Here is a 115,343-nt window from a genome sequence, read left to right as displayed (position 1 = left end):
GGTTATCACGACTATTTAAAATGTCTAAGATGTCACCCGTTTCAACATCGATATATTCAAAAGCCATCTTGCCCTTGGCATACTTAAATTCATCAAACGATAGATGCTTAGGTAGGGCTTTATAATGCGGTTTATATTTATTTGCTTCTTTATTAATGATTCTCTGAACAGTTGCCTCAGATACACCACAATCCTGGGAAATATCTTTAACGGACTGCGCTCCAGCTGATTTAATCATGATTTGGGCTTCTGTATTTGAGGATATAAAACAATGACGCTTTACGATATTTGTTTGTGCAGTAAAACTAACACCACAATGTTTACACATAAAACGCTGCTTACTTAATAATAAATATGTTGGATAAACTCCCATGGTCGGAATGGTAATACGAGATAATTGTGTTCCGTTTTTATAAATAGAAGAGCCTACTTTCTCCACCTGGCAATTTGGGCATTGATCTGCATCATATGTTAATTTCGCCTTAATAAATTTACAAGACTTCCCTTTATGTTTGCCATACGTTACTGCATTTTCGCTCATATAAATATTTTTATCTTGAATATCTAACATATTTCTAATATCATTTGATATAGACAAGTGAGTTCCCTCCTAGGAATGGTTTTCAGCGACTTTAATTCTACAGGGAATCTCACTTGTTTTCTATTTATAAACACAAAAATGACGTAGGTGAGTTTTTCCCACCAACGTCATTTATTGTACAACCATTTTTTGTTTTTATCCCACTTTAAGCTTTTGTGGAAACAAAGAAGGTAGATGGGAGATCAACTGCCCGTATAGGTCCGATAAGTCAGTGAGGGATGAAGGGACCCCCCCATTGATGGAAGTCTCCTTTATTAGAATCGTATATTACATATCGACGCAATCCAACGAAAAACAACATTAATATCAATAATCTTCTTATAATCAGCAAGATAATCTATTTATCCTCTTAAATAGATATTTCCTAGGAAATGATTCCATTATTCGATTAGAATATCCGACATTCGACATACCTTTTTAGCGAATGCCTTAGTTGCATTTATGGAGACCTTTTTGGTGAAGAAAGTAATTGAAGTCATTGAAATCATAGGATAAGATAGATAATATTTTCTTATTTAAAGAAATGGGTTAGAAACATAGTACACACCACTATGTGTAAAATAGTTCTCGGGGATTTGAAACAAAATTCTAGAAAAAAAAGAAAAGGCGCTCTATCATAAATGTATGCTGACCGGCAAATACATTTGAAAGAGGCCTTTTCATGAATACAATTATATCAAAAATCAGCGAATTATTAAAGGATACAAATGATTTAATTGACTTTGAGGAACATGTTCAAATTTATGTATATGATCTCCTTACTAAACTGATGGGGAGCGTATTTACACAACTTAATCAAACGATAAAAAGAAGAATGCAAAGTAAGGGTTGGACGGTTGAACGAGAAGATGAAAAGACAATTCAGTTTATCTTTGGGGCAGTTCGTTTTACGCATACATTAATGCACGATATCAATGGGAAAGCGCATTATCCTTTTGATGAGTGGGTTGGATTTAGAAAATATCAGCGACATAGTCCTTTAGTTGAAGTAAAAGTGGCGGAGTTGGCTAGTGAGAGTACGTACCGAGAAACTGCACGCATATTAAGTGAATGGACTGCCGTGAATCTTAGTCATACGACAGTGGGAAGTATGGTGAAGCGTGTAGGAAAAGCACAAGCGCAAGCTGATGAAGAATTGTTAGCTGAATTAGAGGAAGCTGCCTATTTACCAAAGGGGAAAGAATTGGAATTTTTATTTGCCGAGGCAGATGGTGTATTTGTGCGTGGAACAAAGAAAAAGACAAGTCATGAAGTCCATCATGCGATCATTCATGAAGGTTGGAGTAAAAATGGGAAGCGTATTTCCCTAAAGAATCCACAGGTCATCATGACAACCAAACCAACGAATGATTTTTGGAAAGAAGTCCAGGCGTATACAGCTAATCATTATTCCTTAGAAAACACTCAAGTTGTCACCAATAGTGATGGTGGTCCCGGTTATACGGCAGAACGTTTTCAAGAGGCTTTCTCACAGTCTAGTTATCCTGTTTTAAATCAATTGGATTCCTTTCACATTTCTAAAGCACTGAATCGAACTTTTGGAGTTAAAAAGAGCGAGTTTAAAGAAGGTGTACAAAAGGCAATCAAAGAACACGAACTGGATGATTTCATACGTTGGATGGATACATTGGAGAGCACTTTAGAAACGGATAAGCAGTTAGAAAAGGCCGAGGATTTTCGTAGATATATTGGCGGTAATTGGGATCGAATTTTTGATTGGAGAGAAAAAGTTGAGAATCCACCAAAAGAGGCAAGGGGCATGGGTGCAATGGAATCCAACCAACGACATATTTCATTCCGAATGAAAAAGCGTGGAATGCATTGGAGTTTAGAAGGTAGTGAGGCAATGGTGAAGATCAAACAAGGGATTCTAAATAAAACATTACGATCCGTCTATTTGAGAGACCAAAGGCGAAGTGTAAGAAAACAACGAGACGTGAAAAAAGTGGTTCGTATGACTGAATTTCTACGCCAGGAAACCCAGCCGTCAATTGGAGCAAAACAAGGTAAAATAAGCCTAAATACAGCTCATTCATCAGCTATTGGACAGTTAATAAAAAGTTTTAGATAACACCCTGATTTTTAGGTAAGGTTCTTGGTTTTTAGAACGTTACCTAAAAATTGGGGACAGCAAGCGACAAGGGTCGCGCGGTAGCCGAAAAAGTGTACAAAAATAGAGTGCCGGAAATATTGGTGTGAAAGACACACCGAGAAAAACTTGACACATACTACACACCATATATCTTTGACATTTTTATATATTCATGGCAAAGTAACAAATAGAAGAAGAATAAGGTGGTTGTATATGTTATCAATTGGACAATGGGCTTTAGTTAGTATTTTTTCGCACTTTTTATTTATATACATTACTTGGCGCGTACTATTAGCTGTAAACCTTTCGTCAATTATTAAAAAGGGGAAGGTAACAGAAGCAAGAATTTTATTATTCTTTATAGCAATTTTAATCGGTTCTGGTGTTAGCCGATTCTTCCTAGAAATTGTTCAATGGTCAAATGATCTTATTTTCTTGTTTTAATAGTGTGTGTTTAAAAAGGAGGATAAAAAGGACTGTGGTGGCATTGCTTTGAGCGAAGTGTCACTTTTACCAGACTTTTTGAAAACCTTTAATATTAAAAATATTAACTCTAGTAATCTATGAGTATATTAAATAACCTCTTCGGTCAATACTGTGACTAGCAGAAATAACCGGGGGGTTTATTTTATGAAAAAAATGTTACTAATCTCTGTATTATTCATGTTCACTTCAGTTGCATCCGTTCAAGGGAAAACAGTATCGGAAATAGAGCAATTAGCTGATTTTGTTACAAATCAACAATTACCCGTAAAAGAATGGCAAGTTATTACCAAGGAAAAGATGACCGAGAACTCTATTAATGAAATTTTGAAGGATTTAAAAAATAGTTATAAAGCCTCTAGGATGGAAAATGAAAATATAATAAAATTTCAATTTAGAGACACTCATAAAGAGAGAAGTGTTAACGTAACATATAATGTTATGTTACCTAAAAAGAAAGAAAGTTATCCAGAATTAACAATGGTTGTCGAAGGAAGTGCTTGGAATCAAGACATAAAATCCGAGTTTCATCATGTGTTTCATTCCATTTCAACTAAATATTTTTCAAATAATAAACGAATATTTTCGTGGCTTAAAACGGAAACCGGTGGTATAATACATAATGGTGTATTTGAAAAAGAACTAATAAACTTTTTTAATCTTCAACATACAAAAACACAATTAGATACTACTACAAATATAGAACGTAAATACATTTATGGATATACAGAAAAATGGGATGAAAAGATAACAATCGAAGACATACCAGTAAATGTCCAAATTGCAATAACCCATGAAAAAAAAGGACATCCAGAAGTGACTTTAGGAACACCTATCCTAATAAATGAATATTAATATAGAGAAAATGGATCTGAAGGAGATTTGTAACATGGAAAAAATCATCGTAAGAGGCGGACACCAATTAAATGGCACTGTTCGTGTAGAAGGTGCCAAAAATGCGGTTCTTCCGGTTATTGCTGCAAGTTTGATTGCAAGTGAAGGTAAGAGTATCATTACTGAAGTACCTGTTCTAGATGATGTGTATACAATTAATGAAGTATTAAGAAATATGAACGTTAATGTTAACTTTGATCCTGATAAAAATACAGTAGAAATTGATGCTTCCAATGATTTAACGACAGAAGCTCCATTTGAGTATGTTCGAAAAATGCGCGCTTCTGTATTAGTGTTGGGACCACTTTTGGCCCGCTATGGTCATGCAAAAGTTGCAATGCCAGGTGGCTGTGCAATCGGATCACGTCCAATTGACTTACATTTGAAAGGCTTTGAAGCGATGGGTGCCGAAATTCATGTAGGCAACGGATTTGTTGAAGCAAAAGTAGATGGACGTCTGAAAGGTGCAAAAATTTATTTAGATATGCCAAGTGTTGGTGCAACTGAAAATATTATTATGGCAGCTGCATTAGCTGACGGAACTACGATACTAGAAAACTGTGCAAAAGAACCTGAAATTGTAGACTTGGCAAATTATTTAAATAAAATGGGTGCCAAAATTGTTGGTGCAGGAACTGAGACCATTCGCATTACTGGAGTGGAAAAGTTACATGGTGCAAACCATTCGATTATTCCTGATCGAATTGAAGCAGGTACCTTTATGGTAGCAGCTGCAATTACTGGTGGAAATGTTTTAATTGAAAATGCAGAAGCAGACCATCTTCGTTCCGTTATTTCCAAATTAGAAGAAATGAACGTTACCGTAAAGGAAGAAAACCGAGGACTTCGCGTAATCGGACCGAAAGATGGAAAATTAAAAGCGACAGATATTAAAACATTACCATACCCTGGTTTTCCAACTGATATGCAGTCACAGTTAATGGCCTTAATGCTTCAAGCAAAAGGAACTAGCGTCATTACCGAAACGGTATTTGAAAATCGCTTTATGCATGTGGAAGAATTTAGACGTATGAATGCAAAAATGAAAATTGAGGGACGTAGTGTTATTATTGAAGGTCCTTCTGAATTACAAGGTGCTGAGGTTGCTGCGACGGACTTACGTGCTGCAGCTGCACTAATATTGGCCGGTTTAGTTTCTGAAGGATATACAAGAATTACTGAATTAAAACACTTAGACCGTGGTTATGTTGATTTGGCAGGGAAATTAGCTTCCCTTGGTGCAAACATTGAACGTGTAAACGAAGACCCAAAGGTGCTAATTCAAGCGGATCAAGACAACAAAAGAATGATTGCAAAATTATCCTAAAAGTGGACAATAATATAAACATTACTAAGAAATCGCGTGGATCAATAACATCCATGCGATTTTTTGTCTTTGTCTGGGAAATTATAAAATTTGTGGTTGTGGATAACATAGATACAGAAATAGCCACGTCCGGCTCCAGCGCCCAGTGACTAGTAGACTTCCTTCACCTCCGTACGATAAAGAAGACTTGCCGATTGGTGAAACCAGAGGCTTAGTCGCACTTATACCCTTGCGGTGAAAGTCAACATCGGCTCGCTTACGCTCTCCGTGTTTCCTTTATCTCCTACGGCTCAGTCCAGTCTATACGTCACTAAACGGGCGCTTGCGCCTTTGTTCTTATAAGGCGCATCAGTATTTCACTTTATCATGTCTTAACTAGCTGTAAAACAAAACCCCCACTGAATGATTTTCAATTTATCTTACCTAAACGGGCAGTTAGACTCTCACCTTAAGCTTCTGAAGGGAGGTGGGAGAACAACTGCCCGTAAAGGTACTTAATGTAATGAGAGTTATTCATATTTTACAAATAACTACATATGATTTTTAAGTAGGATGAGGGAAATATCAAGGAGTGTGACAAAGATGATCTTTCCAAATAGATTATGTAAAGGGGATACAATTGGTGTCATGGCGCCAGCGGGACCGGCAGATTTGGAAGATATCAAAAAGGCCATTCCTTTTTTTGAAAATCTTGGACTATGCGTACAGCTCGGACAGCATGTGGATAACGTATATGGATATTTGGCTGGAACCGACCAAGAACGGTTAGAGGACTTTCATGATATGGTTGCCAATCCAAATATAAAAGCGATTATTTTTGCCCGTGGTGGATATGGTACAGCTCGATTTGTTCCTTCTGTTAATTACGAATTGGTAAGATGTAATCCTAAAATTTTATGGGGTTATAGTGATATTACGTATTTGCATACGGCCATTCGACAACAAACGGGTCTTGTAACTTTCCATGGACCGATGTTAGCATCTGATATTGCCAAACCCCATTTCGATTACTTCTCCGGATCCATGTTTAAACAGTTATTCCAACCTACGTGTCTTATTTACTCAGAATACATATCCCCACTCTATGTACATGATGCTGGTGAAACAGAAGGTCAGTTGGTAGGTGGAAATTTATCCGTACTACTTAGCACAATGGGTACCCCATATGAAATAGATATGAAAGATAAAATCCTTTTAATAGAGGATATTGGTGAGGAACCTTATCGAGTGGATAGCATGCTCAATCAGTTAAAAATGTCTGGTAAACTACGAGAAGCGAGAGGCATCGTAATAGGAGATTTTGCGAATACGGAATCGAAATTGAAACATTCCTTCACAATAGAAGAAGTGTTTAACGATTATTTTTCGAATATAGGCATTCCCGTGATAAGTGGTTTCAAGATTGGTCATTGTTTTCCACACTTTTCTATTCCTTTAGGTGCATATGCAAAGTTATCCACATATAATAAACAATTAATCATTGAGCCTGGAGTTAGGTAATCATGCCAAAAAGGTCGAAATATGTGGAGTGAAAGCGAAAAGTAATAAATTCATTACCTAAGTTCGACAAGCTTTAAGTCTATCATCGATTGGAAGTTACGTATTTTCCTATAGAATTGTATAAGTGCGTGTTCAAAAAGACTGTGGTAAAAGTCTAGAAGCGTCTTTAAAAAGTTTAAGAGAACTGTATTCTTTTACCGGACTTTTTGAACAACTTCTATAAAGGAAATTTCAATTTCTGGTTCTATTGAAAACAGGATTTGTATAAATTTAATAATAGGGTTACTAGATTAATCAAACGACTACATTATTAAAGGAGGAAAGCTGTGAAAGGACATAACTATTCATACAAGCCAGTCAAAAAGAAGAAGAAAAACTTAAGCGTAGTAAAACAACTAAAAAAGAAGCAGTCATCTCATCATTTTACAAAGAAGAACAAACTGAATAAAGTCACCCGACTCCATTCTGTATATCAGAGCAAATGGACTTCGAAAAAGTGGAGGCTTCCAACTATACTAACTCTATCTGTTTTGATTATGTTCATTCTAGTAATTCCGACGATCGTTGTACTACCATTTGGAAGTAGCGAGCAAGAAGGTACTGTAGTAGGAGCAAAGGAGATGAAAGAAGAAACCGTAGAAACTGCTTCATCACCGTTTACAGTAAAGGTGAAACGAACTGCAACGGAAAAGGTTGAAAATATACCGCTCGAGGATTACATCGCTGGGGTTATTGCTGCAGAAATGCCTGCAGAATTTGAGTTAGAAGCACTGAAAGCTCAGGCCCTTGCAGCACGAACTTATACGATCAATCATTTGCTGCATGGTGAAAAAAATGAAGAATACGATGTAACAGACACCGTTGAACATCAAGTATATAAGAGTGACGACGAACTTCTAAAACAATGGGGTAGTGAATACTCCGAGAAAATGAATAAAATTAAAGAAGCGGTTAATGCGACAAAGGGTAAAATCTTAACTTATAAAGAAGCTCCTATAACAGCAGCGTTTTTCTCTACTAGTAATGGTTATACAGAGAACTCCGAAGATTACTGGGATAATGAGCTTCCATATTTAAGAAGTGTTAAAAGCCCGTGGGATAAAGAATCTCCAAAATATCTGAACCAAGACACATTTACAATACAAGAAGTAGAAACAGCGTTAGGTATCACTCTACCAAAAGATAAGCCCGCGTATATAGAAGAATCAAGGACGGAAAGTGGCCGCGTGAAAGAGATTGGAATAGAAGGAAATAGTTTTTCAGGAAGGGAAGTCCGTGAAAAATTAAATTTAAAATCAAGCGACTTTAAGATAAAACAAAATAATGGACATTTCGTTTTTACAACAGAAGGCTTTGGGCATGGCATAGGAATGAGCCAATATGGGGCAAATTTTATGGCCAAAGAAGGTAAAACATATGAAGACATCGTCCATCATTATTATAAAGATGTAAAAATCAGTACGGTAAATGAAACCGCACCAACTCTCGTTTCTAAATGAAATGAGGGTTTTTTGGTGTTTGAATACGGCGGAAAACTTGAGAGCGGAATTGATGAGTGACCGAAGATAGAAAGGATTAAAGGAAAAGGTCACTCATGTATGTGATGAGTGACCGAGGAAGGAAAAAACCAAAGGAAAAGGTCACTCATGTATGTGATGAGTGCCCGAGGACGGAAAAAATCAGAGGAAAGGGTCACTCAAGGAGATGATGAGTGACCGAGGACGGAAAAAATCAGAGGAAAAGGTCACTCATGTATGTGATGAGTGCCCGAGGAAGGAAAAAACCAAAGGAAAAGGTCACTCATGTATGTGATGAGTGCCCGAAGACGGAAAAAAATAAAGGAAAAGGTCACTCATAGAGATGATGAGTGACCAAGATAAACTGTCGATCGGCAAAAGATCCTACCTCTTGTGATAAATTCGATTATGCATGACAGTTAGATATCCTATTCATAATAAGTCCATTGATTTACCCCTACACGGTTAAAATTAGTTGCTAGAATTCTTCTTATAGCCTTTTTAGATTCTACTACTTGGCACCAATCTTGAATCATATTGGTTGTAATTTTTTCATTTGGGAACAGAGTTTGAAATTCTTTAATGGTTCTTAATACAGCATTGCTAATCGGTTCTTTATAGCTACAATTGTGGCAAACGCATTTTCTTTTCTCCACTGAAACAGAAAATGAATGACATTGGAAGCAGGTAATCCCTTTTCGAAGTTGGTTATAATTATAGGAAGGAACTTTTTTATATGGCGAGTCAGTAATGTGTAACGATGTTAGCTGATCTGCAAGTTTTTCGTGCCATTTAGATAATTTGGAAGGTGTTTTATTTAAATGACTCAAGTAATTTTTAATTTGTGTTGGAAAAATAATAGGTTGGTTAAGAGGTGCTTGGTATAAGGTGAAAGTTGGATTAATAAAAACAATGGAAGCATGTATTGGGAGAGTGTAACCTAGTTTAAGGAGTAATTGTCGTAGTAGGGATTCACTTCTGCTCAATTGGTGAAGTGGATTTACAATTTCTGTTTTAGGCTTCTTGAATATCTTATCTGAATCGTAATAATAATCACCTTCAAAGTTTTTCACCTCATAAAAATAGATTGCCTCTTGAAGAATAAGGAGGGAATCAATTTGGAAGGTAGTGTTATTTATTTCCAATAACAAATCATTTAATATGAAGCATTCACACTGGAGTTTTTCTGTTAAAGTATCAAACATTACCTCACCTTCATAGCCCCTTTTTTGATTATAATAGTGTTGTTTATCTTTGTTAGTTAAATTCATTCGGGGATTTAATAATTCAAGAATCTTTAGATCAATGGGTTTTGTACGGTATTTAAATATCATATGTACACATCCTTTTAATGTATTTAAATCTATTATATTGGATTCTTAACTTAGAAGAAAGAGACAAGCTGAAGACATTTAAGGAATGTTGCTAGACATCATTCAAACGCTTACTTTTCCCTATTATTTAAAATAAATGCATAAAATCGAATAATTTTTTCTCGGCAATGTATATATTTCTCCATTTCTGATAACAATGATTGCTGAGGTGATGTTCTAATGAAAGAAAACAGAGAAACTCCAAAAAATAAATGGAGTCAAATTTTCCGGAAAAAATGGTTTTTCCCAGCTGTATATTTAGGTCTTGCTGCACTTCTATTAGCTGTTGTTGTATGGTATCAAAATATGGATAGTTCTGTTCCGACTGCTGATGAGGAAATTCAAAATGAACAAGAGGAGTCTATTCCTACGTCAGCTGATGATGAAGCAGAACCAGTAGCAAATCAACAAGAAGTCATTCAATTTCCTTTAACAGATCCTGATCAAGCAGAAATCGTAACTAAATTTTATGACTATAGTGCATCTGAAGAAGATCAAGAAAGTGCTTTAGTATTTTATAATAATAAATACTATCAAAGCAAAGGAATTGACGTTGCATCAGAAAAACCATTCGATGTTGTTGCATCCTTAAGCGGGACTGTAAAGGAAGTGAAGGAAGACCCACTTCTAGGTAATGTGGTTGTACTTACTCATGGCAATGAAGTGATGACCTATTACTCAAGTCTTGAGGAAGTTAAAGTAAAACCTGGAGATGAAGTGAAACAAGGGGATCAAGTAGGAACAGCGGGACAAAGTATTTTCGGAAAAGACAATGGTACACATGTACATTTTGAAATAAGAAAAGATGGACAAGTAGTAAATCCAGAAAGCTTCTTCAATCAACCAGTTAGTAGTTTAGATAAGGTAAAAAGTGAAGAAGTAACGGAAGAAGCTGAAGCTAATGAAGACACTGCTGTAAATGAAGAAGAAGCTGAGTCTGATGAAGCTGCAACTGAGGATGCTAACGAATCTGAAGCAAGTGAAAATGAAGAAGAAGATGCTAATGCAGATTCAGAGGCGGATTCTGACAATGAAACAATTCAATAAAAAGTGAAAAAAGTACTCTAGCATAACGTTTGCTAGGGTATTTTTCTTTGTTTAGGAAAATTGAAACGTAAATAGGCAAAAATAGAGATGAAAAATAAGGAAAAACTCGGATATTGTCGAACGATTTTTCATAATTTCCGAAAAAATTGTGCTATGATGGTACATGTGTTTGTTAGTAATGGTTTGAATTTAGGTAATCTTACAAGAATATGACCAGAAAACTAAGAAAAGAGAAATAAAAAAAGAAAATAGACTGAAAGAATAAGAAAATAGAGATAAAGGTAAAATACTGTAAAAAAGAAGAGATTTTTCATATGGTAAGAGAGGAGAATATAATTGACAATGGTAGCAGGTAAGATATATTCGGAAATGGTATCGCTAATTCAACTTCAAGATGCACTTAGGCAAAAATATAGTGAGAAAATGGCAGCGGAACAAATGAGACAGTTTTGTTTAGATTCTTCTTCAAAAGATATCCAAAAAAAGGGCATGGAATTTTTATTTATAAATGGTTATCTTCACGACTTGCGAACATTAATTGAAAAAAACAAACGATCCAACGACCCATCCAATAGAAAGTGGGCAGAAGTTTACAAAATTCAACTACAAATTAGGGAAAAAGACTATAAACCTATTGAAGTTATAGAAAGAATTAATCAATTCGAAACAAATGAACTGGAATTATTATGTCTACTTGAGTTCGCCAAAGTGAATTTACAATTTAATATGCACAATTACCATGATCTTGGAAATGCAATTTGTAGATATGACGAGCTTCTCCCACAAATTAATGATTACTTTTTAGTGGAAAACTTTAAAATTAGGTACCATATCCTAACACTTACTTACACATTAATGCAAAATGAAATTATTATGACGAGAAAACATGGGTATAAATTACTGAACTTAACGTGTAACCCAGAAATACAAGTAAGCACACATATTAAATTGGGAGAATCCTATACGTTTGATTCTTATTCACAAGGGATGTTTCATTTGAAAGAAGCATTAAAAATAGCAAAAGAGCATAATTTGACATCCCAAATTGAGTTTATTGAGCAAACAAAGATTCCTTTTTTAGCTGCCCATTCTAACAAAACAGATAATATTACGACAACCGATAAAAGTGAGCAAGCACATTTAGAAATTATGAAAGGAAATCATAAGAAGGCAATTGAAATATTAGAGCAAATTCCTATAGATACACCATTTAAAAAATATTATTTAGGTAAGGCGAAACGAGATAAATCATTATTATTACAATCCTATAAAGACTTTGTATATAAACGAAATGATAACTTCTTTTGTCGTTTACCTTTGCGTGAATTAAAAATACTATGACATGAGCGTTTTAGCAAAAGCTGACATATAAGTTGTGTCAGCTTTATTTTTATATTGATTATTTAAAAATACAACTTGTCCGACAGCCTAAATATGGAATTTTTATCATAAATGGAGTGTAAGCGTAATAAAATGAATACTACCAATCAGTCATTTAGCAACGTCTGAGGTGAGAGCTCATTGTGGCTGGTAGTCTGAACATGATAATGAAAGCAGATTATTGTATTTTGTCAGTAGAAATTACAGAATATTCCTATAGAATTCGTTATTTAATTACGATTAACAATTTAATAGTTACATAGATTACTTTGTCGCTCCGATTATTATTCGTATGAATGAACATGCCGCACTATGATTAACACCTTGTCTCAGGTTCTTAGACACCTCGGAAGTTATCAACTTAGGGAGGCGAACGGTGTGCACGATTACATCAAAGAAAGAACGATTAAAATAGGTAATTATATCTTGGAGACAAGAAAAACAGTTCGAACGATAGCGAAGGAATTTGGTGTTTCCAAAAGCACAGTTCATAAAGATCTTACAGAACGCTTACCAGAAATTAACCCCGAATTAGCCGCTCAAGTAAAAGAAGTCCTAGAATATCACAAATCGATACGACATCTTCGTGGGGGAGAAGCAACAAGAAAGAAATATAAAGTAAACCCACCAAATAAGGATACTCCTAAGCCAGTAGGATAATGAGGAGTACTAGGTTAGGACGAGAGATTTCTCGTCCTATTTTTGGCAGGTAGGAAAGTTTGTTGGAAGTACTTTAAGGGTGTATTTTGCAATAATTAAGTCATAACTTAATAGAAGTGAAATAAGATTGGTGAACAGGGCGGAGAAACCGTCAAGCCCATTGTTAACAGTTACAAACATTGTGGTATGATTGTCACCCTTTTTCACAGAATAAAATTAATTGATTTGTACACATGTATAACTATTTCAGCCTACCGAGACACTGATGGCAAATCTAATGTAATCTCAATAATTCCTCAAATGCCTTCGTCTCAATCCCCAAATCCCATTAAAAAATTCAACAAAAATCTTTTTAGATAAATGCAGTTAATTGTAGATTTTTGTGGTAAAATATTTTACTAGTAGCATTATGTTTTCGGACAGATGCAAGTTAATAAACTTAGGAGGATCTAGATACATGTTTTCTAGGGATATTGGAATTGACCTTGGAACGGCAAATGTACTTATTCATTTGAAGGGGAAAGGAATTGTTTTGAATGAGCCATCCGTTGTTGCGATGGACCGCAACACTGGGAAAGTCCTGGAGGTTGGGGAAGCTGCACGGCGTATGGTTGGTCGTACACCTGGAAACATTGAAGCAATTCGTCCATTAAAAGATGGAGTAATTGCTGATTTCGATGTAACAGAAGCAATGCTAAGGCATTTTATTAATAAAATCAATGTAAAAGGACTTCTTTCCAAACCAAGAATGCTCATTTGCTGTCCAACGAATATTACGAAAGTGGAGCAAAAGGCGATTAAAGAAGCCGCAGAGAAATCTGGTGGGAAAAAGGTTTATTTAGAAGAAGAGCCTAAAGTTGCTGCAATCGGTGCGGGAATGGAAATTTTCCAGCCAAGCGGGAACATGGTTGTTGATATCGGTGGAGGTACAACAGACGTTGCGGTACTATCCATGGGAGGTATTGTTACTTCCGAATCGATTAAAATGGCTGGGGATAAGTTTGACGTTGAGATTCTTCAATATATTAAGAAAAAATATAAATTATTAATTGGTGAACGGACTGCTGAGGAAATTAAAATTCAAGTTGCGACTGTATTTGAAGGTTCTAGAAAAGAAGAAATGGAAATTCGTGGTCGCGATATGGTTACAGGTCTTCCACGTACAATCTCTGTGGAATCGGTTGAAATTGAAGAAGCACTTCGTGAATCGGTTTATTTAATTGTACAAGCAGCGAAATCTGTTTTAGAACGTACACCACCAGAATTATCAGCTGATATCATTGACCGTGGAATTATTTTAACCGGTGGCGGTGCGCTTATCCATGGAATTGATCAGCTTCTAGCAGAAGAATTAAAAGTTCCTGTATTTATAGCGGAAGAACCAATGAATTGTGTGGCAAAAGGTACAGGTATCATGCTTGAAAATATTGATAAGATTGAAAAGAGAATTATCTAAGCCCCGAGCCTTGGAGGTGATTAGATGTTAAGAGGTTTTTATACGGCTGCAAGTGGGATGTTAGCGCAACAACGTGCACAAGAGACGTTAGCAAATAATGTAGCAAATGCGAATACTCCAGGGTATAAAGCGGAACAAGCGACTATAAGAGCTTTTCCAGAGCTTTTGATGCAACAAATGGGTTCTAAACAGACGCCTATGAAAAATGGCTCGAATGTAGCAACAACGAAACCAATTGGGGCGTTAAATACTGGAGTATATGTGCAAGAAACAATTCCAAACTTTCAGCAAGGGGATATCCGTGAAACGAAACTTCAGACGGATTTAGCCATTGTACAAGGTCATGTTCCTGACGAAAATGGTGCATTATTTTTTACAGTGCAAAATGATGCTGGTGATGTTCGATACACAAGGAACGGGAATTTCACAGTGGATGGACAAGGATACCTTGTAACAAGTCAGGGTTATTATGTTTTGGATCAAACAGGTAATCCGATTCAAATGGACGGTACATCGTTTTCAGTTACGCCAGATGGAATCATAGAAACAAATACGCAATACATTCCATTGGGCATCGCTTATACAGACAATGCACTAGAAATGGTAAAAGAAGGTAATGACTTATTTGCTGGGGAAACGGGTGCAGTCCCTGCTAATGCCAATTTTACAATGAAACAAGGATTTCTAGAAGGGTCAAACGTTGATGCAGTAAAGACGATGACAGAAATGATGAATGCTTATCGCATGTTTGAAACAAATCAGCAGGTATTAAAGGCCTTTGATGAAAGCTTGGGTAAAGCAGTTAGTGAAATTGGAAGAATTTAATGAATGGTGAAATTTAGAAGTACATGTTCAAAAGGAGGATGAAAAGGACCGAGGTCGGCTAAATGCGCAACGTCCTTTTGCAACGCCGACACTCGCACGTCCTGTGCTTCGCAGTTCGAGGCGGCGAAGCTTTGAGGAACGGAACGTATGCAATTAATACGTGAGTATCCGAAAAGCGAGCCAATTAGAAACGTCGAAGTGTCTTTTTCACCGGACTTTTTGAACGACCTTTAGGAGGAAATGTAATGTCTCGTATGATGATACAAGCAGCTGTAACCATGAACCAATTACAAAAAAAGTTGGACATTGTTGGGAACAATATCGCAAATAGCCAAACAACAGGATATAAATCTCGTGGAGCTGAATTTTCCTCCTTGCTTTATCAACAAATCGATAATTTGGAAAACCCCGGGAATGGAGAACAACGTCTAACACCTGATGGTATCCGAATTGGCTCAGGTGCTAGATTAGGCGCAACCACTTTAAATCTGGATCAGGGGTCGATTGTTACGTCAGACCGAGCGCTAGATACTGCTTTGTTAAACGAAAACACGCTTTTTCAAATCCAAGTTACAGACAATGGGGTAACGGAAACGATGTACACTCGTGACGGAGCCTTTTATATAAGCCCAAGCACGGATGGCAGGTCGGTAACATTGACGACGAAAGATGGAAATCCAGTTCTTGGTGAAAACGGTCCAATCACATTTAATAGTGGTTTTGATTCTATTTCCATTCGTGATAATGGACAAGTTGTCGTGGAACGTGGAGGTATTGTAGAAGAAGTAGGAACAATTGATATAGTGGAAGCAACTCGTCCAAATGTTTTGGAAGCGGTAGGACAAAATCTGTTCCGTTTGCCAAACCTAGGGGAACTGAATGATAATCTAGCGGATATTATCCAAGACGTTCCAGCACAGACGAAGCTAATTCAAAGTAATGCTTTAGAGCAATCCAACGTAGATATCTCCCAACAAATGTCGGACTTAATCCTGGCACAACGGTCCTATCAATATAATTCCCGCACCATTTCCATGTCAGATCAAATGATGGGACTTGTGAATGGATTGCGGTCTTAATTGGGCTTTAACTTGTTATTAAAATAGTTCTAGATATGCGGTACCGCAATGTGATAATATTTTATATATAAAATGAAAAAGAATAGGCATTTTTATTTGCTTGTTTGAATACCATTTAATATATAGAACGGACGCGATTGTCAGGATTGAGGAGTTACAAATATGTCAACAGAACAGTTAGAAAAAGTTGCTGAGAATCCTACACGTAAAGAGCAGAAAGAGAAAACAGCTGAGAAGCAACCTAAGAAGAATCATGCAGAAACAAGAAAACAACTTAAAGAGCAAAAGAAAAAGGATAGATTTCAAAAGCTCGGACGCCTTCTAAAGACGGAGCGCCTTCCAAAGCTCAAACACTTTCTTAAGTTTGAACGTCGAGGACGAAGAATGTTCCCGATTTGGCTACGTATTATTGTTGTACTTTCACTTGCTGCAATTGCTCTAGTAGTAGGGTTAATGGTAGGTTATGGAGTTCTAGGCAATGGTAACCTAATTGATGCCTTAAAAATCGAGACCTGGCAACACCTGATAGATATTGTGGTAAAAGCAGAATAGCAAAAAAATTAGCATTTCATCATAGGATGGGGTGCTTTTTATTTTTCAATTCGTTTCACCCTAGAACTTTGATATAATAACGACAAGACTTATTTTTACTAAAAGGAGTAGATACCATGATGGACATCGAACAAATTAAAGAAATTATTCCACATCGCTATCCGTTTTTGTTAGTGGATAAAGTTACTGAAATGGAAGAAGGTAAACGTGTCGTTGGTCTAAAAAATGTAACCATGAATGAACCATTTTTCCAAGGGCATTTTCCACAGTATGCGGTAATGCCTGGAGTTCTTATTATTGAAGCATTAGCACAAGTAGGAGCAATTGCGGTACTTGGTATCGAAGCGAATAAGGGGAAAATTGGCTTTTTAGCAGGTGTGGACAAGTGTCGATTTAAACGCCAGGTGCGACCGGGTGATCAGTTAAAACTTGAAGTAGAAATTATAAGAATGAAGGGACCAATTGGAAAAGGAAAGGGAATTGCAACAGTGGATGGTGAATTAGCTTGTGAAGCAGAAATCACCTTTGCGATTAAATAAGATTTAAAAAAATGGTAAAAACATGAATGACTTTGTCATAAATGGAAATCCTAATCTCGAGACTATAAAAAAGGAGGCAACATTTATGACGAAGAAAATTCTTATTAAGATAGGTGCATCAATGCTGGCAATATCTTTAGTAGCGGCGTGTGGTAACAATAATGATAATGATGATAACAATCCAAATAATGCGCCGGTAGAAGATCAAAACCCAACGAATGAAGCACCAGCAGATGACGGAGTGAATGATAATAATGAGGATCCAATAACGGATGACAACGAAGCTCCGTTAAATCAAGAGGATGATAATGGAAACCTTAATCCAGCAGAAGACAATGGTTTAGATAATCAAGATGATAACAATGATGTAGAAAATCCAAATGATGATCAAAACCTTAACAAAAAAGATGATAAAGACAATAGAGACAATCAATAATACATCTACTTAAACAGAGCAGCTTTTAAAGTTGTTCTGTTTTTGTTATTTGAAAAGTCCTCTTGTTTTGTTGAAATTCTCTGATTTTATAGTACAATAATGAAGAAACAGAATAAAATGAGGAGGATATTTATGGTGAAATCACCGTACTACACGGTTACAAAAGATACAAAAATGATAGTAGAGGAGGATTCAGCGTATTATCGTTCTAGTATTATTGAAGAAAATCAAACGATGAAGGATGAAAAAAGTTATTCCCCTTATAAACCCGAGCAAATTATTGATTATAATTGTAAACGTTATGGTTCTACATTAAATGGTAGAAGAGAAGTTGTAGAAGAGATTTTAAAATCCTCAAGCAAAATCCCTATTCCAATTAACCCTCAGTCAGGTATCTACTTTATTCCAACAGCTTCCACAAGAAATAAAAACTGCGTATGGATTGCGTATCACCAGATTAAACATTATAGAAAAAGCGATGAACAAACATTGGTTTTGTTTCATGATGGAACGAGCGAACTAATTCCTACAACGGCATCGGTATTCGACCGTCAATTTAAGCGTGCAAGCCAAGTGATTGTCCATTTTAATCGTTATACGTTATTCGGACATGGACCAAAACTGTGGTAAATGGTCATATACATTTGTGTTCAAAAAGGAGGATGAAAAGGAACGGGGTCGGCATTGCCAACTAGAAACGTCGAAGTGTCCTTTTCGTCAGACTTTTGAACAACTTCTATAAAAGTGAAACATAATGAAGTGTTAAACGTACTACAAAAAAGAGGATTCATTCCTCTTGTTAAAAATAAATTATCGCAAAATTTGCTTATTTCGGTGGAATGCTGAATTGGAAAATGAGATAATAAGGGGGGATGGTTGGAATTTAATGTAAGAATGAATATTCGCGCCACAACCCAATATGTTCAGTTCAAAGAACGTCTTTTAGGAATTACACTACACAAACATATGATGTTATACGAAAGGCGATTCACCTCCCACCTACCCATTGGGTTAAACCCTACATATTCCTTGAGGATGGGAGTCCTCTCGCCTAATTATGATAGAAAAAAGAAGAAGGTAAAGGGGGAAATTAGGGGAATGAAAAAAATTATTTTAGGATTTTCTTTTGTACTAATTGTTTCATTGCTTGCGGCATGTACAGAGAGTAATGACGCTGCAGAAAACGAGGAACAAGAAGAAAGGGTTGTAGCGGTAGAAACGGAAGAAGCTGTAGAAAAGGATCTAGTCATTGACAAGTCCATCTATGGTCGTACGGCACCGAATCATGTTGCACCGGTTGCGGTACAGACGCCTGGTGAGGTAAAAGAAGTGAGGGTGGAAAATGGAGAAGAGGTAGATGATAATGATACGATTCTTAAAATCTCCACAGCTGCAGGAAACCAAAATGTTCGTTCAACAACAGAAGGTGAAGTCATTAATCTTTTAGTGAATAAAGGAGATATGGTGGATCCTGAAGAACCAGTTGCCATGGTTGCAGATCTTGACACAATAAAAATTGAATTTTCCGTAACAGAACAGTTGCTGTCTTTGATTTCTGAAGATGACAAGGTAAACGTATTCATTGGGGATAAAGAATATGAAGCAGCCATTACGAATGTGGGTACACTTCCAAATGAAACAGGATTATATTCCGTTATCGCAACAGTGGATAATGAGAAAAGAGAGATTTTACCCGGCGTTGTTGCTGATATTCGTATACCTGAGAAAAAAGTGGAAACTGCTATTCTAATTCCAACTTCAGCCATTGTAAACGAAGAGAATAAGGATTTTATTTTTACGGTAAAAGATAATGTAGCAACAAGACAAGAAATAAAGGTGTTAGAAACAGAGTCAGATGTTACTGCTGTAGAGGGTATAAACGCTGGAGATCAAGTTGTTACGACGGGACAGTTGACATTAACCGATGGCGCTGAAGTGAATGTTACAGGAGGCGAGTAAATCGTGAAATTAATAAAAGCATCCGTGAATCGTCCAGTCGGTGTCATTATGATTGTTCTCGCCATTATAACTCTAGGTTTTGTTTCTGTACGTAACTTGGCGGTCGACCTATTTCCAGAGATTGAACTTCCGATTGCTGTTGTAGCAACCAATTATGAAGATGCAGCACCAGAGGATGTAGAGAATTTAATTTCTCGTCCAGTAGAATCAGCTGTTAGTACCGTTCAGGGGATTGACACGGTCCAATCGCAGTCACAATCAGGTGCATCTCTTGTGATGATGATGTTTAAGAATGGAACAGATCTTGATCAGGCCATGCTTGATGTACGGGAAAAAATCGACCAAATTAAGGGGATGCTTCCAGAACAAGCAGGGGATCCAAGTATTCTACGTTTCAGTCCCGAGGCATTACCTGTTATGTACATTGGTTTAACAGGGAAAGATGCTGCAACATTAACGGAACTTGCAGATAATCAAATCGTCCCTTTCCTTGAAAGACAAGAGGGAGTAGCTTCTGTAACAGTAGAAGGAGCAAAGATTCGAGAAATACAGCTAGTGGTTGACCCAGCCAAATTACAACAATATGGTGTCACTACGCAAATGATTCAGCAAGCACTCGGGGAAAGCAATCAATCCGCATCAGTTGGAACCGTGGATAAAGGAAATAAAGACTTGCAGTTACGAGTGACAGGAGAATTTGACTCGATAGATGATATTCGGGAAACAGTTATTCAAACCGAATCAGGCGCCATCCTACATGTGGATGATGTGGCTGAAGTTAAAGATACATATAAAGAGGCGAGTTCAGCTTCCTTAGTAAATGGGGAAGAATCCATTGTTTTGTCCATCATGAAGCAAACCGATGCCAATACAGTAGCAGTAGCAAACACCGTTCAGAAAAACTTAGAAACGATTCAAGCTGAACTTGGAGATGAAGTGAATTTAGATGTCATTATCGATACATCGGAGTTCATTCAGATGTCAGTGGATAGTGTTTTATCCAATATTATTATAGGTGGCGCTATTTCCTTCTTTATCCTATTACTATTTCTAAAGAGCATTCGTGCGACATTTGTTATCGGTTTATCGATTCCAATTGCACTTATTTCTACCTTTGCGCTTATGTATTTTACAGGACATACACTAAACGTTTTAACATTAGGTGGATTAGCGCTTGGGATTGGAATGATGGTGGATAGCTCGATTATTATTTTAGAAAACATTTACACGTATCGAAAAAATGGAGAAAGCTTGAAAGATGCCGCAATTAAAGGTGCCTCTGAGTTAACTCCAGCAGTTATCGCTTCCACTACAACGACAATTGTGGTATTTTTACCAATGGTTTTTGTAGAAGGAATTGCGGCAGACTTATTCATGCCACTTGGAATAACGGTTGCCTTTTCTCTTATTGCTTCATTAGTTGTAGCAATCACATTAGTGCCGATGCTATCTTCTAAACTTTTAGCAAAATCAATGGAAGATAAAGGACGTAGATATTGGTTTGATAGATTCTTAGACTGGTTACGTAATAAATACAGTAACGCTCTTAAGAAAGTATTGAAATATCGCAAAACAAGCGTTTTCGTTGTTATCTTATTGATTGTCGGAAGTTTAGCACTTACTCCTTTGATAGGAGCGGAGTTTATTCCAGCATCTGACCAAGGGCAAGCAATGATTAACGTGGAAACGGAGCCAGGAACGAAATTTGAGTACACGTATAAGATTGTGGAACAAGTGAATGAAGTTTTGGCGGGATACGATGAAGTTTTAGATGTAAGTTATGTAGTAGTTAGTTCATCAGGTGGAATGATGGGCGCTGGTGGTTCCAATGGTGGTGCGAGCTATACGTTAATGCTTACACCAGCAAGTGAACGAACGAAATCCACGACCAAAATCGTTCAAGAAATGGATGAACAATTACAACAGATACCTGGTGCTGAAATTACGGCCACCGCAATGGATGGCGGAGCAAATATGAGCATGGGGGACCCAGTTCAAATTATTTTAAACGGTCCGGAACATGATGTGTTACGTAGTCTGTCTGAACAAGTAGTGGATGAAATTTCTACGGTTGAAGGGGTATTTAACCCAACAACAGGCGCATCGGATGGGATACCACATATGGAAATCCATGTCGATGAGGAAAAAGCGGCTATGTATGGATTAACCCCATCTCAAGTGACTGGACAAATTCAATTACAGTTTAATGGACAAATCGCAACACAATATCGCGAGGCTGGAAAAGAGATTGATGTCACATTAATTTATCCAGAAGATCAACGTTCGACTATTAATGATATTAGAGATATGAAGATTCAGTCAACTGACGGTGCAAGGCTTCCTTTAGAAGAAGTAGCAACTTTTGAGGAAACACAAGGACCTGCTACGTTACAAAGGGAAAATCAACAGCCACAAATGAATGTATCTAGCGCTCTTGTAGACCGTGATCTTGCAAGTGTGATACAAGATATCGATGCAAAATTAGGTGCGATGAACTTCCCGGAAGGATATAGCTATTCCATCGGTGGTCAAGCGGAGGATATGGTAGAAGCGTTCGGGCAACTAGCATTAGCTCTCATTTTTGCCATATTCCTAGTGTATGCGGTAATGGCTGTGCAATTTGAAAACTTCCTATTCCCATTCATCATCATGTTCGCATTGCCTACAACAGTAATCGGGGTGATTATAGGGTTTTTAATAACTGGAATTTCATTTAGTATACCTGCGTTTATCGGTATTATCATGCTCGCTGGTATCGTAGTTAACAACTCTATCGTTCTGGTAGATTATATTAATATATTAAGAAGACGAGGAATGACAAGAAGCAAAGCAATTGTTGAGGCCGGCCGCAGTAGGCTACGACCAATATTAATGACCACTCTCACCACCGTGCTCGCTATGGTTCCATTAGGATTAGCACTCGGTGAAGGAGCGGAAATGCAACAACCACTAGCAATTACGATTATTTTTGGTTTAAGTGCTTCAACTATATTCACGCTATTCTTCGTACCGGTTATATATATTATTTTAGATAATATTACAGAGAAGTTTACGAGAAGGAAAAAGAAAAAAGTGGTAGAAGAGTAAAGGAGGCCCACGCTAGGTGATAGCGTGGGTCTGTTTTTGTGCACGTAGGAGGCATAAAAATCTTTCCTGTCTGGGAATCCGGTTATACGTTAATCAAAGACGAGAATCTTTTATTTATGGGCAATCAATCATTTTTCATGGTTATGGTTGGAAAATCTGCATAGCACGGCTCCTGGATATCAGCGATCGAACATCAAATATCAGCACACGCCCCCGGGATATCAGCTCAAACACTAAATATCAGCATGGCTCCAGGATATCAGCGATGAAACATCAAATATCAGCACACGCCTCCTGGATATCAGCGATGAAACATCAAATATCAGCATACACCCTCGGGATATCAGCACTCAAACACCAAATATCAGCACCCACCCTCGGGATATCAGCACTCAAACACCAAATATCAGGATACACCCTCGGGATATCAGCACTCAAACACCATATATCAGCATAACCCCGAGATATCAGTACTCAATCACATCCAATGACCTTCTACAACCAAAACAAAACCCTCACACGCTTGGTGCGTGTAAGGGGCCTAAATTAAACATCCCACCAATGGAAACCATCTTTTTCAAGCAGTTCATCTGCTGCTCGTGGTCCCATGGATCCGGATTTATAGTTAGGGAAGCTTGGTTGTTTCTCTGCCCATGTTTCTAAAATTGGGTCAACGAATTCCCAAGATAATGCAACTTCATCCCAATGGGTAAAGTTTGTTGCATCACCAATCGTACAGTCATATAATAATTTTTCATATGCTTCTGGAGTGTTGATTCCAGGAACATCATTTTGATTGTATGTTAATTCGATTGGTTCTGCTAATGATCCAGTTCCTTCTTTACTCGCATTAATGGAAAGGGTAACGCCAGCATCAGGTTGGATATTAATTCTAAGCAAGTTTGGATATCTTTGCTTATGAGATTTGTAATACAAGTTCATTGGGAGATCTCTAAATTGGACTACGATACTAATCGTTTTTTCTGCCATGCGTTTTCCAGTACGTACATAAATTGGTACGCCAGCCCAACGATAGTTATCGACAAGAAGTCTACCTGCTACAAATGTTTCCGTATTGGAGAAGGCGAGATCTTCATGCTCTTCGCGATAGCTTGGTACAGCTTGATTATTGATTTCACCAGCATCGTATTGACCACGGACAAAATATTTGTACACTTCATCTGGATTAATTTTGCGAAGTGCACGAAGGACTTTAATTTTTTCTGAGCGAATTTCTTTTGTTGTTAACTTAATTGGTGGCTCCATTAAAAGAAGGGCAACCATTTGTAAAATATGGTTTTGCAACATGTCACGTGCAGCACCAGATTGATCGTAGTAACGAGCTCGATCCTCTACTCCAAGTACTTCACTTGCAGTAATTTGGATATTCGAGATAAATTGGTTATTCCATAAATGTTCGAATATTCCATTGGCAAAACGAATGACCTCAATATTTTGGACCATTTCTTTTCCTAAATAATGGTCGATACGATAGATTTGATCTTCATCAAATGCTTCACGGATTTCATTGTTCAATTCTTTTGCTGTAGCTAAATTCGTTCCAAATGGTTTTTCGATAATAAGACGAGTCCAGCCAGCGGATTCTTTCAAACCATATTCTTTTAATTTCTTCGCGATTAAGCCAAAGAAGTTAGGAGCCATTGCTAGGTAAAATAGGCGGTTGCCGTCCGTTTCGTATTTACCTTCCAAATCGATGATCAATTTATTTAGACCATCGTATGTAGCATCGTCCGTAACATCAAATGATTGATAATAGAAATGAGATGTGAAATCACTTAGCTCTTCTTCAGTAGCAGTAGCTTTGCGGATAGAGGTTTCAACATTCTCACGTAAAGTTTCATCTGTCCACGGTCTACGTGCTAATCCTACAACCGCGAAATTTTCACTTAAATTGCCTTTTTTATAAAGGTTATAAATGGAAGGGAATAGTTTACGTTTTGCTAAGTCTCCGGTTGCACCGAATATGACAAAAACAACTTTTGGTTGTTGTGTATTTTCATTCATTTTGAATTCCTCCGCTTAAAAAAATATATATTAACTATAATAGAGAAAACAGAAAATTATAGCAAATGATTGATAGGACTTTTAATATAAAAGTTTATTTAGAATAGTATAACGAATGTATTAATCTTTTCTAATAAAAACCTTTTTGACAATCTGATTGACGACTTCTGAAAACATGAGTCCAATTGCAATTCCACCGGCTAAAAGCATAACTTGTGCGGATAACTGTATCGCTAAATCATAATTGTTTTCCACGAATTGTCGCATCGCACGGTAGGCAACTCCACCAGGCACTAATGGAATAATTCCAGAAACTGTAAAGATAATGATGGGTGTTTTGTAAATTTTAGCGCATGTATAGCTTAGTATAGAAACTAGAACTGCACCAAATATCGTAGCTGGAACAACATCCAATCCGTAAGTTGTAAGGGAATAATAACAGATCCAACCAAGCATGCCGACAAGACCACTTTGAATGATTGATCGTTTTGGTACATTAAATATTATACCAAATCCTGCCGAGGCAATAAAACTTGTGACTAATTGTGCCGAGATCATGAGCATGGGTTAAGCCCTCCTTCATTTACATAAAAGTAAAAATAGCTGCAATACCTGCACCAATGGCAACTGCAGTTAACGATGCTTCCACACCTTTAGAAACCCCTGCTACCAAATGACCGGCCATTAAATCACGTATTGCGTTCGTAATTAGTAAACCAGGAACGAGTGGCATAACTGCACCAATTATTACCAGATCAAGGGAAGTACCAAATCCATAGTGGATAAAGAGAAGCGAAGAGATCCCGATTAAAAAGGCACCGAGAAATTCCGCAAGAAAGCGAATATCGACAAATCTCTCAAAACTTATCATGCCAGCAAAACCGATTCCCCCAGCAATTACTGCTGGTAGAAAATCTTCCCACCTCCCGCCAAACATAATGGCGAAACAACCGCTAACTATAGCGGAAGCAAGTATCTGCAACCAAGCTGGATATAGCTTTCCCTTTTCCACCTCTTGTAGTAGAAGAAAAGCGCGTCCCAAGTCTATCTCGCCAGCGGCAATTTTTCGCGAAATGCTATTCACTTCAGCGATTTTACTTAAATCAGCCGTTGATCTTTTTCTAATACGTAACATTTTCGCCTCAGAATCTGCATCAATAGCAAAATTAATAGCTGTTGGGGTCGCATAACTTTGTGCATTTGGTGCCCCAAACGAGTTGGCAATTCGATTCATCGTATCTTCCACCCGGTATGTCTCCGCACCGCTAACAAGCATTATTTTGCCAGCAAGCATACATACCCTTTCAACCATAGCCTTCTCCATATCATTACCTGCCAATCAGATGATTTGAGTATATTATAAGACTAGTTAAGGTAGAAAAGAAAGGAAAGGGAATTGAAATGACCTGTGAAATTTTGTGTAGGTTTCTGGGAATAAGAGAATTTCATAGTGGAAAATCGGAAATTTCCGGGGAAATTAATATTTCCTGGGGAATATTGTCAGGTTATAAGGAAAAGAGATGAGGGAGGGTACCCCCGTCTCATGGTACTATCATTAGTAACATCACTATTGAAATAATCGGAATCGCCATTACAAGACTGGCAGATATTAATCCAAAACCTCGTACCACAGGCATTATGTTTTCATCTACATCAATACGTGACTGTAAGAAAATATAAATAATAGAAAATACAATAAGCCCGACAATGATAGTGAACGGTACAACTAGTTCATCAACCGACCTAACTGGCTCCATGTTTACGAATCCTATGATGATTAAAACAATTGGAATAGCCTCACTAATGGCAGAACCTATAAATAAATTCGTTTGATACTTCTCTATCATTTCTGGGTTGTCTTTAATTTTTTCTAAGTTTCTCTTGAAAAAAGCTAAGATTCCAATTACAGCAATTACTGAAGCAAGTACAGGTATGTATGTCAAAATTTGTCACCTCCCAAGAATAAATATACCAGCATGGGAGTGAAAGAAGTAATTTAAATTTTTAATATTAGTTAAAATTAGCTATAATTTAGTAGGAAAAGGTAAAGATAAGTAGAAGATATTGCAACAATAGGAGAATAATATGTTTAATTATGTCGATTTGTCGATCGCATTTTTTATCGCACTCGTTGCATCATTATTGTTAACAATTCCAGTAAAAAAATTAGCAGTGAAAATAGGAGCAGTTGATTTTCCGCATAAACGAAAGATACATAAAGTTGTAACACCAAGATTGGGTGGATTAGCAATATTCGCTGGATTTGTCTTGGCACTTATTTATATTCATCCTAGGCATGAGTATCTGCCTGCGATATTACTTGGTGGAATTATCATCTTGATAACCGGGGCAATCGATGATAAGTATACGATTACTCCAATTGCAAAATTAACTGGACAATTGATTGCAGCATCCTTTCTCGTAAATGCTGGTTTAATTATTGAACGATTTACGGTACCATTTATCGGTACCATTGAACTTGGATTTTTTAGTGTGTTAATTACTGTATTATGGGTTGTCGGAATTACGAATGCCATTAATTTAATTGACGGCCTTGATGGACTAGCTACCGGAGTATCGAGTATTGCACTTATTAGTATTTTTATCATGTCACTTATGGACGGACAAGTGCTTGTGGCTTATCTCTCCATTGCTTTAATTGGAGCGAATATTGGATTTCTATTTCATAACTTTTACCCGGCAAAAATTTATATGGGTGACAGTGGATCGAACTTCCTCGGCTACATGATATCTGTTGTATCGATATTAGGATTGTTTAAAGAAATAGCATTTTTCAGCTTCATCATTCCTGTTATTGTACTAGCTGTTCCAATTTTCGATACGTTATTTGCAATTTATCGTCGTGCTAAGAATAAGGAAAAAATAATGCAACCGGATAATAAGCACATTCATTATCGATTAATTGAAGCAGGTTTCTCCCATCGTCAAACTGTACTAATTATTTATGCTTTTAGTGTCTTATTCGGAGGACTTGCCATTTTATTTAATTACGTACAAGAAACGACATTAATCGTAGTGGTAATCCTCGTTTATTTAGTCCTACATATATTTGCCGAATTAGCTGGAATTGTTCTAGGCGGAAAACGTCCAATCATCGACGGTTTTTTAAAATTTATACGAAGAAAAAAACGATGTAATGAAAGTGAAGAAAGTGGTTAAGGTGAGAACTACAATTTGTAGTTTCTCGCCTTTTTTGATGGTGGTGGATGCGACATGGTTAGTTTAGAGGTGGAAGGATTTTTTGTGAAATAATTAATCCGTTAATCGTCGTTCATAATCCGATACTAGCATGTGTTAATCCGTTAATCAGCAACCATAATCTGATACTTGCATCCCACAATCCGTTAATCGCCACCCATAATCTAACATTCCTTTCCCGATCACCATTCGTTAATTCCTTCAAAAATTCGATAATTTTCTATATATCCAGTTATCCCGCTTAATTCGACACATCTATTTTCTCGGCATCACATTTTTGTACCGAGAAGTTTCTATAGAATGATCCCATGTGAAAACGGATTTCATAAAACTAAACCACCATGTTTATAAATGAGCTCGGGACATCAGGAATCGAAAACGAGGAATATAACTAATGTACGAGAAAGAATATCAACTACTGAGAGGAGTTATTAACCAAAGGCTGAGAGCAATAATGGTAAGATGTCTCTGTCAACAATTAGGAGAAAAAGGTGGAAAAAGAACCGCAACAAATCGAGATCAAGAATTTTATGAGGAAAATGATAAATAGGGCGGAAATACACGAGTTCGCCAACAAAATACCTCATAATAATTTAAAGGAAAGAGAGATTCATTCCCTTTCCTTATTGGAGCTACTAAAAAACCAAATTCAAAATCATTATTCACAACTTATAGTCCCAATCTATACTTTTTACCTTTATTCATCCCAACCATTTCCGTGCATTCCTTTCTAAGAATGTGTTTAGTCATATCAGGGGATGATAGCCCAAGGAAATATCGGGCTTGTTTATTTGTAATCCATTCACCAAACAGTAATCGATAATCCCTCAACGCATGTTTATGTGCATCAATTGATACATTTTTGCAACTTTGACAATACCACTTTCCGTTAAATCTATTCATTGGTAAGGCACCACATTTTGTGCAGAACACACCCTTTACCATATCAATGGACCGTACTCCATATTCTTCAAACAAATTCACATCTACTGGGCAATGGGAACGTTCAAGAAGTCTTGCTAAATGATGAAGCTGGTTTCTGGATAAAATAGGTGTAGTATAGTTCTTTTCTATTTCTTGAATCCGAAAAACTAAATCGCTACTGTGGATCAATTCATGTGGAATGATATCTTGAGGGGTTTCTCTTTCAATGATTGTTTTGGGGAAACTTATGACAGCTAGATATTCGATAGGTATATCGGGGAAATCATGATTTTTCAACCATCGTTTTAGGCGGAGCGCTTGTATTTTCACTTGGTCAATAGGGTTCTGGAATCCTTCTTTCATTCCGTTATTATCTATGCGCGTAACTTGCCCATTTGCACCAAATCTTACCGTCCCCTCCCAATTTTTTGTTTCTACAACAGTATTAAAATAATTGGATAATGTTAAAGTATCCATCTGAAAATATCCAACTTCATCTTGCAATCTTAGGTTGTGTAGTACTATAAATTTTTGCTTATCAATTAATTGTAGCCTATATTTAATTTCATTTTCGCCATTAACCTCAGCGTATTTAATTTTTAAATCCTTCAATACAGCTTGCTTCATGGGATGATTTGCCGAAAGCCGACGCTCGAACGCCTGCAATGTTAAAAGCTCAAGTTTTTTATTTCGTGGATCATACAAATTAAATTCATTCCTTTCATAAAATGGGTTTAAGAATAAAATACGACACGAAGTAGCAAAAATCCTTTTTATTTTTAGATATTCTAGGTAATATGTAATTTTTTATTGGAAGTGAGGGTTATGGGTGGGATATCAATACTCTCCCGTTGGAATCAGTATTCGCACCATATATCAGCATCGTCTGGCAGGATATCAGTATTCGTGCATGATATATCAGCAAACGCCTGTTGGATATCAGTACTGGTGCACTGTATATCAGTATCCGCTGGCAGGATATCAGTACTCGTCACATATATCAGCATCGTCTGGCAAGATATCAGTAAGTTCGTACATCATATATCAGCAAAAGAACGCCCGCAGGATATCAGTATTCAGTTCATGTACCATATATCAGCAAACGCTGGCATGATATCAGTATCTGTGCACCATATATCAGTAATCGCTGGCGTGATATCAGTACTCATGCACTATATATCGGCATCCGCCGGCTAGATATCAGTACTGGTGCACCATATATCAGCAAACGCTGGCATGATATCAGTACTTATCACTATATATCAGCATGTCTGGCATGATATCAGTACTTATCACTATATATCAGCATGTCTGGCATGATATCAGTACTTATCACTATATATCAGCATGTCTGGCAGGATATCAGTACTTATCACTATATATCAGCATGTCTGGCATGATATCAGTACTCATCACTATATATCAGCATCGTCTGGCAAGATATCAGTACTCGTGTACATATATCAGCATCCGCTGGCAAGATATCAGTACTTATCACTATATATCAGCATATCTGGCAGGATATCAGTACTGGTGCACCATATATCAGCAAACGCTGGCAAGATATCAGTACTTATCACTATATATCAGCATGTCTGGCAGGATATCAGTACTTATCACTATATATCAGCATCCGCTGACAAGATATCAGTACTCGTGTACATATATCAGCATCCACCGGCAGGATATCAGGCAGAAAGTTACCCAGGCTCATCCCCCCCATAAACCACCCGCACCAACTGCTCACTCGATCTTCCCTTCGAATACCGATTCCATTCCTCCGAAAATTCCCGAACACCGCTCATGTCATAGGCCTCATTCTTAATCACTTCCACTAAATCGTCCATGTTACAGACAACGGGCCCGGGGACGAGTTCTTCGTAAACTTCCCAGAATCCACGCTCCTCGGCATACTCATCGATATCATAAGCGAAGAAAACCATTGGCTTGTTAAATAAAGAATACTCAAAAATGATGGAGGAATAATCGGAAATGAGTACGTCTGCTATGACAAGCAAATGGTTGATGTTATAGGTTGTGACGTCAATGGCGAAGTCGGGATGGTTGTTTTCAATATCGACCTTAACAGCTGGGTGCAAACTCAAAAACAACACATAGTCGTCATGAAAGTACTTGTACATTTTTTCGATGTCCATCTTCAATTCTTGAACGTGTAACTCCTGATCACGATAGGTAGGGGCGTAGAGAATGACCTTTTTCTCATCTATTATCGGAAAATACCTTCGTAATGACTGTGCGGCTTTTTCTAAATTCTCGTGATCAAAAAAGAAATCCGTCCGTGGTATGCCAGTTCGCAATAGTTGCTTCTCCTTTATTCCAAATCCTTCTTTAAAAATAGCGGCCATTTTATCTGACCCAATGACAACATAATCGAAGCGGGAATAAACGGCTTTAAATCTTCTAAAAGCACTAGGTGGGCGGTTTTCAATCGATAAGTCACGTAGTCCAAATTGTTTAATCGCACCAGCTGCATGCCAAAGCTGGACACATGTTACATTTTCTTTGAAATCCGTAACAGCTAAAAACCCAAAATAATTATCAACAATTACTTTTTCAGAAGTTGCTAAATGATAGATGGACTCCATCCAGTCGAGAAAATTTCCTATTTTAAAAGAAATAATCCTTCTATGTGGACGTTTTTTAAAAGTTATATTACAAGGGTGTACTTTTAAAATGACGATACGATGGTCGGTTGTTTTTTCCACTTCACGCATTGTATATAAAATATTTCGGCCAAAAGAAGCAACAAATGTGGTCTTTTGCTGCAAGGGGAATCGTTTAAAAAGGTTGAAAAAAAGGCGGAAGGTAAAAAGGTAAATGGCTACTGCAATTTCTCTCATTATTTCGCGTGGTGATTCAAGTCTGTTTTAATTTTTGTGGTGGAAATCCCAACAGTTCGAGGTAAATACACCACTTCACAATATTCTTTTAAAAAATCAAATTTACCTTCCCAATCATCGCCAATGACAAAAACATCCACATTGTATTTTTTTACATCGTCTATTTTCTGATCCCATGATTCCTCGGGGATGACAAGATCGACATAGCGAACAGCTTCCAGTATCATTTTTCGTTGCTCAAAACTGTAGTAGGCTTTTTTGTCCTTTATCAAATTAAATTCATCAGTGGAGATTCCAACAATTAAGTAGTCTCCATATTCTTTGGCACGTTTTAATAAGTTGATATGGCCATTATGAAGAAAATCAAACGTACCATAGGTGATTACTCTTTTCATAAAAAATCCTCCATTCCTTTTAAGTATTATTTAACAATATGATAAAATTATTTTGTGACTGAATTAACATAAAATTCATACGAAGTTAATCGTTCATTAACGGTTGCTTAACATTTATCCGATATAATGTATGTATCACCTAAATAATGGAGGGGTTTGGGAAATGAATATTCGAGGTATTGCTCATAGAGGTTATCCAGTGGAGTATCCGGAAAACACGATTTCATCATTTCGTGCAGCGATTGAAATGGGATTCACCCATATGGAGTTAGACGTGCATCTGACAAAAGACGGGGTTCCAGTTGTCATGCACGACGCGACGATTGATCGTATGACAGATGGGCATGGGGAAATACGTCAATATACATTCCAAGAATTACAAGCGTTTTGCATCAATGAAACAGAGGAGAAAATCCCATCTTTGGCTCAAGTTTTACAGCTTGCGAAAGGGAAAATTATTGTTTCCATTGAATTAAAGGATACGAGGCTATATAGAAGGATTGAGGAAAGAGTGGTGGAAGTGGTCAATCAGTTGGAAATGATGGACCAAGTTTACTTTATTTCGTTTAACCATCATTCCTTAAAAAAGCTTCGCAGCCTATCTCCAGAAGCACAGGTCGGCCCCTTAGTAAATCGGGTGAAACGTTCACATTTTAAATTAATGGAAAAAATAGATGCGAAATATCTAGCGGTGAGGTATGATGGATTAAAGGAAAAATATGTTAATAAATGTGAAGAACTTGGAATTCAGCTTGTGGTTTGGACAGTGAATACGAAAGAACAAATGATTCAAATAGAGAAATATCCTTCCATTTTAACGACGACAGATGAATTGCAAAGATATAAGGAGCATTTTTATCCTACCTTATCCATGAATTAAAAACTTACTCGTAACACAAAATAAAAGAAAACTTCCTATCTGTTCAGGAGGATTTAAAAATGTTATATATTGCGTTAATTGTTAGTTTCTTTAGCTCCATTATTATTACACCAATCGTAAAACGGTTCGCATTGAAAATTGGAGCTACGGATCAACCAAATGAAAGAAAAGTTCATACTTCCGTTATGCCACGATTAGGTGGTTTGGCGATATTTTTAAGTTTTATAATTGGAATTATTCTCTTTTATCCTAATCCTGGAGACTATTGGCCCATCTTAGTTGGTGGGACGATCATTATTCTTACTGGAATCTTGGATGATATTTTTACCATTTCGGCAAAATATAAGTTGCTCGGGCAAATCATCGCGGCACTAGTAACCGTATTAGGTGGAATTCAAATCGAGTTCGTTACCATCTGGCAGGACGAGCGAATTTACTTCGAATTCTTTGCAATCCCAATCACCATTATTTGGATTGTCGCAATAACAAATGCGATTAATCTAATTGATGGCTTAGATGGCTTGGCGGCTGGTGTATCATCGATTGCATTATTTACGATTTCAGTCATAGCGATTACAAGAGGAGATATCCTCATCGCATTTCTCGGACTCGTCATGCTCGGTAGTACAGTCGGATTTTTGGTATATAATTTCTACCCAGCGAAAATATTTATGGGTGATACTGGATCATTATTTTTAGGATATATGATCAGCGTCGTTTCGGTATTGGGTCTTTACAAAGAGGTTACCATCGTATCCTTAATCATTCCAATTATTATCTTGGGAATTCCAATTATGGATACAACGTTTGCCATCATTCGCCGTATCGTACAAGGAAGACCATTATCATCACCAGATAAATTTCATTTACACCATTGTATCATTCGCCTAGGATTCACCCACAGACAAACGGTTATTATGATTTATGCACTAAGTATTCTATTTAGTGTCATCGCAATTGTCCTAACGAGGTCCACATTATGGGGATCCATTTCTATATTAGTTTCATTATTAATTTTGGTGGAATTGATTGTGGAAATCACTGGGGTCATTAGTGATCAATATAGACCGATTTTAAATTTAATAGGATGGAAGAAGTAGACAAGTTGTCTTGGGGGAGGCAGCTTGTTTTTTGTTTTGTAGGGGAAGGTGAGTGCTGATAAAGTGTGGAGGATCGCTGATATGTCGTGCGTGAATGCTGAAAAAGCATGAGGGAATGCTGAAATATTGTGCCTAAGTGCTGATAAAGTAAGAAGGATACTGATATCGGTAACATGATTGCTGATAAAAAGTGATTGAGTGCCGATATCTTGTATTTGCTGAAATCGCGTATTGATTGCTGATAAAAAGTCAATGATTGCTAAAATCCCGTCCTCGACTACTGATAAAGAGTAAACAACTGCTGATATCTGCCCCGCGTGCTGAATAATGATATGGAATGCTTTTTACACATGACTGTTAATTTTTTTCACAACCAAGCAAGTTAATATTGGGATAACGAATCAAGGAAGGTTATGCTAAAGATTTGTCGAATTACTTTATAAACAAACAATTGGAGGAGTGAGACCTGATGGAGTTGGTGATTCTGAATATACCATTGATTTCGAAAAGTATCATCCGAATGGAACCATCGAAATATACATTGCTGTAAGATAAATGGTAATGACTGTCACTTATCGGCGCTTTTTCCAAACAAAAAAGGCGCTTATCTGTGCTTTTGAATAAAAAGGGGGGAAGTTATACATGAAACGAAAACGCATCTTTTTAGTAACTATTGGCGCGGTTGTTTTGTTATTTGTAGGTACGTTACTTTATGCCATTTTAAGAGATGACGATCCATATCGCTATTTTACTGGACTCGGAGAAGAAATTAGTGTAACGCCAGATGATTCGAAAATCGCTTTTTCTTACTATGTAGATGGTAAGGAATCCATTTATACGGCAAATCCTGATGGCACTCATGTTAAACAAATAACCAATTCAAATAACCAGCGGGATAGCCAACCAAAATACTCACCTGATGGTAAAAAGCTTGTTTATTTAAGTAAAGATGCGGAAGGGATTCAAACTCTAAGGATGGTCAACCAAGATGGAAGTGAAGGTAGGCCATTGACGGACAGCAAGTTTCACGTAACAGACGCTATTTTTTCACATGATGGGGAAACAATTTATTTCGTTGCAGTAGAAGCGGGAGAGGTTAAAAAAGGCGAAGAATCAAGAGAAGGATATGACTTGTATTCTATTGAGGTAGACGGGGAACATATGAAAAAATTGACGGATGCCGATCATTTTTCCATGGATTATCTCTTTCTTTCGCCTGATGGAGACACGATTTTTTATAGTGAATTTGACGGGAGCAAAGATCGGATTTATTCCTACTCATTCGAAGATGGAAAAGTAAATATTAGTCCGTCCATTCTTTCTGCGAAGATGATTAATACACAGTCCTTTTATGAACCAAAATTGTCACCGGACGGAAGGTATTTAGCGTTTACAGACGTTTCGCAGGAATCACAAGACAGTTCGCTTTTTAAGTATGATTTGTTTTTATTAAACTTGGATACGCAAAAAGTGGAGAGATTAACAGACTTGAAAAAAGCCGTAACATCTCCAACCTTTTTTCATAAGGAAAATAAAATCGCTTTTCTGGAAAACACTAATTGGTCAAATGCCCCAGCTGTGTATCGGTTAATGACCATTGATCCAACAACGCACAACATCGAAGCTGTTAACCTAGATGCACCTCAATCATCAGGTGACAATCGATTCATACAAATGTTTGATTGTTCGGTAAACACCTTAACTATTGCTATTCTGTATCTGTTACTGATGGGGATACTAAGTGTGTACCTTCATTATTATTGCTTGCGTAAAGCCTATCTGCCTTCCATCATTAGTTTTGCGATTGCCATACTAACATTTGCAGCAAGTTTTGTGGTGGCCAGAATGGTTGATCCTTGGTATGGAATTGGAATTATGATGTTGGCTGTAGGGATTTTTGGCTGTTCCGTGATAATTGTCTTGTTTGTGTTTATTTTTAAGCGGTTTGCGAAATAAAGGATAGTTGTGCATGGGAAAGGTTATAAGATACGTTATTTTAAATTGAAAATATATTATGTTTAATGTTTAAGTAGCACCCCCGATATTAGGAGGTGCTACTTTTATGTAAAGTATCCTTTACAGTCGGGTTTCCTTTACTTTATAATGATGGATAGAAGATGAATTGTATAACAAGATGAAATTACTTCAATAAGGAGGAGGGGGTTTCATGAAAATGAGTAGTAAGGCAGGGAGAAGGCTTTTCTTCATAAGTGGTTTTATATTTCTACTTTATAGTTTGCTTATCATTTTTTCCAGCATATCAACAGGAGATTTCTTTGTTGGACATGAGCTTGTTTTTTTAGGTACGGCTGTTATGTCCTTTTGTCTATCCTATCTCTATCCACAATTTAAAGAAGATGATGAGCGTTCAAAAAGAATACGAGAAAGAGGAGTGTTTTTTAGTTTCCTCTTTATTTTGGGTTATATGATTATTCTCATGCCACTCTTTCAATTGAAAATCATTGATCTAAACGGATATCAGACGGTTAGTTTGTTAGCAACACTAGCGATGATAACTGTATTTTCTTCATTTGTCGTTTTGTCAAAGCGCTACTAAGGTTACTTTGGTTTTGAAAAAATAGTCGATAATTGTAGAACGATTATTAAAGGAATCTCGTCCATTTTGTAGAAATTATTCATATAAGATTATTGCCTCGAAACACTAACGGAATCTACAAGGAAGGTGAATGATATGCCAAAAAGAAATTTTGTTGCAAGAAATCTATTAAAATGGATGCCAAATGACGAGCAAAGCATGTATGAAAGAAAACTTACTGATGTTATGAAACGTTTAAAGGTTCAAGATTTTCATTTCAATTGGGATCGTACTAGCTGCTATGTTGAATTTGATTACAATGAGAATTTTTACAAACTTGAACACTCTGTTGAAAAGGCTAAGAAAAAAGGAATTATGCTACGCAATGGATTGGATTGTTTGGTAGAGTTGACTCAATCCTTGGATGATTTATGCGGTATCATTGATAGGGGAATGTTAGATTTCGAAACATGGATATCCGGTATGAAACAGTCACCTTCAGAAACAACGGTACCTGAATTCCAGGAAGAATTTGAAATAAAGTATAAGACAGTGGGAAGACAAAATTATACGGAATATAATACAGAGGAATTGAATGAACCTATTTCTTTTGGAACGGAACCGTCACCGAACGAATTTGAACAAAGTCCAATTAACCGAAGAACATTAAGCAGGGCTAGATTTTAACGTCCAAGTGCGAGCAAATGAGAGTTCTTCTGATAAAAACTAAGTTTAAAGGATCCACTTTGATTATGTTTTATCAAAATGGATCCTTTTATGTATGGGCTTACAGAATGCTTTAGTACTTGTTGAGATGGGCTGTTAGAATAAATGTGCTCGAATTGTGAAGGGATTGATTTTATCCATGATATGTTCATCGTAAAATAATATAAAGTTTTTAGGTCCGTTGGGTTTTCCTTGGAATCGCCTTGTCCTTATGAGTGGCGAACAAAGCTTTCGTATCTGCGAATAACGGATTATTCATGGGGAGTAACGATTTAAACCAACAATTTTAAAATAAAAGAAGGATTTTACCATCTTTTGTCGTAATTAGTCATAGGATAATAATTTGAAAGGATTGATTAAAATTTGATTGAAGGTTCTCGTGGTAAAAAATTTGAATACTTAGCATTAAAGGCTTTAGAAAGTAGGATTCCCTCAAATCACCCGGTGAAAGAAAAGGTTTTGAAGGATTTTAAAATTAAACATGCTGAGGTTAAAGGCGAAAATGAGGTCAAGTATCAGTTACGTTTTTTAGATAATAAGAATTTCATTGTGCTCTATAACTTGAGATTAAAGGATGAGAATGGATATTTCCAAATGGATTTTCTAGTTATGACAAAGTCTTTTATCCTTAACGTTGATTCAAAGAATTGGCAAGGTACCTGCATATTTGGTGCGAATGGACAAGTTACCAGAAAATTGCCTGATGGTTCGAAAAAGGGGATCCTCAACCCAATCGATCAGGTGAAAATGCAAGTCCGCCGTCTGAGACGTTGGATGAATAACCACCATTTCCCCGACATTCCTATTAAATTCCTATCAGTAAGTAGCTTTCCAACTAATATTATTGAGCGGGAGACTGCGCAAGATCACATCCCTGATGAAGTTATTCATAGTAGCGATTTAATTTTTAGAATTGATAAATTAGAACAGATGTATAAAAAAGATATTTTAACTGAACACCAACTCCAGAAATTGTCTTACCTCCTTCAGAAATCCCACTGTCCAGCTGACCAAAACCTCTTTGAAAAATATGAATTATCCAGAAAAGATATATTAAAAGGTGTGTTTTGCCCAAAATGCAATGCTCTACCAATGATTAGGCATCAAAGAAAATGGTATTGCAAAAATTGTAAACACGTATCGACTGACGCCCACAGACTTGCATTAAATGATTATATCTTACTTTTCGGAGAGTGGATTACCAATAAACAAGCTCGGGACTTTCTATTAATCTCATCCGCTCAAGTAACAAAATATATGCTTGGTAAAGAGTGTGTGTCAACAGTTGGATCAACAAAGGGGAAGAAATATAAATTAAGATTGAAGTTATAGTAGTTTAATTTTATAAAGGGGGCCGGGGATAATGGAATATATTGTGCGGGTACTGCAACGATTAACGGATTGTCGACTGCGTTTATCGAATTTTTTCTCCATGAGGAGTAACGATTTAGCACGCCAGCCCTATAAGTAGTGGAACGAAACCTTTTTTTCCTCATTCGGCAACTCATTCGATACTCACACACAACAGAAAAATCTCAACGAATAACAAATTCCCGCCCAATAGTAACGGAATAATAGAAATGAATAACGAATTCCCACACGTGAGTAACGGAATAATAGAAACGAATAACAAATTCCCGCCCAATAGTAACGGAATAATAGAAATGAATAACGAATTCCCGCACGTGAGTAACGGAATAATAGAAACGAATAACGAATTCCCGCTCAAGAGTAACGGAATAATAGAAATGATTAACAGAATCGCAGCAAGAGAGAAAGATAACAAAGCACGTCATTCATCAAGATAATGAACGCCCCGAGTAATGAAGGAGGAAGAATCACTAATCGTCACTTACACTTATTAAGGTGATAAACAACCGAATTAAGGGGGAAGCTTTATTTGGTCACAGTAGTTTTATCCCACCTAAACGGGCAGTAACTCCTACCTCAAGCTTCTGGGGAAACAAAGAAGTTAGGTGGGAGATCAACTGCGATAAGTGCGACTAACCATCAGCGGGCGAAAAAGGAAAACCCCCACTGATGGAAGTCTTCTTTATATCTATCATTGATTTTTTACAATTAGACAATAAGCTTCCACTAATCCCCTTTGGATGCAACCCACTCAATCTGAAAGCTCATTCCTCCCTTAATATATGGAAGTATTGCTCTATCTTCTTTAATTACAAGGCCAATAACATTTACTTTATCGTCAGCAGGGAGGTTGCGTTTCGTGATTTGAATTTCGCCTTGATAGCGTCCATATTTTTCGTTATCTATGGTGATAGATCCTGCCTTTCTTGCTATTGTGTTTTCAGGTTTAACGGGGTAATCTCCAGTTAGTCCGTATTGTCTGGATTCAGTGGAGCGGATAACATCTCTTGCGGCATCTTGGCGATTGGTTTGTTTTGTTTGTAACTGGTCGTAGATATACTCATCGCCTCCAAAATACTCTGCTCGAAGCAAAACTATTCCTTCCTTATTTTTTGCAAATTGTTTCATAGATGCTTCACTAATGGATGGGTCACCGATTAAGATTTTATCTACCCACTTATTAGATTCGAATTCCAAAAAGGAAGAAAAGGTAGATTGTCTTCGCTGTTCTTCAATTGTTGGGAGTCCTTCGAATAGTGGGCCTCTTTTTTCGCCATCACCAGGGATGAATGCCATTACTTTAATACCCTCTGATTTTAGCCAACGATTTTTTTCATTAAAGTCTTCTAAAGCTAATCCAGTTTCTGGACGAGGGTAATAATTATGCCAAGCTTCTATGGATGTGAAATTTGCTCCATGGTTTCGCAATTGCTCGATGTCTTGTTGGGTAATGGTGCTTGCATTAAGGGCGATTGCCATTTGATTAGATAATTTAGCTATCGTTTCTACTGCTACGCCATAATCCACACGTAAACCAGTAATGCCAAAGTTTTTTAATTCGTGAGCATTTTCCCATGAAAACCTGAGATAGTTTAGAGACTTTGGGGAAATATCACAGATTAATTCCATGTTATATTTTATGGCAAGTTTACCCAATTCCAATAGTCTTTCCTTATACATATTGGGGTCGTCTTCTGGGATATGTAGGGAGGTAAAAATGCTACTGAACCCTAGTTGATTCATTTTTTTAATGTATGATTCTTGTTCTGTGATAGATTGGTTTGATAAATAAATGGAAATACCAAGCATTTCTATAACACACCTTTCCGTTTTACTAAAGAAAAAGGAGGAAAACTACCTTCCTCCTTTTTAAATATTAATCCAAGTTATCCGCCATCTCTTCTTTAAATCCAAAGAAATAAGTGATGATAAATCCTGCTGTATACGTGATGAGTAAGCCAAGGAAATAGAGTATATACTTATTGTCAGCAATTAATGGAATAAGTGGGATACCAGAGACTCCGATTCCAGTAGCTGCTGTTTTCATAACTGCTTGGAAGGCCCCACCTACTGCTGCACCAAGACATGCTGTGATAAAAGGTCGGCCCAGTGGTAAGGTAACACCATAGATTAATGGTTCGCCAATTCCAAGGAATCCTGTTGGAAGACCACCTTTAATAACATTACGTAGACGTTTGTTTTTCGTTTTTACATAAATCGCAATTGCTGCTCCAACTTGGCTCGCTCCAGCCATTGCAAGGATTGGTAGTAATGCGGTAGAGTTAAAGGTGTTGATTAACTCCATATGGATTGGCGTCAACCCATGGTGTAGACCGAGCATTACTAATGGTAGGAAGAAACCTGCAAGTAAGGCACCAGCTATAGCACTTCCGATTGCACCACCTAAGCTTAACACCGCATTAATTCCAGACGTGATTCCAGTAGATAAGACACCAGCGACTGGTTGTACCACAACTAAAGTTAATAGACCGACAACTAAAATCGTTAGTAATGGAGTAAAAATAATATCAACTGCATTTGGGATAATTTTTCTGAATTGCTTTTCAAAAAATACCATGAGCCAAGCGGCAAACATCGCACCAATTAATCCACCGTAACCAGGTGTTAAATTATTTCCAAAGAGAGTAATGTCTGCAAGCGCTGGGTTCATGGTGATGATACCTGCGATAGCACCTAATACTGGGGTGCCTCCAAATTCCTTTGCTGTATTCCAAGCAACAACAATCGCTAAATAGGCAAAAATACTGCCGCCGAGAACCGTTAGAAGTTGCATCCATGTTAATGTGTCATCAACACCGGAGTTTTTCAAAAATCCTACCGTACCGTTGATGATTCCAGAACCAACAATACCAGGAATAAGTGGTATGAAAATGCTTCCAATTTTACGTAGCAAATTTTTCATTGGTGTGTTATTTTTCTTCTTAATTCCTGCTTTTGTCATTTCGGCAATATTATCTTCATTGACATCAAGTGCTTCTCCCATTTTTATTCCCGTAATGCTCGTAATGTGGTTAGAAACTTTGTTGACGGTACCAGGGCCAACAACGATTTGTAAGGTGTCATCCTCAACGACACCCATGACACCATTTGTTTGTTTCAATTGTTTGATGTCTGCTTTTTCATATTCTTTTAAATTAATTCGTACACGAGTCATGCAGTGGGTAAAGGAACGAATATTTTCGGCCCCACCAACATGTTCAAGTATCTCTCTTGCTAATTTCTCCTCCTTTTTCATTCTGACTCCCTCCTCATTAGCTATTTCGTATTTCGAATAAAGCCTTTTGACTCTTCTAATTTCTTAACCGCTTGATCAAATGTACAATTTAATAAAATCATGACAATGGCAGCTTTAACGTTATAATTTGCTTTTTTCAAGTAATCTGCTGCTGTTACATAATCAGCATTGGTTGCTTCCATAATAATGTGTTTGGATCGTTCGATTAGCTTCTTGTTTGTTGGTTGGACATCAACCATTAAGTTTTGATAAACCTTTCCAATCCCAATCATCGCTGTTGTCGTAATCATGTTTAGGACAAGCTTTTGCGATGTGCCAGCTTTTAATCGAGTAGATCCTGTGATGATTTCTGGGCCTGTGACCACTTCAATTTTTACATTAGCAATTTTTCCAATTTCAGAGTCTTTATTGTTACTAATGCTGACCGTTTTTGCACCAATTTCATTTGCGTATTGTAAGCCACCAATGACATAAGGCGTTCTCCCGCTTGCTGCTATTCCAATTACGGTATCTTTCTCTGTTAATGAAATGGCTTTTAGGTCATCACCTCCTAAAGTATTATTATCTTCGGCACCTTCAATCGCCTCTGTAATGGCCTTCGATCCTCCCGCTATGAGGCCCTGAACGAGGTCGTGCGATACTCCAAAGGTTGGGGGACATTCTGAAGCATCTAGGATTCCTAAACGTCCACTTGTTCCAGCACCAATATATATTAATCTACCACCTTGCTTAAAAGACTCGATAGCAAAATTGACAGCCCTTTCAATTTGAGGAATTTCTTTAGCTATCGCTGTTGGAACTTTACTATCTTCTTGATTCATTATCTCTAAAATTTCTCTGATAGGTTTTATATCTATATCTATGCTATGCGGGTTTCTTAATTCTGTTGTTAATTTGTTTAGCATTTTCTCACCCTTTCTTCTTACACTTTTATTTTACAAATTATGAAATATAAAGTCAATATAACATTAATAAACTATGAAATTTTATTTCACTATAGTTATAGGGAAAGAAAGTATCAGGCTAGGATTCGAGGGAAAGCCCCCAAATGTTAAGCTGTGATTACCTTCTTAGTCGAATTACTTCATTTCGTGCCTCATGGTAGCGGGAGAGGACATTTTCACCTTTTTTATTTAAGACGCTAAGGTACAATGCGTCAATAATGGTTAGTTGTGTCATTCTTGAAGGGATACTTCCAATTCGATAATCTTGTTCAACGACTGGTGTACAAAGTCGGATATCCGCTTCTTTATACAGTGGGGACTTATCAAGATTGGTAATTGCAATCACAGTTGCTCCTTCTTTTTGAGCAAATCGGGATAGTTCCAAAACATCTTTTGTTTTTCCTGACATACTAATCGCGATGACAACATCATTTTTATTTAAATAGGGAATAGATGACAGTAAAAAGTGAAAGTCTTGATGGGCTGTACTGGGATATCCGAGTTTCGTAAATTTATAAAACCCATCCAATGCCGCTGTTGCTGATCCACCGACCCCATAGAAAACAAGTTTATCCGCATGAAGAATCTTATCCACTGCTTTTTCAAATTCTTTTCGTTCTAATGAGGTAGTGATTGCTTCAATGGCAGATTTATTGACAAAGGAAACTTGTTGAAAAATATCATAGGGTTCGCTCTTTTTTTGCAGAAAATTAAAATCAGTAAGGTTAAAATCTTCCTTTGCCAACTCTTTGGCAAGTTCTAATTTGAATGTTTTAAAACTCTCTATTCCAATGGATTTACAAAAGCGAACAACACTTGATTCGCTTGTTCCGGCTTTCCTAGAAAGGTCCTTCGTCGTCATATTAGGAATAAGTTTTGGATTTTCCAACACATAAATACCCATCTTCTTTTCCGCTTCTGATAAAGTATGGAGATTTTCTTTAATTCTTGTAAGTATAGAACTCATAATCATTTTTCCTCTCTTAGTGGGGGATTCTTTTGTTTTCATTATACAGGGAATTCGGTTTGGTGTGGTAGACGATGATTAAAAGAAGAAGGGTTTGTGATATTTTGTTTGAGGGTTTAAAAAAACTGGGTGAAGAAAAGGTGGTTATTTCATTAAATTGCTTTGCACTGATAAAAGTCAATTGCCAACTGATAACCGGTGACTGATTACTGATAAAAGTTGAGTGGCTACTGATAACCGGTGACTGATCTTTACTGATAAAAGTTGACTGGCTACTGATAACCGGTACCTGATTGCCGATAAAAGTCAATTGCCAACTGATAACCGGTGACTGATAGCTGATGAAAGTCAACTGGCTGCTGATATCCAGCACCTGAATGCTGATAAAAAGTGACTGGCTGCTGATATCCAGCACCTGCTTGCCGATAAAAGTCAATTGCCTGCTGATATTTGGAGCCTGCTTGCCGATAAAAGTCAATTGCCTACTGATATCTGGTAGCTGCTCGCCGATAAAAGTCAACTGCCTGCTGATATTTGGAGCCTGCTTGCTGATAAAAGTCAACTGCCTACTGATATTTAGTACCTGCTTGCCGATAAAAGTCAATTGCCTACTGATATCTGCTTCCTGATCGCCGAAAAAAGTCACATGCCTCCTGATAAAGAGGCCCTGAATCCTGATATCCCACGCACCAATCCCGATAACCTGCTCCATACATTCAATATCCCACTTCAATCAACACTCCACACCCCAACAAAAAAACGAGCACACTTCTATGCTCGTTTCCTTCTCAACATCTCCAACGCATACATCGGCGTATGCAGCGCCTGCTTCTGATAAGGCTCTACAAACTTCCTTAATTCCGCGCCTTTATTTTCTCTGTCTTCCAATATAGAATCTGCTACCGTAAACAATGCTTCTCCATCCCAATCGTCTATTTCTGTGTTGCCAATGACTGGTTGTTTACAGATCTCGGCAAAGGCATCAATCTTTGGGTCGTAGGAAAGGGCGATGAATGGGGTGTATGTGATTGCTGAGAAAATAAGGGAGTGTAGTCTCATGCCGATGAGTAAATCGGCTTTTCCAATGATGGCTATTTTCTCTTCAACTTCACAATCACATGGGAAAATCTCGCTCGCTTCTTGCATTAAATCGGCTACGTCCATGGATGCTTTTTCATCATGTTTTCCGTGCATGGGGACAAACACTATTGAATAGCCTTTTCCGGCAAGCTTATCCAATGCCTCTGCGATATACTTTTTAAACGCTATTTGGCTTGGCCAATCGCGAACAGAAACAGCTAAAATAGGGCCATTACTGCTTCCTTGCCAGTCGCATGAAAAAGTATTGCTGTTCAAGCCTAGCACTGGATCGGGCACAATCGTGGAGTCCTTGCTTACGCCAAGTTCATCTAATAGCCTTTGTGAATCCCAATCTCGTACCGTAATATGCTCGACTTTATTTAATGTATGTTTCACAATCCATTTGCTTAATTTACTAGAAATCGGGCCCATCCCTTGTGCATAGATGAAGACAGGCTTTTTATAAAATGTTGCAAGTTGGATGATCCCGCTATAATACGGAATAGACTTCAATCCAGTTTTATCTTGTAAAAGACTGCCGCCACCACTAATGAGGCCATCTGCTTTTTTCATGACGGCTGAAATTTCCCCGAGGTGATGCCTGTCAACGGAGTCTACTCCATACATTTTTTTCGTATATGACGGGTTGTTGGACAGAACGGTAATGTCGATATCCGCTTGAATCCCGCGCAATCCTTGTATAATCGAATATAAAATCGCTTCGTCACCACAGTTATCAAATCCATAATATCCTGATAAAACAACATGCATTCGGGTCACCTCGCTTTTGCCAATTTAGATGATAAATAGGTATAGCATTTTTTAATAATAAAAATCAACAACAAACCAATCAAATATCCAATGACGATGCTATAAAACGTACGTAGCAATGAGATATATAACGGAATGTGAAAATGTGTAAAGGTGTTTACGATGGATAAAGATCCAATCGTTCCTGGGATGAGTAACAGGTTTCCGAGTAATTTATTTTTCGGTCTTACATACAACGCAACGATAAATAAAGGAAATCCGATTAAAAACTCTTTTGTCCGAGGGCGTACATAGAGCCACTCCTCCAGTTTATGACGAAGCAAAAGTTCCATGTCACTTGCTGTACCCGCATTTCCAGTTCGGCTAACATAATACAACCCAATGGCTGCAAGACCTAAGAATACTAGCAAATGCCAATATTTCACTTCGGCATTCAATAGACGCGGGCCATTTTCGCGTAAAATTCTAAATGCCATTTGCCAAAATAAATAAACACCGACAAAAGCGATAGGGAGGACGTAAACTAATTTCACCCCTCTAAATATTTCCATCCCAGTGATAAAGGCATTTCCGTTTAACAATCCAAGCACAATTATAATTCCTACAAAGCTAATCGCAATCGCCTTTATATATTGAATTGTTACATCACGAAGCCGACCAACGCCCATATCCAAAGAAGCTAAAATAGCATAAATCGGTGTAACGATAGCAATGATTAAGGCAAAACCTTGTAAAATCACAAGTCGATCCAAAACAATGTACAGAAGGGCTAATAAGGTCATACCAAGTCCTGCTATAATCGATAAACTACGCCACTTCCATATTCTCGCTGCGGCTAAATACGTAAAAACTATTCCAGCTAGGAGTACAACTAGTGTATTCCACAGTAAAACAGGAATCGTCTCATAAGGTTGAGCGGTCCCTAATTGAAATCCACCAGGCATCATGTGCTGAATCTCAGTCAAAAATTCCTCCGCATATTCCAAACTTTCTTCCGGATCCCCATACGTTAAGTGGAAAAAGAGGGAGCGGATATTCCGTTCCTTCACAGCACGGACAACTTGATTCGCACTTTCATCCAAGGTTTTTTGATTTAAATCAATACTATGCAAACGAATGATGTCATAGTCTGTGTTTCGTGCTAATGTTTGAAAACCATGTTGTTTGGCAAATTCAATCATGTAAAAGCTAGAACCAGCCTCATGTAACTGCCGGATCCAGTTATTCATTTTCTCTAATTCAGGAAAACCAATGACCTCTTCGCCATGAAACAGAATATTCGTATCCCCATTATGAACTTCAAGCACTCGATCCATCGCTTCCTGGTCAAAATCCACAGCATTGTCCATACGCAGAACATAATCTAATCCATGCTCCGTAATCTCATGAATAACTGATTCATCATAGCCAAGGAACGTGTTCAACCCTTTACCCGAATCCTTTGGTAAAAAGTAAAATTCTTCACCGGCAATGGTCCGTATTTCTGGGTTGATTTCATCCAATATGACTTGTTCATAGTATTGCCCATCTGGAATAGTGATATAATATCCAGGTACTTCTGAAATTTGCTCATCCACCATGGAAAAGCGCAACATTTCCATTAGCATTTTATCTGTATAGATCGAAAGGATGCCCTGATTGTCAAGTTCAACTAATGTCATCGGATTTAAGCTCACTGATGTTAATCCTGCATCTTTTAATCGGGAAAAAATTTCATCCACTGTAAAAGTAGAATCATTTGTTAATGTATTCAATTCCTCATACGGAACGACCATTTCATATTGGTTGTTTGTTGTTTCCACATTCCAACGCTGGTACAGGCCAACCGACGAGATTAGAAGCAAAATAACGAGTACGCCCCAAACCCACTTTTGTTTCATCATGTTATTCTTCCTCTCTAGTTCATTAATTAGAGGTACAGATATCAGTGCTCATCCCTTGGAAATCAGCACTCGGCCCTCGGATATCAGCATACACTCCTCGGATATCGGCACACATTCCTTAGAAATCAGCACATACCCCCCGGATATCGGCGCACACTCCTTAGAAATCAGCACACTCCCCGGATATCGGCGCACACTCCTTAGAAATCAGCACACACTCCCCGGATATCGGCACACACCCCTTAGAAATCAGCACACACTCCCCGGATATCGGCGCACATTCCTCAGATATCAGTACTCACCACGGAAATCAGCACCCGGTCCTCGGAAATCAGCACAGACTGCTTGGAAATCAGCACACACCCCTCGGATATCGGCATCCATCCTCAGATATCGGCACACACTCTCCTCGGAAATCAGTACTCATCCTCAGATATCAGCACCCGATCCCCGGAAATCAGCACCCACCCCAGATTTTTAGAGGAAGTTCAAAAAGTCTGGCGAAACTTTTTCATCCTCCTTTTTGAACATGTTTCTTCACATTTTCTCTATCAATCACGTTCCAAACGAATAACATTCCAAAATAAATAACTGCCCCGACAAGGATTGCTCCCATCACATATAAAACAGCCTGCAACCTCGACCATTCTGCAACTTGGAAAAATAAAGTAGGTGCCCCAATGATAATCGCCATCGAGAGGGATGCAACGATCATTTTTGCGATTTTCCAACCGTTCCAAAATGAAAAAGGTATATTCCGGTAAATAAATATCATGTTCACGATAAATAAAAAAATGTAGACAACTAACGTAGAAATCGCCGCACCATTTAACCCAAAAAGATGAACTAAAAAGATATTCGAAAAAGTTTTGACGACAATTCCAATCAAAATAATATATGCTGCTTGATTTGCTAAGTTCATTCCTTGTAAAATTCCTGTACCCAATACGGTTAAAGAAGTAAAAACAGAGCTGAAGCCAATAATGGCAAGCATCGTGCTTCCTTCTAAGTCGGAAAACAATCCTACATTCATTGGTAACGTTAAAGCTAACAGGCCAAAAGCAGCAGGCCATGCAATGAGATTTGCCATATAAAAAGCTTTCTCGATGGTCGTACGCATCCCATTTCGATCATGATTTACTAACTTTTCCGTTAGTAAAGGAATTAACGGAAGCACAATCGAAGTGGCAAATACAGTAGCAATCTGCACAAGTGCTAATCCACGACCATAGATACCATATAAATAATGAATATCACTTGCTCCATCTACACCTATCGAACGTAATCCAAATGGAATGGTAAGGGAATCGATAAAATTCACTAAAGCCATTGTGATGGAACCAATTGCAATGGGTATGGATACTTTTAAAATTTTTTTCCCAACATGTGAGAAGGTTGCAAAGGAATAAGACGAATTCGATACCGGCTTCAAAGGTGATCGGGCGAATTTTACTCTTAAAAAGAGGAAAGATGCCAATGCCCCAGCGACAGAACCAATCATAATATACCCGGCAACTTTTTCATTGGAAAGTCCTCGCGAAACAAGAACATAGGCAAGAACAAGAATGAGTCCAACACGTATAAATTGTTCAATCACTTGCGAAATGGCGGTTGGCCCCATATCCCCAAAGCCTTGGAAAAATCCGCGGTAAACCGCCATGTATGGTGCGATTAGTAAGGTTGTAGCTACGATGATGAGTGAAAGTCGTGATGTAGGTCCTCCCAATGCATAAGCGATAGGGGAGGAGAAAACGTAGATGAAGGTAAAGCTGACAACGCCGAAAGAAAGGGCTAAAATACTTGCCGTCACATAAATCGGACGAATATTAGCGTTTGGATCGAGCGCTCTCTCTTCGGCAATCAATTTCGAGATGGCGGTCGGGATTCCCGCAACCGATAAAATCAGTGCTACCATATAAACGGGATAAACTAAGCTGAAAATACCAAGCACTTCATCTCCAGCAATATTTTGTAAAGGGATGCGAAAGATGCTTCCTAATATTTTGGAAAGAAGGGAAGCAACGGTTAACATAATCGTCCCTTTGATGAGTGTGGAGCGGCTCATAGTGATTTTCCTTTATCTTTCCAAATTTGAAAAGCAAATCGTGGTAGTGCGAGCATACGTCTCCAGCGGCTTGGTTGTTTGATTAAACGGTACAGCCATTCGATATTTAGTTTTTGCCAAATCATCGGAGCACGTTTCACCGTTCCTGCAATCACATCAAACGATCCACCAACACCAATGAATACGCCTCGGTCAAACTGTGCGATATTCTCGGATATCCATTTTTCCTGGCGCGGCACCCCTAATGCAACAAACGTAATGTCCGGCTTAGCAGTAGAAATTTGTTCGGCAATATCATTATCTTCCCAATCAAAATAGCCATCATTCGAGCCAACTATTTGGATATAGGGATAATTTTTTTCTATCGTTTTGATCGTTTTATGTAATGTATCTGGATGCGCACCTAGTAAGAAAATTTTATAACCCTTTTCATTTGCAACGTCTAGTAACTGCATCATCGTGTCATAGCCGGTAACCCGTTCTGGTAAGGGATTCCCTAACATTTTTGCAGCTTTCACAATGCCGATTCCATCTGCCGTAACATAAGTCGCTTGCTGAATATAGTTCATAAATTCCGGCTCCTCATTCGCCTTCATCACAATTTCCGGATTTGCTGTAATCACAAATGTTTTTTCATGTTGAATTATTCGTTCTTCCAAAAGGGAAACAAAATCCCTCTGATTTATATCTATAAACGGAACTCCCATAATAGTTATGTGTTTCATCATTTGTAACGCTTCTCCTTTATAAGCTTAAGGATAAGTATGGAGAGGGAGGGGGAACATGTTTCTGTTGTTAAATACACAGTATCTCCAGTTCCCTCGCCAATTAATCTCCCTTTATTATATCGGATTCAGCTGGGTCTTGCTCTTTTGTATGGTAACTTTTTTAGCGTTTGATTGTTGGCACTGAATCACTCCTTGTTCAACCAAGTGACAAAAGCGTCACATCCTACTGCTTTTTGTTAGGTGATTCGATTTCGCAAACTTATTTCACTTGCTACGATTAAAATAAATAATAATCAGAAAGGAATGGACTCATGGAAGAAATGTTATTCATTGTAGCAATGGGGGCATTAGGCTTATGTTTTTGCGTTTTTATCTTGGGCATTTTCAATAATGGATTAAATAATCTGTTTAAATCTAAATACGCAAAAGTATCCATCCTATTGTTTATTGTTTATATCCTTACCTTCGTGCCGTATATCATTGTTTCCAATTAAGTCCCGGGGGGAACTACCCACAGGGTCCCCCCTCAACAACTATCCTCTGCTCGTACCTGTGAATTCGTTAATTAAAGTGAATAATTCGATACTCATGTTCACGAATCCGTTAATCTTTGGGATTAATCCGATACTCGTGTCCGTGAATTCGTTAATCAAAGCAATAAAAAATTCAACACTTTTCCCAGCCCATTAAAAATTCTTCCTGGGCAGTCTGTTCATCTAATGATTCCTCTTTTATAACAAAGCCATTTCTCAAATAAAAATCAATAGCTTTGTTATTTTTCTTGTACACTTTTAATTGTATCTTTTCCCTTTGTCTTTTTATAAAATTTAACAATTCCTTTCCGTATCCCTCACCTTGGTGCTTCACATCAATAAATAATGCAGCCAAATAATTGTCCACCATTGATACGAAGCCGACAACATCTTTATCATTGCTTACAACATAGGTTTCAGACATTGGGATATACTTTTTTTCCATCTCCGTTCGCTGTGATTTCCAATACTCCTTATCAATAAAGCTATGCGCTATTAAGGAACCTTCGTACCATATATCTACTAATTTATTCACTTCTGTTTTTTTGTTTGGTCTAATATTCACGTTATCACCCCTCAAAATATAGTACATATAAATCATCATTCAAAAAGGATTAGTTCAAATCGTTATATTCTGTTAATTGCCGATCGTTGAATAGCAAGCAACATCTTTATTGTTATTTAACAACTAGATGTAAATAATTTGCTACTCGAGTTTGCGAATCCGTTAATCGTAGTGATGAATCTAACAACCCTGACATTCCCCAAAGCCGTTGCAAATGCCAAATCATCTAATCTACAAAACTAATTGTAATATAATTTTGTAAGGTTTTGATGAAGATCGTAATAAAATTACAAATGATTAATGATATTTACATTTCATTTATAAATCTTTCATTCACATCCATCAGAATATGAAAGAGGAGTTTGTGGGAAAAATAAAATGTACTTGATGTGACACGAATAGGTGTTATAATAAACATAACACTAAAGGGTGTTATTTAATGAAAGAGAGGAATAGAAAATAATGCAATCACAAGAAAAATTACCGGAAATACGCAAAACGGTTGAACTTAATGCTCCAATAGATAAAGTATGGCAAGCTGTTTCTACATCAGAAGGCATTGCTGCATGGTGGATGCCGAATACATTTGAACCTGTTTTGGGACATGAATTTGTACTTCATGCGGGTCAGTATGGTGACTCTCCTTGCAAAGTAACAGAACTTACTCCACCTAACCGTGTTGGTTTCGACTGGGGTAAAGATTGGCACCTTTCCATTGAATTGAAAAAGTTGAGCGACGGAAAAACGGAGCTTACTCTCGTACATTCCGGCTGGGATGCAGAAAAGGTAACCGAATTTGGACAACCACATACTGCCATTCGCGGACATATGGACGGCGGATGGGAAAAAATTGTAAAAGAGAAACTTCCAGCATATATTGAGGCTTAAGTATGGTCGATCAACCCAAGCACGATGTTTTTCAAGCAGTTTCCGATCCTACCCGTCGAAATATGCTAAAATTACTGGCTGAAAAAGAAATGTCGATAGCTGAGATTACGGAACACTTCCCGATAAGTCGTACAGCTGTAAATAAGCATCTTCATATTCTTTCTAATGCTGGTCTTGTCAGAAGTCAGAGGGTGGGACGTGAAACACGTTATACGCTTAGACCAGAACCACTGGTTGAAATACAAAATTGGCTTACGTTCTTTGAACATTATTGGGATGAAAAACTGGCAGTTCTTAAGAAATTTGTAGAAGAGGATAACCAATAAAGATAAGAGAACGGAGACTGTCTTATTAACATTCTCGGTTCTCTTATCATAGTTATTGGTAAATATGGATGTCACCATTTTCGTATTCATAGTTAATAGAAAATGCATCTAACAACGCTTCAAGGGCGATTCCATGAATGTCTCGTTTTTCGAAAAAAGCTGCTTTATCGATGGTTAGTTCTGCTTTTGGAATGGAAGCTGTTTGGTTGTTAAACGTTACTTTATACGTATTTTTTCCGTCCTTTTGAATTTCCATCTTTAAATAATCCTGGACAAATTGTCTATCTACAAAAAGCTCACCTTTATAGAAGAAGAGGAAGTCACGATACGAAAAGGTCTCTTCGTTTGACGGATTCTCCTGAACACTAGATAGATACACATCTTTCTTCACATTTGTACGATAAGCATTCGTAATTCTCTCATTTTCTGTGATCGCATAGTTATTAATTTTCCTTCCTTCAGGTGCGTTTACCAGATTATTCACATCAAAATAATAAATCATTTTCACACGAGGGTAGAGCTCTGGCAAATATTTGTACATGCGCTGGATTTTCTCTACAGCAAAATCCACATGATACAAGCCATCCGTTACCGTATAATTGGTTGCACCAAACTCGCCAATCACAATCGGCTTCGTGTCACTAAAGGTGTTGTAAACATAGTCCAGTAATCGTAATGGATCCTCGAAATCGGATAAATCCTCCAACCGATCGTTATGATACACGACGTTGTAAATATTCACCCCAACATAATCTACATACTCATCGCCAGGATAATATTTCGCAATCGATTGTTCTGGCATCGTAAACACATTCCACAGCATCATGACATTCGGAGCTTCTTCTTCCATGATATCATGTACAAGCTTCCATTTTTCTAAATAAAGTTCCGGATCCCCTGAATAAGCGGTCCAATTTCCATTCATCTCACTCGCATAACGAAGTAAAATCGGAACGCCGACATCACTTGCATCTTTGGCAAATTGACGGAGATACTCATCATCTTTCACTTTTTCTAGGCCATCATTCGGCTCCCAAGCTATATGAGGAAAACCACCAACCGACTTCACTTCTTCCACCCATTCTTTCGGAAAAGGCTTGCCATACCCAACATAGCGGAAATAAGAAGCATGATTTTTCCCAGCCATCTCATTAAAAACATTCATACTCGTATCAATGTACTCATCCTGGATAACATAGCCTCCTAAATAAAGACCATCCCTTGGCTCGTATTTAGCAGGTAATACATCCTTTTTATGTAAAAAAATTGTCGTGCCAATTTGTTGATCAAACGTTTGTTTTTGTTGTTCAGTGGGACTGGAAAGAGCGATGGTAGCCGTCTTTTTATTATAAAAGTATCCCACATTCACACCGAGGAATTTTTCGATATGCTGGTCAGGTAAATAGATGATATCATTCTTTGTCTGATACGTTTGTATATCACTTTCTTTTGCATTACTGTTTTGAATGGTTTTATCTTCATATTTCAATTGATTATCTTCGTAAGTGATTGTCAAATTATTCTTTGTGTGCTTTAGCTTAGGTGAAAGGATGGTTTCTAAGTCCGAGAGAGCAATATAAATGTGACCATTTTCTTCAAAAGGGGCATGTTCCACCTTATAATGATCCCCATCAAATACAATGTCATCGGAATAATTTTTTGTCGTTTCATTGGTAGAAGCGGAAAACGATGTATTCATTTTATTTATACCAAAAACAATCAATGCCAACACGCAAATAATCGCAGCTATGGAAATGATATATTTCTTTTTCATTTTTTTCTCCTTTCCCTATACATAATCCTAATCTATTTTAATGTCTTTTATACTTGGCGTCTGGATATAGTGGAGAAAATTACAGAAAGTTAATCATTTTTACGTGGGGTTAAGGTTGGGGGGGAGGGGATGCGAGCGGAAATCGGTAATTGTGGTGGTTATATCAGTACAGGCGAGTGGGATATCGGTAAGCAAGGAGCTTATATCAGTACTTACGTGAGGGTTATCGGTAAACAATGAGCATATATCAGTACAGGCGAGTGGGATATCGGTAAACAATGAGCATATATCAGTACAGGCGAGTGGGATATCGGTAAACAATGAGCATATATCAGTACTTGCGTGAGGGTTATCGGCAAACAATGAGCATATATCAGTACAGGCGAGTGGGATATCGGTAATCACATTGATAAATCAGTATTCGCTCGGAGGTGATATTTAGAATGGTAAAATAAAAAAGAAGTCGTTATCATATCCGACTTCTTAGCTACAAGTAGAACCTGTTATTTCTCCATATAAAACCTTATTTAATAAAACATATTTCTGAGGTTCTGGTAAACTACTCGCTTTTACATATTGAGGATGCTCATAAAAGAATACATATAATTCATCCAGTATGTTACTCTTCAATTTAGGTAGAACCTCTATTTTACTAATATTAAGTTGTTCACCATCAAAATCTGTCCTTAAAAATCTATTACTTGAGAAACCATTCGATAATACAAGGTCGAATATAACATCACCTTGATAACCAATAGATTTTAATTCAAGTGCAATAGCGTATACTTGAGAAAGAGGACTGACGTACGAAGTAGCTACCACTACTTTACATGAGTCACTCTTCAAATCTAAAATATGATATCTCTTCATACGTCAATCACCCCTTTAATTTATTTGTCTTATATCATATGTTAATGATTTCTCTATTTTTTCGCAAGCCGTTATGATTAATTGTAGTGCTATATCTCTAGATTCAACTAACTTTATACCAGACAAAATTTGTGTAGCATGGAACATTTCATGGCGATTTTTGCGTAAAAAATCGTAACATTCTACAATTATGTCCTTAGCCTCTTGCGGCATATTTTTAATATTTGGATTGACCCCTTTAACATAATCGTTGGAGAAGTCAATTATAAAAATCCAAGCTGTAGCTCTAGGGTTTGCGATATTTGTGTAATATTTGAAACCTTTAGCATCATCAATCATTATATTATAGTCTAAACAAATTTTCTTGATTCTATACTCCAAAACCCTCATGATAGGCATAACCCATGCAGCATAATCACTAAGCTTTGTATTAACCTCAGCTAAAGTGAAACAGTCTTTAACAAATCCCTGCATAGTAGGTTCTAAAGAATCCCAACCTTTTGGAAAGTGCATTTTTAAATGTTGCTGAACTTTATCTTCAAGCGCTTGCTCACCAATATCTGTTTCCGTTATTGTACTATGTACTGTTAATAAATATGACTTAATGATAGAATATAACTTCATCAAAAGACCTTGATACAACATTCTACTTGTTGTTTTGAAATATGTCAAAGTAACAGAATCGCCATAATCCGTTATAATTCTGTATATAATACCATTATTCCCTTTGTCTTCTGGTTCTGAAACCGAAACGCCAGGCAGTTGCTTTAACCATTCAACTAAGGACCTGAAAAGGTTCTCGGACACTTTTACGGAAAAATATCCATTTTTAACCTCTTTATATTCTATACTATTAATAATAGCTTGTTCGAGTTCCTGGCCATTTTCGCAAGTAGCCAAAACCGTAGTTCCCTTTTTTTCGTATAGTATACATCTATAGAAAATTCTTTATCTTCTTTTTCTACATGGTATCTATAAAATCCTTGTTCTTTTTTCTTTAATTCTATTAATTTCAAAGTACAATTAGCATTAATTACTCTCTCCAATTGATCTCTATTTATAAATAACCCTTTAGCCATTTTCCTTAAACCCCTTTATATCGAACTTAAGAACCTCTTCATTATTACCTGTTTTGACCTTAAAAAGAATTTGTCTTCCTTCAATATCCAGAAGAGTTTTGAATTCAATAATATCTTTCAATTTCCTGCCTTTTGATCTCCATTTTTCCTTGAAAATACGATAGATTCTATCACTATCATATATTTCATTTTCGATTATAAAATTCAAATTAACTGATTTCTTAGTTGACGTTAAACCACCAAATATATCATCATACTCTTCATTTAATAATATTTTAGTTTCACTTGTTATTTCATAATTGTCTATAGCTTTTTTTGCTAAAAAATCAACTTCATCATTATATTTATTTCCAGAGTGTGATTTTACCTTTTTAAAATGGATATCAATTTTTGGTTTAACAGTTTGAATGTATTCTACATATTTTTGGGTAAAGGGATTTTTTGCCTTCCAACTTTTATTTGCCCAGTTTTCAATTCCTACATAATCATAATAGATATCAATAGATTTAGCTTTATTTTTTAAAGCCAAATCTATAACGTGCATTGCTGCCTTAATCTCTCCCGCAACATTTCTTAAATGTATAAGAGCACTATCAGAATCAGCATATGAAAACTCTATTCTTTCATTATTCTTCAAAAATACAATCCCTGCATAACTAAAAAGTTTTTTTGTATTATCATAGCTACCGTCTATATAAGCAGTTATATCTGTTATTTTATCTTCTTTATCTTCTTCTTTTTTTTCAAAAGAACCATTTGTTCCCTTACCACCGATAAAATTTTCAGCTTCTTTGTATGTAGGAAATGATTTATATATCGCATTAGGGAAACCATTTACTTGTTCTTTGCATTCATTCCAAGAAGTATAAACACCTTCTTTTCTTCCTCTTTTTACTGCATAAAACTTAGTCATTAACTCACCTACTCCTATTTGTACTAACAATATTTACATTCTTCTATCAAAGAGATGTGAGGGCTTTCAATTTAATACAAAAGAATAATTGTTTAATAGACATATCTTTTATTAATAATAAATTGTTCTAGGATATCCACTTTTTAAACCTCCTTACATATAAATTTCCTATTACGCTTTCATTCTAAGCAATATTACCTAAAACTATTTTACCACATTTCCGCTGTTTAAAAGTATTAAATTGACTTCTATACTGGCAGTAATCTTCTTCTGAGTAAAAGATAGATAGGATCGATAAACTAGTACTTACGTGCCTGATATCAGCAATCATGATAGATATATCAGCACTCCCAAACAATAAACCAGCACTCAACCCAAATCCCCACACCACCAACTCACAAACCAAAAAGCCCGACTACTAAAAGTTAGTAATCGGGCTGCTCTCATTACATATCATTAAATTAAACCGAAACTTCTTCTCTTTCTTTTTCCTCTTCTTCCACACCTGCAATAAATTTAGCCAAATTCATGCTTGCGTTGCCGGTAGAATATTCATTCCACTCATCGGAAAACGCTCGAACTTGTCCAAGATCAAAGTCATCTTCTTTAATCGTGCGAATGATTTCAAAGGTCGTGAACACGACTGGCCCAGGCATTTGTTCTTCATAATCACGGATGAGTCCATTCGTAATCTTGTATTCATCCATGTCATATGCGAAGAAAATCATTGGTTTTTCGAGTAACGCATATTCAAAAGGGATAGAGGAATAATCGGATATTAAAATGTCTGTGACTAACAATAAGGCGTTCGTTTCTGTAAAATATGAAACATCATAAACGAAGCCCTCATATTGTTCATAGTTTACTAGATTGGAAACAGCTGGATGTAATTTTATAAAAAGTACATAGTCATCAGATAAATCACGATAGAGCTGTTTTAAATCTAGTTCCAATTGATAGTTTTCTAATTGCTCATGACGAAATGTTGGTGCATAGAGAATGATTTTTTTCCCCTTTATCATTGGATGTTTTTCAATAAGTTCCGCATAAACATCATGTTTAACTTGTTCATTAAATAAAATATCAGAGCGGGGGATGCCTGTCCGAATAAATCGCTCATCACTTAAGCCAAAACTTTTTTGAAACGTTTCTACCATTTTCTCTGAACCTACAATTGTATAGTGGAAACGCGAATAAACCTGTTTAAAGCGTTCCATTGCCTTAGACGTACGCGCTTCATTTGTCGGATCTTCTAGTCCAAATCGTTTCAAAGATCCAGCTGCATGCCAAAGTTGGATGCAGCGAACGCCAGGTCTAAATTCAGTCACAGCTAAAAAGCCTTGATAATTATCTATTAAAACAGTAGAAGCAGTCGCTAGGTGATAAATAGATTTAATAAAATCAAAAGGCTTTTTCACTTTAAAGTTAAACGTTTGATCTATAGTTGAATCAAATTCATATTTACATTTTTCATCTTTTAAAACGATGATCTTTTGGTCGTCTAGTTGTTTTAATGCCCGAGCTGTGTACATGATATTGTCCCCAAAGGATGCGACGGCAACGGTTTTTTTATGTTGGGGGAGTAGTTTACAAATGTTAAAGATTACTCGAAACATAAAGAGATATATCGTAATACTTAATTCACGTACCATAATTCACCCCATTAAATCTGACTTAGTCTTCGTAGTTGATATACCGACTGTTCTGGGTAAATAAATAACCTCACAATGTTGGTTTAAAAAATCAAATTTTCCTTGCCAATCATCGCCCATAACAAAAATATCGATGTCATTATCCTGAATATCCTGCACTTTTTGGTCCCATGAGTTTTCAGGAATAACCTCATCAACATAGCGGATAGCTTCTAAAATCGTTTTGCGTTGTTCATAGGGATAATAGGCGTTTTTTCTTTTCTTTTCATTAAATTCATCTGTTGATAGTCCGACAACTAAATAATCACCATACTCCTTAGCGCGCTTAAGGATATTAATATGTCCAATATGGAGTAAATCAAATGTTCCATATGTGATTACTTTTTTCATATGGTCTTAACCCTCCATAATGAGATACATAGGAATCTCATTATACCGTATTTTTTATAAAATTATTTATAACTATTTTAACATTAATTTTACAATCTTTGTATGGATTTATACTACTTACTATTTTTTATAAAAACTTGTATTTTTTTCTAGTAAAATTAATAGTAGTAAAAAAACCACAAATTAGTACTTTTGGCACGTGAATAAAGTGCTTAAATAAAAGTGAGTTATTATAAAAGATGTTCATTATAAAATGATTATAAGTTTATGTGTATTAGATGTTAAAAAAAGCTCCTTAATTGTGGTTACCAAAAAGTATACGCCCTTTTAGCATATGGAGATTCACAAGATGGAAGATTGTTTAGTTAAACTTTTACTCAGTCAAAGTACCAAAATTAGTGGAACACGTAAAGCTTTTTTATTTTTGTTGAAATGGGATATTTTCCCACATATTTTGTCATAATTTGTTATAATTTGTTTAGGTATAAAGAAGGAGGGAGAAGGGATTTTTTATTTTATAAAGTAAAGTGTAGAAGAATAATATTTGATTTGGAGGATATAAATGAGAAATACTGCAATTATGCTGGTTATTCTAATGTCTTTTAGCCTATTTTCACCTATCCACATCTTAGCAAATGAAGTACCATTAAATCAGGATGTTGGAAGCTCAAGTAGATCAATGGATGAGCCGTTGATAGAAAAAGAGATAGATAAAACGAATCAAGAATTATCCGATGAGGGAAAAATGGAAGAAGAAGACACATCTGCACCTGAAAATATCGATGAAGGAACAAAAGAAATTACAGACATACCTCCTTCTGGGGATTCTGATGGTGAAGAAACAGTGGGAGAAAATGGCTCAAAGAATAACTTGGAGGAATTACAAGAAAAACAAGACCAAACTATTGATTCAACCGAGAACAACCAAAAGGAAGATAATGAAAACGGGGAACAAATAAAGGTTAATAAAGATAATGAAAATGTGAAACCATTAAAGGATAAAAAGGATAATGAAAATGAGGAACAAATGAAGGCTGAAAAAGATGATGAAGCTACTGAGTCTGAAGAAGATAAGCAAATAAATTTATTTTCTTCAAAAAATATACTAGAAAGTAAGACTAGCAGATTAGGTCATTTAAAAAGTGCGGAAGTAAAGATTTATAAGGAACTCGGAAATACATCCACAGCCTTTAAAGCAGGTGGTACGTACACAAATGCGGTGTACTATATCAAAAAGCAGGCTGAATTTAGTGGGACCCTTTATTATTTAATTAGTAAAAACCCAAGCAGCACGAGTGGAGTAGTAGGATGGGTAAAAGCAGGCGACCTATCGACAGCCTCTCATACAGTAGTTGATAAAAAGAGTAAAACATTTACTATCAAAGGAACTGGAAGTGCCTATGGTAAAGCATGGGGAGGAAGTAAAGACCTCGTTTATAACTTATCGAAATACAAAGGACAAAAGTTTAATGTTCATTTGACGGAAAAAGTAGGAAAAGATAACTGGTACCGAGGAACATTAAATGGAAAAACAGTATGGATACATCCGAACTATCTGTCTACTAAAGTAGAATCCACTGTAGAAGGAAGTAACACTAGTCGATTAGGACACCTTCGAAGTGCAAATGTAAAGATTTACAAAGAACCTGGGAAAACATCTTCAAGCTTTAAGGCAGGAAATACATACACAAATGCAGTGTATTATATTAAAAAGCAGGCAAAAGTAAGTGGGACCCTTTACTATCTAATTAGTAAAAACCCAAGCAGCACGAGTGGAGTAGTAGGATGGGTAAAAGCAGGCGACCTATCGACAGCCTCTCATACAGTAGTTGATAAAAAGAGTAAAACATTTACTATCAACGGAACTGGAAGTGCTTATGGCAAAGCGTGGGGAGGAAGTAAAGACCTCGTTTATAACTTATCGAAATACAAAGGACAGTTGTTCCATGTTCATTTGACAGAAAAAGTAGGAAAAGATAACTGGTATCGGGGCACATTAAATGGAAAAACAGTATGGATACATCCAAAATATGTGACTACTATTAAAGAAAGTAAGACTAGTAGATTAGGACATTTAAAGAGTGCAAATGTAAAGATATACAAAGAACTTGGAAAAACATCTTCAAGCTTTAAGGCAGGAAATACATACACAAATGCAGTGTATTATATTAAAAAGCAGGCAAAAGTAAGTGGGACCCTTTACTATCTAATTAGTAAAAACCCAAGCAGCACGAGTGGAGTAGTAGGATGGGTAAAAGCAGGCGACCTATCGACAGCCTCTCATACAGTAGTTGATAAAAAGAGTAAAACATTTACTATCAACGGAACTGGAAGTGCTTATGGCAAAGCGTGGGGAGGAAGTAAAGACCTCGTTTATAACTTATCGAAATACAAAGGACAGTTGTTCCATGTTCATTTGACAGAAAAAGTAGGAAAAGATAACTGGTATCGGGGCACATTAAATGGAAAAACAGTATGGATACATCCAAAATATGTGACTACTATTAAAGAAAGTAAGACTAGTAGATTAGGACATTTAAAGAGTGCAAATGTAAAGATATACAAAGAACTTGGAAAAACATCTTCAAGCTTTAAGGCAGGAAATACATACACAAATGCAGTGTATTATATTAAAAAGCAGGCAAAAGTAAGTGGGACCCTTTACTATCTAATTAGTAAAAACCCAAGCAGCACGAGTGGAGTAGTAGGATGGGTAAAAGCAGGCGACCTATCGACAGCCTCTCATACAGTAGTTGATAAAAAGAGTAAAACATTTACTATCAACGGAACTGGAAGTGCTTATGGCAAAGCGTGGGGAGGAAGTAAAGACCTCGTTTATAACTTATCGAAATACAAAGGACAGTTGTTCCATGTTCATTTGACAGAAAAAGTAGGGAAAGATAACTGGTATCGGGGAACATTAAATGGAAAAACAGTATGGATACATCCAAAATATGTGACTACTATTAAGGAAAGTAAGACTAGTAGATTAGGGCATTTAAAGAATGCAAATGTAAGAATTTATAAAGAAATCGGAAACAATTCTTCAGCCTTTAAAGCAGGAAATACGTACACAAATGCAGTGTACTATATTAAAAAGCAGGCAAAAGTAAGTGGAACTATTTACTATTTAATTAGTAAAAACCCAAGTAGTACAAGTGGCGTAGTGGGTTGGGTGAAATCAGGAGATTTATCGACAGCCTCCCACACAGTGGTTGATAAGAAAAATAAAACTTTCTATATTAACGGATCTGGAAGTGCATATAGTAAAGCTTGGGGTGGAAAAAAAGATATAACGTTTAAGGATTTATCACGCTATAAGGATAAAGCCTTCAAAGTTCATTTAACGGAGAATGTAGGAAATGATAATTGGTATCGAGGAACATTAAATGGCAAGACAGTATGGATAAATAACAAATATGTGAACGATGCTAAAACAACCAAGTATAATCTAACCTTGAATGAAGCTTTGCAAATACAAATGAGAGCTAATCCTCAGACAGATAAATATTCCAATGAGCCGGCCTATATTAGTAGTTCCTATGTCAAGTTGATTAAAGGAGGAGTTATTACAGGTAATGGTGTTAATTTACGTACTTCGCCAAGACTATTAAGTAATAATAAAGCAACTAGTGTAAATAATGGTACAGGATTTGTTTTGCTAGATAATAATGTTAAGGGTGACTCTGTTTCAGGTAGTACGAACTGGTATAAAATTGAATACAATGGTAAACAATTTTATGTTCACAGCAGTTTAGCGAAAATTAATTCTAAAGTTGGTATAACTACAGCTAATGTTAATATTCGTTCGGACAAAGGTACAAACAGTCATATATATGGTACAGTAAAAGAAGGTACCACACTTACTATCCTGGAAGAAGGAGCAAACTGGCATAAAATAAGTTATAATACATGGAGAAATGCTACTGCTCAAGATACCTTGAAATATCTTGATCCAACGAACTTCATCAATGATAAGCAACAGAAATATCAATTTTTAGATCTTAGATACTTCACAGGTGTACCTGTGAATCAATTAGGTAAGTTATTAGATGGTAAGGGAGTTTTAGATAATAAAGAAGAAGTATTTTGGAGGGCAGCCAAAAATGCTGGTATAAATGAAATTTATCTAATTTCCCACGCTTTACTTGAAACAGGAAATGGAAAATCTGAATTAGCAAAAGGCGTCAAATATAAAGGTAAGACTGTTTATAATCTTTTTGGTATTGGCGCTAATGATGGTTGTGCAAAAGATTGTGGTGCTAAAAAGGCGTACGAAGAAGGATGGTTTACTATTGATGATGCGATAATTGGGGGTGCCAAATTCGCTGGACTAAAGTATATTAATGCGGGTCAAAACACCTTATATGCAATGCGTTGGAATCCATTATCAATGGATAAAAATAATATGGCCTCCCACCAATATGCAACAGATATTGGATGGGCAACTAAACAAGTGCGCTATTATACTCAATTTTATAATTTAGTAGATTATGATTTGAAATTTGATATACCTGTTTATAAATAAGATAAAAACACCTAGTTAATTATAGCTAGGTGTTTGTTATTGACTTGGTATAATTTGATTCCCAAACTTGCATTCATTTGTGATATAGATTGTATATAATATATAATAGGATAAAAAGCTAAAGTGGGGTAAAAAAGTGAAGAAGGTTAGTGTTATAGTTCCTACATTTAACAACACTGAAGAGAATTTAGATAGGTTAATAAATTCTTTTAATGAACAGACTATGTGCGAAGAATATTTTGAGGTTATATTCGTTGATGATGGGTCTAGTGAGTTCCAAAGTTATAGAAATTTAAAAGACAAAATAGAAAAGCATGATAATTATTATGCTTATAGAATTTCTCCATCTGGTTGGTCTAGTCGACCACGAAATAAAGGCATTAAAGTTGCTAACGGTAAATACGTATTTTTTTGTGATGATGATGACACTATCTTCCCTCAATCTTTGGAAAGAATGTATAACTTTGCAGAACAATATGATTTAGATGTCGTTAATCCTAAAGTTATAAGAACAAAAGGTTGGTCTTGGGGATGGAATGAGTATAAAGAAAATATCGTTAATGCCGAAAAGAATGGTATTAACTCAATGGGGCCTATGACTGTCCCAAAGCTCTATAAAAAAGACTTTTTAATACAAAACAATCTATTTTTCTCTGAGGGAGAAAAAGTATGGTGGGAAGATGTTATGTTCTCGTGTTTGGTATTTAGTAAAAAACCTAAAATTGGTATTTTAGCCGACTATCCAATATACCACTGGAGGGAACAAAATAGATCTGCAGGATTCGGAAAAGATTTAGATTATAAGTGGAGTCAACTCAACAATTTAGCGAAGTTTTTCACCGACAATTTAAATCACGAAGATAAAATAACGATGATAACACATTGGTATAATTCTAGGGTTTTAGGTGCAATCCGTAAGAACTTTCATAAGAAGGAAGAAAAAACACAAGACATTGAATTCTCTAAGGCAAGAGAATGGCGAGAAAAATATGTAACAACTGAAGTGGTTAAAAATTTAGATACCAGGAGTAAAATTTTAGATTATATACTTGAGCAAAATAGACAAGACTTAGCATTTTCATATTCAAAAAGTAAAGAGGATGTTACTGCTAGAAGTTATATTACTAATTTAGAATTTGAAAAAGATGCAATAATTATAGAGTCTAAAGCTGCCATAACATACAATGAAGTAAAAAAAGTAAATATAAAAGGAAGCCCAGAAAAACCTAAATTAAATTTACCAAAAGATGTAAAAGAAGCAGTGCCGAAGGAATTAAACATTTACAACAAAATTGATAGTTATGATAATTTATACGCACCTGCATTAAAGGGAAGATTTACAAGGACAACGTGGGATATTAAAGATATAATAAAAAGTGATTTTGAATATGATAAAACACTTTTTAAATATAATGTTACCGGTAATCTTAAATTCGCCTTGAAACTAGATAAATATATTCAAGACGACGAAGATAAGCATCAACCATTTGACGTAGCTACTCGTTTTTCGTACTATGATTATTTTTCCCAAAGAGCAATTGCTTGCAAAGATAACTTTAGTAAGTCTGCAATCATAAATGGTAACACGTATGTAATTTATAAAAATAAATCAGAATTACTATCTATCGATTTAAATTCAACAATTAAAGACTTTTTAAGTGTTGCTAAATTAGATACAAAAAACAAAGAAGTCGTAGCTAATAGAATCACAGTTCCAATTATTACAGATCATGTATATGGAAATACTAGTAACGATTATTTAGGTTCTATTTACAATGAAAGAACTGACAACTTTATTGAAACAAAAGTAAAATTAGTAACAGAAAATGGTAAGGCTTGTCTTGTTATTGACAATAAAAATATGCTAAGTGGTAATTGCACAATTGATGTAAGTATTGGAAGAAAATCACATAGATTTAATTTAGAGATTTAATAAAAAAATATACTTACATTAGTTGTATAGACCAAGAACATAATTTGTTCTACTATTTTTTATAATAAGTATAGCCCACCTCTAGTATTTAGGTGTGGGCTATTTTATCGTTTAACTAGGATTTGTTAAAACTGTGTTGAAAACTTGACACATACGAATTATTAAGAAAAGTTGTTAATTAGGTTAGTTTCCTTTATTATATATTTGTGTTAGTAAAAGACACAAAATGACATATATCGGATAAAAGGTGAACAACACTTAAAATAGTATAAATAATGATATAATAAGGTAAAATTTGATTAAATAGGGGTGTAATTATGATATACGCAGGAATTCTAGCAGGTGGAAAAGGTACACGAATGGGAAATGTCCCAATGCCAAAACAATTCCTTCTTTTAAATGAAAAACCTATCATTGTTCATACGGTAGAGAAATTTATTCTAAACAACAATTTTGAAAAAATAATCATTGCTACACCAAAAGAATGGGTAAATCATACGAATGATATCTTAAAAAAGTACAACATAGATTTACCAAAAGTTGAAGTTATTGAAGGTGGTAGTGATCGTAACGGTACGATCATGAATATTTGCTCTTTTATTGAAGAGGCAAATGGCTTAAATGAAGAGGATATTGTGGTAACCCACGATGCAGTTCGTCCTTTCTTAACTCATAGAATTATTCAAGATAATATCGATCAAGGGTTAAAGTATAAAGCCGTGGATACCGTGATTAGTGCTATTGATACGATTGTAGAATCTGAAGATGGAAACTTTATCTCACATATTCCAAGAAGAGATTTTATGTATCAAGGTCAGACACCACAGACGTTTAATATTTTAAAACTACAAGAGCTGTATAATCAATTAGCTGAACATGAAAAGGAAATCTTAACAGATGCTTGTAAAATCTTCTCTATTAAAGGTGAAGAAGTTAAGTTAGTAGAAGGTGAAATATTCAATATTAAAGTAACGACTCCATATGATTTGAAAGTAGCTAATGGAATTATTAAAGGGAGTTTAGATCAATGATAAATCAAGTTTATCGACTAGTTTCTCCAAGGCAATTTGAAATCAGTTACAATGACAAATCTATTATCTCAGATGACGTCGTTATTCGACCATCATACCTTTCCATATGTGCTGCCGATCAACGTTATTATACGGGAACACGTGGAAAAGAAGCTATGAAGCAAAAATTACCAATGGCTTTAATACACGAAGCAGTTGGTGAAGTTGTATTCGATCCAACCGGAGAACTTAAGGTGGGTACAAAAGTTGTCATGGTGCCAAATGCTCCAACTCAAACGGATCCTTTTATAGGAGAAAACTATTTGCCTTCAAGTAAATTTAGATCTAGTGGTTATGATGGGTTTATGCAAGACTATGTTTTTTTGAAACATGATCGAATTGTGGAGCTTCCAGAGGATATGAACTTAGAAGTGGCAGCATTTACAGAATTGGTGACGATTGCGACACATTGTTTGTCTAGGTTTGAAAAGAAAGCTCACTTGAGAAGGGAAACAATTGGTGTTTGGGGAGATGGAAACTTAGGCTATATTGCATGCTTATTATTGAAAAAACTATACCCAGGTAGTAAGGTATACATTTTTGGAAAAACAGGTTACAAATTAAATCATTTTTCTTTTGTTGATGAGGCTATTAAAATCGATGAAATACCAGAGGATTTGAAAATAGACCATGCAATCGAATGTGCTGGAGGGAAAGGGAGTCAATATGCAGTTGAGCAAATTATAGACCATATCAATCCAGAAGGCACAATCTGTTTGCTAGGGGTTAGTGAGTACCCAATTGAAGTAAATACAAGAATGGTTCTGGAAAAAGGATTAACATTACTTGGAAGTAGCCGAAGTGGTGCTCATGATTTTCAACAGACAGTTAATATATATAAGGAATATCCTGATGTTATTAATTATTTAAGTACATTAATAGGAGAAGTGCATGACGTAAGGAAATTATCTGAGGCAACAGACGCATTTGAGAGTGATTTGTCTAATTCTTGGGGTAAGACCATCATGAGGTGGATGATTTAGATGAATCATCTTAAAAAGATGTACATCAAAGTATATAGACTTATACTTAGGGGTATTTATCAATTCTTTTCATTGGTCAGAAAGCATGATAATAATAAAGTTATTATCGCTTTATATCGATCAAATGAATTAGAAGGTAATTTAAAGTATATATACGATGAACTAAATAAACAAATGCCTGAAGCTGAGATTCATCTTGTTGTAGGCAAGAACAAGATGAATCTTGGCCTATTTAAAGAGATAATCATGTTGTCAAATGCTCACTATTTAATTTTAGATGATTATTATCTACCTGTTTATCTCATTCATCCGAAAAAGAACTTAAAGGTTATTCAATTATGGCATGCTGCGGGAGCTTTTAAAAAGTTTGGATATAGTACAGTAGGAACCAAATTTGGCCCCAAGACATCTTATTTGGAGGTAGTTCCTATACATTCGAACTACACCCATGTATATGTATCTTCTAAAAAAGTAATACAATACTATGCCGATGCATTTCAGATGTCACCAATGAACATATTTCCTTTAGGAATTCCAAGAACAGATCTTTTCAAGGATGAAAAGGAAAAAGATAAGATTAAAAAAAACATCTATGATGATTATCCATTTCTTAAAGATAAAGTGAATATATTAATTGCACCTACATACAGGGCTAAGGGAGATCAACATGAATCCGATGAAGAATTAACGAAAGCGATAATAAATATATCGGATGCAATAAATGAAAATTTACATATTATTTTCAAACCACATCCATACATGGACAAGGCGGAACTTAATAAGCTGGAGGAATGCCCCAATGTCCTTGTTACACCTAACTACCCGATTAATGAATGGATGCTCATATCGGACGCTTTTGTTACTGATTATTCCTCATCTATTTTTGAGTTTGCATTATTAAAAAGGCCCTTGGCTCACTTTATACCCGATATAAATGATTATGTGCACAATCGTGGATTTTATCAGGATATTTCTGTGATTTCAGATGGAGAACAATTGTACAATACTACCCAATTGATAGAATGGATGAATCGAAGAAAAAAACATGAGCATTTTGATTCATCAAGAATGATTCATTATAATTTTGACTACACAGACAATGTTTCCGAAAGAATTGTAACTCACTTTATTCGGAAATAGGAAGAGGCGGTATGCATGTTTATATCACCAATAGATAAAAAAGATATTGAAGTAAAAGATAATTTAAAGATTGAAAATGACATAACTAACCTATCTGTTCATGGGCCATACCTTGAAATCGAGGGATATGCAACTTTCCAAGGTATTAAGACATTTGCTGAAGACAGGATTAGAAAAACATTACTAATCGTACCTCGAATGAACGTGGAGCAATATAGAGAAAAGAATGAAGAGTATTCTGAAGCATCAGATGAAGAGATAATTAGGGAAAATATTATCGAAGTTGCATTGGAAAATTGCCGAATGTCGGAATTAAAACATTTGGATGATGAGGTTTTCGAAGAAAATTCGGAATTACTGTACGGGTTTAAAGGAATAATTGATTTATCATCCATTACTAAAGGAAAACCACTATTAGCAGGGGAATATGATGTCTATATTAACTTAGAACAATTATTTGAGGATATAGACAATGTTAAATATGAAAAATCATTTCCTATTACAAATGTAAAAAGATTTATGGAAGGTAATATTCTTAATACTAAATTAGAAAGCTTCACCGCTAAAAGAGTACTAAAATATAATCTACTTATTTCCTTCAATAATTACAGTAAAACAATTAGACTTAAAAACGTTTTACTTCAATCGTATGACCCTCGGGAAATGGAAGAAGCTGAAAGAAAAGAGGGGAAAAACGCTAAAGCAATCAAGAGGCGGGTTTTAAAAGCTTTTTATATGCTATTTAGTTTAATTCTCCCTATAAAGAAAAACAAAGTGGTGTTTGCTTCAGATAGCCGATCACAATTGAATGGTAACTTCTACTTTGTATACGAAGAATTATATAACAGGGATTTGGATTTAGATATTCGATTCCTATTTAATGAAAGGATTAATAATAAAAAGTCCTTGATAGATCACATAAAAATTGCGTATGAGTTTGCAACATCTAAAATCATTCTCTTAGATGACTTTTATCCTTTGATATATCCTTTAACTATTAGAAAGAATGCGGATTTGATTCAAATTTGGCATGCAGCTGGTGCGTTTAAAACCTTTGGATATAGTCGTATTGGTCGTCCGGGGGGGCCTTCTCCACGTTCTAGAAACCATCGGAACTATACAAAGGCAGTTGTTAGTAGTGAAGGTATACGAGAAAATTATGCAGAAGGATTTGGCATTTCTGTAGATAAAGTGTATGCTACTGGTGTTCCAAGAGCTGATATATTCTTTGATGAGGAATATAAGTCATATGTTCGAGAAACGTTATACGATAGATATCCTTATTTAAAGGATAAAAAGGTTATTTTATTTGCACCTACTTTTCGTGGGAATGGCCAAGCATCAGCATATTATCCTTTTGAAATTTTGGACCTTAAAAAACTATATGAAGAACTACATGAAGAATATGTATTTCTCTTTAAAATACATCCATTTGTAAAGAATAAATTAACGATACCATATGAATATGCTGATTTCTTTTATGATTTCAGTAGTTATCGTGAGGTTAATGATTTATTACTTATTACGGATTTACTTATTACGGATTATTCGTCGGTATGTTTTGAATTTGCTTTGTTAGGTAAACCTATGTTATTTTTTGCTTTTGATGTAGAACAATATATTGAAGATCGTGATTTCTACTATAATTATTTTGATTTTATTCCAGGACCATTGGTGAAATCAACTGATGGAATCACAGAAGCGATTAAAAAAGGAAACTTCCAGCAAGAAAAGATAAGACCATTTGTAAAATACTTTTTCGACGATACGCTTGGTAGAGCATCCAAAAATGTGGTTGATCAGTTAATTATACCTAGTTTGGAAGATAACGGGGAAGAAGAGAAATTAAAAGATAAAACTACACTTGTTCCACCAGCTTCAAGAATTGAGTTATTTAAGCAGTCATTTTTGGAAGAGGATGAGTAAGAAGCAGATTCCGTTTATTTTTAATAAATGTAACTATAATAATAAAGTACAATATAAAAATAATAATAAATTGCTGATATAATATAAATGGTTTATTATAATATGAGGACTTTAAGAGTTACACTAGATTATACTTAGTAGCTAAGACAGGAAGGAAATATGGATGAAATCTGCCATTAAGGTATTAAAGGAACAAATAAACCACTTCTATCTTATTCGAAGACTTTCAATGTATGAACTTAAAAGCCAAAATAGGAATAATTATTTAGGAACTGCTTGGGAAGTCTTAAATCCGGCTATTCAAATCTTAATATATTGGTTTGTATTTGGAACACTAAGACAAAGAGCACCAATAGAAATGGGAGGACAAGAAATTCCATTTTTCAGTTGGTTATTTGCAGCATTTTTCTTATGGATCTTCTTTTACCAAGCAACGATTCAAGGATCAAAGTCAATCTATACGAGACTTCAAATGCTATCAAAAATGAACTTTCCAATGAGTATCATACCTAGTTTTGCTATATTCTCTCAATTTTATGTTCATTTATTCTTGTTAGGTATAACGATCGTGATCCTTCAATTTTCTGGTTTTTTTGTAAATGTGTATTATATACAATTAATTTATTATCTATTTGCTGCACTATGTTTAACTTTTTCAATTTCTCTTATTACATCTACGTTATCTACTATAATTAGGGATGTACACATGTTACTGAATGCAGTACTTAGAATGTTGTTATATTTATCCGGTGTTCTTTGGCCCATGTCATTATTGGAACAATATCCACCGATAATAATGACCATCTTGAAATTAAACCCACTCTATTATTTAATCGAGGGTTATCGTGCATCCCTATTTGGAACGGAATGGTATTTAATTACACATTGGGAGTACACACTCTATTTCTGGGCTATTGTCCTTGTTCTATTCCTATTTGGTTCAACATTACACGTTAAATTTAGAAGACATTTTATCGATTACTTGTAAAGGCTTGTGAATGTTATGGAAAAAGCAATCATTGTAAGTAATGTAACAAAAAAATATAAATTATATCATGGAACGAAAGAGCGTCTATTAGACTTGATTACACCTAAGAGTTATGGTGATGACTTCTATGCGCTCGCCAATGTGAATTTTGAAGCGGAAAAAGGGGATATTATTGGTTTCATTGGGACAAATGGATCTGGTAAGTCTACTTTATCTAATATTATTGCGGGGATTGTTCCTGAAACATCAGGTAGTGTGCAGGTGAATGGACAATCGGCATTAATTGCTGTTTCGGCCGGGCTCAAAAATGATTTGTCTGGTAGAGATAATATCGAACTGAAGCTTCTCATGCTTGGTTTTAATAAAAAACAAATTAAAGAATTAGAACCCGAAATCATTGAATTTGCGGAATTAGAGAAGTTTATCGACCAGCCGGTTAAATCTTATTCAAGTGGGATGAAGTCTCGTTTAGGTTTTGCAATTTCAGTTAATGTTGATCCCGATATTTTAATCATCGATGAAGCACTATCAGTAGGGGATAAAGCCTTTGCGGAGAAGAGCTTAAATAAGATGAAGGAATTTAAGCAAAAAGGAAAGACAATGATTTTTGTTAGTCATTCGCTCGGACAAATGAAGGAGTTCTGTGAAAAGATATTATGGCTTGAATATGGAATGGTGAAAGATTTTGGGACAGTAGAGGAAGTTATCCCGAAATATGAGGAATTTTTAAAACAATGGAAGAAAATGAGTAATCAAGAGAGAAAAGAGTATCGTGAAAAAGGGATAGAGCGTCAGAAAGAAATACTTTTTCAAAAAAACTAAGACATACTAAAAAGGAAACTTGTCGTATAAGACAAGTTTCCTTTTTTCATTAGTAAGTTGTTTCACCACTTGTAGTTTGTGTTGGCGGTGATATCGTTGGATCGTCAATTATATCTAGATGTGCTTGTAATGTATGTTTTGTCTCACCGAGAGCTAGCTCGTCTAATTTATAGTAATACGTACTACCAGGTTGATAATCAGTACCATCTAGAGTTAATGTTTCGATATCTAGTGACTTGCCTGAAGTACCATAGGTGATGAAACTCTTCATTTCACCGAACTTCATATTCGTTGTTAGGTTGCCTCCTACAGCTTCGATGACATCATCGATATTCATGATACCGTGTACAGAGGCACCTTTAGCGATAATTGCTTTCATAATTTCTTGTTGACGCTCACCGCGCATGATATCATTATCTTTTTTACGAGTACGAGCTAATGCAAGAGCTTCCTCACCATCTAAGTGTTGTTTACCTGGTAATAGGTGAATCGCACCTGCTTTGTCTTTAGAGTTTTGTTCTTTTAACTCATAAGGAACATCTACTGTAATTCCGCCAACTGCATCTACGACATCAATAAACGCATCGAAGTTTACTTTTACGTAGTAGTCAATCGGAATATCTAAAAGGTTCTCGACCGTATTAATGGTCCCTCTTGTACCGCCAAAAGCATGCGCATGGTTGATTTTTGTTTCATATCCCACTTCTGGAATGTAAACTAGAGAATCACGTGGTATACTTAAAAGTTTAATGCTATTTTCTTTTTTGTTCAAGGTAGCGACCATTAACGTGTCTGTTCTAGAATTCTTAGATTCCCCACGTTTTTCACTGGAATCGATACCCATGATAAGGACCGAAACATTGTCCTTCGTTGGATCGACCGGAATTTCTCTTAAATCTGATTTTTCTCTTCCATCATCTTCATATGCACTGGAGAATATGGAATCCGCTTTTATATATAAATAAGATGCGTATAAAAATATACCTAAAAATACAATGACAATTGGTAATAATATATATATACGTTTACGAATTCTGCGTTTTTTCTTACGCCTTACGATCCGTGTTGGTTCGTTTAATTGTCGTTTAGACATTAATTTTAATCCCCTTTAAAAAATTTAATAGGATAAAAGATAAAAAACCTAAACTTTATTTTACTATGAATCTATTTTTTCGTAAATGATTAATTGTGTAAACTTTGTCGAATCATGGAAGATTTGATAAAAGATTGGAACAAATTCTGAATATATTTTTGCTATTCATTATTTAGTATGTAACAATATAATGAAGTATATAAAGTTTATTTAAATTTATATTTAATCATATTGCTTAGATTTCATAATATACATACACTTGGCATGTAAGAATGGAAAACTTTCAAGGCTCTCGCCACCACTTGTAGCGAAAGCCAGGTTTTCTAATCCTAAATAATAAAAAATTTGGAGTGAATTCATTGAAGCAATTAATTAAAGTCATGACTGTGTTTGGAACGAGGCCTGAAGCAATCAAAATGGCGCCACTTGTTCTAGAATTACAAAAACGGTCATCTGAATTTGAATCCATAGTAACAGTAACTGCACAACATCGTGAAATGTTAGATCAAGTATTAGAGATATTTAACATTACTCCTGACTATGACTTAAATATTATGAAAAAACAACAGTCCTTAGCACAAATTACAACGCGTGCTTTAGAGGGACTCGATAAAGTAATGAAAGAAACGCAACCCGATATTGTTTTAGTTCATGGGGATACAAGCACAACGTTCGTTGCATCCCTTGCAGCCTTTTATAACCAAATTGCAGTTGGTCATGTAGAAGCGGGACTTCGTACATGGAATAAGTATTCACCTTATCCGGAGGAAATGAATCGTCAGTTAACGGGTGTAATGGCGGATTTGCATTTTGCGCCTACGGAAAAGTCGAAGCAAAATCTTTTAAATGAAAATAAAAGGGAAGAAACAATTTTTGTGACTGGAAATACGGCTATTGATGCATTGAAGACTACGGTAGATGAAAGTTATACAAGTGAAGTTTTGGATAGTCTTGGTGATGACCGCTTAGTATTGGTTACGGCTCATCGAAGAGAAAATCTTGGGGAAAATATGAACCAAATGTTTCGTGCGATTAAACGATTGGTAGAGGCGCATGATGATGTGCAGGTTATTTATCCAGTACATTTGAATCCCGTTGTTCAAAATACTGCAAAAGAGATTTTAGGGAATGATGATCGTATTAAATTAATTGAACCTCTTGGTGTGGTTGACTTTCATAACTTTGCTGCACGTGCTCATTTAATTTTAACGGATTCTGGTGGAGTGCAAGAAGAGGCACCATCCTTAGGGGTTCCCGTGCTTGTTTTACGTGATACGACAGAACGCCCAGAAGGAATTGAAGCTGGGACGTTGAAACTGGCTGGAACCGATGAGGATACGATCTTTGATTTGGCTAATGAGTTGTTAAGTGACGAGTCCGCTTATAATAAGATGGCAAGAGCGTCGAATCCTTATGGGGATGGGGAAGCTTCTAAGAGGATTGCAGATGCAATTATAGCGTACATGAAAAGGAAATAGGTAAATATAATGCGAGTGAGGAGGAGCCAGCCTTCACTCGTATTTTAATAAAGGCTTGGAAGAGGAATAAACTAAACCCATGGGATGATGTACTAGCCAGATGGTTATTAATGCTTGGTATGGTCGATCGACGTAATGAGAAAGTTTATGATGATATTTACCAAGAATTGGAGGGAATAGCCATGAAAGATGAAACGTTGAAAGATGCTTTTCAAGGTTGGGAGGAGTTAAGCATGACACAAGAAGAATATCTTGCTTATGAGTCGCGTCTGAAGCGTATTATGGATGACGAATCTTCCAGGAGGGAAGCGGAGATTAGGGAGAAGAAAGCTGTAAAAGAAAATAAAAAGTCCATTGCACGTAAACTTCTAGCGAAAGGCATGGAACCAAAAGAGGTTGGAGAAGTAACTGAATTGCCGATGGAAAAAGTTCTGGCGCTAAAGGAAGAAATGAGACTGTAAGGGAGTTAAAACGAGATAGCTTCTCACCTAGGTTGACGAGCTTATTTGTTAAGGCTAAGTAGGGTAAGATTAAAGATGATATTTACCAACAATTGGTGGGAATATTCCTCGTTGACTGCATCATCTAGTCCTCGTGGTAAAAAAAGAAATAAATAAAAAATAATCCACCCGTCACATTATCTAAAAGGGTGGATTATTGACTTTGGCCTCACAGAGACCATACCACTACGGATATCACTTTTTTATTTGTATACTTTTATTATACATTAGTATACAAATTTAATCAAACATAGAGAGGTTGTTGTTTAAATAGATAAATTGAGTAATAGACTGTCGAACTATGACTATATTTGACGCATTTACTTCATCGGAATAGTTTAGAAATTGCCTGCTCATAGGGGATAGAGGCAAATAAGGTAGGTTAAACAAACGTTTGATATATTGGAATTCGCATTGGTGACTCATAATTGTGAGGGAAGAATTAGCAATCCAGTACCGAAAGTCGGCACTTGTCTACGTTAATCCGTTAATCACTATCCAAAATCCGTTACACTTCTATGTTCTTTCGTTAATCATGTTCATGAGTGCGCTGGATCTATCCCTGTTGTTTACAATAGAAAAAGCCGCATGAAATCAGAATTTAAAATACGACCTCATACGGTTTTTTTATTTAAATGTGTTCCATTATGGCTTCTTTCCGTGTTTATTCTTTTGAACTTTCCTCAGGGTTTTCTCCGGATTCGTTGTCTTTTGGTTTTTCCGTTTCACCTTTCTCTTTTTCTTCATTACCGTTTCCTGTCGATGGTTCGGTTTCTTCTTTATTCTGTTCATTTTCATCTGGTTTTTGTTCCGGTTTATCCTCTGGTTTCGGTTTTGGATCTGGATCTTCCACTGGTTTGGCTTCTTCTTTTTTCGGTTTCTCTTTCTCTACTGGTTTACTTTCTTCTTTTTTCACAGGCTTTGAACCGTTATTTGTATTCGGTTCATTTGCAGGTGATTTATAATTACTATTTGAATTAGAACCAGAATTTGAACCAGAACTTGGAGAACTCTTATCTTCATTTTTTCCGGTACTAGGATTAGAACCTTCCTCATTGGTAGTCCCGTTATCACTACTATTAGGGCTAGTGGGGTCGTCTACTCTTACAAACACGGCCTGTATATTCTTGTCTCCATTCATCGCTACCTGGATTCTTGCGTTACTTCCGCTAACAGATCCTTCCCAATGGCTAAATTGCCATCCTGATTTAGGCTGGGCGAATAAGGAAATAGATTCTCCTTGGATAAATTGGCTTTCTAAGGTGTCACGAATGATATTTCCTTCACCAGAAATAGAAAGATTTAATGTAACCTGTTTCACTGGTTCAAACACTGCAACGACAGAAATACTGGAATCCAATGTGACTTTTAATGGATTCGTAGTGTCCGTAACGTCGCCTTCCCATCTGACAAATTCGTAGCCGGCTTCTGGTTCTGCTTCTAATGTTATTTCCGTTCCAGCGGGGTAACTTGTTTTATTTGGTAAAATGGCTACCGTTCCTTCTCCTTGGACTTCTGTTTTAATAAACTTATTTTTACCTTCTACAATAAAATCTAATTCCTCTTCCAAATCTTGATATGTTACGGTAAGGCTCGTAACACCTTCATCTATTGCTTTAGCTGTCATTTCTACCCCTTCTGTCTCGGATAACTCCATGATTTCTTCGTCATTCGAAATCCATTCGGGGTTTATTTCCATTTCTTCTCCGTCCGCATCCACGCCAGTCACAGATAATTCAATTTCTTGATCGATGGATAGTGGGCCAAATTCTTCTGGTGTGAAGGTCATCTCTTCTACCACTTGCTCTTCAATATGTAATTCATCGTTCTTGGTAATCGAGCCAACCTTTGCGGAAATATCAGTTGTGCCAAGTTCTTCTGCGTGGAACGTCATGACCGTCTCCGATACTTCTTCTAGAGAACCAGAATCCTCATTTTCTAATGTCCATTCTGCTTCAACTGGAAGGGCGGATCCATCGCTCTTTTTCCATTCCAGTATGATATTGCGGTTATGACCTTTTTGGACGTAGTGTCTGTCGGGAACAATATTTATATTGGATTCTAATTGATCAGCCAATTCGGTTAGTGCTTCATTATCGGTTGCTTCTATTCCATCTTCCAACGTTTGCATCACTTGAGGTAAATCATTCTTTCCTTCATAAGCAAGGGATATAAAATAGTAAAATTGCGGTTCTTTTGGTTTTATTTTGAGCCCTTCTTCTAATGTTCCAATTGCTTTGTCAAATTGCTCCAATCCCATATAAGCACTCGCAAGACCGACCCTTGCTTCAGTATGGGATGCATCTTCCTCTAGAACTTTTTTAAAAAACTGCCTACTTTTTTCATATTCTTCATTGTCCAAAGCTTCTTTAGCAATCTCTAGATATTCTGTTGGAGTATCAGATTGTGCAATTTTCATCATGAAAAAGGCAGCAATTCCAACAATTAGTGCAATGATTACAATGAATAAAATTAACCTTTTCCTCTTTCTTCTCTTGTTCCTCATATATCTCATGAAAAATGACCCCTCTAATATATATAGTGGAATTTAATATCGTTATGCATGAAATAGTATTTTTTTTAGTAGTCTATGGAAGTGATTTTGAAGTTTTGTGGGTGATTGTGGTTATTTGTCAATTTTTAGGGGGTCATGGACACTTCGGTAGGAGTTCCATCATTCATTGTTAGAGATGCCACTTTTCGAGAATGAATTGCTTTTCATTTCCTTTAGTTCTTAGTTTCTTGAACTTCCAAGAGACTAATTGCATAACAATGACGGTGTATACAATGAATTGGGGAAATAGCTAAATGATAAATTTTTGAAAAGTGAATAAAGGTATAGATGAAACAAAATTTGCTTGAATTGGGATTCATATGGATGACCTATAAATTGGAGGAAGAATAGGTACCCGTGGATAATTAATTACTATACATAACAGAGAACGATTGGAAATATGACTTTTCCCTCAAGTTCCGGGGAAAATGGAATACCTACAAATATAAAGAGAATTGATAAAAATAATAAATGGTTTTACGAACTCGTTTTTTCTTAAGTCTTACGATTCGTTTAATTGTTGCTTAGACATTTATTTTAATCTACTTTAAATATTAATAGGTTAAAAAATCAAAAAACTAAACTTTATTTTATATGAACTCTATTCTTCCGGAAATGATTAAACATGTAAATGTTGTCGAATGATAGAGGAGTGGCTAAGAAAGAAGACAATATTTTTTAATTCATAAGTTAGGATGTAAAAAGTATTAAAAAATATAAAAAAAAATTATAAAAATAACTCAACTTTCGCAAGCTAAAAAAGGCAGGTACACCTTGATATAATTAGGTAGATCCGCAATCCATTGTTGCAATTTTGGTATTCCTTTATTAGTATATTTGAGGGTATCTTCAAGAAGCACGATAAATTGCTGTAATGCGACAAGCTCAATCAAGTTCATTTATCATCACACAATTCATCAAACATACCGCACAAGATTTGGTTATCTGTATTGCACCGATATTGCCAAGAAAGAAAGTACCATATACTTTGAAAATACAATGGTTATGTGGCTGGTTAGCGCATCATATGAACGACATTGGAATTCCTTTTGGAGTTTTAATAGGGATTTAGTTGTTTTAAAAAAGACCTCAAAGTTCCAGAGCATGCCATAAATACGAATGGTTCCTGAACAGTTAGTGTGCAATTAGTACTTAGAATGGCGAGCCAGTCACTTTTCTTGTGGCCAAATACAACCTTTACCGGACATTAGTTTGGGTTGTATGAACGGAACGCCCCCCTTTTTTTCCGTAGCTTGGTGTAGCCAAACAATACAGTTGATCTAGATTACACGCTTGCTATCTATAAGTAACGTCGTTTTAGCTTTTTAGCCAAGGCTATCACGTCAAAACCTTTTTCCGTGATAGCCTTAACCAGCGGTTGTTGTGTGACCATGTATCCATCAACACATAAGAAACATCAATGCCAGCGTTCAAAGCGCGTTTAAGCATATCTGGGATATGCTCCAGTGCTGTATGTAACGCTTCCCAACGGGGTTTGTAGCTTGAGCTTCGTTTGTCAACTTTTTCTTGATATACGTTTATTTGGCTTTTTTTGAAGCTTAATGTCGCGGAATATTAAAGAGTGATTGCGACTTAGTTAGGGAAATTGTATACGGCTTTTAAGAAGAAGAAATAGAAATAATGATTTATACATACAGTTCATTTGTAAAACTAAGAGGGATTGAATGTCCATCCATACACATTAACGTCCGCTCCATCTGCTTTTTCAATACATAAGGGGATACATCCAGATTAAGTCTATCACCACTTTTAAAGAGAATGGTTGAAAAAGTATGATTGGTGAGGTGCTTTTCAATCCGAAGAACATGATAATAGGAGATCCAGCAGCAGTCAAAATGGTTGGTTGCATGTGTGGGGAAGAAGTAAAGGTTTAGGTGTGGATTAATCGGTATGGGGACTTTTCGTTTGAGTCCAGTGTTGTGTTGGACAGCTTCCCTTACACCTTCATATGTAGCAAATCTTTCTAAACAAGCTTGTTTAATCAGTTCGAGCGGTTTTTGCCTTACGTAAATATCTCTATCTGGTTCTTTCACGATGGTATCGTAATCTTTATGATTTGAGGGTAATAGGGCCATGGTGTTTGAATGAATGGAATAATGACTTAAGATATCTTTCATAGAGGATGGCTCCTTTTGATTGATAGTTGTGGGATGGGAGAAGGAAGATGCCTTCTCCATTTAACTTTTAGAGGAATAATGCGAATATTTTTCAGTACTGTTTCGATTTTTATATTTTATTTGTTACTCACACCCAATTCCGTCTCCATCTCTGTCTAAATGCGGCCCGTACCCGGGATCTCCTCGATGAACAGGTGCTGCTCCTGCTTCTCTTGCGGCTGTACAATTTTTATAGTAAACATTCGAACTGGTATTGCCAGAGCTGGAAGCGGAACTTTTAGTAGAGTTGTTACTAGTAGATTGACTTGTAGTCTGGGTACTTGCCTCTACACTTGCTACTTTACTATTAGCCGATTTAAGTTCTGTTTCGAGATTTGCTACTTTGTTATTTAAGTCTGTATTTGTTTGAGTTAGTTTATCTACTTTTTCATCTAAATTTGTATTTGTTTCTGTTAGTTTTGCTACTTTGTTATCCAAATCTGCGTTTTTATTATTTAGTTCGTCTACTTTTTCTTCTAATGTATTCTTTTCATCCTCCAGGGATTTCTTTTTATCTTCCAAGGATTCTATCTTTTTCTCGAATTCAATCCCTTTAGTTTCCAACTCTTCTTTCTCATTTTCATAATCTGTTACTTTACTTTTTAGTTCCTTATTTTCCAGTTTAAGAGTGTCATTTTCGTCGGATAGGGATTGATTCTGTTTTTCTAATTCGTTTATTTGGGCTAGTTCGTCTGTATCAGCGAAGGCTGCCCCAACTATAAATAGACTAAATCCACCAAGAAGTGCGGTATAAAATACTTTTTTAGATAATACCCTTTGTTTATCTTTTATTTTTTTAATAAAGTGAACAATTATGTAAAGAATAGAAAAAATAATAGCTAGAAATCCTAATAGTGCAATGAAGATCATTTAAATTCTCCTTTTTATAAAATAGTTAACGGCGTCTTTAAAAGACAATTGTAGGGAAATGTATTTTGGTTTGGATTAATTTAGGGAACACGATTGTGAGAGGATCAACAGCTTTCCTTGCTTCGTAGGGAGGGGGATAAAATACTTAATAGTGGGTTCAATTTGGGTTGTAAAGGGAGAAGGGGGCACCAAAATTAGGAGCAGTTTATTTATCCGGGAAATCTTCAATTATTTCATCGATTAACTCGTCAATGCTAATATCTAACTTTTCTCGTAATCTAATAGCTGTTATAAAATTGGGAAAAGCATTACCACGTTCTAATTCACCTAACTGTTTCGGATCTATTCCAATTATTTCAGCAAATTCTTCTTGAGTTTTCAGCATCGACTTTCTTTTTTTATAAATGGCATCACCAACAATGTAAGCCCTGTATTTATACCTTCTATTATCTTTCAATGATATTCCCCTTAGTTTTTAAAGTTATTATCCGTTGAATGAAAGCGCGTGGACACCGTGTATACACCCTATTTCTTGCATTAGGGAAACAGATTTTATAAAGGGAAACTGTGGATGGATATAATTTTAATAAAGTGTCATTTTGGCCTTACAAATAAAAAGCAGATCTTACTTTAACTAGGGAAAGCAAGATCTGCTAGATTTTAAAACAAATGTTTGATCTATAAATTATGTCATTTTTCTTCGGTAAAGCATGTATGGACTCAATCATTTGGCTGAGTTTCCCTTCGACACAGTGTAATAGGTACAAAATAAATAACAATTAGAAAGTAAAAGAGCATTATACTACTTAAGATAATAATCAAATTGTTTGGAATTTATAAAGAAAACGGTTTCAATTATTTATTAATCGATTATACTTATTATTAAGAATTTAAGATTGGTCATTATCTTTTGGAGGAATTAAAATGAGTGATAAAAAAATCAGGATTGTGTTAATTGATAATCAGAACTTGTTTCGCCAAGCTCTTAAAAGGATTTTAGATCATGAATTGAATTTTGAAGTTGTTGCAGAAGGTAATAATGTTGACGAAGCTAAAAAGTTAATACAAGAGAAAAATCCAGATATTGTATTAACGGAAATAAATATTCCGGAGATAGAATCCATTTTTGAAGAGTGTTCTTCAAATGTGAGGGTTATCATTTTATCTGATCATGATGATGAATGCTTTGTTACACAAGCATTAAAATTGGGTGCGCAAGGTTACCTCCTCAAAGAGATGGATATAGAATCATTAATTGAAGCTATAAAAATAGTGAGTGATGGTAGTTCATATTTACATCCAAAGGTTACACATAATATTGTTAAAGAGTACCGGAGGTTAGCAAGAGACAATGCCCCAAATCGCTTAAATAAAGTAGGATACCATAAGCAACCGCTACATCTATTAACAAAACGGGAATGCCATGTACTACAGTTACTAGCTAATGGAAAAAGTAATAGAGAGCTATCAGAAGAATTAGGCATAAGTCAAGCAACAGTGAAAAACCATGTTGGTAGTATTTTACAAAAAATGAATTGTAACGATCGTACGCAAGCTGTTGTTACTGCTATTCGTAATGGTTGGGTGGAGATAAATTAATTGGTTAATAGTTAAAAAGCTGCAAGAATTGATGAGATGTTAATCCCATTGATTCTTGCAGCTTTTTTATTAGGGAATAATGGTTCTTGACGTGATGGAAAGAAATATATATTTGAATAAAGTACTAATCGGTACCTATATGCGTACAACCTTTTATTTAAATACTTAGTAAACTATATATAACAAATTATGAAGACAATTAGTGAAAAGGGTGGTTATATGAAAAAAGAGTTATCTATTAAGCAGGAACTCACGGATGAACTACATACAAAATGGATATTATCCGATATGAAAAGTCGACTAATCCAAATCACTTGTAATCTACTAGATGATCAGGTGTATATCGAAAATGATATTATTTATTCATTATTAGAGGTAGTAGAATTAATAGATTTAGAAGAGAAAAAGATTAATCCAAATGCGATAAAAGAGAAATTAGAGAATTTTGGGATCTAGGGCAATGCGTGAGACAACATTAAGTTTGATTTGTTAAAGCGCATAAAGAGTCCACAGATACAGGTTTGTCGTTACGATTGTCATATCAGTTAATGTTGCAAGGATTTTTAATAAACTTTTAACTACAAAACAAAAAGACCGCGATAAACACGGTCTTTGGCTTCTCAATCTTTCACAAGATTTAAAAACTCATTTAGTTTTATTCTAGCTTCTGGGCTAAGTGTTTTAACAGTATCCATTAATTGGATTAGATCTGTTGGTACGTCTTCCATATCAGTTGAAAAGAAGGATGATAGATTTGTATCAAGTGCACGTAGGATTCTTTCTAGCATATCTATATCAGGAATCGCACGACCATTTTCGAAACGGCTAATATAGGATTGTGAGATGTTAACCTTATTAGCTAGATCTTGAGTTGTTAAATTTTTCGCTTTTCTTAGTGTTTTTAGTCGGATACCAATTCTATTATTATCTACCATATTGTACTCCTTTATCGTAGATTATCTAACTATAGTTTAGCTTGTCTAATAGAAAAGTGTAGAAGTAAATTGATATTAGAATTAATAATCATAATTTAGTTGACTTTTAGAATTAGTAGTCATAAAATGCAGATAAATGGTATTCTTTCAAAGAATTTTGGAAATCAAATTAATTGATTTGGAGGTGTACCATTTATTAAAGGCTTTTTGATTGTTCTTTAAAAAGAAGGAGGTGAGCTTATTGAGAAATAGTAGCTGCTAAACCCAATAGTAAAAACTCATTTTTAAAAAATTTAAAAGAAAACGATTGCAGAAGATAATCTTACGTCAGAAGTTGCCGATAGAGTCGCTCAAACAGTCTAAAAACTATAGATGCTGAATTTAGGTTTAGAAATAGGTGATTCATTTCTTTCTATAAAATGATTGTCGTTTGTTGAAATAACATCCCAATAAAATATGTTCATTCACTCTATCGTGCAGATCGGTTTAGGTTTTCAATTGAGATTGAGAGTTTAATCATTAAAATTTTTTAACTTAAGTGGTATAGACATTAGTACAACTATATATTGATATTTATTATAAAAAAAGAAAGGTTGGAATTGAATTGACAAATAAATTAAAACTGTCGTTTGAAGTATGGCCAAACATGCCATGGGGACGTTTAGATAACTGTGGGCCAGCGTGGAATTCTTGGGGAGATAAATCTCTTGATTGGTGTATTAATAGAATTGGAGAATATGGCTATGAAGGTTTTGATGTTGTATTTCCGAAAATCCAAGAAATACAACCAAGTGATTATGAAGATCAAGTTACTAAAATTAAACAAGCAGCAAGCAAGCACAATTTAGCATTTGCTTCCATTGCTTGTCATACAACATTCGTTTCACCACGTTATTTTGATCGTGAAAACGGAATAGCAAAATTTAAAAAGGCTATTGACGCAGCAACAGATATGGGAGCCGAAACAGTTGTGACATTGCTTGGAGATGGGTACTATGATCCCCCATTATATAATCTAATTACACGTCAAGAAGCATGGAATCAAGCCGTTACAGCTACACAAGAAGTGGCTGATTATGCGAAACAGTATAATATCGATGTTAGTATTGAGTTGCTTCAAGGGACGATTATTAACGATATTCCATCGATGCTAAAATTCTTGGAACTAGTAGATCGCTCCAATGTTTACTGCTGCGTTGACGTTGGAACATTCTATACAACAGTTAAACCAAAAATGCCGATTAAGGAAGCTATTCAAAAGCTAGGTGATCGTATTAAAGTTGTCCATGTGAAAGATGAAGTTGGGTTCCCTAACATTATTCAATCACAGCATGTGTGGTTTGGTGGCGGTTATGTAGACTTTGTTGAAATGGCAGAAGCACTTAAATCAGTTAATTATAAAGAATACAGTAGTGTTGAATGGGAAGCATGGCAAGCTGGTGGATTATTTGGCGTAGGTGAACCTTCAGGAATTGGACTTTCTGACTTTGACCGTGTGGCAAAAGAATCAAGAGAATATTTGTTAGATAATGGCTGGGGAAAATAAACAAAAAATACTTTATCATTCCTCCATGCTATGAGGGCGTGGAGGAATGATAGAGCGTTATATGGAGGATGAATATGAAAAATAGACTTAACGTACTAAGTTTCATTCTAATCTCACTTGTTTTGCTATTAGCGGGTTGCGGAAATTCGAATGAAACAGGTAACTCTGATTCAAATAGTGATAAAGGTGTAGTAGAGCTAACCATTTGGCACATGGAAGAACCACCTAATCGTGTAGAAGTATTTAACCAAGTTATCGAAAATTTCAACAGTGAAAACCCTGATATTAAAGTTAATGCACAAGTTCAAAGTTGGGATGATGCATATTCTAAATTCCCGGCAGCCATACAAGCGGGTAACGGGCCAGATTTACTTTTTACCTTACCGGACTACACAACATTAATTAAAGATTTAGAAGTTATTCAACCTATGGATGACATTGTGGCAGCATTGGATGAAAAACATGATTTTATTGATGCTTCTTTAGACCCGTATCAATATGATGATCACACATGGGCTGTTCCAATCTATGGTTTTGTACAAGCATTATGGTACAGGAAAGATATGTTTGAAGAAGCAAATATTGAACCACCTGCAACCTGGGATGAATTAACGGCTGCTGCGAAGGCACTAACTAAGGATGGCGTCCATGGTATTGCTTTACCAGCATCTAAATCACAAGCAACAGATCAAGTATTATACAGCTTCTTAGTATCAGGTGGCGCAAAAAATATAATTGATGGTGAAAATAACATTACGTTTAATACACCTGAAACGATAAATACCTATAAGAAGTATGTTGAATTACTACAATATTCACCTGTAGACAGTAACACCTATACATGGGGAGAGCCTCAAGCTCAATTTAACAGTGGAAAAGTTGCAATGGCTATTGAAAAGGGACAATATTTAGCTCCTTTTGAAGAAGAATCTGGATTATCTGCTGATCAACTAGGAGTTGTTCCAATGCCTATTGCTGAGAATGGTGAGGCTGGAAGTATCTACTATTCTAATGGAATAATGATGCTTACAGATGATGAGAAGAAACAAGAAGCTGTAGAGAAATTCCTTACGTATCTTTATGAGCCAGAGAATTACACAACCTTTGTCAATGCAGAACCAGGTTTATTCTTACCTGTAACAACAACAGGTGTTGAATCCGATCTTTATTGGGAGAACCCAATTATATCTAAATATTCGGAGCAACTAAATGTGCTCATTGAAGCATCTCAAAATGGTGCTCTATTTGGATTCACTAATGGCGTCTCTTCGGAAATTGGCCAAATTACAGGACCAAACATTATTTCACAAACACTTGAGCAAATTACCGTTAATGATATGTCGGTAGAAGAAGCGGTAGAGTGGGGACAGCAACAAATGGAAGCAGCAGTTCAAGAATAACAAAAACGGTCTACACTTGGATTTTTTGGTGTCATGATTTTCTAGATACTTATATTATGAAACCTTGAAACTTTCAATTGCGTTTAAAGCAAATTCTGATCTCATATAGATAGGAGGTAAAATCTTGAAAAATAATGAAACCTTGGTGTTTACAACAAGTAAGCAAAAGAGAGGGTTTAAGGATTATCTAGAAATAAGCTTTCCTTATTTATTAATTGGGCCACTTGTTATTTGGGTGTTTGCAACCGTGTTCATTCCCCTTTTGTCAGTGGTAAAAGAAAGTTTTTATAGTACAGGATTTGTTGGTTCAACTGGAGAATTTATCGGTTTTGATAATTTCAAGAATGCTTTAACAAACCCCAATTATTGGGGCGCTTGGGGAAAAAGCTTATTTTGGGTTATTGGGAATATGTTCATTCAAACCCTTTTAGCTTTTTCCGTTGCCCTACTATTAAATAGAAGTAGTAAAATTTCTAAGTTAGCTCGTACGTGGGTCATTGTTCCATGGATTATTCCGACAATCGTTGTCGCTATCTTTTGGCAATGGATTTTTAATGGATCTTATGGAATACTAAATCACTTGTTGTTGTCGTTTCATATTATCGACCAACCATTGAACTTACTTGGGGATCCTAATTTAGCATTACCAATCATTGTAATCATTAATAGCTGGCACTGGTTCCCATTTCTAGCTATCTTAATTTTGGCAGGCTTAGCAGGTATTCCAAAAGAAGTTTATGAGGCTGCTTCAGTTGATGGAGCTAATAAGTGGCAAGAATTTTTCCATATTACATTACCTTCTCTTCAAAATCTAACGTTTGTGCTAGGACTTGTCGGAACACTTTGGATGTTTAACATATTTGATTTAATTCAAGTATTAACAGAGGGTGGTCCAGCCGGATCTACCAAAACAATTCCTGTATTCATTTATCAGGAAGCTTTCGAAAACTATTCTTTAGGTAGCGCATCAGCTATGTCGTTAATCACAGCAGTGATACTAGTCATCTTTGCAATTGTTTATATAAAATTCGCTTCACCTAAGGATTAATAAGGGGGGATATTAGTTGAAAATTGTCAAATGGATCTTAGTATCCTTGCTCGTATTATTTATCGCCTTTCCGTTCTACTGGGTCATCATATCTTCATTCAAAACACCTGACCAAATTTTACAGCCAGATTTATGGCCTAAAGAATGGACACTTGAAAACTATCAAATGTTATTAACCGAAACTCCTTATTTAAATAACTTGAAGAATAGTATTATTGTTTCGTTTGGAACGATGATTATAACAACTATTATTGTTGTCCCTGCTTCCTACGCATTTTATCGTTTGAATTTTAAAGGGAAACAATTCTTTTATTATCTCATATTGGCAACATTTATTTTCCCAACGATGTTGCTGTTAGTACCTGTTTATCAATTAATGAATAGCGTTAATTTAATAGATAACATTTGGTCATTAATTATTATAAATGTAACGTTTGCAGCACCTTTTGCGACTTGGCTTATGAGTGGATTTTTCAAAGATATTCCGGAGTCATTGGATGAATCAGCAGCAATCGATGGTGCGGGGAAAATTCGAATATTATTCCAAATCATTCTACCTTTAATTGTTCCGGGATTAACTACAATAGCTGTCTATGCGTTTGTTGTCTCTTGGACTGAATTCGCTTTTTCGTCTGTTCTAATTTCAAGTGAGGCTAATCAAGTCCTTACCATTGGAATGAACCAGATTATGGGTCAATACACCATACGATGGGGATGGACAACAGCCGGAGCAGTGTTAACCTTATTGCCTGTTCTTATCTTCTTTGCCTTTGTGGGTCGATATTTCATTAAAGGCTTAACGGAAGGCTCCGTTAAATAGTTAATAACTAATGGATGCTGTCTATTCAACTATACTTTATTCAAAATGTGGGATTAGAAAAGGTAAGTGAAAAAAGGACGCTACTTCGGGGTGTGTCCTTTAGTAAATAAAGATGAGATACTTCCTAAAAAAGCTGGATTTTTAGGAACACAGAAAGGAGGCAATACAAATGAATAAATATGTTATGGCAGTAGATATTGGTACGACTTCTGTCAAAGTTATCGTGATGAATCAATCAGGAGACATAATAGTCACTGATTCGCACGGGTATTCGATATCTGGCTGTAATCCAGATTGGGTTGAGCAAAACCCTGAAGACTGGTGGCAAGCGTCTCAAAAGGCAATCAAAACATGTGTAGAACATGTAAGTACAGATGATATTGTGGCGATATCCTTATCAGGACATATGAGCGCACCGGTTTTTATGAATAGTGGCGGAACTCCCATATATCCTAGCATATTGATTTCTGATACACGCTCTAAGGCGCAAACGGACTATTTAAATCGCTATTATTATGATGACTTTGTAGAAAGAACTGGAAATAAGCCAATTGATGCTTTTACGGTCTCGAAACTACTTTGGATTAAAGAAAACCTTCCTCAATTATTTGGGAACTCTGCCATTTTCGTATTTCCAAAGGACTATATTCGTTATAAATTGACTAACAAATTCGGGACAGAACCTACAGATGCTGGAAATTCATTATTATATGATCCTTTTTTGAAGGATTGGAATTGGGAATTGATTCAAGAGCTTGGTCTTCCAACACATATTTTTCCTGAATTATATGATAGTCTTTCTATATTTGGGGGAGTTTCCAAACAAGCAGCTAAACTAACAGGTCTCCGTGAAGGAATTCCTGTTGTGACTGGTGGTGCCGATATGGCATGTAGTCAGCTTGGTACAGATGCAATTGATGATGAGACAATGGCAATTACGTTAAGTACATCGGGGCAAGTCGTCATACGTGTTCCGACGTTTCATGAAAAAGGGATAGGTAAGGTCACGTTTCACAATAGTGTTCTAAAAGATACGTTTTATACAATGGGGACATTATTTACAGGAGGATTGGGTGTAGAATGGGCGTACAAGCTATTACATAATAAGGATGTAATGTCTAAAACTGACTACCAGAACTTGACTCTTTTAACATCGGAAATGAAGGACTATAACCCTGGTAGTAATGGTCTTTTATTTTTACCATTCTTAGTTGGTAGTGCGACACCATATTATGATCCACACGATCGAGCAGCGCTCATTGGCCTGGGGTTAAACCAAAAGAAATCATTAATACTTCATTCTGTACTAGAGGGAATAAGCTATAACATTCTTGAAAATGTAAATGCCATAAAAGATATGGGAATTCATGTTGAAACGATTCATATTGGCGCTGGTGGAAGCCGCAATAAGATATGGTGTCAAATGATTGCGGATATTATAGGATGTGACATTGTACCACTTGCAAATCGTGATGCTTCATCACTAGGTGCAGCTATTATTGCCGGAGTTGGAGTGGGGTTGTTTTCATCTATTGAAGAAGCGGTTCAGAGTATGGTAAAAGGAAAAGAATTACTAACATATGATGAGGATAAAAATAAAACCTATCAGACACTATTTGAATCGTACCAAGCAATTTATCAATCGGTTAATCGTTATTTCCATCAAATACATTAAAGCTTTTACGATGAGGGACTTTTTTAATGATGGGTACTAAACATATATTATGGGGGCGAGAATGATGATTAAAAAGTATTTTGATAGCGTAAGAGACATTTTATCAAAGGTAGAGGAATGCGAATCAGAAAAGTTAAATAAAGCGGCGGCTAAGGTAGCAGAAGGTATTCAAAAAGGGGGGATAGTTCAACTTTTTGGATGTGGGCATTCTCACATTTTAACTGAAGAGGTATTTTATCGTGCAGGTGGATTAGTTCCAATAAAGCCAATTTTAGTTGAGCCACTGATGCTTCATGAAGGTGCTGTTCGTTCCTCTCAACTTGAGCGACAAAGTCACCTCGCGGAAACCTTTTTAAAAGAACAAATTATAGAGCCAAATGATGTCATTTTTGTCATATCAACATCGGGCCGAAATCCCGTTCCAATTGATGTGGCTCAATATGCAAAGGAAAAGGGGGCATTTGTCATTGGTATAACATCTATTGAATATTCTCAAAGCCAACCCTCACGTCATCATAGTGGAAAGCATTTATTTAATTCAGTTGATCTAGTACTTGATAACTTTTCTGTAAAAGGTGATGCGGCGTTAACATATGAAAAAGTAAAAGTGCCGTTTTCTCCAACATCAACAGTTATGGGCGCTATAATTTTAAATAGCATTTTCGCACAAGCGATTTGTTTGATGGCTGATCAGGGATTTGAGCCTCCAGTCTTTTTAAGCGGCAATATAGAGGGTTCTGACGGATATAATGAGGAATTAGTCAAAAAGTATGAAGAACGAATCCCGTTGCTTACTTTAAATGTAGATGAGTTAAGTATATAAAAATCATATAAGTTTTGGGTGGATCATTATGGTAAACGTTCGTGTGAAAATGGGACCGAATATTTATGGTTAGAAGGGTGCTATTAAAATTGGGATATTAAAGTTGATGAGAAAAAGAGGGGCATACTTTGGATGCAAGTAGCATTTCTGAAGATGCTCCATTAGAGATGAAACTTCAATATAGCATGCTACCATGGTTGGTTGATATGCATATCTTTGGTGCGTGTGGTTCAGATACAATGGATGAGGCTGGGACAAAACTCCAGTAATTAAAAATTAAGGCGTTGGAGCTTACACTAAAAAAGTGTAGACCCCACGCCTTTTTTGTTGTTATTTTAATAACCAAAAAGGACACCTTTTGATAAAATTAAAGTGACCAAACAATAATTTTGGAGGTGTCCTTATGTTTAAACATTATACCATGAACCAAGTAGTTTTGCCGCTAGATTTAGAAATGTATGTGTCAAGAGTTTTTCGCGGTGTGACATAAACAGGTGATTTATCTATTATTTTTAGTTACACACAAACGACCGTACAGGTAGATTTCAAACAAACGTTTGATCAATTTCTTGATATCAATTTTTACAAAATTGGACAGAAATGTGGACCGGTTATTGCCTGGGGTGTGGTCCAAAGAAAGAACCACAGTACGAACCGAAGTGCGGACACATTATATAAACAAAAAGAAACAAAACGAAATAGAATCTAATACTAATGGGGATGGCTTGGCTGGAAATTTAATCAAGCTGTCCTTTTTTACGTTTTCGACAAAAATAGACAAAAACAATATAAAAAATATGAAAAAACTAGCTAACTTACAAAACCTCTTGCAGAAACGTCATTTCTGCAGAAAAACAGGGGAGAATCTTGTAGAAACATGTCGGAGTTTGTCAGAAATGCGAAGTTAGCAACCTTTACAGTTTTCATCGGTCTGATTATGCTAGATGCGGATATCACATTTTGCCACACTGAAAAAAAGGAGGTTTTGTACTTGAAGAAAAACGACGACTTGTTTGAAGATATTTTCAAACAAAATGAGAAACGTATTTATTATCACATGCACAAGCTTGGCATTCGAGATCCGTATGGGGATTTTTATTCGGAAGGGATGTATGCCATGTGGACAGCCTACCAGAAATATGAGCCAAATAAAGGCCCCCTCGCCACTTACTTCAACTACACCATTCGCAATCGCCTCATCGATCTTATCCGGAAGAAAACCAATGATGAAGATAACGAACAAAACTATGTGGAAAAGGAAATTTTAACTGCCTATGACGGAAATAAATATGGCGACTCGAAAATGCCAATCCTGGACACAAGTGGAATGGATATGGAAGATGGCGATTCCTGGGAGCGCGTATTTTCTCTGCTTACCGAGAAACAGCGGAAATGGGTGTATTTTTATATCATTCGGGATATGTCACTGAAGGAAATTGCAGAACAGGAACATGTATCTGTGGAAGCTGTGAAAGACTGGGGGAAGCAAGCGAGGAAGAAATTGCGAGCTTATTTTAAAGACAGTGATGGGATTTAAATTTGGTAGACGTGCTATTCGTTTAGCATAAAAAGCCTTCCCTGGGACTTGGATTCACTGAAAAGTCTGGGGGAAGGTGAATTTTACGTGAAAGTAAAATCTTGGAGATGGAAGGAAAGGGAGAGAAGGATGAATTACATAAGGGAAATGAATGCTTTTTATGATTCGCTGGAATATAACCCACTATCTAGTTCAGCAGTTGCTTTATGGCATGCGTTGATGCATATGAATAACAAGACGAGGTGGAAGAGCGAATTTCGTGTAGCTGGAATGGTTTTAAGGATCAAATCTGGTTTGAATGAATCTAGTTTTAAGAGAGCGAGAACGGAGCTAAAGGAAAAAGGATACATTGCTTATGAACCTAAAAGGGGCAATCAAGCACCAGTTTATCGAATGATTAGTTTGATAGAGAATCGTGAAGACGCGCAACAGATGGATTCGGTTGGGTATGAAGTAGATGAGAATTCAACTGAGACGGAACTACCTGGGGAAAGGGAAGCACGGAAAGGGATGGCAGAAGAAACGGTAACGAAACAGGAGGCTGGGGAAGGAGAAGTATTTCGTTTCTATCAAGAAAACTTTGGAGTCATGAGCCCATTCGTCATCGAGTCCATGAGTGATTGGGTGGACGATGTAGGAGAAGCATTAGTGATGGAAGCGATGAAACGGGCATTGGAGCAAAATAGGGCAAGTTGGGGTTACGTGAAAAGTATCTTGCAGGCATGGAAAAAGAAAGGGATTCGAAGTGTGGATGCAGTGCGAGCAGAAGATGTGGAATTTCGAAAAAGGAAACAACGGCGGCGGTATCACTATTTTACCAGTGGGAATCGTGAAGAGGTGATTCCGGATTGGTTTAAGGAACAGAGGGAAAAGCGTGAGAATAAAAGGATGGAAGTTGATCCGGAAGAAGCGGAAGTGACGAGGTTGAAAATTAGGAGGTTGAAGGAGGAGTTGGGGTATGGGTAGAGTGTAAGGGGGCGCGTCCAATGTGTTAAATCTTATCGAGAGCGGGAATCCGTTACTCGTGCGTATTTCCAAAGTCGCCTTCATAGGGGAGACGACAACTGGACGATTACCCAACCGCCAAATATGCTTCAAAAATCTCAAGTTTGCCGATGCTAGCAATTTTTCCGCAATCTTTATAAAAGGACGACGAATGAGCCTAGTCTAACAGGGAGAGGATCAGTAAGGAAAACTACATCTTGGCCCCCTGCTAAGATGAGCTAAATGGATCGGTGAATCTCTGCCACTGGTGCCCCCTTATTTTGCTTTACTAATATTCAATAATTCAGGAATTGTTACAAACTCTATTCCTTCTTGCTGTATACGTGGAATAATGTCATGTAAAGAATGGACAGTGCCTGATAAATCCATTGTCCAATCACCACCGTCATGCATCAGTACAATGGATCCGGGTTCCGTATTTGCTAAGACAATATCAGAAATAACAGTCGTACCCAATTGTCTCCAATCCAAAGAATCGACGTTCCAGAGAATGACAGAATACCCCATCTGCCTCATTAATTCGACAATCTCTCGGTTTAACGCACCATAAGGGGCACGAAATAATCGGGGACGGTATTCTATAATCTGTGCAAGTACTTCCTCTGTTGAAGTGACTTCCCAATGAACTCTTTCTAAACTTACTTCTGTCAGATTAGGATGCCAATACGTATGATTACCAATGACGTGCCCTTCTGCATGCATTCTTCTCACGATATCGGAATGTTCAGCTGCTCTAGCCCCCATCAGGAAAAAGGTAGCTTTGATTTTGTATTTATTAAGGACATTCAGCACTTGGGGTGTAAAGCGTATATCTGGACCATCATCAAAAGTTAAAGCTACTTTATTTTCGTTAAGGGATCCTCTTAAAACAACGGTGTTGGGATATTCCCGCTGTAAAATCGAATTCGCCACTAAATGAGGCTCTCTGCTTGTCATTTCCGCTCCTCCTACTGGTTGACTTTGCCCCATTTGCCTATCCCATTTACTCCGATACCATAAATTAAAATGATTCGTGTGCATATGAACCTCCATGTTTAAAAATTTGCCCATTTATCTTTACTATATGGTAAGTGTGTTTAAGGGGTTACGAAGGGGTAGAGGTGCTAATGTGTTGGATACCATCATGGAGTCCTTAATCAATATGTTAGCCCCCAATGCTTTAAGGCACTATGTTGTATATGACAATGTGATAAGGTGCACAAAGAGGAATTATGCGTGAGACTAGTGCGTATTTCTTCGGAAAAAAATATTAGAAAACAAGGAAACCACCCGACGCCGTAGGAAGCAAAAGGGTAGTCTCAGAGAAATAAACAACTTAGAAAAAATGTTTTATATTTATAAATTATAGAATAAATTGTCGATATTCCCCGGGAAATGAAATATTTCCTTGTAATCTTTCAGGGAATAATGGTGAATATGGGTGATTTTGTTCTTTTTCGCATTTTTTGATATAAATTTGTTTACGGGATCAAGTCTCCTACGTTTGATTCGTCTACCTCGACTACCGCTATAATAAAACCTTATAAAAAAAGGCCAACCAGTAATTTCTGGCTAACCTTTTAAAACTAACGTTTGATCATTCTTGAATAAGAGCTTTTAACAACTTACACGAGAATTTTAACGCTAACATCAAATATTCCATTTAAAATTAATTATCCTTTAAACCTAATTTCTCATTAATTTCTTGTATTGTTTCATGCATTTTAAAGAATAAAATTAATAATTCACAATAAACCCTTGTAAAGATAGGTCCTAATATGATAGTTAATATACCCATAAATATTTGGTAACCGCCACCGAAGTAAGAATCAAAACCAGCTATAATTTGAAGAAGTCCTAGAATGATAGAGAAGCCTACTCCAACCCAAAAAAGCACTTTAATGATTGTTGGTGTAATCATCTTATTAAAACTAATAAAATTTTTCATTTATTCACCTCCCTGTTTCGTAGTCCATCCATCATGAAATAAAATTCCTTTCATAAAAAACACTTCATTTTATTTCTATTTCGTTATAGGAAGTATTAGAACTGATGACTTTTTAAATTCTTTGATTTGCAAAGGGTAATTTTAGCATAAAAGTTTAAACTTAACAATGAAGCGCAGTTTGTTCCACTATGTATGCAACTAACTATAAATGAATGGGAAAAGGTACTGGAGTTATTTTTGAAGGGATGATAGAAATACTTAAACAGCCATATTCCCTTGACATAAATTTCTGAAGACTATAACATTGACTATAACTTAAATATATTCACTAGGGGTGTTATTTAACTGAGATGAGTATTTACTCAAACCCTTTGAACCTGAACTAGTTAAAACTAGCGTAGGAAAGTGTAAATTCTATTACATACTAAAAGGGTGATTATGCCTTTTTCTTAATATGTAGTTAATTCTTTTTACGCAACTTTTCTATGTGAAGGTTGCGTATTTTTTTATTTATCACTTTATTATTTAAGTTTCATCAAAATTAATAATATAGGAGTGGTTATGATGGGGAGAACAGTATTAGTAACAGGTGGTAGTAGAGGTTTAGGAGAGTCTATTGTAAAGACCTTAGCACAACAAGGATTTCAAGTGGTTATCAATTACTATAAAAGTCAGGATGCCGCTGAGAAGCTTGTTTCTGAGATTGGTGAAGAAAATGCTATTGCCATTCAGGCTGATGTAACCAATCGCACAGAAGTAGATACATTGATAAAAAAAGCAACGGAGTACTTTGGCCAAATAGATGTTGTTGTCAACAATGCATTAGTAGACTTTAAGTTTGATCCAAACAAACAGAAACCTTTCACAGAACTCACCTGGGTTGATTACCAAAAACAACTAAATGGTACGTTAAAAGCAGCATTTCATGTAGTTCAAAGCGTCATCCCTCAATTTATTGAACGACAAAATGGAAGTATTATAAGTATAGGTACTAATTTATATCAAAATCCTGTTGTACCTTACCATGAATATACAACAGCTAAAGCTGGATTAATAGGTTTTACACGTAATATCGCTTCTGAATTAGGACAATATGGTATAAAAGCGAATGTCGTTTCAGGGGGATTATTAAAAACGACTCATGCCAGTGCTGTTACAACACCGGAAGTATTTGATTTAATTGCTCAGTCGACGCCACTGAAGAAGGTGACCACACCTCAAGATGTAGCCAATATGGTCGCTTTTTTATCATCAGAAAATGCGCACGGTATTACAGGTCAAAATATCACAGTAGATGGCGGTTTGACAATGAACTAGTAGCTTAAATGACAATGGATAGTCTTTCAAAAACGGAGTATATAAGATAGTGAATAATAATTGTTTGGAGGTATGACAAATGCCAAAGATGAAAGAAAAACAACTACACTTAGGTGTCTTGCTGTATGGATGTGGGCACCATCAGGCTGCTTGGCAAATGCCTGACTCAAGCGTTGAACGTATTGGGGACATTTCATATTACCAATCCTTAGCACAGTTAGCGGAAAAAGGTTATTTTGACGCAGTATTCTTTGCTGATAATCAATCCTTTCCGGCTAAAGATTCTAGTGATATGCCAGCATTTTGGTTTGATCCAATAGTCAATTTAACAGCTATTTCTCAAGTGACAAAACATGTGGGATTAGTTTCAACCATTTCAAGTACTTTTTCTAATCCTTTCACAGCTTCACGACAATTATTAAGTTTAGACCATATTACAAAAGGACGTGTTGGTTGGAATCTCGTTACTTCTATGACTGATTTGGAGGCGTTAAATCATAGTATGGATGAACTGCCTCCTCATGACAAACGTTATGAGAAAGCAGATGAATTTGCTGCTTTAATGAATAAGTTATTCCTTTCATGGGACAGTAATGAGTTTGTACATAATCGAGCAGAAGGGAAATTGATCGATCCTTCAAACATTCAGCCATTTAATCACGCTGGTACTTATTTTAAGGTGTATGGCCCATCCACCACACCAAAAAGCCCCCAAGGCAAACCAGTATCAATGCAAGCGGGGGCATCTAAACAAGGTATTGCATTGGCGGCAAAATATGCCGATGCGGTTTATTCCGTATCGTGGAACTTGAAGCAGGCAAAAAGATTTCGTGAAAAATTAGATGAACAAGTTAGACAAAGTGGAGACAGTAATAGACATATTAAAGTATTTCCGGGCTTAGTAACCTATGTAGGTCGTACTCATGAAGAAGCCTTAGAAAAAAAAGCAGCATTAGATGAGCAATTACCTATTGAAACAGCTTTAAACCAGTTGAGTTTCTTTGTTCAACAAGACTGTTCGAATTGGGAAATGGATAAAGAAGTACCTCAACTACCTCCTGTAGAAGAATTTACTGGACCAATCGGACGTTACGAAACGATACTAGAAATTATTAATGATACCCGACCTACCGTAAGAGAATTATTAGGATATCTTAATGCGGGCGGTGGGCATCACACGCTGATAGGTACGCCCGAAGAAATTGTGGATCAGATGGAAGTCTGGCTTGAAGCTGGTGTGGCTGATGGATTTAATCTTATGCCTCCTACATTGCCTGGTAGTTTAGAAGACTTTGTTGAACTAATTGTTCCTGAAATGCAAAAAAGAGGTATTTTCAGAGAGAAATATGAAGGTCATACTTTCCGTGAACATTTAGGATTAACATAATTCGAATCATGTTCATGTAATGATCGTAACTATTGTCGCCTATCTAAACAAAAAGAAATAGCCACCCTGCCGTCAAGTAAGGTGAGCTATTTCTGCAAAAAACTTTACTAGGTCAGCCGCTCTGTACAAGGCATGTATGTTGCTTAGGTTTTGGCATGGACCTGGTTATTTGCATGAAGGATGATTGTCTTATAATCGTCGAGACACAAGAAGAGGGGAGACCCTCTTCTTGTGTCTATGAAATTATAAAATTAATAGAATCACAAGGATCACAGGGAAGGTCCCTTTGGCCCTGCAATCTAAACAAACCTTTGTAATACATTTGTCATATTTCTTTTGTAAATCTATGTTAAAATGAATAACATCTGGAAGAATATGGAGGGAGATTTAAGATGAAAAAGTTAGTAACTGCGATAACTGCAGGAATGCTTATCGCTAGTGTAACAGTAACTAACGTTTCAGCAGCAGAAGTTAAAGTACAAAAAGGTGATACGCTATGGGATATATCAAGAGAACATAACACTACAGTAAAGAAATTAATGGATATAAATAAGTTGACGTCAACTATTATCTATCCGAATCAACTATTATTCATAAACGAACAATATATAGTACAAAAAGGGGACACATTATCCAGGATCGCTAATCAATTTGATGTAACGGTCAAGGATATAAAATCCCTGAACAATCTCACATCAGATCTTATCTTTATTGGTCAAGTGCTTGACATTCCAACTATATCTACCACGGATGATGCTGTCTCGAAGGAAACAGTTACAGCGCCAGCAAAAGAAGTTGCGACTGAAAGCATATCAACAGAACCAGTTCAGGAAGTTGAGGCTCAAGAACCAGAAGAAGTTGAGGCACCGGCACCAGTAACAGAACCAGAAGAAGAAGTTGAGGCACCGGAACCAGCAACAGAACCAGAAGAAGAAGTTGAGGCACCGGAACCAGCAACAGAGCCAGAAGAAGAAGTTGAGGCACCGGAACCAGCACCAGAACCGGAAGAAGAAGTTGAGGCACCGGAACCAGCACCAGAACCAGAAGAAGAAGTTGAGGCACCGGAACCAGAAGAAGAAGTTGAGGCTCAAGAACCAGCACCAGAACCAGAAGAAGTTGAGGCTTCAGAACCAGTTAGCCAAGAGGCATCTCAAGCAGATAAAAAAGTAGTTGTAGAAGCGGATGAAAAAGCAGAATCTGCTAAATCAGAAGGTAATTCCGAAGACGATGCAGAACTTAATGTAATTCAAGCAACTGCTACTGCATATACGGCTAATTGTGATGGTTGCTCAGGTATCACGTCTACTGGTGTAGATTTGAATGCAAATCCAAATGCGAAAGTAATAGCTGTGGATCCATCTGTTATTCCATTAGGATCTAAAGTATATGTCGATGGCTATGGTTATGCAGTTGCTGCCGATACTGGTGGAAGCATTAAAGGGAATAAAATTGATGTTCATGTTCCAACAAAGGCCGAAGCATATAAATGGGGAAATAGAACAGTTAATGTTACCATTTTAAAATAATGAATACTAATTTGTAGTCAAAAAAGGGAACCATGGGGGACAGGCCCCTCATCTCACTAGACAAATTTCAACAACCAAAAATAAAAGGAAGTACTCCGTAAGTAATAAGCGAGTACTTCCTTTTAATGTTAAACGAACCTTTGGTATAAAATGGCTTTTCTGATTTTCACTAGGTAATTTAGTGCATCCTAGTGTATTAGTAAAGATGCGTGGTATTCTCCTTAATAAAGTGGGGGAGAAATTCGATGGTGTCACTTACTTTAATTGGGATTAGAACCTTTTTAAATCCTTATGATAAGGGATGAGGTTAATAGCGACTTACGAAGCACTGAGTTACGCAATTTAGCTTAGCGACGTGGATCGTAACTATTTTCGTCCATTTAAACAAAAAGAAATAGCCACCTCTGCCCTACCAAGGAAAGGTGACTATTTCATAGTCCTTTAAATTGGTTAGCCGCTATTTTGCGGCATGTATGTTGCACCGACTGGGCGTTAGTGCGTCCAGTCTCTTTTATTTTACGCTGTTTCTATATTCATTATAAATCAAAACTAAATGTTGTTGCAAACGAAACTTTAGGTTCGTATGTGTCAAGTTTTTCTCGGTGTGTCTTCCACACCAATATTTCCGGCACTCTATTTTTGTACACTTTTTCGGCTACCGCGCGACCCTTGTCGCTTGCTGTCCCCAATTTTTAGGTAACGTTCTAAAAACCAAGAACCTTACCTAAAAATCAGGGTGTTATCTAAAACTTTTTATTAACTGTCCAATAGCTGATGAATGAGCTGTATTTAGGCTTATTTTACCTTGTTTTGCTCCAATTGACGGCTGGGTTTCCTGGCGTAGAAATTCAGTCATACGAACCACTTTTTTCACGTCTCGTTGTTTTCTTACACTTCGCCTTTGGTCTCTCAAATAGACGGATCGTAATGTTTTATTTAGAATCCCTTGTTTGATCTTCACCATTGCCTCACTACCTTCTAAACTCCAATGCATTCCACGCTTTTTCATTCGGAATGAAATATGTCGTTGGTTGGATTCCATTGCACCCATGCCCCTTGCCTCTTTTGGTGGATTCTCAACTTTTTCTCTCCAATCAAAAATTCGATCCCAATTACCGCCAATATATCTACGAAAATCCTCGGCCTTTTCTAACTGCTTATCCGTTTCTAAAGTGCTCTCCAATGTATCCATCCAACGTATGAAATCATCCAGTTCGTGTTCTTTGATTGCCTTTTGTACACCTTCTTTAAACTCGCTCTTTTTAACTCCAAAAGTTCGATTCAGTGCTTTAGAAATGTGAAAGGAATCCAATTGATTTAAAACAGGATAACTAGACTGTGAGAAAGCCTCTTGAAAACGTTCTGCCGTATAACCGGGACCACCATCACTATTGGTGACAACTTGAGTGTTTTCTAAGGAATAATGATTAGCTGTATACGCCTGGACTTCTTTCCAAAAATCATTCGTTGGTTTGGTTGTCATGATGACCTGTGGATTCTTTAGGGAAATACGCTTCCCATTTTTACTCCAACCTTCATGAATGATCGCATGATGGACTTCATGACTTGTCTTTTTCTTTGTTCCACGCACAAATACACCATCTGCCTCGGCAAATAAAAAATCCAACTCATCTCCCTTTGGTAAATAAGCAGTTTTCTAATGTATTTGCCGGCTAAGCATACATTTATGATAGAGCGCCTTTTCTTTTTTTTCTAGAATTTTGTTTCAAATCCCCGAGAACTATTTTACACATAGTGGGAAAAACTTGTTTGCGGACCCTGATGTTATCGAGCGTATATTTAATGGTGATAAGATTTCTAAGTTTACAATAACAGTTAGTAAATATCAGAATAAGGTTGAAGTACTTACCACGGGATTAACAATCGACTTTAAAGGGATGTTAAAGATTGTTTTTAGTGAGCCTAATGTAAAGGGCTATATTTTAAAAGAAATTTGTCAAGAATTATATTATACTATTGTTAACCTACTAGAAGATAAGCAAACTATTGAAATTGGATCAGAGATTGTTAATAATCAACTTTCAAGAGATGCTTTTCAATCGAAGAAAAGTTTTACACAATATGTAACAACGATAGAAGAAAATCTGATTAAAAGAATTCCTGATAAAGAAGAGGAGATTCGTGATTACTTTGGTGGAATTAAATTGGATATTAAATGAGCCAATAAGGAGGGTTTAGGCCTTGTTCCTTTCAAACAGTATGGTAATCGTTAAAGTAAATGATATTGTTAATGTTGAAAAAAATCTAAAGGATATTATGTTTATGGATGATAATGACCATTTCTATGCCATGAATTTTTTTGATGAAAGTAATAGTATGGGTGAAATTCAATGGTCCAATTCCTTTAGGTATGGAAAAATGAATATGGTAAACTTTATAAGGAAGAGTAATTATTTTTATTTATTCACATCATCTGTTCAAAATTATAAGTATTTAGGGAAAGTATTGGATAAATTATTAGGTAGTAATGTTACCATTGAAGTTTTTAGATTACCCTTGAACTGTAAATATAAGGAAAGTTTAAGTCAGGAGATTACTTCGGTTGACGTAGATCCTTTCTTTGGAATAAAAGCTAAATTGGAGCTTGCCGATAATAATCCTATACTTCTTAAAATTTACACCAATGGGTTAATTACCTATCCAATTACTACGGATAAAACAAAAGTAGATAAATTGTTAGAGATTTCTACAGATATTATAGAGAAGTGTAATCAAAATGTATGACTATATATCATACTTATTTGCTGTTGGTCTTTGGGAATTGATGGATGGCATTAGCATTTATTCTATTCAATATCTGGGTTGGGTGTCAGCTGTTATTGCTGCATTATTGGCATTAACAACTATAGTTTTTAGTCAACATAATGAAAGAGTAATTCAAAAGTCAAATGACTTAGCACGTGACATAAGTTTAGAATTGAATCAGGATAAAAACGAAGTTGATAAAAATAGAGTTATCATACAAATCAATTACTTAGTAACGTTATTATCAAACGTAAAGACGTATAAGATTACTTTGATTATGTTTATAATTATTTCATATAGTCTTGCGGTTTGTTGGTTATTTGGTGGAATAGCTTATTCTTTAGATGCCAAAACAGTGTTTGACTCTGTACTGGTAGTATTTTCATCTTTTATTTTAATAATTCTTTTAGTGATTTTGCCTTTATTAATGTTCTCTTTTAATAAATCAAAGCCATTAAATATTGATAAACATATGAAATTAGATCAGCTGGTTAACTTTTTGAATAATGAGGATTATTGGAAGGGGAACAGCATAGTATCTGATTTATTACAGCCGGTTGTAAAAGTGTCTTTAACTTCATCTAATCTTATAAGAATCAATCTAAGGCAACATATTCCAATCTCTGGTTATACCGTTACCTTCAGATTTGTTACTAAGAATGAAGATATATTATTATTACACTTAAGGCCAGAACCTAATGAGGTGTCTACGTATATAACTAAATCAGAAACTGAATCAAAGATGTATAGAAATTTTACAACTTTATTTAGAAATATAAAAAGTTAAATTTAAAGGAAAGCAAGGTCTATGTAGTATCTGAAACAGAGAAGCTAGTTTTTTCTATAATGAAAGCTAAGGAAAGTACAAACCAACTAGAATTTAAACTCGGAAGTTATCATAACCAGCCAATTATTTTACCTGTGAAAGAACTACTATTACAAGAAAAGTCTATTTTAAAGTTTAATTCTACAGAGGAACATTTATACTTTGAATTAAATAATAAATAAGATTCAATTGGCCTATTTTCGGAAACTGACTTAAACTACTTTAACGCGTGTGAAAGGTTTAGCTAACTAAAAGGTAATTTATTGGAAAAGAAACAGCCTCACTTTTTTAGTGGGGCTGTTTTACTAATTATTTCATTTTCTCCGGCAATGCATGTATCGATTCAATCAGTTGATTCAGTTTTCCCTCGACACGGTGTAATAGGTAAAACGTCACCGCGATAGGAAAACCAACATCTGTGATGAATGCTATCCAAGCTTCCACAGAAAAAACCTCCAATCCTTGTTTAGTAAAATAGACCAGCGATAAACATCGGCTGGTCTATTTCTTAAGGTTAAATTTCAATATCGATTTCTTCCACAGTGTTTTCTACAATGCGGGCACTATGCTTTTCTACCAAATCTCCACCAGTCGATGTGAAGGCATTTTCGTTGATGATTGTATCCATTGCAGCATTAACAGCTGAAGGATCTACTGGTTCGATAGGATTATCTAGTGAAAATGTAACTACTTTTCCATCTTCGTTTGTAAATTTAAGCTCTAATTTTCTCAACTCTCTCACTCCTTTTTATTATTTTTGTCGGCCTTTACTCAGCAGTAACATCAGCTGTGTCTTTACGAATGATGTTGTATAATGGGCGATCTTGTAAACCAGCAAAAGCATTGGCTACAGCATATAGCTGATCCGCCGTTGCGGAAGTTTTTACATTGTTGAAACTCTTATACTTGTAGACTGGCATACCAGTTTTTAAATCATTCCCATCATTTAAAACAAGCTGTAATGTAGACTTCGTTAATTCGAATGCTGCCATTTGTTTCTCACCTCCTTTCATAAATACAATCGAAAGGAATCGAGGTGAGGGGGGAGAAATTTAAGAAGGGTTCAAATTCCTTATCTAGTTATAACTCGTGTTTAAAAAGGAATAAAAAGGGGAAGTTGGAAAAAGATATCTTTGTTAAAGGGGTGGGGTACTTGTAGTTAATTTGGGACAGTAAACCTGTCCTATGGCTCTTATGGTATACTATTATGGTGTATAAGAAAGGAGTGCAAAAATCAATGGAATTTATGGAGAGTATTATTTCCCATTTAAATGATTTTCTATGGTCTTATGTACTTATTATTGTTTTGATTGGTTTAGGGTTATATTTTACAATTCGAACTGGTTTTGTTCAATTTTCCATAAGAGAAATGTTTCGAGTGATAACCGATAAACGTGCGTATTCTGATTCAGGGAAGAAAGGGACAAGTTCTTTCCAAGCATTTGCTATTAGTGCGGCTTCAAGGGTAGGTACAGGAAATATGGCAGGGATCGCGTCTGCGGTGGCACTTGGAGGTCCGGGGGCATTATTTTGGATGTGGCTGGTTGCGATTGTCGGTGCAGCATCTGGATTCGTTGAGAGTACACTTGGTCAAGTATATAAAGTGAATGATAAAAATCTTTACCGAGGTGGTCCAGCTTATTATATTGAGAAAGGTTTAAAAAGTCGTTGGCTAGGTATTGTATTTGCGGTTACCATCACATTTACATATGGACTTATATTTAATTCCGTTCAGTCTAATACGATTAGTCTTGCCTTTAAAAATCAATTTTCAATAAGTCCTACTGCTGTTGCTATCATTTTAACCATTCTTACAGCATTAGTTATTTTTGGAGGAATAAGGAGTATTGCTAATGTTTCACAAATCATTGTACCAGTAATGGCGATTATTTATATTCTAATCTCCTTTGTGGTATTGGCGATGAACTTAGAAGTGATACCAGGCATTATTAGGCTTATTTTTGCTAATGCATTTGGTATTGAACAAGTTGCGGGAGGAGGCTTCGGTGCAGCCATCATGATGGGTGTGAAACGTGGGCTATTCTCTAATGAAGCTGGGATGGGGTCCGTACCGAATGCCGCAGCAACTGCTGACGTTTCGCATCCGGTAAAACAAGGACTCGTTCAAGCACTTGGCGTGTTCTTTGATACCTTATTAATCTGTAGCGCAACTGGATTGGTTATTCTTGCTTCTGGTGGATTTGCAGGTAGTGATGCAGAGGGGATTCAGATTACGCAATCTGCTTTCACCAATCTTTTAGGAGACTGGGCGGGTATATTTGTCGCTGTTGCCATTTTCCTATTCGCGTTTAGTTCGATTCTTGGAAATTATTATTATGGGGAAAGCAATATCTACTATATTAAGGATAGTAAACTAACTTTATTTATTTACCGAGTTGTCGTTCTTATCATGGTCATCTTTGGAACCCTTGCGTCCTTTGATCTTGTCTGGGCACTTGCCGACTTAACCATGGCAATCATGGCATTAATTAACTTATATGCCATTACAAGACTCTTTAAAATCGCCAAGATTGTTCTTGACGATTACATGAAACAACGAAAAGCTGGAAAAGACCCTGTATTTTATCGGGATGTATTAGAAAATCAAGATGGAATAGAGTGTTGGGAACGGATGGAGGATAGGGAGCAGTAGAACTGTGGGGATAGGTTTGCCTGTTCCTGTGGCTGATGAGTATGCTTACATAAGTAAGGAGATTTTCACTCATTAATCTTTGTCAGTATTTGTCGGAAATTAGTAGATTAAAACGCTTTTATATTATGTTAAAATAAAGTAGCAACTGAATATTGTGAGGGTGGTTGGTTGTCGCTCTTCTTTCCTACTGGGGAAAGGAGGTGATAATCATGGAAACATTTCTTGGCAGAAAGAAGCATACACTCTGCATAAGTGCAACTAAGACATTTGCCGAAAAGGATTGGCAAATGTCAAGTTTTCTAAAATTTTTACGAGAAATTCTGAAAGGGATCGTGCGTGAATCAAGTGCTTTTTTCTTTCGGAAAAACATACTAGAAGACAAGAAAGCCACCCCGCGCCGTCACAAGCAAAAGGGTGGTTCTCATAAATAAATCAAATATTTAAGACAACCACCACCCTGACGGTAGAGGTTGTGAGAGAAGTGTATTAATACACTTCTCTCTTTATCTATATCCATTATACATAAAATTATTCTAAATTTCTATAGGTTAGCCTACACTATTTCGAATAAAAGGTAATTATTGAGGCGATGGAGTGTCTTAGGTTAAAAGTTTCTATTATATCGCATATATTGCAAAGACCGGTTATTGAATTGGGACAAAGGATTCACGGACAAGATATCCGCCCTTGTGAGTTTGTTATCGGAATTCATCACTGAGATATCAGTACTCGTGGTAAGATATCGGGAATCACTACCAAAGAACTGAAAGGGCAGATTCTTCGTCCCTTGTTAAACTTTTATAATTTTATATAGAATGAAGTGTTGTGAAAATCCACGTATAATTTTACGTAAAATAATGGTATAATACTAACAAAAGGAGTTGATATTATGCCTAATATTAAGCCGGTGTCTGATTTAAGAAATTATAATGATGTTTTAAAAGATATATCTATGGGTGATCCAGTTTTTTTAACAAAAAATGGAAGAGGGAGATTTGCTATTCTTGATATAGAGGAATATGAAAAAAACCAATCTACAATCAAGCTTCTTTCAAAATTAATGGAGGCTGAGAGGGCCATAAAAGAGGGGGATGAATGGCTAACTGAGGAACAAGTTAAAAAAGACTTAGGAGTATAATTTTATGTGTCAATTAAGAATCAATCCCCTTGCAAAACAAGACTTGTTTGATATCAGAGAATACATTACCAAAGAGCTTGACAATCCTGGTGCTGGGGTAGATACAATTGAAAATATCATGGGGTGTTACGAAAAGCTGAAGGGTTTCCCTATGCTAGGTATTGAGTTATCATCGAAAATGGATGTTCCAACAGATTATAGATATTTAATTTGTGGAAATTACCTTGTTTTTTACAAATTAGATAAAGTCTATGTATCCATTTATCGAATTCTTTATTCAAAACGAGATTATATAAAAATACTTCTTGGTGAAGAAAAAGGTGAAATGAATAGTGAATAACAAGGGATCTACAGGGACAGACCCTTCGTCCCAACTTGCTCTGAGTGCGCACTATTAGGAATTTTCGGATCTGGTCCGCATCTTTTTATGCTTTTATTTAATAGGCATCCACACATTAATGTTGGTTTAGATGAGTTTTCAATGTATGAGAAGGTATTTTGAGAAAGGGTCTTCTCCAATTTTTAATTAAATCGTTGAAGAAAGTTGATTGGAGAGTTGTTTTTTATCTGAAGCAAGGTCGGTTACGTGGCTGATTAGTATTAGTATGACAGAGAGTAGTTCAAAAAAAGAAGCAGGAGTGGTACCATTCCTGCTTCCCGCTAGCTATACCTGAATTGCCAAGTCCCCAGCTGCTTTAACTTTAACTCTTGTTGCATTACCAGGAAGATAAGCAAGTGGTACGCTCTCCATGTCTACAATTTCTACCTTTTCACTATCTGCCCCGGCTTTAATCGTTTCTGAAATAGCGAGCTCTTTTGCTTGTTTTAGTATTTCTTCTCTATTTTCTTTGTTAATGGAATAAATTTTTTCAATTTCCCCACTGATTTGTGAAATAGCTGAACCAATTGCATTTGCAACACCGCCATTTTCGGGTTGGTATACTTGAGATGCGCCTTTAATTTCATTTGGAAATAAGACACTTCCTCCACCGACAAAAACTACTGGCATATCGGCTGCGCTTGTTTTTATCTTGTCAACAGCTTCTTCTATCATTTCCACCATACGCTTGTAAATCGCTTCTAATAGATTTTTGTCAAGTTGTGCGACATTTTCCGGATTTCCTAGTTTTACTTTGCCCAGGGCTACGGCTACATCTGTCGTAGTTAGAGTGGAACCGCCGAATACAAGTGCTTCTTCCAGAAGGCGGTGACCTACACTGTCAGGACCAACTGTAAATGTATTGTCCTCAGCAACGCGAATAATGGTTCCGCCTCCTAATCCAATGGAATTAATATCTGGCATACGGAAATTAGTACGAACGCCACCTAACTCGACCGCGAGAGATGATTGTCTTGGGAATCCTTTTACTAATACACCAACATCTGATGTGGTACCTCCGACGTCAACAATAATTGCATCCTTATTATCCGATAGAAATGATGCTCCACGTAAACTATTTGTCGGCCCACATGCAACTGTTAGAATTGGATATTTTAACGTATATTCTTTGGACATTAATGTTCCATCATTTTGACAGAAAAAGACTTTCGCATGAATACCGTTATGTTGAAGTGCCTTTTCAAAACCATCTGCAGTTGTTTTCGCTACATTGATAATAGAAGCATTTAAAATGGTTGCATTTTCTCTTTCTAGTAAACCAATGCTTCCTACTTCACTAGAAAGAGAAATCGAAATATCATTTCCTAATACTTCACGTAAAATCTCCTCGGCCTTCGTTTCATGTGTTTGGTCTACAGGGGAGAAGATGGACGTAAGAGCAATCGAATCTACTTTTCCTTTAATTTCCTCCGCAATGGAGCGAATTCTGTCTTCATTTAACGTATTAATTTCGTCTCCATTATATTCGTGTCCGCCTTCAACCATATAGGTGTGTCCTCCAAGAATTGCTTGTAAATCTTCTGGTACACCGGCAAGTGGCTTAATGGCTGTCGCGGCAGGAGCACCGATTCGGATAGTGGCTACTCGATTTAGTTTTTTTCTTTCTACAATAGCATTCGTACATTGGGTTGTACCAAGCATGGCAAATTCAATATTTTCAACATTTACTTTAGCTTCTTCTACAAGTTGATGGATTGTATTATAAATGCCTGTTTCTACGTCTTCTGTAGTTGGAGTTTTTAAGGAATGAATAACCTTCATATTTCGGTCTAAAAGAACTCCATCCGTATTTGTACCACCTACATCAATACCTAAACGATAATTCATGATTTATTTTCCTGCCTTTCTGTTCAATTCTTCTACTGGTGTATAGTCGTTGTCATATCCAAAATAACGTGGACCAGCAACTTCAATTCCTCTTTCGGTACGCCATTTTTTATCAGCAGGAATGCCAATTATTGTCGTTCTTGCTCCATATCTCAATCCTTCTGTTGTGAAAGGAAGGGAAGTTTCCGTATCTAATGCACAGATTAAATCAGGTGTCATGCAGAGGATATTGTTATTTGTTTTTGCCATAAGATTTTCATTTTGAAATTCCAAATAACATTGCTCCCCTTTATCTTGACCTAGTCCTTCGATGGTTGCCATCCCGCGTACAAAGCCACCATCCGTTTTCCGTTCAATATCAGTAACTTTTCCAGTAAATAGTTTAAATCCACCTAAAAGTTTTAAAATCTCGTCGATTGGATTTTGTTTATTCTGTTTTGCTTCTCGAATGGTACGGCCGATTTCCTCTTCCAATGTTAAGGAACGGTAGATACTTGATTCTTTTACTTGTTTTCCAGTCATTGGGTAAATAGCGTTTATGACCGATCCACCCATAACCATTGTTGCAGAACGAGCTATGTTTTCTGCCCATTTTCCATTCACTGTATTTAATACCATATTATTTCCTTTTTCATCAGCCAGAACCATTGGTGTTGTACTGACATCATTTAAATAAAAAGTAACCATTTGTAACTCTGGAAAGGCTCGTCCCATACCATCTGCATCGACAACGGGTAATCCAATAGATGCAGCTAATGCGAGTGGTAATAGGGAGTTGACGCCGCCAGCTTCAATCGGCATCGTTGCTTTAATCGTTTTATTTAATACCTTTTCTAATGATTTAAAAGCTTGTTGTGCTTGATCGCCACTAGGGATTTTTTCTACTAATACAGTAGGGGCGCCCATCATTGCAGAAGGGACAATCATATCATCATCTTCAATTTCATCGACATCAAGTAATTTCACTGGTCCGTGTTCTTCAATGGCTTGAAGTGCCATCATTTTTCCAACGAATGGGTCTCCACCACCGCCAGTACCTAATAAAGCTGCTCCGATTGCAATATTTTCTATTTCTTCTTTCCCAATTAATCTCATGCTGCATCCTCCTTGAAAGTTGTATTCCTATTTTTTAAAACAAATCCAATAACGATTTGGATGATAAAGGCTACTAAAAATGCATCGATACCTGATGCACCTGTTTTTGTAAATAATCCAAATCCTCAATTAAACTTTTGTCCTTCATCTATATCACTTCCAAACCTATGAATTAAGTATTGATTCATTAAATATGTTGCTTGTTTCAAATTCCTTTGGATATCGTCTTTTTCATAAATGATAATTCCCCAAAATAAACCATTTCCGAGAAAAATAAAATAATCGATGATTTCTTTTATTTCTTCTCTATCTAAATGGGGATATCTTATAACGATTATTTCCATCAATTGGGTAACCAACCAAGAATCATAGGTTTCTAAATAGTGACGTACCTCTTCTTTTATATCAGGTATAGAGGAGTTCACCATTAACACATATGCTTTAGTCTCTTCCTGGTTTGAAGTATGATGGAACGTTATCTTGTTCAATAATTCAGAAAATAATATGTGCAATGAATCACTTTGATATTGTTCAAAGGTTTCTTTCATGCTAGAAAAGTGATGGTTTAGAATTACTTTTATCGCTTCGATAAACAATTTCTGCTTGTTTTCGAAAAAATGATAAATCGATGCTGGCTTAATTCCTACATCTTCCGCTATTTTTCGCATTGAAGCCCCTTGATAACCATGTTCTGCAAAATTCCTAATTGTCGCTTCGATAATTCTGTCCTTTGTCATTTTTTCCTCCCTAACGTTTGTTAGGTATAATAGCACTACTTTTTAGTATCGTCAATATTTTTTAAAAATTTATTTTTAGTAAAATAGTGGAAACCAACTTAATATTGAGTGGATTGTAAAAGTAGGTGAAGCGGCGGAGTTGTGGGGGGTACCTCATCCCAGCTTACTGAAAAGGAATTGTCATCTGGATATCAGCACACATGGTCAAGATATCGGTAAACACCGTTGGAATATCAGCACACACGGGCGAGATATCGGTAAACACCGTTGGGATATCAGCACACACGGGCGAGATATCGGTAAATATCGTTGAGATATCAGCACACATGGTCAAGAAATCGGTAAACTCTGTAGGGATATCAGTACTCATGAGCAAGACATCAGTATAAACCTTGGAATATCAGCTCACGGTCAAGAAATCAGTAAACACCGTAGTAATATCAGTACTCATGTGTAAGATATCAGCATACACCGTAGGGATATCAGTACTCGGGGACAACCGTGTAAATGGTATCTCGGCTTTAAAAGGTGAAAAAAAGACTAAATAGAAAAAGCTATTCTCTAAATAAACAGAGAATAGCTTTTTAAACAAACGTTTTCAGAATGGATCTCCTATAAAGTTATTTTTCTAGTTTTTCTATACGCTTTATTAGCATTTTAGTTGTTTTCAATTATGACCAATTTTCGCCAATTCATTTAAGTTATTCATGAATCGGCCGATTATTCATTGGCTTTATTGTCCTCCAATATAAACCGGAAATGACAGTTACCTTCTTTTAAAATATATTTATCATGTTCCACTTTGAAATCGGGATTAAATCCTCTAGCTACTGCAGGATCAATCATTTCACAATATAAAATTCCATATTCATGCATATCATCATCTGCCCATTGTTGGCCAAAGGGGCATACGGTGAAGTTTTGTTCAATTTCTCCTTCTTTATATTCCGTTGTGTAGGTGAATAGTTCACTTCTACCCATATCATAGTTTGTTAGGTAGTTTTCTCTCGTATTTTCTTCTCCATTTGCCCGAGCGCGTTGTGCGATTCCGCGACCACGTTCCTCGCCAAAAGTGCGGACACCTTCTCGGATTGCATCTTTTCCTTTTTCTCCGAATCTATCAACAATAACTTTAGAGATTTGTGCAAAGAGCTTTGCCATTAAAGCATAATTTGTTAGATTTTCATATTTCCTCACCGCTTGATGATTTCTAGGAATATAGCTATATAATCGATGAATTACGCCTTCTTTAGTGGCTTGAAGAGCAATTTCTTCTGCATCTTTATATCCGAAATTTTGAACTCCTTGTTGAAACAAAGCTTTTCCTTCTTCTCCAAACTGGGTAATGACTGATTTTTCTAAGTGTGTAAAAAGTTTGGCAGTAATGTTATCCATTGACAATGGTGGTATATGAACTTTTGTTTCACTCAAAATAATACACTTCCTTCAAATTAATAGATTGACAATATTCTTATCTATATTATACTAATTCTATTATAATTGTAAATATATCCGTTTACTAGGAATTGTGGAGGAGTAATCATGAATTTAACAACTGAGAGCATTATCATTTATGCAGAAATAGCTATTTATCTTCTTATTGTATTAGGAATCGGTGTATATTTCAGTCGAAAAAAGATGCAATCATCCGATTACTTTCTAGGTGGGGATAAGATACCTGGATGGGTTTTAGCCTTCTCTGAGAGAGCAACTGCAGAATCAGCTTATATGTTCTTAGGTGCGGTTGGTTTCATTTATTTAGCTGGTTTGTCCGGTGTTTGGCTACTGTCTGGAATGTTTATCGGGATTATCTTTTCTTGGAGTTTCTTAGCAAAAAGGTTTTACCAAGAGAGGAAAAAATATAATGTCTATACGTTGCCAGATTATTTCGCAGTAAAATACCCAGAGCATGGTAGAACGATTCGACTATTATCAGCCATTATTATGGGAGCATTTTCCCTATTTTACATAGCGGGGCAGTTTTCAGGAACAGGAAAAACGTTGTATTCGATTTCTGGTATTGATATTACTTTAGGCACGATTGTTGTCGCTATTATTGTTATTGCATATTCCTGCATGGGTGGATTTATGTCCGTTGCGTGGACAGACGCTGTTCAAAGTGCACTCATGTTGCTTGCCTTTATTATCGTACCAACTGTAGCTTTCATAGAAATACAGCAAAACGGTTTATCGATAAGCGAGTCGCTAGCTTCGATGGGTAATGGAGGAAACAGGTGGTTAGGTGGCCTTTCTGGATTAGCACTTGGAGCGATGTTATTAACAAACTTTTCTTGGTTTTTTGGCTTTCTTGGTGGTCAGCCACAATTGAGTACACGCTTTATGGCAATTAAAAACGAGAAAGAACTAAAAACTGCGAAATGGGTGGCATATTTATGGACTATTGTCGTGTATATTGGCGCTTTCTTGGTAGGTATTTTTGGATCGGTTCTATATAAACAAGGCACGATTGCAGATTCGGAAATGATTTTACCTTACATGGTTTCTGAGCTATTGCCACCTTGGATTGCAGGAATCATTTTTGCTGCTATTTTAGCTGCAATTATGTCGACGGCGTCATCTCAATTATTAGTTGTGATGACATCTGTTAGTGAAGATATTATTCATAAGACATTTGGAATTAAAGCGAACGAACGCAACATATTAAAAATATCAAGGATTACGGTTATTGTAAGTGGGATACTTGGAATTGTTATTTCGTTGTTATCCGAATCATTTGTCGGTGGTGTCGTTGGTTTTGCTTGGGCTGGAATAGGGAATACATTTTCTGTCGTTGTACTTTTAACGTTCTTTTGGAAAAAGACATCTGGAATTGGTGTCATAGCAACCATCATTACAGGCTTTTTTAGTGCCATTATTTGGACGCTTTCTCCGCTAGAAGCTATCGTATCAGCCAGAGCTGGAACCTTTTTTGTGTGCCTAGCAGTTGGAATTGTATTTAGTCTATTATATCCAGATCGTAAATCAAAAGGAGAAACAACTGTTTGAGGAATGTACGATCCGAGGGACAGGGATGTTTATATTAAAATTACTGATAATTAAAACGAACGTTTGATTTATTAGGAGTTCATTGGTTTAATATGTCTAATTTACTATGAAATTGTAGTAAATAGTTCTAAATAAATGGTAATTATCACCATAAATGTTAAAGTCTTCTCTAGCTATGACTTGTTGTGATTTAGGAAAATCTGGCTATGGTCAATCTTCCGCAGCTTGTGTTACCCTCATCCTAGATGGTCGTTATTCCTGAATGGCTCCCTTTTCTATAATGATGGATAGGGAAGCGTGGATTAACATTATCTGTCTTTTAAAAAGTCGCCTAAATGATATTTTAGGTGAAATTTGTGAAAAATACTTGGAGAGGATGGGAAACTTGAAAAAATTAGGTAGAATCACAGCTGTTTTAGTAATAGCAGGAGCTTTAGTTATTGGAACTAACTTCTCTGCAAATACGGTAGAAGCAGCGTCAACTAGTAAAACGATAGGATCTACCTCCCTTGGAAGTAAGTGGAGAGATGGTGAGATTGGATTCCAGGCGGGGTGTGCATTATCAGAATGGCTTGGTTGGTTTAAATGCCATCCTTCACAGGTTCCTTGGTAATTTCGAAGGGGAAAGGTTTTAAAATGGATGACGTAAAGGAAAGCGAGTAGCAATAGTGGCTACTCGTTTTCTAGTTGCTGCGTAATTTTTATTCTGTCCTCTAAAATATTTACCTTCGTTAATCTCATCCAAAATGGAAATATTATA

At 36.3% G+C, this 115,343-nt stretch carries 103 protein-coding genes, 2 pseudogenes and 1 riboswitch (1 of these 106 only partly in view); of the genes and pseudogenes, 62 read left to right on the top strand and 43 right to left on the bottom strand.

The features are described from left to right. Positions 1–598: the beginning of an ISL3 family transposase gene (locus MHI02_RS17415; protein WP_047185367.1), read on the bottom strand. 713 nt of this gene lie to the left of the window's left edge; the window shows 598 of its 1,311 coding nt (coding positions 1–598); the start codon lies at positions 596–598; its stop codon lies beyond the left edge, outside the window. A gap of 664 nt (positions 599–1,262) precedes the next feature. On the opposite strand from MHI02_RS17415, the gene MHI02_RS17410 reads away from it, so the two are divergent. The 6 genes from MHI02_RS17410 to spoIID all read left to right on the top strand — a co-directional run bounded on the left by MHI02_RS17410 (position 1,263) and on the right by spoIID (position 8,396). Next, on the top strand, positions 1,263–2,672 hold the full coding sequence (locus MHI02_RS17410; RefSeq protein ID WP_341165606.1) for an ISLre2 family transposase: 1,410 nt from the start codon (positions 1,263–1,265) through the stop codon (positions 2,670–2,672). 234 nt (positions 2,673–2,906) lie between these two features. Next, entirely contained in the window at positions 2,907–3,137 is a 231-nt protein-coding gene (locus MHI02_RS17405) for a DUF1146 family protein (RefSeq protein ID WP_047186724.1), read from the top strand. A 186-nt stretch (positions 3,138–3,323) separates the two neighbouring features. Then, complete coding sequence (locus MHI02_RS17400) at positions 3,324–4,031, top strand: YwmB family TATA-box binding protein (protein WP_047186725.1); 708 nt, start codon at positions 3,324–3,326, stop codon at positions 4,029–4,031. A 34-nt stretch (positions 4,032–4,065) separates the two neighbouring features. After that, positions 4,066–5,397, top strand: coding sequence for a UDP-N-acetylglucosamine 1-carboxyvinyltransferase (murA, locus tag MHI02_RS17395; RefSeq protein ID WP_047186726.1), 1,332 nt, complete (start codon positions 4,066–4,068; stop codon positions 5,395–5,397). Positions 5,398–5,979: 582 nt separating this feature from the next. Then, positions 5,980–6,897, top strand: a complete 918-nt coding sequence (locus MHI02_RS17390) for a S66 peptidase family protein (RefSeq protein WP_341166171.1) — start codon at positions 5,980–5,982, stop codon at positions 6,895–6,897. A gap of 326 nt (positions 6,898–7,223) precedes the next feature. Then, positions 7,224–8,396 (top strand): stage II sporulation protein D, encoded by a 1,173-nt coding sequence (gene spoIID, locus MHI02_RS17385; protein WP_341166170.1) that lies wholly within the window; start codon positions 7,224–7,226, stop codon positions 8,394–8,396. A gap of 446 nt (positions 8,397–8,842) precedes the next feature. On the opposite strand, the gene MHI02_RS17380 is transcribed toward spoIID, so the two are convergent. Continuing rightward, positions 8,843–9,748: a nuclease-related domain-containing protein gene (locus MHI02_RS17380; RefSeq protein ID WP_047183944.1), complete on the bottom strand. Its 906-nt coding sequence runs from the start codon at positions 9,746–9,748 to the stop codon at positions 8,843–8,845. Positions 9,749–9,967: 219 nt separating this feature from the next. On the opposite strand from MHI02_RS17380, the gene MHI02_RS17375 reads away from it, so the two are divergent. The 12 genes from MHI02_RS17375 (at position 9,968) to MHI02_RS17320 (ending at position 22,807) form a co-directional block, all read left to right on the top strand. After that, entirely contained in the window at positions 9,968–10,834 is an 867-nt protein-coding gene (locus MHI02_RS17375; protein WP_047183945.1) for a M23 family metallopeptidase, read from the top strand. Positions 10,835–11,176: 342 nt separating this feature from the next. Continuing rightward, on the top strand, positions 11,177–12,175 hold the full coding sequence (locus MHI02_RS17370; RefSeq protein ID WP_257456225.1) for an AimR family lysis-lysogeny pheromone receptor: 999 nt from the start codon (positions 11,177–11,179) through the stop codon (positions 12,173–12,175). A 417-nt stretch (positions 12,176–12,592) separates the two neighbouring features. Continuing rightward, the gene (gene spoIIID / locus MHI02_RS17365; protein WP_047183946.1) at positions 12,593–12,874 is read left to right on the top strand and encodes a sporulation transcriptional regulator SpoIIID; all 282 of its coding nucleotides are present in this window, start codon (positions 12,593–12,595) and stop codon (positions 12,872–12,874) included. Between the two features lie 457 nt (positions 12,875–13,331). Then, positions 13,332–14,330, top strand: a complete 999-nt coding sequence (locus MHI02_RS17360; RefSeq protein WP_047183947.1) for a rod shape-determining protein — start codon at positions 13,332–13,334, stop codon at positions 14,328–14,330. 24 nt (positions 14,331–14,354) lie between these two features. Further along, positions 14,355–15,155, top strand: coding sequence for a flagellar hook-basal body protein (locus MHI02_RS17355; protein ID WP_047183948.1), 801 nt, complete (start codon positions 14,355–14,357; stop codon positions 15,153–15,155). A gap of 245 nt (positions 15,156–15,400) precedes the next feature. Next, on the top strand, positions 15,401–16,234 hold the full coding sequence (locus tag MHI02_RS17350; RefSeq protein ID WP_047183949.1) for a flagellar hook-basal body protein: 834 nt from the start codon (positions 15,401–15,403) through the stop codon (positions 16,232–16,234). A gap of 162 nt (positions 16,235–16,396) precedes the next feature. Next, entirely contained in the window at positions 16,397–16,786 is a 390-nt protein-coding gene (locus tag MHI02_RS17345; protein WP_047183950.1) for a DNA-directed RNA polymerase subunit beta, read from the top strand. A 116-nt stretch (positions 16,787–16,902) separates the two neighbouring features. Next, on the top strand, positions 16,903–17,325 hold the full coding sequence (gene fabZ, locus MHI02_RS17340; protein ID WP_047183951.1) for a 3-hydroxyacyl-ACP dehydratase FabZ: 423 nt from the start codon (positions 16,903–16,905) through the stop codon (positions 17,323–17,325). Positions 17,326–17,410: 85 nt separating this feature from the next. Further along, positions 17,411–17,761 (top strand): hypothetical protein, encoded by a 351-nt coding sequence (locus MHI02_RS17335; protein WP_341166169.1) that lies wholly within the window; start codon positions 17,411–17,413, stop codon positions 17,759–17,761. Positions 17,762–17,893: 132 nt separating this feature from the next. Then, on the top strand, positions 17,894–18,391 hold the full coding sequence (locus MHI02_RS17330; RefSeq protein ID WP_047183965.1) for a competence protein ComK: 498 nt from the start codon (positions 17,894–17,896) through the stop codon (positions 18,389–18,391). Between the two features lie 468 nt (positions 18,392–18,859). Continuing rightward, positions 18,860–19,720, top strand: a complete 861-nt coding sequence (locus MHI02_RS17325; RefSeq protein ID WP_047183966.1) for an efflux RND transporter periplasmic adaptor subunit — start codon at positions 18,860–18,862, stop codon at positions 19,718–19,720. A gap of 3 nt (positions 19,721–19,723) precedes the next feature. Next, positions 19,724–22,807, top strand: coding sequence for an efflux RND transporter permease subunit (locus MHI02_RS17320; RefSeq protein ID WP_341166168.1), 3,084 nt, complete (start codon positions 19,724–19,726; stop codon positions 22,805–22,807). 546 nt (positions 22,808–23,353) lie between these two features. On the opposite strand, the gene zwf is transcribed toward MHI02_RS17320, so the two are convergent. The 4 genes from zwf to MHI02_RS17300 form a co-directional block, all read right to left on the bottom strand. Then, complete coding sequence (zwf, locus tag MHI02_RS17315) at positions 23,354–24,832, bottom strand: glucose-6-phosphate dehydrogenase (RefSeq protein WP_047183954.1); 1,479 nt, start codon at positions 24,830–24,832, stop codon at positions 23,354–23,356. Positions 24,833–24,952: 120 nt separating this feature from the next. Then, positions 24,953–25,390: a threonine/serine exporter family protein gene (locus tag MHI02_RS17310; protein WP_083452595.1), complete on the bottom strand. Its 438-nt coding sequence runs from the start codon at positions 25,388–25,390 to the stop codon at positions 24,953–24,955. Between the two features lie 25 nt (positions 25,391–25,415). After that, the gene (locus MHI02_RS17305) at positions 25,416–26,156 is read right to left on the bottom strand and encodes a threonine/serine exporter family protein (RefSeq protein ID WP_060668816.1); all 741 of its coding nucleotides are present in this window, start codon (positions 26,154–26,156) and stop codon (positions 25,416–25,418) included. Positions 26,157–26,373: 217 nt separating this feature from the next. Further along, on the bottom strand, positions 26,374–26,775 hold the full coding sequence (locus tag MHI02_RS17300; RefSeq protein WP_052771617.1) for a hypothetical protein: 402 nt from the start codon (positions 26,773–26,775) through the stop codon (positions 26,374–26,376). 142 nt (positions 26,776–26,917) lie between these two features. Between MHI02_RS17300 and MHI02_RS17295 the strand changes: the two genes are divergently transcribed. Further along, positions 26,918–28,012, top strand: a complete 1,095-nt coding sequence (locus MHI02_RS17295) for a glycosyltransferase family 4 protein (RefSeq protein ID WP_047183958.1) — start codon at positions 26,918–26,920, stop codon at positions 28,010–28,012. A 433-nt stretch (positions 28,013–28,445) separates the two neighbouring features. Then, a complete protein-coding gene (locus tag MHI02_RS17290; protein ID WP_157851556.1) occupies positions 28,446–28,601 on the top strand; it encodes a hypothetical protein in 156 nt (51 codons plus the stop codon). A gap of 119 nt (positions 28,602–28,720) precedes the next feature. Here the strand turns inward: MHI02_RS17290 and MHI02_RS17285 are convergent, their stop codons facing one another. The 3 genes from MHI02_RS17285 to tagD (MHI02_RS17275) all read right to left on the bottom strand — a co-directional run bounded on the left by MHI02_RS17285 (position 28,721) and on the right by tagD (MHI02_RS17275) (position 32,231). After that, positions 28,721–29,680 carry a nuclease-related domain-containing protein gene (locus tag MHI02_RS17285; RefSeq protein ID WP_060668818.1) on the bottom strand — a complete coding sequence of 320 codons (960 nt, stop codon included), beginning with the start codon at positions 29,678–29,680 and terminating at the stop codon, positions 28,721–28,723. Between the two features lie 995 nt (positions 29,681–30,675). After that, positions 30,676–31,764 carry a CDP-glycerol glycerophosphotransferase family protein gene (locus MHI02_RS17280; RefSeq protein WP_341166167.1) on the bottom strand — a complete coding sequence of 363 codons (1,089 nt, stop codon included), beginning with the start codon at positions 31,762–31,764 and terminating at the stop codon, positions 30,676–30,678. A 71-nt stretch (positions 31,765–31,835) separates the two neighbouring features. After that, positions 31,836–32,231 carry a glycerol-3-phosphate cytidylyltransferase gene (tagD, locus tag MHI02_RS17275; RefSeq protein ID WP_145523375.1) on the bottom strand — a complete coding sequence of 132 codons (396 nt, stop codon included), beginning with the start codon at positions 32,229–32,231 and terminating at the stop codon, positions 31,836–31,838. 163 nt (positions 32,232–32,394) lie between these two features. On the opposite strand from tagD (MHI02_RS17275), the gene MHI02_RS17270 reads away from it, so the two are divergent. From MHI02_RS17270 to MHI02_RS17245, 6 genes are all read left to right on the top strand, one after another. Beyond that, a complete protein-coding gene (locus MHI02_RS17270) occupies positions 32,395–33,111 on the top strand; it encodes a glycerophosphodiester phosphodiesterase (protein WP_216883555.1) in 717 nt (238 codons plus the stop codon). A 59-nt stretch (positions 33,112–33,170) separates the two neighbouring features. Next, positions 33,171–34,211 carry a glycosyltransferase family 4 protein gene (locus MHI02_RS17265; protein ID WP_047183963.1) on the top strand — a complete coding sequence of 347 codons (1,041 nt, stop codon included), beginning with the start codon at positions 33,171–33,173 and terminating at the stop codon, positions 34,209–34,211. A 642-nt stretch (positions 34,212–34,853) separates the two neighbouring features. Further along, positions 34,854–36,167, top strand: a complete 1,314-nt coding sequence (locus tag MHI02_RS17260; RefSeq protein WP_047185827.1) for a TolB family protein — start codon at positions 34,854–34,856, stop codon at positions 36,165–36,167. A 211-nt stretch (positions 36,168–36,378) separates the two neighbouring features. Then, positions 36,379–36,768 (top strand): hypothetical protein, encoded by a 390-nt coding sequence (locus MHI02_RS17255; protein WP_052771759.1) that lies wholly within the window; start codon positions 36,379–36,381, stop codon positions 36,766–36,768. A 135-nt stretch (positions 36,769–36,903) separates the two neighbouring features. Next, positions 36,904–37,434: a hypothetical protein gene (locus MHI02_RS17250; RefSeq protein WP_052771758.1), complete on the top strand. Its 531-nt coding sequence runs from the start codon at positions 36,904–36,906 to the stop codon at positions 37,432–37,434. A gap of 402 nt (positions 37,435–37,836) precedes the next feature. Beyond that, positions 37,837–38,805 carry a nuclease-related domain-containing protein gene (locus tag MHI02_RS17245; protein ID WP_047185826.1) on the top strand — a complete coding sequence of 323 codons (969 nt, stop codon included), beginning with the start codon at positions 37,837–37,839 and terminating at the stop codon, positions 38,803–38,805. 765 nt (positions 38,806–39,570) lie between these two features. Here the strand turns inward: MHI02_RS17245 and MHI02_RS17240 are convergent. The 10 genes from MHI02_RS17240 to MHI02_RS17195 all read right to left on the bottom strand — a co-directional run bounded on the left by MHI02_RS17240 (position 39,571) and on the right by MHI02_RS17195 (position 51,636). Next, positions 39,571–40,653 (bottom strand): DUF871 domain-containing protein, encoded by a 1,083-nt coding sequence (locus tag MHI02_RS17240; RefSeq protein WP_341166166.1) that lies wholly within the window; start codon positions 40,651–40,653, stop codon positions 39,571–39,573. Between the two features lie 67 nt (positions 40,654–40,720). Beyond that, positions 40,721–42,100 carry a PTS transporter subunit EIIC gene (locus MHI02_RS17235; RefSeq protein ID WP_145523364.1) on the bottom strand — a complete coding sequence of 460 codons (1,380 nt, stop codon included), beginning with the start codon at positions 42,098–42,100 and terminating at the stop codon, positions 40,721–40,723. 20 nt (positions 42,101–42,120) lie between these two features. Next, positions 42,121–43,005, bottom strand: a complete 885-nt coding sequence (gene murQ / locus MHI02_RS17230) for an N-acetylmuramic acid 6-phosphate etherase (RefSeq protein WP_047185822.1) — start codon at positions 43,003–43,005, stop codon at positions 42,121–42,123. Positions 43,006–43,162: 157 nt separating this feature from the next. After that, complete coding sequence (locus MHI02_RS17225; RefSeq protein WP_341166165.1) at positions 43,163–44,011, bottom strand: MurR/RpiR family transcriptional regulator; 849 nt, start codon at positions 44,009–44,011, stop codon at positions 43,163–43,165. A gap of 16 nt (positions 44,012–44,027) precedes the next feature. After that, positions 44,028–44,744: a hypothetical protein gene (locus tag MHI02_RS17220; RefSeq protein ID WP_341166164.1), complete on the bottom strand. Its 717-nt coding sequence runs from the start codon at positions 44,742–44,744 to the stop codon at positions 44,028–44,030. Positions 44,745–44,782: 38 nt separating this feature from the next. Next, a complete protein-coding gene (gene csaB / locus MHI02_RS17215; RefSeq protein ID WP_341166187.1) occupies positions 44,783–45,862 on the bottom strand; it encodes a polysaccharide pyruvyl transferase CsaB in 1,080 nt (359 codons plus the stop codon). Positions 45,863–45,867: 5 nt separating this feature from the next. Further along, a complete protein-coding gene (locus tag MHI02_RS17210; RefSeq protein ID WP_341166163.1) occupies positions 45,868–47,745 on the bottom strand; it encodes a DUF5693 family protein in 1,878 nt (625 codons plus the stop codon). Positions 47,746–48,256: 511 nt separating this feature from the next. Beyond that, complete coding sequence (locus MHI02_RS17205) at positions 48,257–49,810, bottom strand: putative polysaccharide biosynthesis protein (protein WP_341166162.1); 1,554 nt, start codon at positions 49,808–49,810, stop codon at positions 48,257–48,259. After that, positions 49,807–50,535, bottom strand: a complete 729-nt coding sequence (locus MHI02_RS17200) for a WecB/TagA/CpsF family glycosyltransferase (protein ID WP_257456220.1) — start codon at positions 50,533–50,535, stop codon at positions 49,807–49,809. Before MHI02_RS17200 ends, MHI02_RS17205 begins: the two co-directional genes overlap by 4 nt. A 669-nt stretch (positions 50,536–51,204) precedes the next feature. Then, positions 51,205–51,636, bottom strand: a complete 432-nt coding sequence (locus MHI02_RS17195) for a GNAT family N-acetyltransferase (protein ID WP_341166161.1) — start codon at positions 51,634–51,636, stop codon at positions 51,205–51,207. 462 nt (positions 51,637–52,098) lie between these two features. Between MHI02_RS17195 and MHI02_RS17190 the strand changes: the two genes are divergently transcribed. Further along, positions 52,099–52,524: an SRPBCC family protein gene (locus tag MHI02_RS17190; protein WP_341166160.1), complete on the top strand. Its 426-nt coding sequence runs from the start codon at positions 52,099–52,101 to the stop codon at positions 52,522–52,524. A gap of 2 nt (positions 52,525–52,526) precedes the next feature. Then, positions 52,527–52,850, top strand: coding sequence for an ArsR/SmtB family transcription factor (locus tag MHI02_RS17185; protein ID WP_341166159.1), 324 nt, complete (start codon positions 52,527–52,529; stop codon positions 52,848–52,850). Positions 52,851–52,902: 52 nt separating this feature from the next. On the opposite strand, the gene MHI02_RS17180 is transcribed toward MHI02_RS17185, so the two are convergent. The 7 genes from MHI02_RS17180 to tagD (MHI02_RS17150) form a co-directional block, all read right to left on the bottom strand. After that, the gene (locus tag MHI02_RS17180; RefSeq protein ID WP_341166158.1) at positions 52,903–54,624 is read right to left on the bottom strand and encodes a glycoside hydrolase family 26 protein; all 1,722 of its coding nucleotides are present in this window, start codon (positions 54,622–54,624) and stop codon (positions 52,903–52,905) included. Positions 54,625–55,107: 483 nt separating this feature from the next. Next, positions 55,108–55,494: a type II toxin-antitoxin system RnlB family antitoxin gene (locus MHI02_RS17175; protein ID WP_257456187.1), complete on the bottom strand. Its 387-nt coding sequence runs from the start codon at positions 55,492–55,494 to the stop codon at positions 55,108–55,110. A 15-nt stretch (positions 55,495–55,509) separates the two neighbouring features. Next, the gene (locus tag MHI02_RS17170; protein WP_216883564.1) at positions 55,510–56,394 is read right to left on the bottom strand and encodes an RNase LS family HEPN domain-containing protein; all 885 of its coding nucleotides are present in this window, start codon (positions 56,392–56,394) and stop codon (positions 55,510–55,512) included. Next, positions 56,340–56,573: a hypothetical protein gene (locus tag MHI02_RS17165; RefSeq protein ID WP_216883565.1), complete on the bottom strand. Its 234-nt coding sequence runs from the start codon at positions 56,571–56,573 to the stop codon at positions 56,340–56,342. The genes MHI02_RS17170 and MHI02_RS17165 overlap by 55 nt, the downstream gene beginning before the upstream one ends. Then, complete coding sequence (locus MHI02_RS17160) at positions 56,566–57,516, bottom strand: ribonuclease H family protein (RefSeq protein WP_341166157.1); 951 nt, start codon at positions 57,514–57,516, stop codon at positions 56,566–56,568. Before MHI02_RS17160 ends, MHI02_RS17165 begins: the two co-directional genes overlap by 8 nt. Before the next feature lie 431 nt (positions 57,517–57,947). Next, positions 57,948–59,138 carry a CDP-glycerol glycerophosphotransferase family protein gene (locus MHI02_RS17155; RefSeq protein WP_257456183.1) on the bottom strand — a complete coding sequence of 397 codons (1,191 nt, stop codon included), beginning with the start codon at positions 59,136–59,138 and terminating at the stop codon, positions 57,948–57,950. Between the two features lie 3 nt (positions 59,139–59,141). Beyond that, positions 59,142–59,528 (bottom strand): glycerol-3-phosphate cytidylyltransferase, encoded by a 387-nt coding sequence (gene tagD / locus MHI02_RS17150; protein ID WP_060669373.1) that lies wholly within the window; start codon positions 59,526–59,528, stop codon positions 59,142–59,144. Positions 59,529–60,090: 562 nt separating this feature from the next. On the opposite strand from tagD (MHI02_RS17150), the gene MHI02_RS17145 reads away from it, so the two are divergent. The 8 genes from MHI02_RS17145 to tagH all read left to right on the top strand — a co-directional run bounded on the left by MHI02_RS17145 (position 60,091) and on the right by tagH (position 72,918). Then, positions 60,091–64,056, top strand: coding sequence for an N-acetylglucosaminidase (locus MHI02_RS17145; protein ID WP_341166156.1), 3,966 nt, complete (start codon positions 60,091–60,093; stop codon positions 64,054–64,056). A gap of 136 nt (positions 64,057–64,192) precedes the next feature. Beyond that, positions 64,193–65,989 carry a glycosyltransferase family 2 protein gene (locus tag MHI02_RS17140; RefSeq protein ID WP_257456180.1) on the top strand — a complete coding sequence of 599 codons (1,797 nt, stop codon included), beginning with the start codon at positions 64,193–64,195 and terminating at the stop codon, positions 65,987–65,989. A gap of 317 nt (positions 65,990–66,306) precedes the next feature. Then, entirely contained in the window at positions 66,307–67,020 is a 714-nt protein-coding gene (locus MHI02_RS17135; protein ID WP_060668297.1) for an IspD/TarI family cytidylyltransferase, read from the top strand. Continuing rightward, the gene (locus MHI02_RS17130) at positions 67,017–68,042 is read left to right on the top strand and encodes a ribitol-5-phosphate dehydrogenase (protein WP_257456178.1); all 1,026 of its coding nucleotides are present in this window, start codon (positions 67,017–67,019) and stop codon (positions 68,040–68,042) included. The genes MHI02_RS17135 and MHI02_RS17130 overlap by 4 nt, the downstream gene beginning before the upstream one ends. Continuing rightward, positions 68,043–69,182 carry a CDP-glycerol glycerophosphotransferase family protein gene (locus tag MHI02_RS17125; RefSeq protein ID WP_257456177.1) on the top strand — a complete coding sequence of 380 codons (1,140 nt, stop codon included), beginning with the start codon at positions 68,043–68,045 and terminating at the stop codon, positions 69,180–69,182. 15 nt (positions 69,183–69,197) lie between these two features. Further along, a complete protein-coding gene (locus MHI02_RS17120) occupies positions 69,198–71,108 on the top strand; it encodes a CDP-glycerol glycerophosphotransferase family protein (protein WP_341166155.1) in 1,911 nt (636 codons plus the stop codon). Positions 71,109–71,271: 163 nt separating this feature from the next. Beyond that, entirely contained in the window at positions 71,272–72,096 is an 825-nt protein-coding gene (locus MHI02_RS17115; RefSeq protein WP_060668302.1) for an ABC transporter permease, read from the top strand. 15 nt (positions 72,097–72,111) lie between these two features. Then, complete coding sequence (tagH, locus tag MHI02_RS17110; protein WP_047185828.1) at positions 72,112–72,918, top strand: teichoic acids export ABC transporter ATP-binding subunit TagH; 807 nt, start codon at positions 72,112–72,114, stop codon at positions 72,916–72,918. A gap of 49 nt (positions 72,919–72,967) precedes the next feature. Here the strand turns inward: tagH and MHI02_RS17105 are convergent, their stop codons facing one another. Then, a complete protein-coding gene (locus tag MHI02_RS17105; protein WP_257456171.1) occupies positions 72,968–74,011 on the bottom strand; it encodes an LCP family protein in 1,044 nt (347 codons plus the stop codon). Between the two features lie 359 nt (positions 74,012–74,370). Here MHI02_RS17105 and wecB point away from each other — a divergent pair, with 359 nt between their 5' ends. Continuing rightward, on the top strand, positions 74,371–75,489 hold the full coding sequence (wecB, locus tag MHI02_RS17100; protein ID WP_328149990.1) for a non-hydrolyzing UDP-N-acetylglucosamine 2-epimerase: 1,119 nt from the start codon (positions 74,371–74,373) through the stop codon (positions 75,487–75,489). A 110-nt stretch (positions 75,490–75,599) separates the two neighbouring features. Beyond that, positions 75,600–75,950, top strand: coding sequence for a hypothetical protein (locus tag MHI02_RS17095; RefSeq protein ID WP_341166154.1), 351 nt, complete (start codon positions 75,600–75,602; stop codon positions 75,948–75,950). A 703-nt stretch (positions 75,951–76,653) separates the two neighbouring features. Here MHI02_RS17095 and MHI02_RS17090 read toward each other — a convergent pair. The 5 genes and pseudogenes from MHI02_RS17090 to MHI02_RS17075 form a co-directional block, all read right to left on the bottom strand. After that, entirely contained in the window at positions 76,654–78,504 is a 1,851-nt protein-coding gene (locus MHI02_RS17090; RefSeq protein ID WP_341166153.1) for an InlB B-repeat-containing protein, read from the bottom strand. 779 nt (positions 78,505–79,283) lie between these two features. After that, positions 79,284–80,106: pseudogene (locus MHI02_RS18620) on the bottom strand (IS4 family transposase); the annotation flags it as partial. Positions 80,107–80,189: 83 nt separating this feature from the next. Next, entirely contained in the window at positions 80,190–80,681 is a 492-nt protein-coding gene (locus tag MHI02_RS17085) for a competence protein ComK (protein WP_341166152.1), read from the bottom strand. A gap of 123 nt (positions 80,682–80,804) precedes the next feature. Next, positions 80,805–81,590, bottom strand: a complete 786-nt coding sequence (locus MHI02_RS17080) for an excalibur calcium-binding domain-containing protein (RefSeq protein WP_341166151.1) — start codon at positions 81,588–81,590, stop codon at positions 80,805–80,807. A 205-nt stretch (positions 81,591–81,795) separates the two neighbouring features. Continuing rightward, positions 81,796–82,047 carry a helix-turn-helix domain-containing protein gene (locus MHI02_RS17075; RefSeq protein WP_047184567.1) on the bottom strand — a complete coding sequence of 84 codons (252 nt, stop codon included), beginning with the start codon at positions 82,045–82,047 and terminating at the stop codon, positions 81,796–81,798. Positions 82,048–82,514: 467 nt separating this feature from the next. Between MHI02_RS17075 and MHI02_RS17070 the strand changes: the two genes are divergently transcribed. After that, complete coding sequence (locus tag MHI02_RS17070; protein WP_341166150.1) at positions 82,515–83,189, top strand: response regulator transcription factor; 675 nt, start codon at positions 82,515–82,517, stop codon at positions 83,187–83,189. A gap of 219 nt (positions 83,190–83,408) precedes the next feature. After that, positions 83,409–83,645 (top strand): hypothetical protein, encoded by a 237-nt coding sequence (locus MHI02_RS17065; protein ID WP_341166149.1) that lies wholly within the window; start codon positions 83,409–83,411, stop codon positions 83,643–83,645. 164 nt (positions 83,646–83,809) lie between these two features. Here the strand turns inward: MHI02_RS17065 and MHI02_RS17060 are convergent, their stop codons facing one another. Then, positions 83,810–84,124: a helix-turn-helix domain-containing protein gene (locus MHI02_RS17060; RefSeq protein ID WP_341166148.1), complete on the bottom strand. Its 315-nt coding sequence runs from the start codon at positions 84,122–84,124 to the stop codon at positions 83,810–83,812. Positions 84,125–84,728: 604 nt separating this feature from the next. Here MHI02_RS17060 and MHI02_RS17055 point away from each other — a divergent pair. From MHI02_RS17055 to MHI02_RS17015, 9 genes are all read left to right on the top strand, one after another. Continuing rightward, positions 84,729–85,670 (top strand): sugar phosphate isomerase/epimerase family protein, encoded by a 942-nt coding sequence (locus MHI02_RS17055; protein WP_341166147.1) that lies wholly within the window; start codon positions 84,729–84,731, stop codon positions 85,668–85,670. Positions 85,671–85,744: 74 nt separating this feature from the next. Next, positions 85,745–87,070 carry an ABC transporter substrate-binding protein gene (locus MHI02_RS17050; protein WP_341166146.1) on the top strand — a complete coding sequence of 442 codons (1,326 nt, stop codon included), beginning with the start codon at positions 85,745–85,747 and terminating at the stop codon, positions 87,068–87,070. Between the two features lie 124 nt (positions 87,071–87,194). Continuing rightward, complete coding sequence (locus MHI02_RS17045) at positions 87,195–88,118, top strand: carbohydrate ABC transporter permease (protein WP_341166145.1); 924 nt, start codon at positions 87,195–87,197, stop codon at positions 88,116–88,118. Positions 88,119–88,134: 16 nt separating this feature from the next. Continuing rightward, complete coding sequence (locus tag MHI02_RS17040) at positions 88,135–88,938, top strand: carbohydrate ABC transporter permease (protein ID WP_341166144.1); 804 nt, start codon at positions 88,135–88,137, stop codon at positions 88,936–88,938. A gap of 169 nt (positions 88,939–89,107) precedes the next feature. Next, complete coding sequence (locus MHI02_RS17035) at positions 89,108–90,613, top strand: xylulokinase (protein ID WP_341166143.1); 1,506 nt, start codon at positions 89,108–89,110, stop codon at positions 90,611–90,613. A 64-nt stretch (positions 90,614–90,677) separates the two neighbouring features. Further along, on the top strand, positions 90,678–91,436 hold the full coding sequence (locus MHI02_RS17030) for an SIS domain-containing protein (RefSeq protein WP_341166142.1): 759 nt from the start codon (positions 90,678–90,680) through the stop codon (positions 91,434–91,436). Between the two features lie 128 nt (positions 91,437–91,564). Continuing rightward, on the top strand, positions 91,565–91,705 hold the full coding sequence (locus MHI02_RS17025) for a hypothetical protein (RefSeq protein ID WP_341166141.1): 141 nt from the start codon (positions 91,565–91,567) through the stop codon (positions 91,703–91,705). A 722-nt stretch (positions 91,706–92,427) separates the two neighbouring features. Beyond that, a complete protein-coding gene (locus MHI02_RS17020; RefSeq protein ID WP_257456160.1) occupies positions 92,428–92,973 on the top strand; it encodes a sigma-70 family RNA polymerase sigma factor in 546 nt (181 codons plus the stop codon). A 129-nt stretch (positions 92,974–93,102) separates the two neighbouring features. Continuing rightward, the gene (locus MHI02_RS17015) at positions 93,103–93,939 is read left to right on the top strand and encodes a DnaD domain-containing protein (protein WP_341166140.1); all 837 of its coding nucleotides are present in this window, start codon (positions 93,103–93,105) and stop codon (positions 93,937–93,939) included. A gap of 294 nt (positions 93,940–94,233) precedes the next feature. Here MHI02_RS17015 and MHI02_RS17010 read toward each other — a convergent pair whose 3' ends face one another. Together MHI02_RS17010 and MHI02_RS17005 are read right to left on the bottom strand one after the other, a co-directional pair. Further along, positions 94,234–94,914 (bottom strand): polysaccharide deacetylase family protein, encoded by a 681-nt coding sequence (locus MHI02_RS17010; RefSeq protein ID WP_341166139.1) that lies wholly within the window; start codon positions 94,912–94,914, stop codon positions 94,234–94,236. 712 nt (positions 94,915–95,626) lie between these two features. Beyond that, entirely contained in the window at positions 95,627–95,905 is a 279-nt protein-coding gene (locus MHI02_RS17005; RefSeq protein ID WP_204797771.1) for a DUF4282 domain-containing protein, read from the bottom strand. A 320-nt stretch (positions 95,906–96,225) separates the two neighbouring features. Beyond that, positions 96,226–96,326: riboswitch (TPP riboswitch) on the top strand. A gap of 143 nt (positions 96,327–96,469) precedes the next feature. Between MHI02_RS17005 and MHI02_RS17000 the strand changes: the two genes are divergently transcribed. From MHI02_RS17000 to MHI02_RS16990, 3 genes are all read left to right on the top strand, one after another. Continuing rightward, positions 96,470–97,222 (top strand): 3-oxoacyl-ACP reductase, encoded by a 753-nt coding sequence (locus MHI02_RS17000; protein ID WP_060668842.1) that lies wholly within the window; start codon positions 96,470–96,472, stop codon positions 97,220–97,222. A 79-nt stretch (positions 97,223–97,301) separates the two neighbouring features. After that, positions 97,302–98,609 (top strand): LLM class flavin-dependent oxidoreductase, encoded by a 1,308-nt coding sequence (locus MHI02_RS16995; RefSeq protein ID WP_060668843.1) that lies wholly within the window; start codon positions 97,302–97,304, stop codon positions 98,607–98,609. Positions 98,610–99,001: 392 nt separating this feature from the next. Next, on the top strand, positions 99,002–100,135 hold the full coding sequence (locus tag MHI02_RS16990) for a LysM peptidoglycan-binding domain-containing protein (protein ID WP_341166138.1): 1,134 nt from the start codon (positions 99,002–99,004) through the stop codon (positions 100,133–100,135). 739 nt (positions 100,136–100,874) lie between these two features. Here MHI02_RS16990 and MHI02_RS16985 read toward each other — a convergent pair. Next, positions 100,875–101,786: pseudogene (locus MHI02_RS16985) on the bottom strand (ISLre2 family transposase); the annotation flags it as partial. 115 nt (positions 101,787–101,901) lie between these two features. Here MHI02_RS16985 and MHI02_RS16980 point away from each other — a divergent pair. The 4 genes from MHI02_RS16980 to MHI02_RS16965 are packed head-to-tail and all read left to right on the top strand — an operon-like array spanning position 101,902 to position 103,909. After that, a complete protein-coding gene (locus MHI02_RS16980; RefSeq protein WP_047186560.1) occupies positions 101,902–102,315 on the top strand; it encodes a hypothetical protein in 414 nt (137 codons plus the stop codon). Between the two features lie 22 nt (positions 102,316–102,337). Beyond that, positions 102,338–102,880: a hypothetical protein gene (locus tag MHI02_RS16975; protein WP_060669183.1), complete on the top strand. Its 543-nt coding sequence runs from the start codon at positions 102,338–102,340 to the stop codon at positions 102,878–102,880. Then, a complete protein-coding gene (locus MHI02_RS16970; RefSeq protein ID WP_145524311.1) occupies positions 102,873–103,688 on the top strand; it encodes a hypothetical protein in 816 nt (271 codons plus the stop codon). The genes MHI02_RS16975 and MHI02_RS16970 overlap by 8 nt, the downstream gene beginning before the upstream one ends. A 59-nt stretch (positions 103,689–103,747) precedes the next feature. Beyond that, complete coding sequence (locus tag MHI02_RS16965; RefSeq protein WP_157851603.1) at positions 103,748–103,909, top strand: hypothetical protein; 162 nt, start codon at positions 103,748–103,750, stop codon at positions 103,907–103,909. A gap of 127 nt (positions 103,910–104,036) precedes the next feature. On the opposite strand, the gene MHI02_RS16960 is transcribed toward MHI02_RS16965, so the two are convergent. The 3 genes from MHI02_RS16960 to MHI02_RS16950 form a co-directional block, all read right to left on the bottom strand. Then, positions 104,037–104,171, bottom strand: a complete 135-nt coding sequence (locus MHI02_RS16960; protein ID WP_083452640.1) for a YvrJ family protein — start codon at positions 104,169–104,171, stop codon at positions 104,037–104,039. Between the two features lie 70 nt (positions 104,172–104,241). Beyond that, on the bottom strand, positions 104,242–104,460 hold the full coding sequence (locus MHI02_RS16955) for a DUF2922 domain-containing protein (RefSeq protein ID WP_047186563.1): 219 nt from the start codon (positions 104,458–104,460) through the stop codon (positions 104,242–104,244). A 34-nt stretch (positions 104,461–104,494) separates the two neighbouring features. Continuing rightward, positions 104,495–104,719: a DUF1659 domain-containing protein gene (locus tag MHI02_RS16950; protein WP_047186564.1), complete on the bottom strand. Its 225-nt coding sequence runs from the start codon at positions 104,717–104,719 to the stop codon at positions 104,495–104,497. A gap of 245 nt (positions 104,720–104,964) precedes the next feature. Between MHI02_RS16950 and MHI02_RS16945 the strand changes: the two genes are divergently transcribed. The 4 genes from MHI02_RS16945 (at position 104,965) to MHI02_RS16930 (ending at position 107,858) form a co-directional block, all read left to right on the top strand. Continuing rightward, positions 104,965–106,380, top strand: a complete 1,416-nt coding sequence (locus tag MHI02_RS16945; protein ID WP_047186565.1) for an alanine/glycine:cation symporter family protein — start codon at positions 104,965–104,967, stop codon at positions 106,378–106,380. A 209-nt stretch (positions 106,381–106,589) separates the two neighbouring features. Continuing rightward, a complete protein-coding gene (locus tag MHI02_RS16940) occupies positions 106,590–106,811 on the top strand; it encodes a hypothetical protein (RefSeq protein ID WP_047186566.1) in 222 nt (73 codons plus the stop codon). 458 nt (positions 106,812–107,269) lie between these two features. Then, positions 107,270–107,518 carry a type II toxin-antitoxin system prevent-host-death family antitoxin gene (locus MHI02_RS16935; RefSeq protein ID WP_047186567.1) on the top strand — a complete coding sequence of 83 codons (249 nt, stop codon included), beginning with the start codon at positions 107,270–107,272 and terminating at the stop codon, positions 107,516–107,518. A 4-nt stretch (positions 107,519–107,522) separates the two neighbouring features. Then, positions 107,523–107,858 (top strand): type II toxin-antitoxin system RelE/ParE family toxin, encoded by a 336-nt coding sequence (locus MHI02_RS16930; protein ID WP_060669186.1) that lies wholly within the window; start codon positions 107,523–107,525, stop codon positions 107,856–107,858. Between the two features lie 324 nt (positions 107,859–108,182). Here the strand turns inward: MHI02_RS16930 and MHI02_RS16925 are convergent, their stop codons facing one another. The 4 genes from MHI02_RS16925 to MHI02_RS16910 all read right to left on the bottom strand — a co-directional run bounded on the left by MHI02_RS16925 (position 108,183) and on the right by MHI02_RS16910 (position 113,008). Beyond that, complete coding sequence (locus MHI02_RS16925) at positions 108,183–109,745, bottom strand: hydantoinase/oxoprolinase family protein (protein WP_341166137.1); 1,563 nt, start codon at positions 109,743–109,745, stop codon at positions 108,183–108,185. Positions 109,746–109,748: 3 nt separating this feature from the next. After that, complete coding sequence (locus tag MHI02_RS16920) at positions 109,749–110,840, bottom strand: DUF917 domain-containing protein (RefSeq protein WP_047186570.1); 1,092 nt, start codon at positions 110,838–110,840, stop codon at positions 109,749–109,751. A 125-nt stretch (positions 110,841–110,965) separates the two neighbouring features. After that, the gene (locus MHI02_RS16915; RefSeq protein ID WP_341166136.1) at positions 110,966–111,577 is read right to left on the bottom strand and encodes a TetR/AcrR family transcriptional regulator; all 612 of its coding nucleotides are present in this window, start codon (positions 111,575–111,577) and stop codon (positions 110,966–110,968) included. A gap of 720 nt (positions 111,578–112,297) precedes the next feature. After that, positions 112,298–113,008: an L-2-amino-thiazoline-4-carboxylic acid hydrolase gene (locus tag MHI02_RS16910; protein ID WP_047186573.1), complete on the bottom strand. Its 711-nt coding sequence runs from the start codon at positions 113,006–113,008 to the stop codon at positions 112,298–112,300. A 111-nt stretch (positions 113,009–113,119) separates the two neighbouring features. On the opposite strand from MHI02_RS16910, the gene MHI02_RS16905 reads away from it, so the two are divergent. Beyond that, positions 113,120–114,583: a sodium/proline symporter gene (locus MHI02_RS16905; protein WP_047186574.1), complete on the top strand. Its 1,464-nt coding sequence runs from the start codon at positions 113,120–113,122 to the stop codon at positions 114,581–114,583. Positions 114,584–114,968: 385 nt separating this feature from the next. Further along, the gene (locus tag MHI02_RS16900) at positions 114,969–115,196 is read left to right on the top strand and encodes a hypothetical protein (RefSeq protein ID WP_060669237.1); all 228 of its coding nucleotides are present in this window, start codon (positions 114,969–114,971) and stop codon (positions 115,194–115,196) included. Positions 115,197–115,343 lie beyond the last annotated feature (147 nt).

The sequence above is a fragment of the Oceanobacillus sp. FSL K6-0118 genome (genome assembly GCF_038006665.1).
In the GTDB taxonomy this organism is placed as follows: domain Bacteria; phylum Bacillota; class Bacilli; order Bacillales; family Amphibacillaceae; genus Oceanobacillus; species Oceanobacillus caeni.
Note: the sequence above shows the minus strand (reverse complement) of the source record. Positions and strands in the feature narration are given on the sequence as shown.

Bases quoted from the DNA above. Each gene is read 5' to 3' on its own strand.
- MHI02_RS17240 (WP_341166166.1), bottom strand. From the start codon at position 40,653: ATGCTTGGTATTTCCATTTATTTATCAAACCAATCTATCACAGAACAA.
- MHI02_RS17050 (WP_341166146.1), top strand. From the start codon at position 85,745: ATGAAAAATAGACTTAACGTACTAAGTTTCATTCTAATCTCACTTGTT.
- MHI02_RS17295 (WP_047183958.1), top strand. From the start codon at position 26,918: ATGTTTAATTATGTCGATTTGTCGATCGCATTTTTTATCGCACTCGTT.
- MHI02_RS16970 (WP_145524311.1), top strand. From the start codon at position 102,873: ATGTATGACTATATATCATACTTATTTGCTGTTGGTCTTTGGGAATTG.
- MHI02_RS17345 (WP_047183950.1), top strand. From the start codon at position 16,397: ATGTCAACAGAACAGTTAGAAAAAGTTGCTGAGAATCCTACACGTAAA.
- tagD (WP_060669373.1), bottom strand. From the start codon at position 59,528: ATGAAAAAAGTAATCACATATGGAACATTTGATTTACTCCATATTGGA.
- tagD (WP_145523375.1), bottom strand. From the start codon at position 32,231: ATGAAAAGAGTAATCACCTATGGTACGTTTGATTTTCTTCATAATGGC.
- MHI02_RS17270 (WP_216883555.1), top strand. From the start codon at position 32,395: ATGAATATTCGAGGTATTGCTCATAGAGGTTATCCAGTGGAGTATCCG.
- MHI02_RS17035 (WP_341166143.1), top strand. From the start codon at position 89,108: ATGAATAAATATGTTATGGCAGTAGATATTGGTACGACTTCTGTCAAA.
- MHI02_RS17010 (WP_341166139.1), bottom strand. From the start codon at position 94,914: ATGACAAGCAGAGAGCCTCATTTAGTGGCGAATTCGATTTTACAGCGG.
- MHI02_RS16930 (WP_060669186.1), top strand. From the start codon at position 107,523: ATGTGTCAATTAAGAATCAATCCCCTTGCAAAACAAGACTTGTTTGAT.
- MHI02_RS17370 (WP_257456225.1), top strand. From the start codon at position 11,177: ATGGTAGCAGGTAAGATATATTCGGAAATGGTATCGCTAATTCAACTT.
- MHI02_RS16965 (WP_157851603.1), top strand. From the start codon at position 103,748: ATGAAAGCTAAGGAAAGTACAAACCAACTAGAATTTAAACTCGGAAGT.
- MHI02_RS17375 (WP_047183945.1), top strand. From the start codon at position 9,968: ATGAAAGAAAACAGAGAAACTCCAAAAAATAAATGGAGTCAAATTTTC.
- MHI02_RS17130 (WP_257456178.1), top strand. From the start codon at position 67,017: ATGATAAATCAAGTTTATCGACTAGTTTCTCCAAGGCAATTTGAAATC.
- MHI02_RS17120 (WP_341166155.1), top strand. From the start codon at position 69,198: ATGTTTATATCACCAATAGATAAAAAAGATATTGAAGTAAAAGATAAT.
- MHI02_RS17065 (WP_341166149.1), top strand. From the start codon at position 83,409: ATGAAAAAAGAGTTATCTATTAAGCAGGAACTCACGGATGAACTACAT.
- MHI02_RS17115 (WP_060668302.1), top strand. From the start codon at position 71,272: ATGAAATCTGCCATTAAGGTATTAAAGGAACAAATAAACCACTTCTAT.
- MHI02_RS17095 (WP_341166154.1), top strand. From the start codon at position 75,600: ATGCTTGGTATGGTCGATCGACGTAATGAGAAAGTTTATGATGATATT.
- MHI02_RS16920 (WP_047186570.1), bottom strand. From the start codon at position 110,840: ATGAGATTAATTGGGAAAGAAGAAATAGAAAATATTGCAATCGGAGCA.
- MHI02_RS17135 (WP_060668297.1), top strand. From the start codon at position 66,307: ATGATATACGCAGGAATTCTAGCAGGTGGAAAAGGTACACGAATGGGA.
- MHI02_RS17030 (WP_341166142.1), top strand. From the start codon at position 90,678: ATGATTAAAAAGTATTTTGATAGCGTAAGAGACATTTTATCAAAGGTA.
- MHI02_RS17400 (WP_047186725.1), top strand. From the start codon at position 3,324: ATGAAAAAAATGTTACTAATCTCTGTATTATTCATGTTCACTTCAGTT.
- MHI02_RS16950 (WP_047186564.1), bottom strand. From the start codon at position 104,719: ATGGCAGCATTCGAATTAACGAAGTCTACATTACAGCTTGTTTTAAAT.
- MHI02_RS17125 (WP_257456177.1), top strand. From the start codon at position 68,043: ATGAATCATCTTAAAAAGATGTACATCAAAGTATATAGACTTATACTT.
- MHI02_RS16925 (WP_341166137.1), bottom strand. From the start codon at position 109,745: ATGAATTATCGTTTAGGTATTGATGTAGGTGGTACAAATACGGATGGA.
- MHI02_RS17060 (WP_341166148.1), bottom strand. From the start codon at position 84,124: ATGGTAGATAATAATAGAATTGGTATCCGACTAAAAACACTAAGAAAA.
- MHI02_RS17310 (WP_083452595.1), bottom strand. From the start codon at position 25,390: ATGATCTCGGCACAATTAGTCACAAGTTTTATTGCCTCGGCAGGATTT.
- MHI02_RS17090 (WP_341166153.1), bottom strand. From the start codon at position 78,504: ATGAGATATATGAGGAACAAGAGAAGAAAGAGGAAAAGGTTAATTTTA.
- MHI02_RS17255 (WP_052771759.1), top strand. From the start codon at position 36,379: ATGAAAATGAGTAGTAAGGCAGGGAGAAGGCTTTTCTTCATAAGTGGT.
- MHI02_RS17290 (WP_157851556.1), top strand. From the start codon at position 28,446: ATGTACGAGAAAGAATATCAACTACTGAGAGGAGTTATTAACCAAAGG.
- MHI02_RS17360 (WP_047183947.1), top strand. From the start codon at position 13,332: ATGTTTTCTAGGGATATTGGAATTGACCTTGGAACGGCAAATGTACTT.
- MHI02_RS17335 (WP_341166169.1), top strand. From the start codon at position 17,411: ATGACGAAGAAAATTCTTATTAAGATAGGTGCATCAATGCTGGCAATA.
- MHI02_RS17015 (WP_341166140.1), top strand. From the start codon at position 93,103: ATGAATTACATAAGGGAAATGAATGCTTTTTATGATTCGCTGGAATAT.
- MHI02_RS17380 (WP_047183944.1), bottom strand. From the start codon at position 9,748: ATGATATTTAAATACCGTACAAAACCCATTGATCTAAAGATTCTTGAA.
- fabZ (WP_047183951.1), top strand. From the start codon at position 16,903: ATGATGGACATCGAACAAATTAAAGAAATTATTCCACATCGCTATCCG.
- MHI02_RS17330 (WP_047183965.1), top strand. From the start codon at position 17,894: ATGGTGAAATCACCGTACTACACGGTTACAAAAGATACAAAAATGATA.
- MHI02_RS16935 (WP_047186567.1), top strand. From the start codon at position 107,270: ATGCCTAATATTAAGCCGGTGTCTGATTTAAGAAATTATAATGATGTT.
- MHI02_RS17390 (WP_341166171.1), top strand. From the start codon at position 5,980: ATGATCTTTCCAAATAGATTATGTAAAGGGGATACAATTGGTGTCATG.
- MHI02_RS17105 (WP_257456171.1), bottom strand. From the start codon at position 74,011: ATGTCTAAACGACAATTAAACGAACCAACACGGATCGTAAGGCGTAAG.
- tagH (WP_047185828.1), top strand. From the start codon at position 72,112: ATGGAAAAAGCAATCATTGTAAGTAATGTAACAAAAAAATATAAATTA.
- MHI02_RS17210 (WP_341166163.1), bottom strand. From the start codon at position 47,745: ATGATGAAACAAAAGTGGGTTTGGGGCGTACTCGTTATTTTGCTTCTA.
- MHI02_RS17180 (WP_341166158.1), bottom strand. From the start codon at position 54,624: ATGAAAAAGAAATATATCATTTCCATAGCTGCGATTATTTGCGTGTTG.
- murQ (WP_047185822.1), bottom strand. From the start codon at position 43,005: ATGCTAAACAAATTAACAACAGAATTAAGAAACCCGCATAGCATAGAT.
- MHI02_RS17005 (WP_204797771.1), bottom strand. From the start codon at position 95,905: ATGAAAAATTTTATTAGTTTTAATAAGATGATTACACCAACAATCATT.
- csaB (WP_341166187.1), bottom strand. From the start codon at position 45,862: ATGCATGTTGTTTTATCAGGATATTATGGATTTGATAACTGTGGTGAC.
- murA (WP_047186726.1), top strand. From the start codon at position 4,066: ATGGAAAAAATCATCGTAAGAGGCGGACACCAATTAAATGGCACTGTT.
- MHI02_RS17085 (WP_341166152.1), bottom strand. From the start codon at position 80,681: ATGAAAGATATCTTAAGTCATTATTCCATTCATTCAAACACCATGGCC.
- MHI02_RS17190 (WP_341166160.1), top strand. From the start codon at position 52,099: ATGCAATCACAAGAAAAATTACCGGAAATACGCAAAACGGTTGAACTT.
- MHI02_RS16940 (WP_047186566.1), top strand. From the start codon at position 106,590: ATGGAAACATTTCTTGGCAGAAAGAAGCATACACTCTGCATAAGTGCA.
- MHI02_RS17305 (WP_060668816.1), bottom strand. From the start codon at position 26,156: ATGGAGAAGGCTATGGTTGAAAGGGTATGTATGCTTGCTGGCAAAATA.
- MHI02_RS17350 (WP_047183949.1), top strand. From the start codon at position 15,401: ATGTCTCGTATGATGATACAAGCAGCTGTAACCATGAACCAATTACAA.
- MHI02_RS16915 (WP_341166136.1), bottom strand. From the start codon at position 111,577: ATGACAAAGGACAGAATTATCGAAGCGACAATTAGGAATTTTGCAGAA.
- MHI02_RS17250 (WP_052771758.1), top strand. From the start codon at position 36,904: ATGCCAAAAAGAAATTTTGTTGCAAGAAATCTATTAAAATGGATGCCA.
- MHI02_RS17200 (WP_257456220.1), bottom strand. From the start codon at position 50,535: ATGAAACACATAACTATTATGGGAGTTCCGTTTATAGATATAAATCAG.
- MHI02_RS17265 (WP_047183963.1), top strand. From the start codon at position 33,171: ATGTTATATATTGCGTTAATTGTTAGTTTCTTTAGCTCCATTATTATT.
- MHI02_RS17185 (WP_341166159.1), top strand. From the start codon at position 52,527: ATGGTCGATCAACCCAAGCACGATGTTTTTCAAGCAGTTTCCGATCCT.
- MHI02_RS17410 (WP_341165606.1), top strand. From the start codon at position 1,263: ATGAATACAATTATATCAAAAATCAGCGAATTATTAAAGGATACAAAT.
- MHI02_RS17080 (WP_341166151.1), bottom strand. From the start codon at position 81,590: ATGATCTTCATTGCACTATTAGGATTTCTAGCTATTATTTTTTCTATT.
- MHI02_RS17260 (WP_047185827.1), top strand. From the start codon at position 34,854: ATGAAACGAAAACGCATCTTTTTAGTAACTATTGGCGCGGTTGTTTTG.
- MHI02_RS17235 (WP_145523364.1), bottom strand. From the start codon at position 42,100: ATGAAAAAGGAGGAGAAATTAGCAAGAGAGATACTTGAACATGTTGGT.
- MHI02_RS17145 (WP_341166156.1), top strand. From the start codon at position 60,091: ATGAGAAATACTGCAATTATGCTGGTTATTCTAATGTCTTTTAGCCTA.
- MHI02_RS17165 (WP_216883565.1), bottom strand. From the start codon at position 56,573: ATGGCTAAAGGGTTATTTATAAATAGAGATCAATTGGAGAGAGTAATT.
- MHI02_RS17175 (WP_257456187.1), bottom strand. From the start codon at position 55,494: ATGAAGAGATATCATATTTTAGATTTGAAGAGTGACTCATGTAAAGTA.
- MHI02_RS17405 (WP_047186724.1), top strand. From the start codon at position 2,907: ATGTTATCAATTGGACAATGGGCTTTAGTTAGTATTTTTTCGCACTTT.
- MHI02_RS16990 (WP_341166138.1), top strand. From the start codon at position 99,002: ATGAAAAAGTTAGTAACTGCGATAACTGCAGGAATGCTTATCGCTAGT.
- MHI02_RS17355 (WP_047183948.1), top strand. From the start codon at position 14,355: ATGTTAAGAGGTTTTTATACGGCTGCAAGTGGGATGTTAGCGCAACAA.
- MHI02_RS16905 (WP_047186574.1), top strand. From the start codon at position 113,120: ATGAATTTAACAACTGAGAGCATTATCATTTATGCAGAAATAGCTATT.
- MHI02_RS17325 (WP_047183966.1), top strand. From the start codon at position 18,860: ATGAAAAAAATTATTTTAGGATTTTCTTTTGTACTAATTGTTTCATTG.
- MHI02_RS17070 (WP_341166150.1), top strand. From the start codon at position 82,515: ATGAGTGATAAAAAAATCAGGATTGTGTTAATTGATAATCAGAACTTG.
- zwf (WP_047183954.1), bottom strand. From the start codon at position 24,832: ATGAATGAAAATACACAACAACCAAAAGTTGTTTTTGTCATATTCGGT.
- MHI02_RS17000 (WP_060668842.1), top strand. From the start codon at position 96,470: ATGGGGAGAACAGTATTAGTAACAGGTGGTAGTAGAGGTTTAGGAGAG.
- MHI02_RS17155 (WP_257456183.1), bottom strand. From the start codon at position 59,138: ATGGTACGTGAATTAAGTATTACGATATATCTCTTTATGTTTCGAGTA.
- MHI02_RS17205 (WP_341166162.1), bottom strand. From the start codon at position 49,810: ATGAGCCGCTCCACACTCATCAAAGGGACGATTATGTTAACCGTTGCT.
- MHI02_RS17225 (WP_341166165.1), bottom strand. From the start codon at position 44,011: ATGAGTTCTATACTTACAAGAATTAAAGAAAATCTCCATACTTTATCA.
- MHI02_RS16995 (WP_060668843.1), top strand. From the start codon at position 97,302: ATGCCAAAGATGAAAGAAAAACAACTACACTTAGGTGTCTTGCTGTAT.
- MHI02_RS16945 (WP_047186565.1), top strand. From the start codon at position 104,965: ATGGAATTTATGGAGAGTATTATTTCCCATTTAAATGATTTTCTATGG.